Consider the following 115343-nt stretch of genomic DNA (forward strand, 5'->3'; position numbering starts at 1 on the left):
GCCCGAAATATCAGCCGAGCCATTGCCCGAGATGTTGGTCGAACCCGTGTCGATGACGCCCGTGCCGTTGGTCGTGTTGCCGCTGACATTGATCGTGCCGTTATCCGTCACGTTCACATCGCCATTGATCACCGCGCCATTGCCGTTCTTCGAGTCCCCCGAAATGTTGGCCGAGCCGTCGCCGGAAATGTTGATTGCACCGTTATCGATCACGCCGCTGCCGTTGCCAGCCGCATTACCGGAAACGTTGAGCGTGCCGTTATCCGTCACGTTCACGTCGCCGTTGATCACCGCGCCATTGCCGTTCTTCGAATCGCCGGAAATGTTGGCCGAGCCATTGCCCGAGATGTTGGTCGAACCGTTGTCGATCACACCCGTGCCGTTGGTCGTGTTGCCGCTGACGTTCAGCGCGCCGTTGCCACTCACATTCACGTCGCCGTCGATAGCCGTGCCGTCGCCATTCTTCGAGCCGCCCGAGAAGTTCGCCGTGCCGTTGCCCGAGATGTCGATGGTGCCGCCGTCGATGACGCCCGTGCCGTTCGTCGAGTTGCCGCTGAAGTTGGCCGTGCCGTAGTCGGTCACATTCACGGCGCCGTCGATCACCGCGCCATTGCCGTTGGTCGAGTCGCCCGAGACGTTCGCTGCGCCGTTGCCGGAAATGTCGATCGTGCCCGTATCGCCTTCGGTGAAGCCCGTGCCGTTGGTCGAATTGCCGCTGATGTCGGCCGTGCCGTTGTCGGTGACGTTCACACCGCCGTCGATGACCGTGCCGTTGCCGTTCTTCGAACCGCCCGAGATATTGGCTGCGCCGTTGCCGGAAATGTCGATGGAGCCGTTCTGGCCTTCGATCACGCCGGTGCCGTTGCCAGCTGCGTTGCCGGAGACGTTGAGCGTGCCGTTGTCCATCACGTTGACGCTGCCGTCCATTGCGACACCGTTGCCGTCGGTCGAGTTACCGGCGATGCTCGAGGCGCCGTTGCCGGACACGTTGATCGAGCCGTTCTGCACCACGCCCGCGCCATTAGCCGACGTCCCGGAAATGTCAGTGGTGCTGTTGCCAGAGATATTGATGGTGCCGTTGTTGCCTTCCACGACGCCCGAGCCATTTGCGGACTGCCCGGAAATGTTGACAGTAGCGTTGTCCGTCGCATTGAGGCTGCCGTTGGCGACAACACCCGTGCCATTGGTCGAGTTACCCACGATATTCAGCGCGCCGTTTCCGGCCACGCTCATGTTGTCGCCGGCATAGAGATTGACCGCCACGCCGTCCGATGAAGAGCCGTTCAGGTTGACCGTACCATTGCCGGTAACATTGGCGCCACCGGTGGGAGAACCGTAGATGCCCATGCCGGTTGCGGAGCCACCATTTACGTTCAGTGTTCCGTTGTCCGTCACGGTATTCATGTAGCGGAGGCCGACGCCCGCAGCCGTGTTCGACCACCCGTTGATGTCGACAGTGCCGTTGCCTGAGACATTGAGGCCGCCCGGTCCGGTCACTTGATCCCAGACACCCCAACTGGTATTTGAACTGCCGTTGATGACCAGCCTGGCGTCGTCAGTCACATTAGCAGAGGCGGCTTCAAACCAGGTGCCCATGCTGGACCGACTGGTGCCGTCGTAGGAAACACTGGCGTTGCCGCTCTCCGATAGGCTGCCACGAGCGCGTGTCCCGACGCCAGTCTGCGACGTACCTGCTACTTTGAGGGATGTGTCGTCCGACAGACTGAGGTTCCCGTCAATATACGCACCCGTGCCGTTCGTGCTATTGCCCTCAACGCTCAACGCGCTGTTACCTGACACATTGCCCGTCACCGACAGCGACGCACCCGTGCCGTTCGTGCTATTGCCCTCAACGCTCAACGCGCTATTGCCCGACACATTGCCCGTCAACGACAGCGACGCACCCGTGCCGTTGGTGCTATTGCCCTCAACGCTCAACGCGCTGTTATCCGACACATTGCCCGTCAACGACAGCGACGCACCCGTGCCGTTCGTGCTATTGCCGCTCACAGTGAGCGAACTGTTGCCCGAGATGTCGCCGTTCACCGCTACCGAACTCCCGACGCCATTCGTGCTCGAGCCAGTGATGTTAATGGCCGCATTTCCGGCCATATTGAAATAGACGGGACTGTTCCATGAATAAAACGCAACACCAGCCGCATTCGAGCTGGTCCCGTTAACATTGAATTGGCCGTCGTCCCAAACATTCACATGGGTCGCATACCCAAGAACGCCGTAGCTCTCAGAACTGGTACCTACAACATTGATATGCGCGGTGTTAGAGATGTTGAAAGTCGTTTGCGAAATGGAATATGCAGCAGCACCTAGCGAAACGCCCGCGCCCGCGGAACTCGAACCGGACAGGTTCAATGTAGCGTTATTGAGTACGTCCACAGTGGCGTTGCCGGAATACCCGGCCTCTCCGAATTGAATCCCGATGCCCGTATTCGATGTGCCAACGGCATTGACCGCGCCGCCTGTTTCGGCGAAGTGAGAATCGTGAGCGAAATGAACCCCGACACCTGTATTCGACGACCCATGGATGGCTAGCGCACCGCTACCGACCTTGGTGACGTTGCCTGCAACAACAACGCCGTCGCCTGCGTTGGCAAAACCAGTAATCGAGCCGCCGCCAATATTCGTCTGATTGCCATTGAGATAGACGGCAGCCGCGCCTGCAAGGCCATTGCCATTCACCGTGTTACCCGAGATCGTCAGCGTGCCGCCGCCCAGATCCGTATTGGCGCCTTGCACGGTCACCGAACCATTGTGATTGCCGCTCATGTCGGCAGTCAGATTCAGGTTGAGCTTGTTGCTGGTCGTCGTGATATTGCCGTTCAGCTGGATGCTGCCGTTGGCAAGCATCGTCAGGTTCGCGTTACCACCCGCCGTCTTGACAATATCCGCGCCCGCCTGCTGCACGATATTACCCGTCGCCGTGCCCGAGCTCGCCGTCGTAATCGTGACATCAGTTCCCGCGTTCAGCGCGTTGCTGATGGTCGTGTTCTTGACCGTGGCCGTGGTGTTCGTGCCACCGCTGAACGTGCCGCCGGACACATTGCCGCTATACCCGGCATCCGTTCCCGTGCTAATTGTCACATCCGTCGGGTCGATCAGCCACTGACCCGCCTGGCCCTCAGGCGCCGCAGCGCTCACCTGACCTTGCACGTCGAGGCTATGACCCGACGTTTCGACAAAGCCGCCGTTCCCGTGCGTGGAACCTGCCTTGATCGTTGCGGGCGCATCGACCTGCGTGTAGTTCGCGAACTGCACGCCGTTCTGCAGCATGCTCGCGGCTTGCGTGCCGTCCAGCTTGTGCAGACTGTCGCCGCCGATAATCACCTTGCCGCCCTGCCTCGCGCCGCTTGCATCGATGGATGCATTGCCGAACACACCCACGCGGTCGCCCGACAGCACCACCGTGCCGCCCGCGTCCGTCGCGCTCGACGCATCGATCCTGCCCGTAACCGCGACATCGCCCGTGTTGCCCGCATCAGCCACCACCGTGCCCGCGCGCACCACGCCCGAGAGGTTCACCACCGTGTTCAGCAGCGTGTTGCTGCCGCGCGCGGTCAGCAGGACCGTGCCGTTTTCGGCCTGGATGTTGCCGCTGTTTTCCACCAGCGCATTCGCCGACGCGTTCGTCAGCGTCAACTGGATGCCCTGGCCGTTCGGCAGCGCGACCATCGCGCTGTCGCCCGCGGCGAGCGCCACCTGGCCGCCTTGCGCGGTCGTGATCGTGCCGCTGTTGCGCACCTGGTCGCCCATCAGGACGACGTAGCCTTGCGCGTTGATCGCGCCGTCGTTGACCACGCTTGCGTTCGTGCCCGTCGAGCTCAGCGCGAGCGGGTTGCCCGCCATGAACGCGTTGGAATCGATCGACTTGGTGGTCGCCAGCAGCGAGCCGACGTTCACCACCGCGCCCTTGCTGAACAGCACGCCGTTCGCGTTCTGGATCAGCACCTGGCCGTTCGCCAGCAAGGAGCCCTGAATGTTCGATGCACCGGCGCCCGTCACGCGGTTCAGCGCCTGCGCCTGCGCATTGGGCTGATTGAACTGGACCGTGTTGCCCTGACCGACGTTGAACGAGTTCCAGTCGATCACGGTACGCTGCGTACCTTGATTGATGGTCATCGTGTTGGTGTTCTGCGAGATGCTGGCCTGACCTGCGACCACCTGGCCGTTGGTCGGCAGCGACTGCGCGCGACTGAGCGACGGATGAAACGCAATCAGCGCGAGCGCCGTGGCAGTCATCGTCGAGATGACGCCGATCTCGCGGCCCGAGGCGCTGACGCCGGAACTTTCGCCTGCCGTTTTGCCTTGGCTCGTCACATTTTCTGCAACCGCGACGAGCATGCCGAGACGTTTGCTAAATACTCGGCGAAATCTATTCTTGTTCATGAAGACTCACAAATTTGTAGGGAACGCGACCGCCGCACACTGCGGCTCGACATTGCGCGAAGCGGGGCGACGGGCCGTCGTACTGCGCCAATGTTCGCCTTCGAGAATATGAGTCGCGCTATACAGACTGAATCAGACAAGGACTAAAAGCGGCTCGGATCAAGCGAAGCCTGTGCAGACAAATGCGGAAACCAGGACCGCGCGTTGAGCGCATTGAGAAGGGCTTGAGAGAGCGCCGCCACGCGGCTGAAGACGAGAAATGTCGTGACGCGCCAGCGCGAAAAGCGCGGGCGGCAAAGAAAAGACGAGGAGGAATTGCGAAACGTCGGCAACGAGCGCAGCACCGCGCCCGACAAACGCAGCGAAGATTCCGCGCGACGTTTCGGAAAAGTCTTAGACGCGACCGCGAAACCGTGGCCGCCGCAAAGAAAACTGCTTAGAAAGGCTTAATAACGACCAACGCCACCGCCGCCAGCATGCCCAGCACGGGCAGTTCGTTGAACATGCGATACCACTTGTGCGAGCGACGGTTCTCGCCACGCTCAAAAGTCCGCAGCAGCACGCCGCAGTATGCGTGATAGACGATAAGCAGCACGACCACGCCGACCTTCGCGTGAATCCAACCCTGACCCTGGCCGATTCCGGCGACGAGCCAAAGCCACAGTCCGCAAGCAAGCGCCGGCACCGCGATAAACGACATGAAACGGAACAGCTTGCGCGACATGATCAGGAGACGCTTGACCGCGGCGGGTTCGGTTTCCATCGCCAGATTGACGAAAATGCGCGGCAAATAGAACAGGCCGGCAAACCAGGAAGCGATCAGAACGATGTGGAACGTCTTGATCCAGAGCATCGGGTGTCCTTGGGTGATGGGTGAGTTGTTCAAGAGAGCGCCGGCGATGTTGCCGGCCCGGCATCGCGGCGTGAAGTGACGCGGCGTCGCGGTCGGAAAAAGATGTAAAGCGCGGCCGCGTTGCACGGCCACGCGTTGAATCGGCAGGCGCTTACTGGCGCCCTTCGCCATGCCCGAGCACGACATACTTGAGCGACGTCAAGCCCTCCAGGCCGACTGGACCGCGCGCGTGAAGCTTGTCGTTGGAGATGCCGATTTCCGCGCCGAGGCCGAACTCGAAGCCATCCGCGAAACGGGTCGAGGCGTTCACCATCACGCTTGCCGAATCCACTTCGCGCAGGAAGCGCATGGCGCGGTCGTGGTCTTCCGTCACGATCGCGTCGGTATGTTGCGAGCTGTAGGTGTTGATGTGCTCGATAGCCGCGTCCAGATCGTCCACCACCTTGATCGCGAGCACGGGCGCGAGGTATTCGGTGCGCCAGTCTTCTTCGGTGGCGTCGACGAGCGGGCCCACGCCTGCGTCCGTCAGCACTGCGCGCGCCGTCGCGTCCACGCGCAGCTCCACATTCTTCTCGCGGTACAGCTTGCCGAGCGGCGGCAACACAGCAGCCGCCATGCCGCGCGCGACCAGCAGCGTTTCCATCGTGTTGCAGGTGCCGTAACGGTGCGTTTTGGCGTTGTCGCAAACGGTCAGCGCCTTCGCGAGATCCGCGCGGTCGTCCACGTACACGTGGCAGATGCCGTCGAGATGCTTGATCATCGGCACGCGCGCTTCGTTCATGAGCCGCTCGATCAGGCTCTTGCCGCCGCGCGGCACGATCACGTCGACATATTCGGTCATCGTGATGAGCTTGCCGACCGCGGCGCGGTCCGACGTGGTGACCACCTGCACCGCGTCCTGCGGCAACCCGGCTGCCTGCAGTCCCTCGCCGATCAGTCTCGCGAGCGCCGTGTTGCATTCGAGCGCTTCCGAACCGCCGCGCAAAATGGTCGCGTTGCCTGATTTGAGGCACAGCGCAGCGGCGTCGATCGTCACATTAGGACGCGATTCGTAGATGATGCCGATCACGCCGAGCGGCACGCGCATCTGGCCGACCTGGATGCCACTGGGCCGGAACTTCAGATTGCTGATTTCGCCGATCGGATCAGCGAGCGCCGCGACCTGGCGCAAGCCTTCGACCATCGTGTTGAGCGCCTTGTCCGACAAGGTCAGGCGGTCGATAAAAGCCGCGTCGTGGCCCTTTTCGCGCGCCCGCGCGACGTCGCGCGCGTTGGCTTCCTTGAGCAGCGCGGCGTCGCGCTCGATGCCCGCTGCGACCGCCGCCAGCGCGGCGTTTTTGGCAGCCGTCGACGCCCGCGCCATCGCACGCGATGCCTGGCGGGCGCGGCGGCCGAGGTCGGTCATGTACTGGTCGATATCCATGGTGATTCTCGTCATGCCGCATCCGCGGACGGGCGGCGAACAGGCTGATTAACTGATTAGCAAAAGATGCAACGATTGTAAGTCGGGCCCGGGCGCTTCGCTGGCGTGGGCGTGGGCGTCTTGCTGCGTGGTTCGTGCTGCGTGCTTCACGTTCGCGCGCTGCTTGTTATAGCCGGATGCTGTGGCGCTTCGTGGCCGCGCTGCGCGGGCTGGCGGTTTTGTGCCGCAGCTTCGCTCGACTTCCTGCCGTGCGGCCTCGCCGCCTCAAAACTCGCCGACGCCGGGCGCAGCCCTGAACCTCACGCCGGCCTACGCGCCGCCGCAGCCGTCCCGCTGCGAGGTCGCGCCGGCGGCACAGCAGACGTCTTCGGCGACGCCACCGCCATTGCGAGCTCGAAGAGCCCATCCCACGGATCAGGCGGCGGATCGTTGCGATGATTGCCCGGCGTGCCGCCCGACAATCCCTTCACCTGCCGATCCAGCCGCGCCGCCAGCGCCAGCGCCTTTTCCAGCGCCGCTTCGGTGACACGCGACAAAGCCGGCCCGATCAGCCGCTCGCGCGGACCCCACACGCGGTTTTCGCGCACCAGCATGGCAAGCGGCTTGCCGGCCGCCACACCACGCTTGATGCGCAACAGCGTGCGTAATTCCTCGACGACGGCCCACAGCACCAGCACCGCCGCTTCGCCTTCGCCCTTCAGACCGTCGATCATGCGCGACAGGCGGCCGACGTCGCCCGCCAGCATCGCTTCATTGAGCTTGAACACGTCGTAACGCGCGACGTTCAGCACGGCGTCGTGAATCTGTTCGAAGCTCAACGCGCCGGCCGGATACAGCAGCCCGAGCTTCTGAATTTCCTGATGCGCGGCGAGCAGATTGCCCTCCACACGCTCCGCGACGAACGCGAGCGCGCGCCGCCCTTCCTCGCCCGCGGCCACGCGCTGGCCTTGCGCCGCGAGCCGCTGGCCGACCCAGTTCGGCAGCTGCGCGCGCTCGACCGGATCGATTTTCAACGCGACGCCCGCGTCGGCGAGCGCCGTGAACCACGCCGATTTCTGCGTGGCCGCGTCGAGGCGCGGCAGCGTGATCATGGTGACCACGTCGTCGTTGACGGAGCCCGCGAGCGTCTTGAGCGCGTCCGCGCCTTCCTTGCCGGGCTTGCCCGACGGAATGCGCAATTCGACGAGTTGCCGGTCGCCGAAGAGCGACATCGACTGACTCGCGCCCAGAAGCGAACTCCAGTCGAAACTGCGCTCCACGGTGAATACCGAGCGGTCGGTAAAGCCCGCCGCGCGCGCCGCCGCGCGAATGCGGTCGCACGCTTCCTGCGCGAGCAGGTGCTCGTCGCCGTACACGACGTACAGTCCGGCGAGTCCCTTGGCGAGATGCGCTTCGAGCGCGTCAAGTCGCAGTTGCATGGCTACGTGTATCTCTGATCTGATCGGCGCGCGACGCTCACAGCGGCGGCGGCGGCAACGGCGCGCGCGGCGCGACGCCCGGCACCTGCTCGCCCGGCGCCGGATGCAGCGAACGCACGCTCGACAGACGCCGCGTGAGCTGGTCGATGGCGTCGTTTTCCATGTCGGCGAAGAGAATGTCCGACTCCGCCGTTTTCGCCTGCGAGTACCGGTCGCTGTAGGTCATCGCCCGATTCAGCGCGATCACGCTCGGCGGGATCAGCACCGTGCCGTCCTTGCCGACGAGCGTGTAATTCATGTTCAGATTCAATTGATATTCGGCGACGACGCCCAGCGAATTCAGCGTGAGCGTGCTCGTGCCGCGCGCTTCGGTGATCTGCAAGGTCGCGTCCGCGTTCGCCACCGACGTCACCACCACCGTGTCGCTGCCGCCTTGCACGATGCGCGCGAGCCGCGCGCTCGCCGCCGGCGAGCCGCCCGCGATGAAGAGGCGCTTGAAGGCATAGTCCTGCTGGCCGCGCAGCTGGAAGCCGCACGCGGACAACATCAGTACGCTGCAAGCCAGCGTTACAAAAAGCGATCTGCGAGTCACATTGGCTCCTGGTTCGCAGTGAATTCCCGGCGCGCGGCATGCGCCGCCGCGCGGGGCGGCGCGATGCCTGCCGGCAGGTATGGCCATGCGGTCAAACGACCACGTTCACGAGACGGCCCGGCACCACGATAATCTTCTTCGGCGCCTTGCCTTCGCTGAACTTCGCGACCATTTCGTGCGCGGCCGCAAGCTGTTCGATCGATTCGCGCGACGCGTCTTTCGCCACCGTCAGCGCGCCGCGCACCTTGCCGTTCACCTGCAGCACGAGTTCGATTTCGGACTGCTCGAGCGCTTTTTCATCGACCTTGGGCCACGGCGCGTCGAGCAGCGAGCCGAATTCGTCGGCGTAACCGAGTTCCTGCCACAACTGGAACGTAAGGTGCGGCACGACCGGATACAGCACGCGCAACATCACGCCGTAGGTTTCGCGCAGCACGGCCGGCAGCGCGCCCTTCGCGCCGTCGAGCGCGTTGAGCATCTTCATGGCCGCCGACACGACCGTGTTGTACTGCAGACGCTGATAGTCGAAGTCTGCCTGCTTCAGCACGCTATAGATTTCGCGACGCAGCAGCTTGTCGGCGTCGCCGAGTTGCGCGGCGTCGAACTGCCCGCCTGCGCGCAGCGCGGCTTCGTTCGCGTGAGCGAAACTCCAGACGCGGCGCAGGAAGCGGCTCGCGCCTTCCACGCCCGAGCCCGACCATTCGAGCTGCTGCTCGGGCGGCGCGGCGAACATGACGAACAGACGCGCGGTGTCCGCGCCGTGCTGGTCGATCAACGATTGCGGGTCGACACCGTTGTTCTTCGACTTCGACATCTTTTCGACGCCGCCGAGCACGACCGGCTGGCCGTCCGCGTTGAGCACGGCGCCGACCGGGCGGCCCTTGTCGTCGAACGAAACCGTGACGTCCGCCGGGTTGTACCAGGTCTTCTTGCCCGCCGCGTCTTCGCGGTAATACGTTTCGTTGAGCACCATGCCCTGCGTGAGCAGGTTCTTGGCCGGCTCGCCGAACTTGACGAGACCCAGGTCGCGCATCACCTTCGCCCAGAAGCGCGAGTACAACAGGTGCAGAATGGCGTGCTCGATACCGCCGATGTACTGGTCCATCGGCGCCCAGTAGTCGGTGCGCTCGTCGACCATGGTCTTGGCGTCCGGCGACGCATAGCGGTAGAAGTACCACGACGAATCGACGAACGTGTCCATCGTGTCGGTTTCGCGTTTGGCCGCGCCGCCGCAGGTCGGGCAGTTGCAGTTCAGGAACGCTTCCGACTTTGCGAGCGGGTTGCCCGTGCCGTCCGGCACGAGGTCTTCAGGCAGCACGACCGGCAGGTCTTTTTCCGGCACCGGCACGTCGCCGCACTTCGGGCAGTGGATGATCGGAATCGGCGTGCCCCAGTAGCGCTGGCGCGACACGCCCCAGTCGCGCAGACGCCACGTGATCTGCTTGTCGCCGAGACCGAGCGCCTTCAGGTCGGCGGCAATGGCGTCCACGGCCTGTTCGTAGTTGAGGCCGTCGTATTTGCCGCTGTTGACGAGCGTGCCCGTCTTCTCGCCGTACCATTCCTGCCAGGCGTCGGTCGAAAACGCCTTGCCTTCCACTGCGACCACCTGCCTGATCGGCAGACCGTATTTCTTCACGAAGGCGAAGTCACGCTCGTCGTGCGCCGGCACGCCCATCACCGCGCCTTCGCCGTAGCTCATCAGCACGTAGTTGCCGATCCACACCTCGACCTGTTCCTGCGTGAGCGGATGCGTGACGTAGAAGCCCGTCGCCATGCCCTTCTTTTCCATGGTCGCGACGTCGGCTTCGGCCACGCCGCCGCGCTTGCATTCGTCGATGAAAGCCTGCAGCTCCGGCTTGTCTTTCGCGAGGCGCGTGGCGAGCGGGTGCTCGGCGGCAATCGCGCAGAAAGTCACGCCCATGATCGTGTCGGCGCGCGTGGTGAACACGCGCAACAGCTTCTGCTCGCCGTCGATCTCATACGGGAAACCGAAATTCACGCCGAAGCTCTTGCCGATCCAGTTCTGCTGCATGATCTTGACGCGCTCGGGCCAGCCGAGGCCTTCCAGATCGTTCAGCAGCTCGTCCGCGTACTGCGTGATGCGCATGTAGTACATCGGGATTTCGCGCTTTTCGACAAGCGCGCCCGACCGCCAGCCGCGGCCTTCGATCACCTGCTCGTTCGCGAGCACGGTCTGGTCGACCGGGTCCCAGTTGACGGTGCCGGTTTTCTTGTACGCGATGCCTTTTTCCAGCATCTTCAGGAACAGCCACTGGTTCCACTTGTAGTAGTCCGGGCTGCAGGTGGCGACTTCGCGCGACCAGTCGATGGCGAGGCCCATGGACTGCATCTGCTTCTTCATGTAAGCGATGTTGTCGTACGTCCATTTGGCCGGCGGCACGTTGTTCGCCATCGCCGCGTTTTCCGCGGGCATGCCGAACGCGTCCCAACCCATCGGCATCAGCACGTTGTAGCCGTTCATCCGCAGATAGCGGTACATCACGTCGTTGATCGTGTAATTGCGCACGTGCCCCATGTGCAGCTTGCCCGACGGGTACGGCAGCATCGAGACGCAATAGAACTTGGGCTTGTCGGTGGTTTCCGACGTCTTGTACGCGTCGACGGCGCGCCATTGCCCTTGCGCGGCGGATTCGACGTCGGAGGGAACGTATTTTTCGTGCATGGTGTGATGGGATCGCTGGGTTCGGTGCTTCCGCACCGGCCGCTATGCTGCTTTGGTGCTTTTGCTGGATGAAATGGCGTCGTTTCCCCTTCTGCGGGGGAAAGGGCTGATTATACCGTTCGCAGACCGCGGCGCCGCGCTCCGAACGCCGCTGCCTACTGCTTCGGGGCCGGCGGCGGGTCGGTCACGAAGCCGATGCGCTCGAGACCGGCCTGCTGCGCGGCGCCCATGACCTGCGCGATCACCTCGTAGCGGGTATTGCGCTCGGCGTGCAGGTGGATTTCGGGCTGCGCGGTGGTGGTTTCGTCGGTCGCTGTGGATGCCGTGCTGGCTGTGCCGGCCTGGGCGGCTTGCGCGAAGCGCGCGCGCATCTGCTCGAGCGTGATCGGCGCGCCGTTCCAGTAGAGCTTGCCCGCGGCGTCGATGGAAAGCGAAATGGTTTGCGGCGTCTCACGCGCGGGCGCGGCCGCGACTTTCGGCAGATCGAGACGGATGGCGTGCGTGAACAACGGCGCGGTAATGATGAAAATGACCAGCAGCACCAGCATGACGTCGATCAACGGCGTCATGTTGATCTCCGCCATGGGCGCGGCCGTCTGCTTTTTCTCGAGTCCGCCGAATGCCATGTCGATCTCCTTCGTCGCGTGCCCGGTTGGCCTGTTGCGTTATCGCGTTAGCGTGCCGGATGGAACGGTTGGGCTGTCGAATTCATCGGCCCGTGCTTCATTGCTCAGCGCAGCATACAGCGGCTCAGCGACCCTGTTGAGCCGCGGCCGGCTGGCCGCGCGGCGCCGCCTGCGGTTGCCCGGCGGGCGCACAGACATAGGCGTGCAGGTCGTGCGCGAAGCCGTCGAGCTCTTCCGATAACTGCCGCACGAGACGCCCCAGCACGTTGTACGCGAGCACGGCAGGAATCGCGACGACGAGGCCGAAGGCGGTCATGATGAGCGCCTCGCCGACGGGTCCGGCGACGTTTTCGATCTGCGCCTGACCGCTTGCCGCGATGCTGCCGAGCGCGTGGTAAATGCCCCAAACGGTGCCGAGCAGCCCGACGAAAGGCGCCGTGCTGCCGACTGAAGCGAGCAGCACCTGACCGAATTCCAGCCGTCGTTGCGACGCATTGAGCGCCTGGCGCAGCGCTCTGAGCACGCGCTCGCCGCGCTCCACGCGTGCGAGCAATGCGCCGGGAATGTCCACCTCGGACGCATGGAGCGCCGCTTCGGCGAGCGGCGCGAAGACGCGCTCGCGGTCGGCGCGCTTCAACGCGGCGACGCCTTCCGCAAGCGTCGGCGCCTGCCAGAAGCGTGCGACCGCGCGTGCGCCCTGGCGCTTCGCGCGCAGCAGCACCCAGCTCTTGACGATCAGAAAGCACCAGCTCGCAATGGACATCGCCAGCAGCACATAAGCGACGCCATGCGTGATTGCGTCGCTCGTTTGCAGGTAATGGATGATGCCGCTGCCGCCTGCCATCTGACCTCGCCTGAAGAAAATTCGCCTTGGCCTGCTTTATTTAGCGCAGACCCAGCACGTCCTGCATGTCGAAGAAACCGGTTTCGTGGCCTTCGAGGAAACGCACCGCACGAAGCGCGCCCTGCGCGTACGACAGACGGCTCGCCGATTTGTGCGTGATTTCGATGCGCTCGCCGATGCCCGCGAACAGCACCGTATGGTCGCCGACGATATCGCCGCCGCGAATCGCCGAAAAGCCGATGGTGGACGGATCCCGTTCGCCCGTCACGCCTTCGCGGCTGTAGACCGCGCAGTCGTCGAGATTGCGGCCGAGCGCGTTGGCGATGACCTCGCCCATGGTGAGCGCCGTGCCCGACGGCGCGTCGACCTTGTGACGGTGATGCGCCTCGATAATCTCAATGTCGTAGCCGGTCGCGAAATGCTTTGCCGCGAATTCCAGCAGCTTCAGCGTGACGTTGACGCCCACGCTCATATTCGACGCGAACATGATCGCGATCTTGTCCGCCGCGGCCCGCAATTGCGCTTTCTGCGCGTTGTCGAAGCCAGTCGTGCCGATCACCATTTTGACGTTGTGGCGCTGCGCCGCTTCGAGGTGCATCAGCGTGCCTTCGGGGCGCGTGAAGTCGATCAGGTAGTCGGACTCGGCGAACACCCGTTCGATGTCGTCCGTCAGCACGACGCCCGTCTGTTTGCCGAGAAAAGCGCCGGCGTCCTGGCCCAGCTGCGGGGAGCCCGCGCGGTCGAGCGCGCCGGACAGCGTGGCGTCGGAATCGTTGAGAACGGTTTCGATGAGCATGCGGCCCATACGGCCCGATGCGCCAGCAATCGCAATTTTCATGGCTACGAGGGTTCGGAAGAACAGCCCGGCAAGGGCGGGCAAAAGCGGCGGCGGGCAGCACGCCCTCGCGCCGCGCATGACTGGAACAGCAGAGAACCGGACGGCGCCGCGCAACCCAGGCGCTGCATCACAGCGGTGGATTGCACAGCGACCGTCTTAAAACAAGGACAGCGAGATTACTGGCTCGTTCCCGACGTGGACGGCGCGGTGAGCGGCGCGTTGTACGTCGGGCCGTTGCCGCCTTGCGACGAACCCGTGGGCCCAACCGGATTGTCTTGCGCCGACGGCGACGGCGGCGGCGGCGGACGGTGGAACTGGAACTGCGGCTGCCCCGCGGACGTCGGGCCTTGCGACGGCACGCCGCCGGCATTGGCCGTGGGCGCCGTGGAGCGCACCGACGAAGGCGTGTTGCGCGAAGGCGCCTGCACTGCATTCGTCGCACGATTGGCGGCCTGCGCGGCTTCCGCGTTCGGGTCGGTGGACGGCGCGGCGACGGCGGCCGCACCCTCGACGGACGGCGAACGCGTGGTGTCCACGGTGACCGGCGCCGCCGCGGCCGGCGCGCTCGTAGCTGCGGCGCTAGCGGCGCTCGCCGCAACCGGCGCCGCGGCCTTCTTGCCGCGCTTGTCGCCGTCGATCTCGGCCAGCAGTTCGAGGTTGGACGGCAGATCTTCCCCGCCGCTCCAGCTCGCGACACGGTCGCCCGCGAACATCACGACGAAATCGCGCTGCTGCACGACGTTGGTCGAGCCGCGCTTGAAATAGAACACATAATCCCAGCGGTCCGCGTGGAACATGTCGGTGAGAAGCGGCGTGCCGAGCAACTGACGCACCTGGGCGCGCGACATACCCACCTGCATTTGCGCAGCGGCTTCTTTCGAAACGAAATTGCCTTGCACAACGGTAATCCGGTACGGCGTGATGCTTTGAGCAATCCGCTGCGTAACGCTGTCGTACGTGGAACATCCTGCAAGAATCGCGACAGCCGCAACAGCGATCAAGGTACCCCGCATGCGGCTCCCCCGGTAGATCAGTTGAGATTTTGAAATCATTTCACTCACCGTGCGGGCCCGCTGACGAGCCGCGCGAGTTTCATTCCATCGAAGATGACCAGAACGGCAAAAACACATTACTATGAGAGCCCAGCATTGTACTCTAGGGATCCCTTGTCATGACCAATCCAACCGATCTCAAGAATATCGGGCTCAAGGCGACCCTTCCGCGCCTCAAAATCCTTGAGATTTTCCAGCACAGCCCGGTCCGTCACCTGACGGCCGAAGACGTGTACCGCAACCTCCTGCATGAGGAGCTCGATATCGGTCTCGCCACCGTTTATCGCGTGCTCACGCAGTTCGAGCAGGCCGGCCTGCTGTCGCGCAGCAACTTCGAATCGGGCAAGGCGGTGTTCGAACTGAACGAAGGGTCGCATCACGACCATCTGGTGTGCCTCGACTGCGGGCTCGTCGAGGAATTTTTCGACTCCGAAATCGAGAACCGCCAGCAGTCCATTGCGAAGGAACGCGGCTTCAAGCTGCAGGAGCACGCGTTGGCGCTGTACGGCGTCTGCACGAAGGAAAATTGCCCGCATCGCAAGCATTGACGCGGCGGCGGCCGTGTCGGGGGGCGCGGTCGCAAGGTGAGCAATGAGCAGAAAATGGCCCGGCCGGGTGAAATCGGCCGGGCCATTTTTTTGTTGGGCAGCGCGTGTTGGGCAGCTTCTGGTTCAACAACAGCGGCACCGCAGCGAAGCTTGCCGGAGCGCCACTTCCCCTGCGCTTTATCCCGCTTCTTTGCGCTTGGTTCGGCTCGCCTGCTGCCGCGCTTACGCCACGATCTCCGTGCTTCCCACGCGCTCCGGAAACGTCTCCGGCAGCGCGAGCCGCAACCGCTGCGGCAAGTCCTGTTCGTCGCAGTTGCGCTGTTCTCCGCCGCGGTCCACGACCAGAAAATCGCTCACGCGATCGAGCGCAAGGAGCGGATGATGCCAGACGCCCTTCGCGTAATTGACGCCCTGCCAGGCGTCGGTCCAGAAGCCGCGCAACTGCGTGGCGTCCAGCTCGCCAGCGGGCGCCACGACGATCAGATACCGGCACGGCATCAAGGGAATGAAAGCCTGACTGCCGAGCGGGTGCCGCTCCATCATCGCGATGTCGACCGGAAGCGCGTGCGGCTGCGCGCGGAACAGGTTGATGAGCGGCCGGCCGCCGTCGTCCGTCACGTCGACGCGCGCGAGGTCGTGATAGCGCTCGGTCGTGCCGCCGTTGATCGGGAAATGACGCGCGCCGTCGAGCTCGATCACGTCCCCGAACGGAGCGAACGCCTCGCGCGTGAGACGCTGCAGCGGCAATGTGCCCGGCCATGTCGCTTCTGATGTCTTCATGCGACGCTCCGTTAGGCGAGCTCGCCCCACAGGCGCAGCCGCGACACGCCGCCATCGGGGAAGATATTGAAACGCACGTGCGTGACGGCGCCGAGCGACGCGAGCGCGTCCGCGAACGTGTGGACGTGGTCCATCTGCAGCTTCTGCTCGTCGAGCAGCACGGGCCAGAACATGGCCTGCGTGACGAGCGAGTCGTCCGTGCCGCCGGTGACGCGCGCCGCCTGCAGCGAGCAGCGATCCGGGAAATTGCCCTTGAAATGGGCCGTATCCACTTCGATCTTGCGGATCACGCCTGGCCGTGCGAGCGCGACGATCGCCCAGTCGTTGCCCGGCTCGCGGCGGCGCCGCGTTTCCCAGCCGTCGCCCATGTTGACGCCGCGGCCGGGCATCAGCATCTGCGAAGCGGGGCCGAAATGCTGGTTGTTGGTGGCGACCAGATAGGCGCCGTTTTCAATCGCCGCGAGGTCGAGCAGCGTGCCGCGCTCGACGCGCTCCCAGTCGCGCTTCGGCTGTCCATACACACGCAGACGCGCGAGGCCGCCGTCCGGATACAGATTCACGCGCAGGTGCGTGAAGGCGCGCGCGTCGTTCACCTCGACGTAATGGTGCTGGTTGCCCTGCAGCGTCGTCGCCGGGACGAGCGTTTGCCAGTCGGCGTCAGCGGGCGGCACGTCGCCCTCCACGTGACAGGCGTCGATCGACGCGGCCGGCGGGAAGTTGCCGGTGAAGTGGCTCGTGTCGAGATCGACGCCATGCACCACGCCCGGCCGCGCGAGGCGGATCACGCAGTGATCGTGGCCGCTCGTGCGCTTGCGGCGGGTTTCCCAGCCGTCCATCCATTTGCCGTGGTCGTCGTATTTGCCGGCGATGAACACCGCCGGCTGCGGATCGAGCATGCGCTCTTTCGGCGCGAAGAATTCGTCGCTCGCAAAGAGCGCCTTTGCGCCGAGCCGCGGATCGGCGAGATTCATGTAGCGACGGGTGAAAGCGGGAGCGTTCGGGTCGAGGATCGGATTGGCCATGGTTTGGAGTCGAGCGACGAAAGGGTTGGAGATGCGTCGGGGCGGGTCGCGTCAGCCGTGCGGGGCGGGGATCGCATGGGCCGCGCCCGGCGCGGGAAACGTGCGAGGCGGACGCGTCAGGCGGACGCGCGTTCAAACACCCGCCCACTCACGCCGTCCTTAGACGGCCGGTGCGCCGTTGCCGGTGACCGGTTCGATAGCCGGCTCCATAGCCGGTTCGGCGCCGGTCGCGACGTAGCGAAAATCGGCGTCGCCGTTCAGCACGCGGTGCGCGCGCGCCCGGTCGATGTCCTTCTCCCACACGGCGACGACGACCGTCGCCACGCAGTTGCCGATCAGGTTGGTCAGCGCGCGAGCAATGCCGACAAACCAGTCGACGGGAAGAATCAGCACGAGGCCGAGCACGGGAATCGCCGGAATCGCGGACAGCGTCGCGGCCAGAATGACGATGGCCGAGCCGGGAATGCCGTGCGCGCCCTTCGACGTGACGAGCGACACCAGCACGACCACGATCAGGTCATGCGTGGAAAGCGGCGTGTTGGTCGCCTGCGCGATGAACAGCACCGCGAGCGTCAGATAAATGGAGAAGCCGTCAAGATTGAACGAATAGCCGGTCGGAATCACGAGACCGACTGTGGAATCCTTCACGCCCATCCATTCGAGCTTGCGCATGACTTGCGGCAGCACGGCATCCGACGAAGCGGTGCCGAGCACGATCGACAGTTCTTCGCGCAGATAGCGCATCAGCTTGAAGATGCTGAAGCCCGCGAGCCGCATGACGGCGCCGAGCACGACCAAGACGAACACGACGCAGCTCGCGTAAAACACGAGCACGAGCATGCCGAGCTGCTTCAGCGATTCGACGCCGTACTTGCCGGTCGTGAACGCGATCGCACCGAGCACGCCGAGCGGCGCGAGCTTGATGATGAAGCCCATCACGCGGAAGAACACCTGCGCGAGATCGTCGATCATGCCGCTCACGCGCTGCCCCTTGCTGCCGAGCAACGAAAGCGCCGAGCCGAACAGCACAGAAAACACCAGAATCTGCAGAATGTCGCCGGTGGCGAACGCGTTGAATGCCGTGTCGGGAATGATCTTCAGCAGAAAGCCGGCGGTGTCCTTCAGACTTTTCGCGTGCTCGGTGTAGGTGGAGAGCGAGGCCGGATCGAGCGAATGCACGTCGATGTTCATGCCGACGCCGGGCCGCGTCGCGTAGGCGAGCACCGCGCCGATCACGAGCGCGATCGTCGTCATCGCTTCGAAGTAGATCACCGCCTTCAGGCCGACGCGGCCGACCTTGCGCAGATCGCCCGCGTGAGCCATGCCGCTCACAACCACGCAAAACACGATCGGACCGATCACCATCTTGATCAGCTTCAGGAAGCCGTCGCCGAGCGGACGCAGCGATTGGGCGAACTGCGGATAAAGCGCGCCGATCGCGACGCCGATCACCAGCGCAATCACGACCCGGCCAAACAGCGAGTTAAGAAACTTCAACACGGCTTCCTCCTGGGGTGGATGTCCATCTGTTCAGACTGGTCCGACCAGCACTGTTATGGTGGATAGTAGGAAGCCGATATACTGGCGTCAAGAAATCATAAAACGGTGTTTACCCGCATTTGTCGGGCGGTCCAACGCCTTTTTCTGGGGGTGAGCCGGGGCCTCAAACGCACTGCCGTGAAGCCCGTACTACAATGCCGGTCAGACCGCGCTTTCTAGTGAGTTCCGATGAAAAATGTCCCGCACACCGTCACCGATGCCGCCATCGCGACCATCCGCGAACGGATTGAAGCGGGTGTTTATCCGGTGGGCAGCCGGCTGCCGGCACAACGCCAGCTTTCGGAGGAACTCGCGATCAGCCGCGCGTCGCTGCGCGAGGCGCTGTCCACGCTAGAGGCGCTCGGTCTGCTCGTCATCCGGCCCGGCAAGGGTGTCTACGTGGAACAGGCGCAGGCCGCGGCGGCGCAGTCCTGGCGCTTTGCCGCGCAGTCGTCGCTGCCCGACACCTATCAGATGCGCTACGCGCTCGAGGGCTTTATCGCGCGCATGGCGGCGCTCGCCGTCAGCGACTCCGACCTCGCGTGGTTCGAAGAAAACATCGCGGCCATGCAAACCGCGCTCGCGTGCGACGAGCTCGACGAAGCCGCGCGCCTCGACTACGACTTCCACATGCGGATCGTGAGCATTGCGGGCAATGCCGCCATCGAGTCGATCCTCAGCAGCAGCGCGGACATCATGAAGGAAAGCCAGCGCATGCCGTTTTACCGGCGCGAACTCGTGCTTTCCACCTACACCGAACATCGCGCCATTCTGGACGCGCTCAGGGCACGCGATTCGGCTGCAGCGGGCAAAGCCATCGAGACACATATTTCGAACGCCGCGCAGCGCGCCGGCGTGTACTTCCCCACTCCGCAGGCGTAAAAAAGCCGCTCCGAAGAGCGGCTTCTGTGTGCCGAAGGAACCGCCGACTATTGCAACGCGGCGGCCCGAAACACCTGGCAAAGCGTGAGTTTCAGCTCACGCCGGCAGCTTACTTCGCGTTCGCGAGCGCCACAGCCGTGTCGAGCATGCGGTTCGAGAAGCCCCACTCGTTGTCGTACCAGCTCGACACCTTCACAAGACGGCCCGAGACCTTGGTGAGCGTCGCGTCGAACGTCGACGAAGCCGGGTTGTGGTTGAAGTCGACCGACACCAGCGGCGCGTCGTTATAGCCGAGAATGCCCTTCAGCGCGCCTTGCGACGCTTCCTTCATGATCGCGTTGACTTCTTCGACCGTCGTGTCGCGTGCGGCGATGAACGACAGATCCACCACCGACACGTTGATGGTCGGAACCCGAATTGCGTAGCCGTCCAGCTTGCCGTTCAGTTCCGGCAGCACGAGGCCGACAGCGGAAGCCGCGCCGGTCTTGGTCGGGATCTGGCTGTGCGTGGCCGAGCGCGCGCGGCGCAGGTCTTCGTGATACACGTCCGTCAGCACCTGGTCGTTCGTGTACGCGTGGATGGTGGTCATCAGGCCGTTCACGAGGCCGATCTTGTCGTTCAGCGGCTTGACGAGCGGCGCGAGGCAGTTCGTCGTGCACGATGCGTTCGAGATGACCGTGTCCGATGCCTTCAGCACGTTGTGGTTCACGCCGTAGACGATGGTCGCGTCGACGTCCTTGCCGCCCGGCGCCGAGATGATGACCTTCTTCGCGCCGCCCTTGATGTGCGCGCTCGCCTTTTCCTTGGTCGTGAAAAAGCCCGTGCATTCCATCACGACGTCGACGTTCAACTCGCCCCACGGCAGTTCGGCCGGGTTGCGGTTGGCCAGCACGCGGATCTTGTCGCCGTTCACAACCAGGTAGTCGCCGTCCACCGACACGTCGCCCGGGAACTTGCCGTGCGCGGTGTCATATTGCGTGAGGTGGGCGTTCGTTTTTGCATCGCCCAGATCGTTGATGGCGACGATTTCGATATCGTGCTTCTTGCCGTTTTCATAGAAGGCGCGCAGCGTGTTGCGGCCGATCCGGCCGTAGCCGTTGATTGCGACGCGAATCGTCATGGTCTATCTCCTGATGGCTGAAAAAATACGTCGATGTTTCGTCTGACCGGCCGCGCTGCCGCGCGTTCAGCGCCTTCCTGCCGGCGCTGTCACCCATGCGGCAACGCTGTGCGCGGGATCAGCCGAGTGCGGCTTTAGCCGTCTCCACCACATGCTCGACGGTGAAGCCGAAATGCTTGAACAGCACGCCAGCCGGGGCCGATTCGCCGAACGTGTCGATGCCCACCACGCCGCCTTCCAGACCCACGTACTTGCGCCAGAAATCCGTCACGCCCGCTTCGATCGCGACGCGCCGCACGCCTTGCGGCAGCACGCGCTCGCGGTACTCGGCGTCCTGCTTGTCGAACACCGTGGTGGCCGGCATGGAGACGACGCGTGCCGCGATGCCCTCGCGCGCCAGCGGCTCGACCGCCTTCAGCGCGAGTTCGACTTCGGAACCCGTGGCGATCAGGATGATCTTGCGCGCGACGATTTCGTCGTTCCAGTCGCGCAGCACATAACCGCCCTTCTCGATATTGGCGATCTGCGCGTCGGTGCGTTCGGAGAACGGCAGGTTTTGACGGCTGAAGATCAGGCACGACGGGCCGTGATGTTCCACTGCCTGAGTCCACGCCACCGCCGTTTCGACGGTGTCCGACGGACGCCACACGTGCAGATGCGGAATCAGGCGCAGGCTCGCCACATGTTCGATGGACTGGTGCGTGGGGCCGTCTTCGCCGAGACCGATCGAGTCGTGCGTGAACACGAAAATGGACGGCGCCTTCATCAGCGCGGCGACGCGCAGCGCGTTGCGGCTGTAGTCGGAGAACGTGAGGAAGGTGCCGCCGAACGCCTTGAAGCCGCCGTGCAGCGCGATACCGTTGATGGCCGCGCTCATGCCGAATTCGCGCACGCCGTAGTTGACGTAGTTGCCCGCCGCCCGGCCTTCGGCGTTCACGCGCACCGGCTTTGCGGCCTTCCAGTTGGTCAGGTTGGAGCCGGTCAGGTCCGCCGAACCGCCGAGCAGTTCCGGCAGCACAGCCGACAAACCTTCAATGGCCTGCTGCGACGCCTTACGGGTCGCGACCGTTTCCGCGCGCTCGTTCGCGCCGGCGATGATCGCCTTCGCCTTTTCCTTCCAGTCGGCAGGCAATTGCTTCGCGCTACGGCGCTTGAATTCGGCTGCTTCTTGCGGATATTTCGCCGCGTAGGCGGCGAAAGCCTTGTCCCAGTCAGATTCGAAGCGCGCGCCGGCTTCCTTCGCGTCCCACGCCGCATAAACTTCCTGCGGAATCACAAATGGCTCCCACTTCCAGCCGATCGCCTCGCGCGTGGCCGCGATTTCCTTGTCGCCGAGCGGCGCGCCGTGCGAATCGTGGCTGCCGGCCTTGGTCGGCGCACCTTCGCCGATCACCGTCTTGCAGCAGATCAGCGTCGGCTTGTCCGACTGCTTGGCCTGTTTGATGGCGGCGTCCACCGCGTCGACGTCGTGACCGTTCACGCCCGGAATCACGTTCCAGCCGTAGGCTTCAAAGCGCTTCGGCGTGTCGTCGTGGAACCAGTGCACCACCTCGCCGTCGATGGAGATGCCGTTGTCGTCGTAGAACGCGATCAGCTTGTTCAGCTTCAGCACGCCGGCGAGCGAGCAGGCTTCGTGCGAGATGCCTTCCATCAGGCAGCCGTCGCCGACGAACACATACGTGTGGTGATCGACGATCTTCGCGTCAGGCTTGTTGAATTCCGTGGCGAGCAGCGACTCCGCGAGCGCCATGCCGACCGCGTTCGCCAGTCCCTGGCCGAGCGGGCCCGTGGTCGTTTCGACGCCCGGCGTGATGCCGTATTCGGGGTGACCCGGCGTCTTCGAATGCATCTGGCGGAAATTCTTCAGCTCGCCGATCGGCAGGTCGTAGCCGGTGAGGTGCAGCAGCGAATACAGCAGCATGGAGCCATGGCCGTTCGACAGCACGAAACGGTCGCGGTCCGCCCATTGCGGGTTCTTCGGATTGTGGCGCAGATGGCGCGACCACAGGGCCACGCCGATTTCGGCCATGCCCATCGGCATGCCGGGATGGCCCGAGTTCGCTTGTTGAACGGCGTCCATGGACAGCGCGCGGATCGCGTTGGCCATCAAGGAAGTGGGTGCGGGAGACGGGGTCGTCATGTCGAGTCCGGAGACAGAGTCAGAAGGCGGTGCGCGCTTGAGGTCCGGGAGCTCGGCGGCCAGTCCGCTTCGGCGCACGGTGCGGCGCCGGGAGACGCGAAACGGGCAGAGCAAACGGACAAGGCTGAAAGCGTGACATTCTAACAGAACGCGGCACGGCCCCCTGTGCGCCAAGCCGCATGGCGGCGCGGCCCTCGGCAGGCCAACCCGTCCCGATCCGGACGATGCCGCGGACCGCCAGGGCCGTCGGCCTTTACAATCGAGCCACCCGATTCAACGTGTTTTCGTGCAGGCAGGCCCCTTGAGCGCTCCGTTGCTGTTTCACCCTTGTGCAGACGCCGTCTACGGATTTCCGCAGGCCTCGCTGATTGCGCGCGTCGACTCGGCGTTTCAGCGCATCGAGGTGTGGGAGACGCCCCAGCTCGGCCGCCTTTTCACGCTTGACGGCCGCCCCATGACCTCCACCGGCGACGAATTCATCTATCACGAGTGCATGGTGCATCCGGCGGCGCTGGCGCATCCCGCGCCGAAGGCGGCGCTGGTACTGGGCGGCGGCGACGGCGGCGCCGCGCGGCAACTGCTCGCGCATCCGGGCATCGAAAGCATTGTCGTTGCGGAGCTCGACGAGCAGGTGGTTCGGCTGACGCGCGAACATCTGCCCGAGGTGCACGGCGGAGCGTTCGACGACCCGCGCGTCGAACTTGCGATCGGCGACGCCGCGCATTACGTGGCCGCTGCCGCCGACGCCCACTCCGCGCCATTCGATCTGATCGTCTTCGACCTGACGCCGCCCGACTCGCCGGCCGCGGGCTTGTACACGACGGACTTCTACCGCCAGCTCAAACGCGTGATGAGCCCGGAGGCCGCGCTGTCCGTCCACCTCGGCTCGCCGTATTTCCACGCCGCGCGCATTGCCGGGCTGCTCGACGACCTGCGCCGCGCGTTTACCGTGGTCCGCACGATGAACACCTTTATCCCGCTGTACGGCTCGTTATGGATGATGGCTACAGCCAGCGACACGCTCGACCCGGCCGCGCTGAGCGGCCAGCTCGTGGCCGAACGGCTCGCCGCGCGTCGAATCGACGCACTGAAGCACTACGGCGCCGCCACGCACGCCGGACTCTTTTCAGTGTCGCCGTCAGTGCGCGATAAACTAAGTCAATTCTTAAAGCCGACAAGCTGACGCGCGGGCAAAATGCACGACCTGGCCCGTGCGCGCTATCCGATAGCCGATACGGACTCGCTGCCCGCCTTACAGCATGCGTCCAACAATCCTATAGATCCGGAGAACTCCATGACCGCCTCCCGCCCAGCCGGTGTGCCTTGGTTGACCCCCTATCTGACGGTGCGCGACGCACGCGCCGCGACCGCCTTTTACACGGCCGCGTTCGGCTTCGACTTGCGGGACAGCGTGCAGGACGACGGCGTCGTCATGCATGTCGAGATGACCTACCAGGGCCAGTTGATCGTGATGTTCGCGCCGGAAGGCGCGTTCGGCTCGACCGCCAAAACGCCGCGAAGCGCGGGTGCCATTGCCCCGCAATCGTTTTATGTCTACGTCGACGATGTCGACGCGGTTTACGCCCGCGCGCTGGCCGCCGGCGCCAAATCGTTGAGCGAGCCGCAGGACCAGTTCTGGGGCGACCGCTTCGCCCAGGTCGAGGATCTGGACGGCTACCGTTGGGCGCTCGCTCGCCACCTTCCGTGAACTAATGAGTATTTTTCTGATGCCTCGCTTCTTCGTCGGTACGCCCCTTTCGCCCGACGACATCGTGCAACTTCCCGATGACGTCGTCCGGCACGTTCTCGTACTGCGTTTGCAGACGGGCGACTCTATTGTGCTTTTCAACGGAGAAGGCGGCGAATACAGCGCTGAACTCGTCGCGATCGAGCGGCGCGCGGTCACGGTCAAGATCCGCGAGTTTCGCGATATCGAAGTCGAGCCGCCGTACCGGCTCACGCTCGCGCAGGGCATTGCGAGCGGCGACAAGATGGACTGGCTGATCGAGAAAGCGGTGGAACTGGGGGCGTCGAGCTTCGTGCCGCTCACGACCACGCGCAGCGTCGTGCGGCTGTCCGGCGAGCGCGCGCTGCGGCGGCACGCGCATTGGGAAGGGATCGTGCGGGCGTCGTGTGAGCAATGCGGGCGCAACCGTCTGCCGGAGGTCATGCCGGTGCGCGAAATCGCCACCTGGCTCGGCGCGATGCCCCGCGTGCCCGCCGGCGACGAATTGCGCATTCTGCTGTCGCCGCGCGCCAGCATCCATTTTTCCGCATTGCCGGCGAGCCCGCCGAAGGGGCCCGTCACCGTGCTGGTCGGCCCGGAAGGCGGATTTTCCGCCGCCGAGGAAGCCGCCGCGATGGATCACGGCTTTCAGGCCGTGGGCCTCGGGCCGCGCGTGCTGCGCACGGAAACCGCGGGCATCGCAGTGCTGTCGGCGCTGGCCGCTACGTGGGGCGGGTGGTAGGCGGCTGAACGGGCTTTCGTTGCGCGGGAGACCGCGCGTCGGTCACGGGCTAAGGCTAAGGCTGCGGCAAAAGCGGTGCAAAGCGGGGTCCAAAAGCGCGGTTCGGCAAGCGCGGCCCGAAAGCGCGGTTCCAGAAGCGGTCCCGCAAGCGCGATCCGAAAGCGCAGTTCCAGAAGCTCGGACCCAAAGCCCGGGCCAAAAGCGGTCAAAAATCAGTCAAAAGCGGTCAAAAAGCCGTCCTGGCCACGCGCCATGGCTTGCCGTCCGTCGCTCTGAACCGCCAAAAACAAAGGCCCGCCAAATCGGCGGGCCCTTCACATTCTGTCAACACTCCCGGCGGCGCTCGAGTCAAGAGCCCGGAGCCGCCGTTCAGCGCATTCAGGCGAACGAATAAAAAACGCGGAACGCAACCTTGCGCTCGGCCCAGAATTCAGCCGCCTCCCGGAATACGTCCAGCAGGGTTTCGCGCCCTTCCTTGTCGAACTTCTGCGCGACAGGCAACTGCTCGAGCACGATCACAAAGCCCGGCTGCGCGCCCGCCTTGTGGACCAGGTCGGTGAGGCAATCGTACAGCGCGTCATAATTCTTGCCGAAATGTTTCGGAAACAGGAACGACGTGGCAATGGTCTCCAGCACTTCCTGCTTGGACTGTGCGTTCGCGCAGTACGCATAGAGAAAATGCTGTCCGAGTTGATTCGCCTCGTCCGCGAGGTCCTGAACGCGGAAGGCGCGGATCGACTGTACGATGTTCGGTCGTACGGTCCTGAAAAGACTCATGGGCTCCTCGTTCGATGAAACCACACTGTCAGGCTCGCTCCGGTTCTCACGGCCCTGGTCGCCGGCGCGCATTTGCATGACGCGCTGGAACAGGTTGCCCTCGCCGGCCGCGAAAAGATCCGTCGCGACTCCGGTGTCGTGCGCGTAGACGTTGTCGCTCATGCCGTTCATCCCGATGTCATTCAACAATACGATTAAAACTGGTGTAGTGGTCGTCCGAGTAATAACAATTGTCGGTTCGCTTCAGCGGACCTCCGCAGACGATGCGACGCGCCCCGCGATTACGTGAGCGAGGCGTGGGAACGGTGTATTCGTGGTAGTAGCCGCGCCGGTTGGGCGGCAGCAACCGTTCGCGGTTGCCGAACACGACGCCGTCCTTTTCATACGGGTAAGGCCCGCCCGCGGCAATCAAGTTCAATGTATTGACGGCCTCGCGGGGCAGTTGCGCCACCGTGACGGTGCCCTCTGCCTGTGCCTGCGTGCCGGCGGGTGCGTTGTAGTTGCGCGCGAACGCTTGAGGCAGGGGGCCGCACCAAGCGCACAGCGCAACAGCACCGATCAGCACGCCCTTGATGCGCTGCCACCTGCGTGCCATTTACAGGATTCCCGGCTGTTAGATCACGAAATTGACGACCATGAAAGTCGTAAGGGTATCGCTAATGGTCCCCGGAATCAACGTTCGGCAGGCCGGTAAAATCGCCCGATTTCGCGCGAAAGCCCCGCCGGTCGCGATTTGACGACTTTTGACAGAAAATTTAGCTGGAGCGGGCTAAGATGAGCCCAACGAAGTAAATGCAGCACCCGACGGGCGTTTGCCGAGCTTGCAGAAAGCAAAGCCTGGCGCCGCACTTTTTGCGACGAAGTCTGTTGTTTCCCGGTCTGTTGTTTCCCGGTCTGTTGTTTGCCGTTTTGGGGCGGCTATCCCCTGTTCGCCCTAAGGCGTGCCCATTGCGGGCACGCCTTCTTTTTCTCCGGGCAAAGCCGGCCGCCGCGCGAGCCGGCCGTTTTCAGCGCGATCAGCGCGCGGCGATCACATCCGCCACCAGCAGCGCCGTCATGTTGACGATGCGCCGAACCGTCGCCGAGGCCGTCAACACGTGCACCGGCTTGTCGGCGCCCAGCAGCATCGGGCCAATAGCGATGTTGTTGCCGGCCGCCGTCTTCAGCAGGTTGTACGAGATGTTGGCCGCGTCGATGTTCGGCAGCACCAGCAGGTTCGCGTCGCCTTCGAGCGTCGAGTCCGGCAGGATTTCGCGGCGCAGGTTCGCGTCGAGCGCGACGTCGCCGTGCATTTCGCCGTCCACCTGCAGCTCGGGCGCGCGTTCACGCAGGATCGCGAGCGTATCGCGCATTTTCTGCGCGGTCGGCGCGTGGCTGGAGCCGAAGTTCGAATGCGAAACCAGCGCGACCTTCGGCTCGATACCGAAACGGCGCACTTCCTCGGCGGCCATGATCGTGATTTCGGCCAGCTGTTCCGGCGTCGGATCGACGTTTACGTGCGTATCCACGAGGAAAATCTGTCGGCCCGGCAGCACCAGCGCGTTCATCGCGGCGTAGACCGCGCAGCCTTCGCGCTTGCCGATCACCTGGTCTATGAAGTGCAGATGGCGATGCGTCGTGCTGACCATGCCGCAGATCATGCCGTCCGCTTCACCCTTTTTCACCAGCATCGCGCCGATCAGCGTGGTGCGGCGGCGCATTTCGAGCTTCGCCATTTGCTGCGTGATGCCCTTGCGCGACATCATCTTGTAGTATTCCTGCCAGAAATCGCGGTAACGCTCGTCATGATCCGTGTTGACGACCGTGTAGTCCTGACCCGCGATGAGCCGCAGCCCGTAGCGCGCAATGCGCTGCTCGATCACCGCCGGGCGGCCGATCAGGATCGGCTTGGCCAGCTTTTCGTCGACGATGATCTGCATCGCGCGCAGCACGCGCTCCTCTTCGCCTTCGGCGAACACGATGCGCTTCTTCTCCGGCTCCACGCCTCGCGCGAGCTGGAAAATCGGCTTCATTGTCGTGCCGCTGTGATACACGAACTGCTGCAGGTGCTGCTCGTACGCTTCCATGTCCTCGATCGGACGGGTCGCGACGCCGGAATCCATCGCGGCCTTCGCCACGGCCGGCGCGACCTTGACGATGAGGCGCGGGTCGAACGGTTTCGGAATCAGATAGGCCGGCCCGAACGACAGGTCCTGAATGCCATACGCCGTCGCGACGATATCGCTCTGCTCCTGGCGCGCCAGTTCCGCGATTGCATTGACCGCCGCGATCTCCATTTCCCGCGTGACCGTGGTCGCGCCGGCGTCGAGCGCGCCGCGGAACAGGAACGGGAACACCAGCACGTTGTTCACCTGGTTCGGATAGTCGGTGCGGCCCGTGCACAGCACGGCGTCCGGACGCACTTCCAGCGCCAGTTCCGGCAGGATTTCCGGCGTCGGGTTGGCGAGCGCGAGGATCAGCGGCTTGTCGGCCATCTGCTTGACCATGTCCTGCTTGAGCACGCCGCCCGCCGACAGGCCGAGGAACACGTCCGCGCCGCCGATCGCCTCGGCGAGCGTGCGGGCGTCGGTTTCGCGCGCAAAGCGCTCCTTGTCCGGGTCCATCAGCTCGACGCGGCCCTTGTACACCACGCCCGCGAGGTCGGTGACGAGAATATTTTCGAGCGGCAGGCCGATGTCCACCAGCAGGTCCAGACACGCCAGCGCCGCCGCGCCCGCCCCGGAGGCGACCAGCTTGACTTCCCTGATGTCCTTGCCGACCACCTTCAGACCATTGGTGATCGCCGCCGCGACGACGATTGCCGTGCCGTGCTGGTCGTCGTGGAAGACCGGAATTTTCATGCGCTTGCGGCACTCGCGCTCGACGATAAAGCAGTCCGGCGCCTTGATGTCCTCGAGATTGATGCCGCCGAAGGTCGGCTCCAGCGCCGCGATCACGTCGACGAGCTTGTGCGGGTCGGACTCGTTCAGCTCGATGTCGAACACGTCGATGCCGGCGAACTTCTTGAACAGCACGGCCTTGCCTTCCATGACCGGCTTGGAGGCGAGCGGCCCGATATTGCCGAGCCCGAGCACCGCGGTACCGTTCGTGACGACGCCGACCAGGTTGCTGCGCGCCGTGAAGCGCGCGGCATTCATCGGGTTTTCGACGATTTCCTCGCATGCGAATGCGACGCCCGGCGAGTAGGCCAGCGCGAGGTCGCGCTGATTGATCATCTGCTTGGTCGGGGTGATCGCCAGTTTCCCGGGGGTGGGAAACTCGTGGTAATCGAGGGCGGCTTCGCGGAGTTTGCTATTGACGGGAGTCGACATAAGGCGGGCTTCGAAGTGCGGATTAGAATAGATGTTCGACGGCATTGTAGCCCCAATTGCCGGCCCAATCCCTTCAATACGGGTACAACTGCCAAGACTGAAACGTAGCAAAAGGCCGTTGCCCCCGCACTTTTCCTCACAATGCTCTCAGAGTTTTCGCTGATCGAACGCTTCTTTGCCCGCCGCGCGGCGGGTCAGCCGTCGCCTGCCGCGAACGGCTCGCTCGGCATCGGCGACGACTGCGCGCTCATCGCGCCGCGTGCGGGCCAGATGCTGGCGATATCGACGGACATGCTGGTGGAAGGCCGCCATTTCTTCCCCGATGTCGATCCCGAGGCGCTCGGCCACAAGGCCCTCGCCGTCAATCTGTCGGACCTCGCGGCGATGGGCGCACAGCCGCAGGCCTTCACGCTCGCGTTCGCGCTGCCGAAAGCCAACGAAGCCTGGCTCGCCGCCTTCAGCGAGGGCCTCTTTGCGCTGGCCGAACGGCACGGTTGCGCGCTGATCGGCGGAGATACGACCGGCGGGCCGCTGAATCTGTGCATCACCGTGTTCGGCAGCGTGCCGCCGCACATGGCGCTGCGCCGCGACGCCGCCCAACCCGGCGACGACATCTGGGTGTCCGGCACGCTCGGCGACGCGCGCGCCGGCCTCGGCATCCAGCGCGGCGAATGGAGCGCCGATTCCGCCGACGCCGCCTTCTTTCGCCGCGCGCTCGAACGCCCCGAGCCGCGCATTGCGCTCGGTCTCGCGCTGCGCGGCGTTGCACACGCGGCATTGGACGTGTCGGACGGGCTCGCGGGCGACCTCAAGCACATCCTCGACCGCTCGAATGTATGCGCCACCGTCGACGCCGACGCCGTGCCGCGCTCCGCCACCCTGCGCCGGCTGCCGCTCGACACGCAGCGGCGCTGCACACTCGCCGGCGGCGACGACTACGAACTGTGCTTCACCGCCCCGCCCGCGGCGCGCGGCGCGGTGGACAATGCCGGCCGCACGGCGGGCGTGCCGGTCACCCGCATCGGTACAATAAGCGCTCTTCAAACGGCGGCCGACCGCCCGGCGATCGACTGGCGCGACGCCGCCGGCGCGCCGCTCACCCTGACGTTGCAAGGCTTCGACCACTTTCATGCAGACTGATCCTCCGCTCAGGCCCGCCGACGAGCTCGTCGGCGGCCCGCCTCCCAAGCCGCAACGCCCGCAGCCGCGCCGCGCAAGCGCGCGCTTCATGCTGTCGCATCCGCTGCATATTCTGTCGCTCGGTTTCGGCAGCGGCCTGTCGCCGTTTGCGCCGGGCACGATCGGCACGCTGTTCGCGTGGGCGTCGTTCGCCGTGTTCAGCCGCTATCTGACCGTGATCGAATGGGGCGTGCTGATCGGCGCCGGTTTTGTCGGCGGTATTGCGATTTGCGGCTTCACCGCGAAAAAGCTCGGTATCGACGACCCGTCGCCCGTCGTGTGGGACGAAATCGTCGCGTTCTGGCTCGTGTTGCTGATGGTCACGCCGGTCACGCTGACCGGCCAGTTGTGGGCGTTCATCCTGTTCCGCTTCTTCGACATGGTGAAACCGCCGCCCATCGGCTATTTCGATCGCCGGCTGAAAGGTGGATTTGGCATCATGTTCGACGATCTTGTCGCCGCCTTCTTCACCTTGCTCGTCATTGCGCTCTGGCGCATGTCCGTTTAACCGCCGCGCCCCGTTCCGGATTGACGTCATGCCTACCGATTCTGTCGTTCACCAGCTCGCGATCCGCGTGAGCAACCGTCTGCGCGACGAGCGCCTGATGCTCGTCACGGCCGAGTCGTGCACGGGCGGCATGGTCGCGACCGCGATTACCGACATCTCCGGCAGCAGCGGCTGGTTCGAGCGCGGCTTCGTCACCTATTCGAATCAGGCGAAGAGCGAAATGATCGGCGTGCCGGCGGACATGATCGAAAAATTCGGCGCGGTCAGCGAGCAGGTGGCGCGCGCCATGGCCGAAGGCGCGCTGCGCAACAGCCGCGCGCAGGTCTCGCTGTCGATCACGGGCGTCGCGGGTCCGGGCGGCGGCACTGAGACGAAGCCGGTCGGCATGGTGTCGTTTGGCTGGAGCAACCGGCTGCACACATCCGTCGAAACGAAGATTTTCAAGGGCGACCGCGAGCAGATTCGCGTGCAGGCCGCGGCGCACGCGCTGCGCGGCGTGCTTGCGCTGCTCGACGAGCGCGAACATTGACCGTTGGGTCGGCAAGAGGGAAAAACGCATGCCGGATTCCCGTGCAGCGAAAGACGAGTTGATTCGCCGCTTCGATCTGAAGCCGCATCCGGAAGGCGGATATTTCAGCGAGACGTATCGGTCCGCGGAGCGCGTGAGCCGCGCGCATGGCGAGGTGCCGTCGCGCTCGGCCTCCACCGCGATCTACTACCTGCTGTGCGACGGCGCGCATTCGGCCTGGCATCGGATCAAATCCGACGAGGTCTGGCATTTCTATGCGGGCGCGCCGCTCAACGTGCACGTGCTCGACGGCGCCGGCAAGCTGGTCACGCATAAGCTCGGCAACGCGCTGATTCATCGCGACGCGGTGTTCCAGGCTGTGGTGCGCGCCGGTTTGTGGTTCGCGGCGGAATGCGCCGACCCGGCGAGCTTCGCGCTCGTGGGCTGCACAGTCGCGCCGGGTTTCGAGTTCAGCGAGTTCGAAATCGCCGATGTGCAAACGCTCCAGGCGGACTACCCTGAGCATGCCGGGTTAATCGGGCGGTTAGGACCGGCCGCGGTTTGAGGCGGCTTCGGCTCTGACTTCAGACTGCGGCGGGCGAATTGCATCTGCCGTCACGCGGCTCAGTTCGCGGCCTCAGTTCGCCACCTCACTTCGCCGCCCGACAGCGCGATCAGCGAAACGCGTTGATCCTGTCGCGCGTCTCCATCGCGGCCTTCGCCGCCGCTTGAGCAAAATCCTCGCCCTTGCCCGCATAGATAATTGCGCGCGACGAGTTGATCAGCATGCCCGTGCCGTTCGCGGTGCGGCCGGCGCTGACGGTCGCCTGCACGTCGCCGCCCTGCGCGCCGATGCCCGGAATGAGCAGCGGCATATCGCCGACGATGCCGCGCACCACCTCAATCTCTTTCGGAAAAGTCGCACCGACGACGAGACCCAGCTGGCCGCTCGCGTTCCACTTGTCTGCGGCGAGTTGCGCGACCACCTGGTAAAGCGGCCGGCCGCCCGTCTCCAGGAATTGCAGGTCGGAACCGCCCGCGTTCGACGTGCGGCACAACACGATCACCCCTTTGCCCGGGTGCTGCAAATACGGCTCGATGGAATCGAAACCCATGTACGGATTGACGGTCACCGCGTCCGCCCGGTAGCGCTCGAACGCCTCGCGCGCGTATTGCTCGGCGGTGCTGCCGATGTCGCCGCGCTTTGCGTCCAGAATCACCGGCAAGCCGGGATGACGCGCATGGATATGCGCGACCAGTTGCTCGAGCTGATCTTCCGCGCGATGGGCGGCGAAGTAGGCGATCTGCGGTTTGAACGAGGAGGCGTAAGGCGCGGTCGCGTCGACGATCTCGCGGCAGAAGTCGAAGATCGCGTCGGGCCGGCCCGCGAGCGCGCCGGGAAACTTGCTGGGCTCGGGATCGAGGCCGACGCACAACAGCGAGTTCGTGCGCTGCCAGGCGTCGTTGAGTGTCTGGATGAAATTGGACATGGTGGGTCTCGCGGCGAGCCGGTAATCGGGTGAGGCGCGTATTTTACCTGCCCGGCGCGACGGCCCGCCGCGGGAGCGCCCACTTCCTACTGCCGGCGCCGCGTTCCGCGCGCGCCGGGCATCGACCGCAAACCGGTGCGCTCGACCGTAAAGCGGAATGTGCGCGTCAGCCGCTCGCCCCGCCCGAGCTGCGTCATTCCGTTTTCGCACGCGCCGCCCGCCAGATTCATCGCGTTGATCGGATGATCCACGGGCTCGAAGCAGAAAAAGTCCTGCCCCGGCGGCGTGTACAGCACGTAGTAGTCGGTGTCGGCGGCAATGTTCAACGACAGCCGGCGCTTCGGCCACACCACGGCTGCCTGCCCGCTCCAGCCGGTGAACGCATGATTGACGATGGTCTCCGGCAATGGATACGCCACGCCGAACTGCCACGCGGGCGGCGCCTGCACGTGACGGACCGGCAGCCAGTCGTCGCCGGTGAGCCACAAGCCGCCGGCCGCCGCCGACAGTTCAGTGTCCGCGTCGCGCACGAAAAACGGATGCACGCCGAGTCCGAAAGGCAAAGCATCGCGGCCCGTGTTCTCGATTTCGAGCGTAATGACGAGCGACGGCCCGTCGAGCTTGTAGGTTTGCGCCGCGCGAAACGAGTACGGCTTGCCGTCGCGCCGATCGAGCGTCAGGCGCACATACTCGCGGTCCGAGTCGGCGACCTGCCAGGCGGACTGCCAGCCGTCGCCGTGAATGGGCAAGGGCTCGTCCGGGCGATTGCGCGCCACGTCGACGCGTCGCCCGGCAAAATTGAAGTGGCCGCCGCCAATCCGGTTCGAATACGGCAGCAGCGGATAACAGGCGAGTTCGTTCGGATGCGTGTCGGCCGTGACATGGCGGCAGCGCCGGAAAATCGGCGTGAGCGCGCCGTCGTCGCGCCAGTCGAAGCGCGTGATACCGCCGCCGAGCGTCGGCGCGACGTCGAGCCGCAACTGCGCATTGGCCAGCGTGACGCACGCGACGTCGCCGGCCGGGCTGTCACCCACGGCGACCGCCGAGGTGCTTGGCCCCGGCATCACCGGATTGGCGGCCGCCGCGAGTCGGGCGCGCCGGCTTTGGGCGCCCGGTGGGGTCTGTGCACTCTGAGGAAAGGCGGAAACAGGATTCGCAACACTCATATCTGGCTCCTTCGAGAGGCTTGGCACATTGCCGTCATGGATGGCGGATACTTGTCGGGCGATTGTCCTGAACCGGTCGCCTCTGGTCCGAACTCGGGTTGCTGCGCCGGCTGATGGCCGCCGCTACCGACACCTTTGTCGTCAACGGCATGGCCAACTGAATTGCATCTTCATTGCCGGCTTCGCTGCCAACTTGTCGCCGGCTTGACTGCCGGTCTTGCTGCTCGATATGGCAAACCTCGACGCTTCACCGGACTCGCCGCTGCGGCCCGGCTCCTTCACGCTGCCGTGGAAGCCACGCAGCGTTCATGCACCGCTCGCGCTACACCGGCGCGCCGAGAAAAACCGGCTCGGGCAAACCGCGCCGCGCCGGCGTCGCGATAAACACGCCGCCCGCCCGCGAATCCGCGGCAAGCGCGGCTGCGTCGAGACCGACACGCGCGCTCGTGATGTACAGCGTGCCCAACTGCGCGCCGCCCAGCGCGACGCAACTCGGCTGCACCGTCGGCACCTCCACGCGCTCGGTTTCGACGCCGCCCGCGCCATAACGCACGACGCGCGCACCGCCCCATTGCGCGTTCCACAGGCCGCCGTCGCGATCGACGGTCGAGCCGTCCGGCTCGCCGGTGGCATCGGCAAGGCGCGTGAAGAGGCGATCGTTGGCGACACTGCCGTCTGCGCCGTAGTCGCAGGCGCGGATTTCACGCGTCGGCGAATCGCAGTAATACATCGTCGCGCCGTCCGGGCTGAACGCGATGCTGTTCGAGATGGCGGGCGCGGGCAGCGGCAAACGCTCGAGCGTGAGGTCCCGATTGAGCCGGTAAAACCCGCCGATGGCCTGCAACGGCGAGCCTTCGTCTTTGGTGCCGAACACGAAACGCCCTTGCCGGTCGCAGCGACCGTCGTTCACGCGCGTGTTCAGACCTGGCTCGACGTCGACGATATGACGCGTTTCGCCCGTCGCCAGATCGAAAAACGCGAGCCGCGACGCGAGGCCGAGCAACAGGTAATGCGGATCCGCGCACAGTGCGAAGGTGGCGAGGCGCTCGGGCATCGCCCATGAGGTGCTGCGGCCGTCCGCGGGATCGTAGCGCCACAAACGCGCGCCTTCGATATCCGTCCAGTAGAAGCGGCCGGTCTGCGCGCACCATGTCGCGCCTTCGCCCAACGTGCACTTGCTGTCGACGACGAGCGCGGCGCGCGACGTGCGCGTGGCGGCGCCCGCAGCGACGGCGGCCGTCACGCCCAGCCTCCGTCCACGACGATATCCTGCGCGGTGATCATGCGGCTGTCGTCGGCGGCGAGGAACAGCGCCATGCGCGCGAGGTCGGCGGGCTGCAGTTCCGCGTCGATGCACTGGCCTTCCTTGATCGCGCGGCGGCCTGCGTCGTCGAGCCACAGGCGCTTCTGCTTCTCCGTCATCACCCAGCCCGGCACGAGCGTGTTCACACGAATGTCGAAGTGGCCGAGGTCGCGTGCGAGACCGCGCGTCAAACCTTGCACCGCGGACTTCGACATCACGTAGACGGGATAGCCGCCGTTCTTCAGCATCCAGCTGATCGAGCCGAGGTTGATGATCGAGCCGCTTTTCGCCGCCTTCATGTCCTCCATGACCGCCTGCGCCGCGAAGAACTGATGACGGATGTTCACCGCGATGCCGGCGTCGAAAGATTCGCGCGTGACTTCGCCGATGCTGTGACGCTTATCGTTCGCGGCATTGTTCACGAGCACCTGGATCGGGCCGATCACCGCTTTCACGTCGGCAATCGCTTTTTGCAGCGCGTCGACGTCCGTCAGATCGCACGGCAGGAAAAGCGGCTTGTGTTTCGAGTCGCCGAGTTCGTCGGCGAGCGCTTCGCCCGCCGTCGCGTCGATATCGAAGAACGCAACGCGTGCCCCTTGCGCCGCGAAATGCTCGACGAACGATGCGCCGATGCCGGTCGCACCTCCCGTGACCAGCACGGTGCGGTCGACAAGACTCGGGTAGCGCGCGAAGGCGTTGTTCGCGAGGCGCTCGTTTGCATTGGCCGGAGACGACATCGTTCGATTCCTTTATTAAAGCGGGATGAAGGGTTGAGTCACGAAATCAGTCGCGCGACCCGCGGTTTTTCAGCTGGTCGAGCAGCACGGCGGCGAGCAGGATGGCACCGCGCACGAGGTACTGATAGAACGCGTCGATGTTCATCAGATTCATCACGTTCTCGACGGTACCCATGATCAGCACGCCGATCACCACGCCCGAAATCGTCGCGCGGCCGCCGAGCAGCGACACGCCGCCCAGCACGCACGCGGAGATCACGTTCAGCTCGAAGCCTTGCGCGGCATTCGGCTGACCCGACGTAATGCGCGAGGCCAGAATCACACCGGCGAGCGCGGTCACCGCGCCCTGGATCAGGAAGATGTAGACGCGCGTGCGCTCCACGTTGATACCGGCGAGGCGCGAGGCTTCCGGATTGCCGCCGATGGCAAGCGTGTTGCGGCCATACACAGTCTGATTGAGCATCACGCCGAACACGATAAAGCACAGCAGCGTGACCCAGATCGGCAGCGAGACGCCGAAGAAGCTGAGGCCGCCCAACGCAATGAAGGTATCCGACGACACGCCCACAGCCTGGCCGTGCGACACGATAAAGCCAAGGCCGCGCACGATTTCCATGGTCGCGAGCGTGGTGATCAGCGCGTTGATGCGCAGATAGGCGATCACGGCGCCGTTGACGAAGCCGATCACCGCGCCGGCCGCCACTGCCGCAACGATCGCGATGAAGGTGTTGTCGGTCGCGTTGAGCACCATCGCGCACAGCACGCCGGCAAATGCGACGGTGGAACCGATGGAAAGATCGAAGTCGCGCGACGCGAGGCAGAACATCATCGTGCACGCGACCATGCCGATCTGCGAAATGGACAGCGCGAGGCCGAGCATGTTCTCGATCGAGAAAAAGTGGTCGACGGTCAGCGACATCGTCACGAACATCACGAGGAAGATGAGGATCAGGCTGTACTCGGTGATCTGCTGCCACCACTTCGCCTTGTCGCTCGTCTGCGGAATCAGCGCGTCGGCGGCGCTCTTGGCGGCCTGTTGCGCGAGGTTTTCTCTAGCTTGCATTTGAAGACTCCTCCCGTTCCCCACGGGTTGCCGGACTTTCGTCCAATAATGTTCAGGCCGCCTGTTGAGCGGCAGTTCCTGGCAGTGCGGTCGAGCTTTGCGGCAACGCGAGGCTCAACACCGCTTGTTCCGTCGCATCCTTGCGGGCGAGCTCGCCGGAAATCCGGCCCTGGCGCATCACGACAATGCGGTCGGACACGCCCAGCACTTCCGGCAGTTCCGACGAAATCATCACGATCGCGCAGCCGCGTTCGGCGAGCTGATAAATCACGTTATAGATTTCATGCTTCGCGCCGACGTCGATGCCGCGCGTCGGCTCGTCGAGAATCACCACTTTCAGATCCGGTTCGGCGAGCCAGCGCGACAAAATCGCTTTCTGCTGGTTGCCGCCCGACAGAAAGCGGATTTTCTGGCGGCGGCTCGGCGTCTTGATCTTCAGCAGCTTGATGAAACGGTCCGCGGTTTCCGCTTCTTTCTTGCGGTCGAGGAACACGCCCGCGCGCAGATAGTGGCGCCGGCAACTGATGTTGATGTTCTCCGACACGGTCGCCATGGCGACAATGCCTTCTTCCTTGCGGTCTTCCGGACACAGCACGATGCCGTGGCGAATCGCTTCGCCCGCACTCTTCACGCGAATCGGCTTGCCGTCGAGCAGCAGTTCGCCGCCCTTCTTGTGCTCGGTGCCGTACACGAGATGCATCAGTTCGCTGCGGCCCGCGCCCACGAGTCCGAAAAAGCCAACGATCTCGCCGCGCCGCACTTCGAAGCTGGCCGGCTGGGACAGCGCGTGACCTTCGATCGCCTTCGCCGCAAAGCGCACTTCACCGAGCGGCCGCGGCGAATAATTGTAGATGTCCGAAATTTCCCGCCCCACCATTTCGCTGACGATGGTGTCGCGCGAGACGCCTTCGAGCGTCGCGTGCGAGGCGACCTTGCGTCCGTCGCGGAAAATCGTGCAGGCGTCGCATAGCTCGTAGATCTCATCCATGCGATGCGAGATGTAGATCATCGCGCGGTTGTCGGCACGCAGATCGCGCACCAGCTTGAACAGCACCTCCGTCTCGCGATGCGACAGCGAGCTCGTCGGTTCGTCGAGCGCAATCACGCGCGCATTGCGCAAAAGCGCCTTGCAGATTTCCACCATCTGCCGCTGCGCGATGGACAGCTTGCGCAACTTCGCGTCGGGATCGAGCGCGACGCCCATTGCTTCCAGACGCTCACGCACGAAGCGCTTGGCGTCGCGCTTGTTGACCCAGCCGAACGAATTCGGCAACTGGCCGAGCAGCAGATTTTCCGCGACCGTGAGATCGGGCACGTATTGCAGTTCCTGGTGAATGACCGCGATCCCGGCCGCAATCGACGAAGCGGCGCTCGTAAAGCGCACTTCTTTTCCGTCGATCATCACGCGGCCCGAGTCGGGCTGATATTCACCGCCGAGAATTTTCAGCAGGGTCGACTTCCCTGCGCCGTTTTCGCCCATCAGGCCGTGCACCTGGCCGACGTTGACGTCGAAAGACACACCGTCGAGCGCACGCACGCCTGGAAAGACTTTGCCGATATTGTCAAAACGTAGCGTCGCTGACACTTCGCCTCCTCTGTCGATCTTCGCTGTTGCCGGCGCAGCCGCGCGAAAAAAGCGGCGCGCCGGCAGTTCACTTCGTCGCGTTGCGCTTATTTCGAAGCCAGACCCATCTTCTCGCGCACTTCGCCGACGTTCTCACGCGTGGCCAGCATGCCGGTCGTCAGCGTAAGCGGGGGCGGTGCCTTGCCTTGCGTGATCCAGTCGTACATCAGCGTGGAGGTTTCCTCGCCGTGACGCTTCGGGCTGATGATGACCGTGCCGAAGAAGCCCGTCGGGTTCGGCTTCTTGAACTCGTTCAGCGCCGAATCCGAACCGCCGATGCCGATGCCGATCATGTTGTCGGCCTTGAAGCCGCGGCCTTCCGCTGCGCGCACCGCGCCGAGCACGGCTTCGTCGTTCAGGCCGTACGCCACCCAGTGCTTGAACTGCGGGTTCTTCGTGAGCGCGATGTTGGCGGCGTTGAACGCGTTTTCCGTGTCGGTCTTCGCTTGCGGCGCGGCGATCACGTTGGCCTTCGGGAAGCCGGCGGCGAGCAGTGCGTCGGTGGCGCCGCTCGTACGGTCATGCGCGGTCGGCAGCTGTTCGTACGTCACGTCGATCGCGCCGACGTCCTTCATGTCCCAGCCGCGCTTCTTGATTTCGGCGGCGAGGCCGTCGCCGACCTGCTTGCCGATGTTGTACGCGGAGATGCCCATATGCGGCACCGACGCGATCGGCTTGCCCGCGCCGTCCACGAGACGGTCGTCGACGGTCATCATCTTCAGGCCGTCGGCCTTCGCCTTGGCGACGATGCCCGGTCCGAGCTTCACGTCAGGCGTGCAGATCACGAAGCCCTGCGCCTTTTGCGCCGACAGGTTGTCGATAGCGCTCATCACTTTTTCGCCCGACGGCGCGCCGATCTTCACGAGCGTGAAGCCCTTTTCCTTGGCGGCGATTTCGGCGAACTTCCATTCGTCCTGGAACCACGGTTCTTCCGGCTGCTTCACGAGGAAACCGATCTTGACCGGGTCGGCGGCTTGCGCGACCGGTGCGTTGAAAAGCACACCCGCCGCCGCTGCTGCCAGCGTGAGGAAAATTCTGCGTTTCATGTTGTGTGTCTCCTGACTAATTGATAACGAGAAGGTATCGGCCGCGTCTTCTTGTACCGGTTGTGACACACGCGGCCAGCGCGTCGTCCGGTGAAACGGTGCTGCGTTGTCTTCTTCAGTCGTGGTACAGAACCGAGCGTCCGCCGTCCACGGTGATGCAGGTCGCGTTGATGAAGGGCGCCTCGTCCGATGCGAGGAACACCGCTGTCATCGCCACTTCTTCCGGGCGGCCAATGCGCTTCATCGGCTGCAAATCGATCGTGGCCTGTCTTGCCGCAGCCGGATCGGGCTGCTCGTTCCACCAGTCGTGCGTCAATTGCGTCTCGATATAGCCAGGCGCAATGGCATTCACGCGGACGTTGCGCGGCGCGTATTCAATGCCGAGCGCGCGCGTGAGGCCGATCACGCCGTGCTTCGCGACCGGATACGGAAAGCAGCCCGGAATGATCTTGAACGCATGCGTCGACGCGATATTCACAATGCTGCCCGCGCCGCGCTCGACCATGCCCGGCAGCACCGCGCGGCAACCGTTCCAGACGCCGTCGAGATCGACCGCGAAGCAGCGGCGCCAGTCGTCGTCGGTCATCGTGAGCGGGTCGCAAAAGACGTTGATGCCCGCGTTGTTCACCAGCACGTCGACGGGGCCGAGCGCGCTCTCCGCTTCGCTCACGGCGTGCTGAACCGACGCCGATTGCGTCACGTCGGTCTGCACGGCGAGCACGCGTGCACCGGTTTCCGAGCGGATCTGCTCGGCCGTCTGCCGCGCGGTGTCGAAGTCGAGTTCGGCAAGCGCCACCGCCGCGCCTTCGCGAGCAAACGCAAGCGCGATCGCCGCGCCGATGCCGCGGCCGGCGCCGGTGACCAAGGCGACTTTGCCGGCAAGCCGTGTCATTTCTTTGCACCCGCGCGGGCAACGCGCAATCCGTTGATGAACGCCTTCGCGTGCGAGGCCGTCACGGCCGCGCTCTGGCCGGGCTTGTACAGCGCCGAACCGAGCCCGAAGCCGTTGGCGCCCGCGCTCAGAAACGGCCCCATGTTGTCCGGCGTGATGCCGCCGACCGGCACGAGCGGCACCTGCGCCGCGATCACCGCGCGCCACGCCTTCAGGACCTGGCAGCCGAGCTGCTCGGCGGGGAACATCTTCAGCACGTCGGCGCCGTTCTTCAGCGCGATGAACGCCTCGGTCGGCGTCGCCACGCCCGGCGCGCACGCCATGCCTTGCGCTTTGGCCGCGCCGACCACTTCCGGGTCGCTATGCGGCATGACGATCAGTTCGCCGCCCGCGGACTTCACGTCCTTGACGAAACTCGGATGCAGCACCGTCCCGGCACCGACGATCGCATCGGCGGGCAGCGCCTTGCGGATCGCGGCGATGCTGTCGAACGGCTGCGGCGAATTCAACGGCACCTCGACGATGCGAAAGCCGGCCTCGTACAGCGCCTGACCGTGCTCGGCCGCATCGGCGGGCGTCACGCCTCGCATGATCGCGATCAGCGGACATGCCTCGAACGCCGCGATCAAACCCGCATGCGGCATGTACGGAGCGGGCAGATTGATGTGAGGTTGCATGTCGGTTCCCTATTTCGTGGATGACGGCGCGGCAGCCTCGCCGGCGCGCGCCGCGTGGGCGACCGGCTCGACGAGCCCCGCCTCTGAGGCGACGCGCCACAAGCCGCGCTCGGTCGCATGTCTGACGAGCTCGGCCTGGGTGCAGCCGAACTGTGCGAGCGCGACGCGATAGCGCTCGCACAGCGCCTCGTTGCCGATGAGGCGCAGGCTCTGGCCCGCGAGCGAACTGTGCTGCTGCGCCAGCACGGCCTCGAGACCGGCCAGCTCGTGCCCGATCAGCAGGCCGGACAGATAATCGGGCTGCTGCTCGCGCGAAAGCTGCCCCGTCAGACCGAGCGTGCGCGAACTGAAGACCGTGGCGAGCACGCCCGCCTGTCCCTTTTCACGAGCGATGGCGACGCCGCGCAAAAACGCTTCGGAGTCCGGACGATCCGGCGTGACCATCGTGCGTCCGAGAATCGTGTGTTCGCGCAGTGCGCCGAACACTTCGCCGGTCATGAAAGTATGAAAACGTTCGATGCGGCCGCCCTGCACCACGGCCCATTTGGCGTGCGTGCCGGGCAAGCCGATCAGTGCGCGTTTGCCGTCGTCCGTGCGGTCGAGGTCCTGACCCAATGCGCCGAAGATTTGCGTTTCTTCGCCGCGCATCACGTTGGGCAATTCGCTGCGTTGCAGTACGCCGGGCACGATGTGCAGCGTCGCGCCGCACGCCGCCTGCACACGCACGATGCCGGCCGCGAGCGCGTCGGCGCTCGCGGGTGTTTCCACATAGGGCGCTTCGAGCCAGCCTTGCGCGCTGCCGACCATGCCGGCCGCAATCACCGGGGTGCCGGGCGCGGCGTCGAGCCAGGCGCCGCAGGCGTCCTGGAAAGCCGCGTCGAAACCGCCCTGTTCGGCGCTGCGCGGCAGATTCATGATGCCGGCCGTCGATGCGCGCGTCGCCAGCACGTTGCCGGACGCGTCGTAGAGATACGCGCGCAGCGACGTCGTGCCCCAGTCGAGCCCAATCAGGGCCGCCTGACCGCTGCGTTCTGCGTCGGCGCCCGGTTTTGCGTTGACTCCGGCGGCGCCGGCTGCGACCTCTGCGTTCGACGGAGTGGGAGAACCCGCCTGTTTCATCGCTTGATCCTGCGGGTTGTGGGTTGCGGGGCGCGCCAGCCGAGTTCTTCGGAGATCGCGCGCGCTTCGCGCTGCACCACCGGAATGAGCTCGTCCATGCGTTCCAGCGACATGTAGGGAATCGTGCTCGCCACTGACAGCGCCGCGACGATCGCGCCCGACGCATCGCGCACCGGAGCCGCGACGCAGCGGATCGACGCTTCGTTCTCCTCCAGGTCGAACGTGTAGCCGCCGGCAGCGTAATTCGTCATGCGCTGCATGAAGGTCTGTGCGTCCGGGCGGTTGTCGGGTTTGAACGTGACGCTCGCGAGCGCGCGGCGCGAGGCGTCGAAAAGCGACTGCCACAGCTCGGGCTTGAGGTCGAGCATCATGGCCTTGCCGATGCCGGTCGACGCGAGCGGCATGCGGTGACCGACGCGCGAGCGCATTTCGAGGCCGCGCGTGCCGGGAATCTTGTCGATATAGAGCACGTCGTCGCCGTCGCGCACGCCGAGGTGAATGGTGTCGAGCGTCTGTTCAGCGAGCGATTCGAGATGCGGACGCGCGACCGCGGTCAGCGGCATCTGCTCGAGCGCGATCGTGCCGAGTTCGATCAGCTTGGGACCCAGCAGATAGCCGCCTTGCACCTGGCGCAGGTAGCGCGCCTGCACGAGGCTGCTCACCAGCCGATGCGTCGTGCTGCGCGTCGTGCCGAGCGCTGCGCCGAAGGTGCGCAGATCGCGCACGCCGGCAGCGGCCGCCTCCAGAATCGCGAGACCGCGCAGGAGCGTCTGGGTGCCGGCCTGTTGCGGCGTGATGTCGAGCAACGTGCTCGGCAGCGCGATTTCGTTGACGACGGCGGGCTGCGCCGCGGCGCGGGGCGCTCTCGCGCTCGCTGCGGCCGTGGTACGCGGCGCGGCGCTCGACGCATGATCGGCACGCGGCGCCAGATCGGCTTGCGCCGGGCTTTCGGCGTGATGGGGCATCGCTTTGTTCATGGCGATTCGCTTTTCGGTGGTTTCTGCGCTTACAGCGCGGGGCCGGAGAGCGGGCCTTGGGTGCGCGCGACGGTGCGGGCGCGGACGTGCTGCCTGGCGGTTCGGGTCGGCATTTGGCTTTGTCTCCGTGTTGTTTTTTGCTCTTGCAGAGCGGTGTCTGCTTGTTGCAGTGGATTGTAGGGCGGTTTTTGAGAAAGCTCCAATATGTGATGGGTGTGGTCAGATAATGGGATTTTTTTGCTGCCGTGGGGTTCTTTGGACTCCCTTGGCCTTTCCTTGAGTTCACGGTGGTCTATTAGCGTTGCCCCTGTGCGGGGCGGCACCTACTTTCTTTGCATGCCGCAAAGAAAGTAGGCAAAGAAAGCGGCTTTACACCGCCAGCTTATAAGTGGGGCCCCTCGCTTGGAGGGGGCAGTGGTGCATCTGGAATCGGTGCCCTCGCACATTCGGACTCAGTGACAAGGCAGTCATGCTTCCCGCCTCGCACTGCGTGCTCGCCGGAAGGGTCGGGCCCGACCCAGTCGCTCGCGATTACACGCGGTGGGGCCGTCGGCTGCGCCTCGGCGAGGTGCTGATGGGTCTTAGGGAGGGCAGCGCCGGGTTTTGTGGAAGCGCAATCGGCGCGCGTCCTGGCTAGGGACCGGCGCAACTGACATACAAAATGATCAGGAAACCAAACAGAACGGGGAGCCGTTCAACGGAGGGTGGTGTTGAGAACGACCGCTGCGGCGCGCGCAGCGTCGCCGGAAGAATGACGGCCTTGTCACTAAGTCCGGATGTGCGAGGGCACGGATTCCAGATGCACCACTGCCCCCTCCGAGCCAGGGGCCCCACTTATGAGCTGGCGGTTTGAGCCCGCTTTCTTTGCCTACTTTCTTTGCGGCGGCAAAGAAAGTAGGTGCCGCCCCGCACAGGGGCAACACCGATAGACCACCGTGAATTCAAGGAAAGGCCAAGGCTTTTAAAACAAGAAAAAACCAAAAGCGCGCCGCAGGCTCACTCGGGCAATTCCGCCGCCCCCATCCTCCCGGCAATTACCCGCGACCTCGCCGCCAGATACCTCGACCCGCGATGCTCATCGAAATACCTCGGCTGCGGCAGCATCACCGCGAGCCGCGCCGACTGCGCCGCCGTCAGCGCGCTCGCCGACGTCCTGTAGTAATACCGCGCCGCCGCCTCGGCGCCATACACGCCATTGCCCCACTCGACGGAATTCAGGTAGATCTCGAAGATGCGCTCCTTGTCCATCAAGGTCTCCAGCATCCACGTAATGATCAGCTCCTGCCCCTTGCGGATATAGCTTTTTTCGCGCGACAAAAAGAGGTTGCGCGCGAGTTGCTGCGTGATCGTCGAGCCGCCTCGCACAATCTTGCCCTTCGTCTTGTTGCGCTCCCACGCCTGCAGAATCGCGTCGGTTTCGTAGCCGTTGTTGTTGACAAAATTCGCGTCTTCCGAGGCAATGATCGCCCGCTTCAGATTGCGCGAGATCTGCTCATACGGCACCCACGTGCGCCGGATCGCGAGATCGGGCCGCTCGCGCGACAGGCGCCACGCGTCCGAGCGCATGTAAGCCGTCGAACGTGGATTCACGTAGTTCCACACCGCGATCTGCGCGAAGTAATACACCTGTGTCGCGAGCCACGCGAACACCAGCACGGCGACCCCATAACCGATCCATCGCGCCGGACCGGGCCGGCTCGCGCGCCGCGTTGCTGTCATCGTGGTCTCAGGCCTCGTGGGAATGCGGTGATGTCGCGAACTTCGCGCGTCAGGCGTGCGACGGCGCGCTCAACAGCGCGCGCAGTTCCGCGAGCACCGGCGCGCCGTCGGGCCGCACGCCGCGCCACACATAAAACGATTCGGCCGCCTGCTCGACGAGCATGCCGAGGCCGTCGGCGCCTCGCGCGCCGAGCTTCTGCGCGTGCTCCATGAACACGGTCGGATGCGCGCCGTACATCATGTCGTACGCAAGCGTGCCGGTGCCGAACGCGCCGTCGTCGCATTCCGGCACCGACGCCTCCAGACTGCCCGCCGTTGCATTGACGATCACGCCGTACGCCCCCGGCTCGATTGCGCGTGCGTTGCCGCCGGTGAGGCGGCAGCCGGCGTCGCGCGCAGCCTGCGCGAACTGGTCGACCAGCGCTTCGGCCTTCGCGCCCGTGCGGTTGACGATGGTGAGCGAATGCGGCACGCGCTCGAGCATCGGCAGCACCACGCCGCGCGCCGCGCCGCCGGCACCGAGCAGCAGAATGCGCGCGCCCTTCAGCGGCACGCCGAGATTGACCTCGATGTCGCGCACGAGCCCGAAGCCGTCCGTGTTGTCGCCGTAGACGCCGTTCGAATCGACGCGCAGCGTATTGACGGCGCCGGCCGCGGCCGCGCGCGGCGACAGCGTATCGGCGAAAGCGTGCGCGTCGAGCTTGAACGGCACCGTCACGTTCAGGCCGCGGCCACCCGCTTCGATGAACGCGCGCACGTGCGGCACGAACGCGTCCACCGGCGCGAGCAACGCGCCGTACTCGACCGGCTCGCCCGTCTGCGCGGCAAAGCGGCTGTGAATGAACGGCGATTTGCTATGGCCGACCGGATTGCCGATCACCGCATAACGGTCTTTCGTCTTAGTACCGCTCATCGCCCCGGTTCCGTGATGTGTTGCCCAGCGGCGGCATTCGTGCCCTCGCCGCCGGGCGCGCTGTCGGCGTCGCTGTCGTCTTTCGCTTCGCCATTCTCGTCGCTGTCGGACTCGACAGCGGCTTCGGCCTGTGCCTCAGCTTCGCTCTCGGCACTTTCGTCCGATGCGTCGACGATCTCGTCCTCTTCACCTTCGTCGGCCTCGTCCGCTTCGCTGCCGCTCGTGACAGTCGGCGCATCCAGCACATGCAGAAGACGCACGGATGCCTCGACCGTCAACTCGTCAATCGACATCACTTCCATTTGCAGGCGCGTGCCGCGCGCATGCACGCCGAGGCCCGGCACATGCAGCAGCAGCGGAATCTCTTCGAGCCGCACGAGATCGCCCTTCACGACCGACGCCACCACCTGCTTCCTGTTCTCCTGCTTGAGCCAGCGCAGGCACCAGAAATATTCCATGCGGCGCTGGTGATCGGCGTAGGCACTGTAGGTATCGTCGAAACCTTGCACGACGGCGAACAGGTCGGCGTCTTTCGGCTTGAACGGCGCGGCCAGCTTCGCGGTCACGCCGTGCTGCACGCACGCGAGCAGCTGCCACTGATTCACCAGATCGACATAACGGCGCAGCGGCGACGTGCTCCACGCGTATTGCGTGACGCCGAGCCCTTCGTGCGGCGCGGCATTGGTCTGCATGCGCGTGCGCTTGGGGCCGGTCGGCGCGCCGAACGCCCGCTGCGTGCGATAAATGCCCGGCACGCCATGATCGTGCAGAAACGCGCCCCACGAGGAGTTCGCGAGAATCGCCAGTTCCGCGACGATCGTGTCGAGCGGCGACCCGCGCCGGCGCGGGGTGATCGTGATGTGCTCGCCGTCCACGTAGAAGTTGAAGTCGGTATTGCGCTGCACTTCGCGGCGCAGGCCGTAGCCCGCGCGCGCGGCCTGGCGCTTTTCGAACAGTGCCTGCGCGAACGGCCACAGCACGGCAATGTCGTCCTTGTGCGGATAGTCGCCCGTGCCGGCGGCGAGCGCTTCTTCGGTGACGAGTTCGTCGAGCGTGTTGTGCCGCAGATTGTTCTTCACGAACACGCGTTCGGCGCGTGTTTCGCTCGCAACGATTTCCTGCGTCTCGCGGTTGACGATCACATACAGCGACAGCGCGGGGCGCAAGCCGCCCTCCGCGAGCGTGAACGCGTCGACGACGCTGTCGGGCAGCATCGTGATCTTGTCGCCCGGCATGTAGACCGTCGACAGACGCGCGCGTGCGATCGCGTCGATCTCGTCGCCGCGCTGAATGCCGAGCGCCGGCGCGGCGATGTGCACGCCGATCCGCACGCGGCCGTCCGCGAGATGTTCGACGGAAAACGCGTCGTCGATTTCAGTGGTCGTAATGTCGTCGATCGAAAACGCCTGGACCTCCGCCTTCGGCAGATCGTCCGGCAAGCCGCCGAGCGTAACCGGCGGAAAGCCGGTGCCGTGCGGGAAAAACTCCGCGAGGAATTTCGCCTCGTGCAGCGCGCGCGCCGACGGAATCGCGCCGCATTCCAGCATCAGACGCGCCTGCGAAATGCCGCGCGCGGCCGCCGCGGCTTCCAGCGCCTTGTATTCGATGGTGTTCTTGTCGGGCTTCGTGAGCAAGGCGAGCGCCGTCTTGCCGCTGAAGGCCTCGGGCAGGCGGCCGGCCTTCAGCTCTTCCTCGTAGCCTTGCTGCACGAGCGCCTGTTGGCGCTTGCGCTCCAGACCGGCGAGCGCCATTTTCAGCTGCTCCTGCGGAGCGCGCTGATACATGCCGCGGCCCTTACGACGGAAATAGACCGGCGCGCCATGCATGCGCAGCACCAGCGCCGCGCGCTCGGTCGGGCCGAAGCGCTCGCCGAAATATTCCGCGCCCAGGGTGGCGAACGGAAACTCCTCGTCGGGCGCGCATTCCCACAGGAAGTCGAGATCGATGTCCTGCGCGACGGCGTCCGCCTCCTGCATCAGTTCGGCCGCGCCCGGTTTTTCGAACTCGATCAGCACGTCTTTCGCGCGCACCTTCGCGCGCCGGCCGCCCGGCAACTCGACCTGAAACGCATCGCCCTGGCGCGACAGCACGCTGCCGGCCTTGAAACTGCCCGATTCCTCGAAGAAAACGTTCACTCAATACTCTCGTCTGACTTGCATGCGCCGGCGCGGGCGGCACGGCAACGTGTTCGTGATGATGAATCCGCCGCGCGCCACGGCGCGCAGGCGGCATGAATTCTGATGACCGGCGGCGTTTCCGCTGTCGGACGGCCGGCTTTCAGCACCGCGCCGGTTAGGTGCGCTGCGGGTGCTTCCTTGTGTTCAGGCCGCTTCGCGCGGCGCCGGCGGCTCTTCGTGCCCGGCGTCGCAGAAGGCCAGCACGTCGTCGAGGTAGTCGGCGAATTCGCTGATCGCATGGTCGCTGCCTTCGATCAGCGTAGTCCGCGCGCCGGGATAGTGCGCGAGCATTTCGCGGTAGTCGAGCACTTCGTCGCCGGTTGCGGCCAGCAAATAATAACGTTCGGGACGCGTGATCGCTGTCACACTGAGCGCCCGCAATTCGTCAAGATGATGCGGCTCGACGACGATGCTGCCGCCGCCATGCCACAGCGGCTGCTCACCGAGATAGGCGCTCAGGTCGCGCTGCGGCACCACGGCTGGGTTCAGCAGCACCGCCGGCCAGCCGTGCTTTTCCGCCAGATAAGTGGCGAAGTAGCCGCCAAGCGAACTGCCTATCACCGTCACGCCGCTGGGGTCGTGCTTTGTGTCGCGCGTTGTGTCGTGCCCGGCCCCGGCGGCGGCCACCAGCGACTCCACAAGCGCAACCGTCTCGAACGGCGAAACCGGCAGCATTGGGCAGCACCATTCGTCGGCGCGGCCCAGCTCGGCGAGCCGCGCCGCCAGGAGGCGCGCCTTGAACGAATTGGGCGAAGACCGAAAACCGTGCAAATAGAGAATCACGTGGCGCCTCGCGCGGAGAGGGCGTCGAGCAGCTTCTGATGCACGCCGCCAAAGCCGCCGTTGCTCATCACGAGAATCTGGTCGCCGGGGCGCGCGGCGTGAACCACGGCCTTGACGAGCGCGTCCAGATTGTCGAAGGCTTGCGCCTTGGCGCCCAAGGGCGCGAGCGCTTCGCCCAGGTTCCAGCCGAGCGCGTCGCGGCCGCTCGGCGCGCCGTAGCCGAACACGAGGTCGGCGTCGGCGAGACTGCCCGGCAATTGCGCCTTCATGACGCCGAGCTTCATGGTGTTCGAGCGCGGCTCCAGCACGGCGAGAATGCGCGTGTTGTCGCGGCCCACGCGCGCGCGCAGACCGGCCACGGTGGTGTCGATCGCAGTCGGATGATGGGCGAAGTCGTCGTATACAGTCACGCCGTCCACGCTGCCGCGCACTTCCATGCGCCGCTTCACGTTGCGAAAGCTCGCCAGCGACCGGGCCGCCTGCGCCGGCGGCACGCCCACATGGCGCGCGGCGGCAATGGCGGCGAGCGCGTTCATGCGGTTATGTTCGCCCTGCACTTGCCACTCCACCACGCCCACGCGCTCGGCGTTGTGGTACACGGCAAAGCGTTCGTCGACGGGCACACCGTCTTCCGCAGGTTGGGTTTCCCAGCCGCCCTGCACGCCGAAGCGTTCCACTTCGCTCCAGCAACCGCGCGTCAGCACGCGCTCGAGCGCATCTTCGCGGCCATTGGTCACCACCCGGCCAATCCGCGGCACAGTGCGAATCAGATGATGAAACTGCGTCTCGATCGCGGCGAGATCCGGGAAGATATCGGCGTGATCGAACTCCAGGTTGTTCAGGACGGCGGTTTTCGGCCGGTAGTGGACGAACTTCGAGCGCTTGTCGAAGAAGGCGGTGTCGTACTCGTCCGCCTCGATCACGAAGAAGCTCGAATCCGTGAGCCGCGCCGACACGCCGAAGTTCAGCGGCACACCGCCAATCAGGAAGCCTGGGTTCAGACCGGCGTCTTCCAGCAGCCACGTCAGCATGGAGCTCGTGGTCGTCTTGCCGTGCGTGCCGGCCACCGCCAGCACCCATTTGCCGTTTAGCACGTGTTCCCCGAGCCATTGCGGACCGGACACGTACGGCAGGCCGCGGTCGAGAATCGCTTCCATGAGCGGATTGCCGCGCGACACCACGTTGCCGACCACGAACAGGTCGGCGTTCAGACCGTTCAGCTGTTGCGCGTCGTAGCCCTCGATGAGCCGGATGCCTTGCGCCTCGAGCTGCGTGCTCATGGGCGGATAGACGCCGGCGTCGCAGCCCGTCACCGTGTGGCCCGCGCCGCGCGCGAGGACCGCGAGACCGCCCATGAACGTGCCGCAGATACCGAGGATGTGGATGTGCATAAGCCTGTCGTGCCGCGCGGGCGTTATTCCTGGAAGAGCCCCTTCTCCGGCGTTTCGCCAGACCCGGGAGGGCCAGAAAAACCCGGCTGGCCGGCGCTTTCCTGTGAGGGATGTGAGATGAGCGGGCAGCCGGAACGGCTTCCCGCAAAGCACGCTATTGTAACCGACGCCTCCCGAACGCCTAAGCGCTCTCGGCCGCCGGGAGCGCCGCGGGCAGCCGCTCCGAGCCGCCAGAAAGGGCTGTCATCAATCTCTAGTATGATGGACGGATGGTTCGCAAATCACATTTTGATCCGCAGCGCGTGCGTGAAGAAATCGCCATCGCGGCTGCGCGGCTCATCGCGGAAGACGGTCTCGACTATGCCACGGCCAAGCGCAAGGCGGCCAGGCAGGTCGTGGGGGAAAGCCGCGTCGCGGGGGAATGGCTGCCCGATAACGACCAGATCGAGGAAGAAATCCGCGAATATCAGTCGATCTTTCAAGGCGACAGTCAACCGGCGTTGCTGCGGCGTCTGCGCCGTATCGCAGTGGAATGGATGGAGCGGCTCGCGCCGTTCAATCCCTATCTGACGGGCGCCGTGCTCGGCGGCACGGCAGGGGAACACTCCGACATTCACCTTCAGGTGTTCTGCGACAACCCGAAAGAAGTCGCCATCTACTTTCTGAACGCGAATATTCAGTACGACGTGTCGGAAACGCGCCATTTTGCTGGGCGCGGCTACGTCGAAACGCTCAGTTTCCTGTGGCGCCCGCCGAGCGAAGGGCGCGACTCAGAACCCGTCGGGGTGCACGTCGCGCTGTACGAATCGGACGACCTCCGCGGCGCGGTGAAGGCCGACGCGCGCGGACGCACGGCGCGGGCGAACCTGCAGGCGGTCCAGTCGCTTCTCGACAGCAGCGGCGTCGCTCCTTCCACTAATTAAATTCGCATCATGAACTTGAGACGGATTCTGTTCGGCGCGGTCGTCGCCGTGATTGCTGCCGCGAGTGGCATGCTGGCTTACCACTGGCTGAACGGCAATGCCCCCAGCCGGAGCGACAACGACGGCGTCAGCAAAGTCGCGCACGGCGGCCAGCCGGCCTACAGGGAAAGCGCCGTCGCGCAGCTCTGGGCGGCGCCCGTAACGACGGCCGGCGGCAAGCCCGAATCGCTGACTGTGTTCAAAGGACGCCCAATCGTCGTCAACTTCTGGGCCTCCTGGTGCGGCCCATGTGTCGAGGAAATGCCGGCGCTGTCGCAGCTTCAGCGCGACTATGCGAACAAAGGCATCCAGTTCGTTGGACTTGGCGTGGATTCGGAGAAAAACGTCCAGACTTTCCTGCAGAAGGTGAAAGTGGCCTATCCAGTGTACGTAACCGGTTTTGGCGGCGCCGATCTCGCGCGAGCCTTCGGCAACACGGCGGGCGGCCTGCCGTTCACCGTCGTGATCGACGCAAAGGGCGATATTCGTTCGACAAAATTGGGCCAGATCGATCCAAAAATACTGAAACAAACCCTCGACGCGCTCTAGATTTCACAATCTTTTCACGTTGGTTTGCTGCGGAAACGCGCAAAATTGAGCGCAAATCGCTGGCAATTCGTAGAAGTTGGACCGCCGCCAAGATGCCAAAAAACGGCTTGCGGTGCTTCGTCCGTGCATGAAACTAGACAAGTTTCTCTAATCAGCGCTAAAGTGCGCCCAATTCCACGGAAAAAGAAGCGACCATGACGCGACTGCTGGTACTCCACGGCCCCAACCTCAATCTTCTCGGCACCCGGGAACCCGAGGTCTACGGCCGCGTGACTCTGCCGCAGATCGATCAGGCGCTCGCCGACCGCGCGGCCGACGCCGGCGTCGAGCTCGCGTCGTTCCAGAGCAATCACGAAGGCGCACTCGTCGATCGCATTCAATCCGCGCGAACTGAAAAGACCGATTTCATTCTGATCAACCCGGCCGCGTACACGCACACGAGCGTGGCGATCCGGGACGCACTGGCGGGCGTCGGCATTCCGTTCGTGGAGATTCATCTGTCGAACGTGCATCGTCGCGAACCGTTCCGGCATCACTCGTATTTCTCCGACCAGGCGGAGGGCGTGATCTGCGGCCTCGGCTGGAAGGGCTATCTGTACGCACTGGAGTTCGCGCTCGACCGGCTCGCCGCCGGCTCGTCGCGGGCCTGAATCAACAACACGTCTAATTGCGCCGGCCGCACGCGCGCCGGCATCCACGCATTGAAAGGGGCTTCCTGATGGATCTACGTAAACTGAAAACTCTGATCGACCTCGTCTCGGAGTCGGGTATCTCCGAACTCGAAGTGACTGAGGGGGAAGGCAAGGTCCGCATCGTCAAGAATGCGCCGCCGGTTTACGTGCAACCGTCCGCCTCGTACGCGCCGCAGCAGTTCGCGCAAGCCGCGCCCGCCAACGGCGGCGAAGCACTGCCCGCAGCCGCCGCAGCAGGCGCACCCGCCACCCCGGCCGCCGCGGCTCCGCAAGGCCACGTGGTGACGTCGCCGATGGTCGGCACGTTCTACCGTGCGCCGTCGCCGGGTGCCGATCCGTTCGTGCAGGTCGGCGACACGGTCAAGGAAGGCCAGACGATCTGCATTATCGAAGCAATGAAACTGCTGAACGAAATCGAGTCGGACAAGTCCGGCGTCGTGAAGGAAATCCTCGTCGAAAACGGCCAGGCAGTGGAATACGGCCAGCCGCTGTTCGTGGTCGGTTAAACGCGGCGCGCATCGCCTTTCGCGCGCATGCCGCCCGCGCGCCCGTGCACGAGCCCTCTCTGTTGCACGGAGCGCGCGCCCGATCCTCTGAGGCAGCCGGTGTTGTGAACGACCCGGCGCCCACTGATGAGTCGAAAACCCGCTATGTTTGAAAAAATCCTTATTGCCAATCGTGGCGAGATCGCGCTTCGCATCCAGCGCGCCTGCCGCGAACTCGGCGTCAAGACGGTCGTCGTCTATTCGGAAGCCGACAAGGAAGCCAAGTACGTGAAGCTCGCCGACGAGGCGGTCTGCATCGGCCCGGCGCCCTCCAATCTGAGCTACCTGAACATGCCGGCGCTGATCAGCGCGGCGGAAGTCACGGACGCCGAAGCGATTCACCCCGGCTACGGCTTTCTGTCCGAAAACGCCGACTTTGCCGAGCGTGTCGAGCAGTCCGGCTTCACCTTCATCGGCCCGCGTCCGGAAACCATCCGCATGATGGGCGACAAGGTCACGGCGAAGCAGACCATGATCAAGACCGGCGTGCCCTGCGTGCCCGGTTCGGAAGGCGCATTGCCCGACGATCCGAAGGAAGTCGTGAAAATTGCCCGCCAGATCGGCTACCCGGTGATCATCAAGGCAGCGGGCGGCGGCGGCGGCCGCGGCATGCGCGTCGTCCACACGGAAGCGGCGCTCGTGAATGCGGTCAACATGACGCGCGAAGAAGCGGGCCGTGCATTCGGCAATCCGCAGGTTTACATGGAGAAATTCCTGGAGAACCCGCGGCACATCGAAATTCAGGTGTTGTCCGATTCGTTCAAGAACGCAATCTGGCTCGGCGAGCGCGACTGCTCGATGCAACGCCGTCATCAGAAGGTGATCGAAGAAGCGCCGGCGCCGGGTATCGCGCGCCGTCTGATCGACCGCATCGGCGATCGTTGCGCGGACGCCTGCAAGAAGATGGGCTATCTTGGCGCCGGTACGTTCGAGTTCCTGTACGAAAACGGCGAGTTTTACTTCATCGAGATGAACACGCGCGTGCAGGTCGAGCATCCGGTGACGGAACTCATCACGGGCGTCGACATCGTCCAGGAACAGATCCGCATCGCGGCCGGCGAAAAGCTCGCCTTCCGTCAGCGCGACATCGTGTTCAAGGGCCATGCCATCGAATGCCGGATCAACGCTGAAGATCCGTTCAAGTTCATTCCGTCGCCGGGACGTTTGACGTCGTGGCACATGCCGGGCGGCCCCGGCATTCGCGTCGATTCGCATGCCTACAATGGCTATTTCGTGCCGCCGAACTATGATTCGATGATCGGCAAGCTGATCGCTTACGGCGCGACGCGCGAGCAGGCGATCAAGCGGATGCGCATTGCGCTCTCCGAAATGGTTGTGGAAGGCATTCAGACGAACATCCCGCTGCATCGCGAATTGATGCTGGATGCGAAGTTCGTCGAAGGCGGCACGAGCATTCACTACCTCGAAAACCGGTTGGCCGCGAAGCAGCAGGCCGCGCCGGAAGAAGCGTAAGTCATGAGTTACCGGGAACTGGTCGCCGAACTGGCACGCGAGCACGCGGAGGAACTGTCCGACGCGCTGCTCGAGTTGGGCGCGCTGTCCGTGTCCGTCGAAGATGCGGACGCCGACACGCCCGACGAGCAACCGCTCTTCGGCGAGCCCGGTCTCACGCCCGAACGCACCGCGTGGCAGCGCTCGCGCGTGATCGCCTTGCTCGCGCCGGAGCACGAGCCGGCGGTGTTGCTTGCCGCCGCGTCGAACGAAATCGGCCTCGCCGAGGCGCCGCCCTTCAGCGTGCGCGAAGTCGAGGAACAGGACTGGGTGCGGCTCACGCAGTCGCAATTCGATCCGATTCCGATTGGCGAGCGCATCTGGGTGGTGCCGTCGTGGCATGACGCGCCGGACCCGAACGCGCTGGTGCTCGAACTCGATCCCGGCCTCGCCTTCGGCACGGGCAGCCATCCGACCACGCGTCTTTGCATGGAATGGCTGGAGCAAGCCGTGCAGCCGGGACAATCGGTGCTCGACTACGGCTGCGGCTCGGGCATCCTCGCGATTCTCGCGAAAAAATGCGGCGCCGATCCGGTGTTCGGCGTCGACATCGACCCGCAGGCTGTCGAGTCCGCGCGTCACAACAGCGAGCGCAACCGCGCGGAAGTCACCTATGGCTTGCCCGACGCGTGTCCGGCCGGCGAATTCGAGATCGTGGTCGCCAATATCCTGTCCAATCCGCTCAAGCTGATGGCCTCGATGCTGTCGTCGAAGGTCAAGCCGGGCGGTCGCATCGCACTGTCGGGCATCCTGGCGCGACAAGCCGACGAGGTCGCGCAGGTGTACGCGCGCTGGATCGACATCGGCGTATGGCGCGAACACGAAGGCTGGGTATGCTTAACGGGAACGCGCCGCGAAAGCCATTAGAATAAGGCGTATTGTCCAACCAACAGCCTCGCGGCTAACCGGCTCAATATGCTTCTGGCGACGCGCTGCCCCTTCTGCGAAACCGTTTTCCGCCTGCAACCCACGCAGCTCGCGCTGCGTCGCGGCCTCGTGCGTTGCGGGCAATGCCACGAAGTATTCGACGCATCCGGCAGCCTCTACGACATCAGCGAAGGCGGCGACTTTTCCACTGCCAGACACGTGTCCGCCGCGGCGGCCATGGAGGCGCTTTCCGGCACGCGGCCGAGCGGCGCCGACTTCAGCCCCGCCGCGTGGGATCCCTGGGCGCCCCGGCCCACGCCGCTTTTCGAGGAACGCTTCCGTCATAACGCGGAGAACGTTTCAGCCGGGCCGCGCTACACCGGCGCCCGCGCGGACGCCCCCACGCCCGCTGCGCCGGGCCGCGCGGCAGCCGGTCCGGAGTTGTCCGCCGGGGCGTCAGGTGCGTCAGGCGCTTCAGGTGCCGCAGCTCGGCCCGACCACGAGCCCGTGCTTGCGGACGCGCCGCTCGAACCCTTCGCGTACGAGGACGAGCCGGCGAATGAGCCAACAAGCGAACCAACCAGCAAGCCGTCCGCCGACGAAGCTCCGCGCGTCTGGCATAAAACGGAGCGCCTCGCTGGCTCTCCGGCCGACGAACCGGTGTTCAATGAACCGACGAGCTTCCACGGATTTCCCGACAACGAACCGCATTTCGGCACCACCGGCGTAGGTGCGGCCGGCCTCGGCACGACGCATCCGCATCCGCATCTGGACGATCCGGACCTGCGCGGGCCGGCACGTGCGGCTGCGACGCCGGGCGGCGAGCCGTTCTCGGTGAACCCCGTGAACGACGACGCCGATCCGTTTCCGGTGGTGCGCGAAACGCGTCCGGCCGAGCCGCAGCGTCTTGCGTGGATCATCGGCGGATCGGTGGCGGCGGGACTGCTCGTGATCGCCCTGCTTGCGCAGCTCGCGTGGTGGCAGCGCGAAACCGTGCTCGTCTATCTGCCGAGCACGCAGGCGTTGTACGCGAAGGCATGCGCGCAGCTCGGCTGCCAGATCACGGCGCCGCACGACATCGACGGTCTCCAGGTCGAGCCGTCCGATCTGCGCCAGGTCGACGGGCCGCACAAGCTCGAGTTGCGCATGCCGCTGCGCAACCGCTTCAACGTCGCGCTCGCCTATCCGGCAATCGAACTCACGCTGCTTGACGACCAGAACAACATTGCGCTGCGCCGCGTGCTCTTTCCGCAAGACTACGTGCCGCCTGGCACGCCGATCGCGGCCGGCCTGCCGCCGCACATGACGCAAACCATGATCGTGCGCCTCGACACCGGCAACGCGGTCGCCTCGAATTTCCGCGTACAGATTTTCTATCCGTAACGCATCCCCGCGTGCCCGGCTCGAACCGGGCGCGTTCACCGTCATCACTGACGAACTTTCGGAGCACAACAACATGAGTCAAGTCACGCTGGGTGGTAACCCGATCGAAGTAGCCGGCACGTTCCCGTCGGTCGGACAGACCGCTCCTGCTTTCTCGCTGGTCGGCAAGGACCTGAAGCCGCTGTCGCTCGCCGATTTCGCCGGCAAGCGCAAGGTGCTCAACATTGTCCCGAGCCTCGACACGCCGACCTGCGCGACCTCCACCCGCAAGTTCAACGAAGCTGCCGCGAAGCTCAGCAACACGGCCGTGATCGTCGTGTCGGGCGACCTGCCGTTCGCCGCCTCGCGCTTCTGCACGACCGAAGGCATTGAAAACGTCGTGACGGCCTCGACCTTCCGCGGCCACGAATTCGCCCAGGCGTACGGCGTCGACGTGACGAGCGGCCCGTTGACGGGTCTGACGGCGCGCGCCGTCGTCGTGATCGACGAAAACGACAAAGTCGTGCACGCGGAACTGGTCGGCGAAATCAAGAACGAACCGAACTACGACGCTGCACTTGCCGCGCTGAAGTAAAACTTCAGCGTAGGACGACCCGGCGCCGCGCTCAACGCGCGGCGCTGTCACATCGTCACTTCCATTTCTCCACAGTTTTTTACAGGAACGCTCGCCTTGGCTACGCTGATTTGCGGCTCGCTCGCCTACGACAACATCATGACCTTCGAAGGCCGGTTCCGGGAGCACATCCTGCCGGAGCAGGTTCACATCCTGAACGTGAGCTTTCTCGTGCCGACCATGCGCCGCGAGTTCGGCGGCTGCGCGGGCAACATCGCCTATTCGCTGAATCTGCTGGGCGGCGACGCGCGCATCATGGGCACGCTCGGCGAGGTGGACGCGCAGCTCTACATGGACCGCTTCACGCAGTTGGGGCTGTCCACGGAAAACGTGCTGGTCGTGCCGGGCACCTACTCCGCGCAGGCCATGATCACCACCGATCTGGAGAACAATCAGATCACCGCGTTCCATCCGGGCGCGATGATGCAGTCGCATCTGAACCGCGCTGACGAAGCGAAGGGCATCACGCTCGGCATCGTCGCGCCGGACGGCTACGACGGCATGGTCCAACATTCGGAACATCTGGCCGCCGCCGGCGTGCCGTTCATTTTCGATCCGGGCCAGGGCCTGCCGCTCTTCGACGGTGCTGCACTGCGGCGCATGATTGAACTTGCGACTTACGTAGCTGTCAACGATTACGAAGCCAAGCTCGTGAGCAACAAGACCGGTTGGTCGATCGAGGAGATCGCCGGCAAAGTGGAGGCGCTCATCGTCACGCTCGGCGAACACGGTGCGCAGATTCATCACGCGGGCGGCGTCGAGCAGATTCCGGCCGTCAAGGCGCAACAGGTGCTCGATCCGACCGGATGCGGCGACGCGTTCCGCGGCGGTTTGCTGTACGGCATCGAAAAGAAGCTCGGCTGGGCGACCACCGGCCGTCTCGGGAGCCTGATGGGCGCGCTGAAGATCGAACACCAGGGTCCGCAAAATTATGCGCCCACCCGGGCGCGGATCAACGAACGGTTCAAGCAGGCGTTCGGGTACGACCTGCCGTAATACCGCAAGCTATTGGAGTTAGGGAATGAGAACAACGAGTCGCCTGATAGTGGCCGCCTTGATTGCCGGTTCGCTGGCCATGTCGGGGTGTGCGTATAACAGCAGCTCTGCCGACGTCTACACGGCGTCGCAGGCGCAGCGCGAGGAAACGGTCCGCATGGGCACGGTCGACAGTGTGCGCGCAGTCAAGATCAGTTCGAACAACGGTCAGCCGAGCGGCCTCGGTGCGATCGGCGGCGGCGCCCTGGGCGCGGTGGCCGGCAGCGCGATCGGCGGCGGACGCGGCTCGATCGTGACCGGCATCATCGGCGGTCTGGCGGGCGCGGTGGCCGGCAATTCGGTCGAGAACAGCGTCGCCGTGCGCGACGGTCTGGAAATCACCGTGCGGCTCGACAACGGCGATATTCGCGCCATCACGCAAAGCGCCACGGGCGAAATTTTCCGCGCCGGCGACCGCGTCCGGCTGCTCTCCAGCGGCGGCGTCACGCGCGTGACGCACTAAGTTTTCCCCTCTCGAGCGGCCAGCCTGACGCGGCCGCATCGACCTCACACGCATGCCCTCCCCTGTGCATGCGTTTTTTTTCGCCGACGCTTTTCGCGTCACGCGGCGCTCCACGCTCGACGTGTTCGAGTGGCGAAAAAAAATCCCGCGGCCGGAAACCGGCAACGGGATTCTGACCGCGTGGCGCTCGCAAGACTGCATCAAGCGCCACTCGGTCATCCGGCACACCTAACGATGTGCCGAAGTGCTGCTACTGCCTGTCGTCCGATTACGGACGGCTGCCCGTCGGGAACGGCCATGCCGCTGCCGGGTTCAGCGCGGTCTTCACCGTCGCCGCCGGCGCGCTCGAAACAGAAGTCGCAGCGGGTGCAGGCGCTGCCTTCTTGGCGACAGCCTTCTTCGCAGGGGCAGCCTTCTTCGCAGGAGCGGCGGCCTTCTTCGCAGGAGCAGCCTTCTTGGCAGGCGCAGCTTTTTTAGCAGCAGCCTTTTTCGCAGGCGCGGCCTTCTTGGCAGCGGCCTTCTTCGCAGGCGCGGCTTTCTTCGCAGCAGCCTTCTTCGCGGGCGCGGCCTTCTTCGCAGCAGCCTTCTTCGCGGGCGCGGCCTTCTTCGCAGTCGCCTTCTTGGCCGGTGCTGCCTTCTTCGCTGCAGCCTTCTTGGCCGGTGCTGCCTTCTTCGCGGCTACCTTCTTGGCCGGTGCTGCCTTCTTCGCTGCGGCCTTCTTAGCCGGTGCAGCCTTCTTCGCTGCAACCTTCTTCGCCGGCGCTGCCTTCTTCGCTGCGACCTTCTTGGCCGGCGCTGCCTTCTTCGCTGCTACTTTCTTGGCCGGTGCGGCCTTCTTCGCCGGAGCTGCCTTCTTGGCTGCGACCTTCTTCGCTGCAGGCTTCTTAGCGGCGGCTTTCTTTGCAGTTGCCATCATTTTCTCCTTCAGGTTTTCAGATGAGAGTCAGTTCAAACTACACCCTTCGTCAAAACCCGCTTCCCGCGGACGCTTCTCAGGGCGCGCGCTACGAAGCGGGCTATTCATCGGCGTACGCAGGTGCTGCGCGCTTACGCTAATGAATGCGGTAAGGCGCGCCGTGCCCGAAGGCACCGCGCGCCAAATGTCATCGGCGTTGGGTTTCAACGCCGGCAATTGCTTGATCGAGCCGACGGCGATCACGCCGACGGCTTTTTCCGGGGGGAAGTTTGCCCATCCCACTGAAGGGTTCGCAAAGTGCCGGTCATGTTTGTGGGCCGCGAAGGCACGCGGCGCACGGGGCACGCTTTGCATCAGGCGGTTCAGCTCCTAAACATAATTGCCGCAGCCGGAGGCCGACGGCATCCCCATCGATGAATGCATCACAGCACGGACCCGGTTTACTCCCAGGTCAGCGCGCCGCCAGTCTGATATTCGATAACACGCGTCTCGAAGAAGTTGCGCTCCTTCTTCAGGTCGATCATCTCGCTCATCCACGGGAACGGGTTTTCCTCGTTCGGGTACAGCGGATCGAGACCGATCTGCTGGCAACGGCGGTTGCAGATGAAGCGCAGATAGCTCTTGAACATCGACGCATTGAGGCCGAGCACCCCGCGCGGCATCGTGTCTTCTGCGTAACGATATTCGAGTTCGACCGCCTGCTGGAAGATCTCGCGGATCTCCGCGCGGAATTCAGCCGTCCAGAGTTGCGGGTTTTCGAGCTTGATCTGGTTGATCAGGTCGATGCCGAAGTTGCAGTGCATCGACTCGTCGCGCAGGATGTACTGGTACTGCTCCGCCGCGCCGGTCATCTTGTTCTGGCGGCCCAGCGCCAGGATTTGCGTAAAGCCGACGTAGAAGAACAGGCCTTCCATCACACAGGCGAACACGATCAGCGAGCGCAGCAGCGTCTGGTCTGCTTCGAGCGTGCCGGTCTTGAAGGCCGGATCGGTCAGGACGTGGATGTACGGAATGAGGAATTCGTCTTTCGCGCGGATCGAGGGAACCTCGTGATACGCGTTGAAGATCTCGCCTTCGTCGAGACCGAGCGATTCGACGATGTACTGGTATGCGTGCGTGTGGATCGCCTCTTCGAACGCCTGGCGCAGCAGGAACTGGCGGCATTCGGGCGCCGTGATGTGGCGGTAGGTGCCCAGCACGATGTTGTTGGCGGCGAGGGAGTCGGCCGTCACGAAGAAGCCCAGGTTGCGCTTGACGATGCGGCGCTCGTCTTCGGTCAGACCGTTCGGGTCTTTCCAGAGGGCGATGTCGCGCGACATGTTCACTTCTTGCGGCATCCAGTGGTTGGCGCAACCAGCCAGATACTTTTCCCACGCCCACTTGTACTTGAACGGCACCAATTGATTGACGTCGGTCTGGCCGTTGATGATGCGCTTGTCGGCGACATTGACCCGCGCTTCGGAAACAGCAGCGGTTCCGGCAGCACGCGCCGCGGTGGCAACGGGAGCGACAGCGATGTCGTTCGCGAAGATGTCTTGAGCCGAGGGAGCATGAGGAGCGGAACGCGTTCCGACTTGCGAACCGACAGCCGGTCCCGCAGCGTTGCGCAACACGTTCTGTTGCGTAGCGCTCGAGGGAGTTACGGCAGTGATCTCGTCATCCCAGTTGAGCATAAATGTCACCATCAATTTAGAACGGTTTGTACCATCTTTTCACGAGCGATAAAAGAGTCCGCTTGCGAAAAATCCTGTTTTCGATTCGCGTTGCTACGTTCATACAACACTTTGTTCAACGTAGTGTGCGCATCACCTCATGTGAGGCGTGTTGAACGTGTGTCGTCGAGGTACTTCGCGAGCTCGGAGAGCAACGTGTTCAAGCGTCGTTTCGCTGCTCTATCTATCTGTATTGCGCGAGTGCTCTTGCCGCGTGTGCTGCACGTTGCCGGTTCGTCCGCGTGAGTGAGTTGAAGTTCAACGCAGCGTCGGGCGAGGCATGTGGCCGGCAAGCTTGCCTGCTCCGCTTGCTTGGCGGGCTTGCCCGGTTCCCTGCTCCGTTCACCGAAGCGTTGACGACGCGTTGCCGAAGCGCCGGGGTGTTGCAGTCTGCTGTCGGCTTGCGCGCTTCATCACACGCCGACTCGTTGCTTCGCTACTGCACTGTCCGACGATGAGCGGTGCGGCTTTCACTTCCTGCTGACTTCAGCATCGCGCTTGCCGCGCCGCTCGTCGAATGACTTCTGCGTCATCTCTGCGAGGTTCGTTGCTGCTGCATGCGGGTGATTACCTAGAACCCGTCAGCAAACAACGAACCTGCCTGCTGCTCGCCGCTTACTGGCAAGCCTCGCACTCGTCGAAGCCGGGGTCGCCCGGACGCATCATGCACACGGGACCGTCCGCTTCAGGCGCTGCTTCGACTGCAACAGCCGGCACTGCTGCCGCTGCTGCCTGCAGGCCGCCAGCACCACCGCTCACGCCGAAGCCACCTGCCGCGCCGCCGCTGATACCGCCGGCGCCACCGGCACCTTCGCCGCCGCCCGAGCTCACCGCGTTGAGCGCGCCGTGAGCCACCGTCGATTTCTCGACGTGCGTGGCCGCCATTGTGCGGAGGTAGTACGTGGTCTTCAGGCCGCGCACCCACGCAAGTTTGTAGATCTCGTCGAGCTTCTTACCCGATGCACCCGCCATGTAAATGTTCAGCGACTGCGCCTGGTCGATCCACTTCTGACGGCGCGAAGCCGCTTCGACGAGCCACTTCGGATCGACTTCGAACGCGGTCGCGTAGATCGCGCGGAGGTCGGCCGGAATGCGGTCGATGCGCGAGAGCGTGCCGTCGAAGTACTTCAGGTCGGCGACCATCACCTCGTCCCACAGGCCGCGTGCCTTCAGGTCGCGAACCAGGTAGTCGTTGACGACCGTGAATTCGCCCGACAGGTTCGACTTCACATACAGGTTCTGGAACGTCGGCTCGATGCAGGCCGACACGCCGATGATGTTCGAGATGGTCGCCGTCGGCGCGATCGCGATGCAGTTCGAGTTGCGCATGCCGTAGGTGGCGATGCGCGAACGCAGCTCCGTCCAGTCCATCGACTCGCTCGAATCCACTTCGACATAGCCGCCGCGCGCTTCGGCGAGCAGCTTGACCGAGTCTTGGGGGAGGATGCCGCGATCCCACAGCGAGCCGCGGTAGCTCGAGTAGCGGCCGCGCTCCTGCGCGAGTTCCGTCGACGCGTAGTACGCGTAGTAGCAGACCGCTTCCATGGACGTGTCCGCGAACTTGACCGCTTCTTCCGACGCGTACGGCGTGCGCAGCAGATGCAGGCAGTCCTGGAAGCCCATGATGCCCATGCCGACCGGACGGTGCTTCAGGTTCGAGTTACGCGCCTTCGCCACCGCGTAGTAGTTGATGTCGATCACGTTGTCGAGCATGCGCATCGCGACGCTGACCGTGCGCTTCAGCTTGTCGTGGTCGAGCGCGAGCGTGCCGTCGGCCTGTTCCTTCAGATGCGCGACGAGGTTCACCGAGCCCAGGTTGCAGACGGCGATTTCGGCGTCGCTCGTGTTCAGCGTGATTTCGGTGCACAGGTTCGACGAGTGCACGACGCCCACGTGCTGTTGCGGCGAGCGCACATTGCACGGATCCTTGAACGTGATCCACGGGTGGCCGGTTTCGAACAGCATGCCGAGCATCTTGCGCCACAGCTGGGCCGCCGGAATCTTCTTGAACAGCTTGATTTCGCCGCGCGCGACCTTGTCTTCGTAAGCCGTGTAAGCCGCTTCGAATTCGGCGCCGAACTTGTCGTGCAGATCCGGGCAGGTGGACGGCGAGAACAGCGTCCAGTCGCCGCCTTCCATCACGCGCTTCATGAACAGGTCGGGAATCCAGTTCGCCGTGTTCATGTCGTGCGTGCGGCGACGGTCGTCGCCCGTGTTCTTGCGCAGCTCGAGGAATTCTTCGATGTCGAGGTGCCACGTCTCCAGGTACGCGCACACCGCGCCCTTGCGCTTGCCGCCCTGGTTCACGGCCACGGCCGTGTCGTTGACGACCTTCAGGAACGGCACGACGCCTTGCGACTTGCCGTTGGTGCCCTTGATGTGCGAGCCGAGCGCGCGCACGCGCGTCCAGTCGTTGCCGAGGCCGCCGGCGAACTTCGAGAGCAGCGCGTTTTCCTTCAGTGCTTCGTAGATGCCGTCGAGGTCGTCGTCGACCGTCGTCAGATAGCACGACGACAGTTGCGAGCGGCGCGTGCCCGAGTTGAACAGCGTCGGCGTGGACGACATGAAGTCGAAGCTCGACAGCACGTTGTAAAACTCGATGGCGCGCGCTTCACGGTCGATCTCGTTCAGCGACAAACCCATCGCAACACGCATAAAGAATGCCTGAGGCATTTCGATACGCACGCCGTCGTGATGCAGGAAGTAACGGTCATACAGCGTTTGCAGACCGAGGTAGCCGAACTGCAGGTCGCGGTTCGCGTCGAGCGCGGCGCCGAGACGCTTCAGGTCGAACTGCAGGAGCTTGTCGTCGAGCAGTTCCGCTTGCACGCCGCGCTTGATGAACTGCGGGAAGTATTCGGCGTAACGCTCGCCCATTTCGGCTTGCGTCACTTCTTCTTCGAGAATCTCGCGGCGGATGGTGTGCAGCAGAATGCGCGCGGTGACCTGGCTGTAGGCCGGATCTTTTTCGATCATCGTGCGCGCGGCGAGAATGGCCGAGTCGTAGACCTGGCTCATCGGCACGCCGTCGTACAGGTTCTTCACCGTTTCGGCGACGATCGGCTCGGCGCTGACGGCGTCGCCCAGATTCGCGCAAGCCGACTCGATGATGCCACGCAGCGCCGCCATGTCGAGCGGACGCGTGACGCCGTTGTCGGTGACGCTCAGGCCCGGCGTGCTCGCCGCCGCCTGCTCGTCGTGACCGCGCGCCTGGGTGCGCTTCTCGCGATACAGCACGTAGGCACGCGCGACGTTGTGCTCGCCGCCGCGCATGAGCGCGAGTTCGACCTGATCCTGAATGTCTTCGATATGGAACGTGCCGCCGTTCGGACGGCTGCGCAACAGCGCGCGCACCACGTTCTGCGTGAGTTGCTCGACCAGTTCGCGCACGCGTGCCGACGCCGCGCCTTGACCACCGTTGACGGCGAGGAAGGCCTTCGTCACGGCGATGGCAATCTTCGACGGCTCGAACGACACGACGCTGCCATTACGGCGGATCACCTTGTAGTCGGCATAGGTCGCTTGCGGCGCGAGCGCCTGAGCGCCTTGTGCCTGGCCGAAAGCCTGGCCAGTCGGCGATCCCTCATACCGGGTCGTCACATTGTCGGTGGTTTGCATGTGCAAAGCTCCTGGTCCTGGAAATGTTGCGGCGAGTGCCGCGGATTAAAACGAACGCTGCGCCGCCGCGTGCGCAAGCGATGAGGTGCAGGAAAAAGACCGGCCTTGGCGGCTGGCGGGATGCGACTGCGATGAAGCCTGATTCGAATTCGTAACGGTCTTCTTCGTAGTGGTCGCGATCACTCTCAGCCCCTTTCCTGATGCATTCTGGTTGCCGCCGGTTGGTCTTGACCGGCGCGCCGCAGGAATTTTTTCGCTGCCTGGAATGCTTGCGGCGCCATGCTCCGGGAGCGGGGCGCCGCAGACTTGTGCACGCAGTTATGCACTCGGTTATTCACACAGTTATACACAGGACACACAATATCTAGTGCGTAACTGAATGTGTGGCACCAAGTATAGTGGACTTTCAAGACAGATCAAATCGTTTTATTTGCTTCCGACGTCTTGACTTTTGGCTCGCGCGACGCGAAGCCGCCTCCCCGGAGAACAAGGCTGCGCCTCGTTCTCCTCGCATCACGCAAGTTCGCGCGAAGGGGCTTTACGGCGTTTTAGAAAACTTGAGATAGGGGAAATACCGATCCGCGAGCGCGGTGTCGGATTGCAGGCGCGCCCACTCGAAGTGAGGTCCTGGATCGGTCTTGCGGCCGGGCGCAATATCGGCGTGCCCCGCGAGTGCCTCGATCGGATAGCGCGAGAGGAGCGCGGTGACGAGCGCGCTCAGCGTGTCGTATTGCGCCGCCTCGAACGCGGTCGTGTCGCTACCCTCAAGCTCGATGCCGATGGAGAAATCATTGCAGCGCTCGCGTCCGAAAAAATTGGACGGCCCGGCGTGCCACGCACGCTCGTTGCACGACACGAACTGTTCGAGCGCGCCGTTGCGGTGAATCACGAAATGCGCCGACACGCGCACGCCGCGCAGATGCGCGTCGTAGTACGGGTGAGCGTTGCAGTCGAGCGTATTGAGGAAGAGTTCGGCGATGGCCGTGCCGCCGAATTCGTCAGGCGGCAAGCTGATGTTGTGCACGACAATCAGCGTGGGCACCGCGCCTTGCGGCCGTGCCTCGACATTCGGCGAGGGCAGTTTGCGTGCTTGCGGGACCCAACCGTCTGCGTCGACGGTGAATGCGACGCTCATCGGGCCTCGCGGCCCGTGGGTCGTGCGCCGTGGCGCTGCGCATGCGCGGCGCTGCAGAACGCCTCTCCAGCGACGACGATGGAATCGCTCTTCGGCGCATGCACGCCGCACTCGACGCAGCGGATCATCGGCTCGGCGAGTTGCGGCGTGGCGGGACGTGCCGCGCCGTTGCCGCCGTTGCGGTAATCGGCCTTGTCGGCCGCCCCGCGTGCGCCATCCGCGCCGGTACGTTGCGCCGTGTGCGCGTCATGACGGCGCAGCGCCTTCACAAGCCATTGGCCGACGATGAACAGCAGGATCAGCAAAAAGATTTGTCGCATGGAACACGCTCACACTACGGCACGGTGCAGCAGCACCTCGAAAACAAAACGGCTGCCGACATAAGCCAGCAGCAGCGCGACGAACGACGCCAGCACCCAGCGCAATGCGGCACGGCCGCGCCAGCCTGAGATCTTGCGCGCGGTCAGCAGCGCGCCGAACATCACCCACGAAAGAATGGCGAACACGGTCTTGTGGTCGAGGCTAAGCGCCCGGTCGACCAGTTGCTCGCTGAACAGAATGCCCGACACGAGCGTGAGCGTAAGCAGCACGAAGCCCGCGCCGATCAGACGGAACAGCAGCTTCTCCAGCGTGAGCAGCGGCGGCAGCGTGTCGAGCCAACTGGAAAGCCAGCCATTGCCGGCTGCGGCGACGTGACGCTGTGCGAGGCCGCCGCGCATGGCATGCAGACGTCGCTCGACGAGCAGCATCAGGACGGCATGCAGCGCCGCGATAGCGAACAGTCCATAGGCAATGTTGGCGATCAGAAAGTGCAGCTTGAACAAGGGGGCGGCCGAATACGGCAGCACGCGCACGCCGTTGAACGCAAGCGGCAAAAGCGAGGCGACGCAGGCGAGCGGCAATACGAGTAGCCGCAGCCCGTCGAGCGGAAAGAAAAAGCTTTCTATCCAGTAGATGCCGGCGCCGAGCCAGAACATGGCCGAGAGCGCGAAGGCGAAACCGAACACCATCGCATTCTGCGGAAAGATCGTGGTGTGCAGCAGCACGCCGTGCGCGAGGAGCGCCACGAACAACAGCGCGCGGCCCGACGAGCCCATGCCGGAAGCCGCGGCGCCGGCCAGCCCCGGCTGCGCATGGCCGGCCGTCATGGCGGCGGCCGGCAGCGGCGGCATGCTCTCCAGCATGGGGCGCGATCCGGCGTGCCGGTGCGAGCGCCAGCCGGCCACGGCGAGTCCGCCATAGAGGAGCGCGGTGAGGGCATACAGTACAATATCCATATTCGAAGTTTACACTAGGCCCCTGCTCCGCGACGTCTTCCGCTTCGCGCCCGCCCGGGCCGCACTGTTCATCGCTCCCCATGCTCGACAATCTGACTCAACGGATGGCGCGCGTCGTCAAGACGCTGCGCGGCGAAGCCCGGCTCACTGAGGCGAACACCCAGGAAATGCTGCGCGAAGTGCGTCTCGCGCTGCTCGAAGCGGACGTGGCGTTGCCCGTCGTGCGCGAGTTCATCGCAAAGGTCAAGGAGAAGGCGCTCGGCGAGGAAGTCATCAGCAGCCTGTCGCCGGGCCAGGCGCTCGTCGGCGTCGTGCAGCGCGAGCTGACGGCGGTCATCGGCGGTGACTATGAGGGCAAGGCCTCGGAGCTGAATCTCGCCGTCACGCCGCCGGCCGTGATTCTGATGGCGGGTCTGCAAGGCGCGGGTAAAACGACCACGGTCGGCAAGCTCGCCAAGCTGCTGCGCGAGAAGTACAAGAAGAAGGTGCTGACCGTTTCGTGCGACGTCTACCGCCCCGCTGCTATCGCGCAGTTGAAGACGGTGACCGAGCAGGTCGGCGGGGACTTCTTCCCGTCTGAGCCGGATCAGAAACCCGTTGACATCGCGCGTGCCGCCGTGGATTGGGCGAAGCGCCATTATCACGACGTGCTGCTCGTCGACACGGCCGGCCGTCTCGGTATCGACGAGGCGATGATGCAGGAAATCGCCGCGCTGCACAGCACGCTGAAGCCGGCCGAAACGCTCTTTGTCGTGGACGCGATGCTCGGCCAGGACGCGGTCAACACGGCGAAGGCATTTAGCGACGCGCTGCCGCTCACCGGCGTCGTGCTCACCAAGCTCGACGGCGACTCGCGCGGCGGCGCCGCGCTTTCCGTGCGCCACGTGACGGGCAAGCCAATCAAGTTCGTCGGCGTCGCCGAAAAGCTGGACGGGCTGGAGGTTTTCTATCCGGACCGGATGGCCAACCGGATTCTGGGCATGGGCGACATTCTCGCCCTCGTCGAAGAAGCGCAACGCGGCGTGGACGTCCAGGCCGCGCAAAAACTCGCCGACAAGGTCAAGAAAGGCGGCGACTTCGACCTGAACGATTTCCGCGCGCAGCTCACGCAAATGAAGGGCATGGGCGGCCTGTCGTCGCTGATGGACAAGCTGCCCGCGCAGTTCCAGCAGGCGGCGGCCGGCGCCGACATGAGCCAGGCCGAAAAGCAGATGCGCCGCATGGAAGGCATCATCAACTCCATGACGCCGCTCGAGCGCGCCAAGCCGGATCTCATCAAGGCGACGCGCAAGCGCCGCATCGCCGCGGGCGCGGGCGTGCAGGTGCAGGAAGTCAACCGCATGCTCAACCAGTACGACCAGATGCGCACCATGATGAAAAAGCTGAAGGGCGGCAATCTGCAAAAGATGATGCGCGGCATGAAGGGCATGTTGCCCGGCATGCGCTAAGCTTTAGCAAGACGGCGGCGCGCAAGGTGTTTACGCAAACGCCAGCGGCCGTCTCGAAAGAAGAATGGGTTGTGAGCACTCCCGCTCACACTATGTATACAGTTACCGCCCGTCACATGTCATGAACCGCGAAGAAGCTCTCCATATTTTCAGCCACTCCGAAGAAATCGTTTCGGCCGACGAGGTGAACGCGTCGATCAGCGGCATGGCGGCCGCCATCCGTGCCGAAATGAGCGAGGACTTCCCGCTCGTGCTTTCGGTCATGGGCGGCGCGGCGGTGTTTACCGGCATGCTGCTGCCGCATCTCGACTTCCCGCTCGAGTTCGACTACATCCACCTGACCCGCTACCGCAACACCACCAAGGGCGGCAACGAGATGCAATGGCGCGTGGCGCCGGCGGAGTCGGTGAAGGATCGCGTGGTGCTCGTGCTCGACGACATTCTCGACGAAGGCGAGACGATGGCCGCGATCCGCGACCGCATTCTCGCAATGGGCGCCAAGCGCTTCCTGAGCGCTGTGCTGTGCGAGAAGATCATTCCGAAGGCGAAGCCGCTGCGCCCCGACTTCTGCGGCTTCGAAGTGCCGGACCGCTACGTGTTCGGCTGCGGTATGGACGCCAAGGGTTACTGGCGCAACCTGCCGACTATTCGGGCGCTGACTGAAGGCGCTTGATGAGTCCCGGCGTGGGCCGGTAGCCTGTAGCAAGCGAAGCAGAAAAAAAGCGGCCCGCCGGGCCGCTTTTTCATTTGCGCCGCGAATGGCGCGAAGCGGCGCCGAAGCAACAGCGTGCCCGCTTCACAGTTGATGCACGAACGCGCGAATACCGCCTAGCATCATCTCCACCGAAATCGCGACCAGCACGAGCCCCATCAGGCGCTCGAACGCCATCATGGTGCGCTCGCCAAGCCACGCCTGAATGCGCTCGGCCAGCATCAGGACCACGGCGCAGACGATCATCGTGACCGTCAGCGCGCCGATCCACTCGAACATCTTGCCGGGCGCCTGCGACGTCAGCAGCATCACCGTTGCGAGCGCCGACGGCCCGGCGAGCGCCGGAATGGCGAGCGGCACGATGAGCGGCTCGCCGCCGCGCGTGTCTCCGCCGAACGGGCCGTCGGGATGCGGAAACACCATACGCAACGCGATCAGAAACAGCACGATGCCGCCGCCGATGCGCAATGACTGGTCCGTGAGGCTCATCATGCGCAGAAAGCCGTCGCCGAGCACCATGAACAGCAGCAGGATCGCAAACGCGATCGCGACCTCGCGCAGAATCACGGCGGTGCGCCGCTTCGGCGACACACCGCGCAGACAGCTGATGAAGAGCGGAATGTTGCCGAGCGGGTCGGTGATCAGAATCAGCAGGACGGTCGCGGACAGGAAGGTGTACTCCACCGTCCGCTCCGCTTAGCGCGCGAGCGCCGCGCGAACCTTCGCGATGACCGCTTGCGCGGCTTCGTCGACCGGCAGCAGGGTGGCTTCGGCGTCGCGGCGGCCCTGATATTCGAGCTTGCCTTCCTTCAGGCCGCGGTCGCCGATCACGAGACGATGCGGCACGCCGATCAGTTCCCAGTCGGCGAACATGACGCCCGGGCGCTCGCCTCGATCGTCCAGAATCACGTCGATGCCCGCATCCACCAGTTCCGCGTACAGCTTGTCGGCCTGCTCGCGGACGGCTTCGCTGCGGTCGTAGCCCATCGGGCACAGCACGACTTCGAAAGGCGCAATCGATTCCGGCCAGATGATGCCCTTCTCGTCGAAATTCTGTTCGATCGCCGCGCCCAGAATGCGCGTGATGCCGACGCCGTAGCAGCCCATTTCCATAGGCTGCGGCTTGCCGTTTTCGTCGAGGCAGGTCGCGTTCATCGCTTCCGAATACTTGGTGCCGAGCTGGAACACGTGGCCCACTTCAATGCCCCGGCAGATGTCGAGCACGCCCTTGCCGTCCGGCGACGGATCGCCCTTCTTCACGTTGCGGATATCCGCCACGACCGGCTCCGGCAGATCGCGGCCCCAGTTGACGCCGGTGGTGTGATAATCCACTTCGTTCGAGCCCACCACGAAGTCGCTCATGTTCGCGACGGTGCGGTCCGCGACCACCTTGACCGGCTTCTTCGTGTTGAGCGGCCCGAGATAGCCCGGCGGCGTGCCGAAAGTTTCGATAATCTCGGCCTCGGTCGCCATGCGGAATTCGGCGAGGCCCGGCAGCTTGCTCGCCTTGATCTCGTTTAGATCGTGATCGCCGCGCAGCATCAGCAACCAGATGGTCGGTTCGGCGCCTTCGTTTTCGGTGGCGAGCACGATCGACTTGATGGTGCGCTCGAGCGGAATGTTCAGATATTCGGCGACGGCCTCGCACTTTGCCTTGCCCGGCGTGGGCGTCTTTTTCAGTTCCTCGGCCGGGGCCGCGCGCTCGGCGTAGAGCGGCAGCGCTTCGGCTGCTTCCACGTTTGCCGCGAAATCGGAGGTCGGGCAATAGGCGATGGCGTCCTCGCCCGTTTCGGCGATCACGTGGAACTCATGCGAGCCGCTGCCGCCGATCGAGCCGTTGTCCGCCGCCACCGCGCGAAAATCGAGACCGAGGCGGGTGAAAATGCGCACATACGCGTCGTACATCTTGCGATACGACTCGCGCAGGCCCGCCGCGTCCTTGTCGAACGAGTAGGCGTCTTTCATGATGAACTCGCGGCCGCGCATCACGCCGAAACGCGGGCGGATTTCGTCGCGGAACTTGGTCTGGATCTGATAGAAGTTGACCGGCAACTGACGGTAGCTCTTGATCTGACCGCGCGCGATGTCCGTCACCACTTCTTCGTGCGTGGGTCCGATCACGAAGTCGGATTGTTTGCGGTCCTTAAAGCGCAGCAATTCGGGGCCGTATTTCTCCCAACGGCCCGACTCCTGCCACAGCTCGGCCGGCTGCACGGCCGGCATCAGCAATTCGATCGCGCCTGCCCGGTTCATTTCCTCGCGCACGATGGCTTCCACCTTGCGGATAGAGCGCAGGCCGATCGGCAGATAGTTGTAGATGCCGCCGGCGACGCGGCGGATCATGCCGGCGCGCACCATCAGTTTATGGCTGACGATCTCGGCGTCCGCCGGAGCTTCTTTCAGGGTGCCGATAAAGAAACGGGAAGCTTTCATTCAGATTTTCCAAAAGCGGCGGCTCCGGAGGGACCGCCCGAAAGGGTGAAAACAGGAAATCGACACGGCTTGGGCGCCAAAGCCCTGCCCCGCGCCGCACTGCGCGGCGCCGCCATTACGGAGCCGTCGCCGCCGCGCAAGGCCTTGCACGCAAGGGATGACGCACGGGAAACTTGACAGGCTACCCCAAATGCAGGCCATTTGCGGCGAATCGTTCCATTCTGGTGCGAATCGGTGCGTGAGGGCCGTTATCTGTTTATAATCAAAGCAATTTTAAAGGATTCGAAGGTGGTTGTATGCTGGATCGTGAAGGCTTTCGCCCGAACGTCGGCATCATCCTCTTGAACGCGCACAACGAGGTGTTTTGGGGCAAACGGCTCCGTGAACATTCCTGGCAGTTTCCGCAAGGGGGCATCAAGTACGGTGAGACCCCCGTGCAAGCGATGTATCGGGAGTTACACGAAGAAACCGGTCTGCTTCCTGAGCACGTCAAGGTGATTGGTCGCACGCGCGACTGGTTGCGTTACGAGGTGCCTGACAAGTTCATCAAGCGCGAGGTACGCGGTCATTACCGCGGCCAGAAGCAAATCTGGTTTTTGCTCCGAATGGTGGGGCGCGATTGCGACATCTGCTTGCGCGCCACCGACCACCCGGAGTTCGATGCCTGGCGCTGGAACGAATATTGGGTGCCGCTCGACTGTGTGATCGAGTTCAAGCGGGATGTGTATCAGTTGGCGCTGACGGAGCTATCCCGTTTCATGCGCCGGACTGCGCCGCGTACGGAAAAAACGGGCGGTCACCATGGCCCGCGCTATCCGCGGATAGCGTCGTCAATGGAAAGTCCGCCGGATTCCACGGTGATGACGGTGACCTCGGTCACGTCGGTCACGTCGGTCAGACTCGAAACGTCGGTTCACACAACGGGCGCGGCCGACTGCGGCGAGCGTGTCGGTTCAGCGGATCAGACCGGCACCGCGTCCGAGCTCGAAAACGAATCGGCTCGCGAGGCTGGGGGCTCGCTCCTTCGCCACGGCGCGCGCAGTTGATTGTTCTGAGCGGCGTCTCGTGCCGTCCATGCGGGCGCGGCCCCCGGAATCCGGGAGCCGCGCCCGTTTTTTGAGGAAATCATATTGAAAGCACTTGCTCTCGTCGTGGCGTGCGTCGCCACCGGCGCCCTGCTGGCTGGCTGTTCGAGCGCCGGCAAACCCACCAACAAGGACGACAGCGCGTTCACCTACCTGCTCGACCGACCCACGAACTGGGTGGAAAACAAAGTCGACACGTTGCCGCCGTTGCCGCAGGAATCCAACCTGCTTCCGTTCGAGGTGTCGGGCAATACGCCGTTGCATTTCGCGATAGATCGCAACTCGTTGAGCGTGGGTTCCGACGGCGTGGTGCGCTACACCGTGGTGGTCACGAGTCCGAGCGGCGCGCGCAATGTGAACTATGAAGGCATTCGCTGCGACACCTACGAATGGCGCCTCTATGCCGGCCTGAATTCGGATCACGACGGGTGGGACAGAACGGTCGCCAACGACTTCACCCGCATTGAAAACGGCACGCTGAACGCTTATCACGCGGCGCTGTATCAGGATTACCTATGCGCCAACAAGCTCCCTACGGGCAGCGCGAAGTCGATTATCGAGAACATCCGCTATAAGCGCACGGCAACGTCTCTGGTTCATTGATCACATTGAACTGCTGACGGTTCTCCCAGCAAAAAGCCGTTCCGGTACCAACCGGAACGGCTTTTTTATGTGCATCTGGAGGCTCGGCTCGAGGCTCGGCTCAGCGTGCTAACCAGACGTGCCGACCGGAAACCGGTGAGCAGATCAAACCAGCACCAGATTGTCGCGATGAATCAGCTCGGGCTCCAGCATATAGCCGAGCACCGTTTCGATCTCGCCGCTCGGACGCCGCTGGATCAGCTTGGTTTCCGCACTACTGTAGTTGGTGAGGCCGCGCGCCACCTCGCGGCCGGTCGCGTCGAGGCAGGCAATGACCTCGCCGCGGGCAAACGCGCCCTGCACGCCCACAATGCCGATTGGCAGCAAACTCTTGCCGCCGGCGGTCAGTTTCTCGACGGCGCCGTCGTCGATTACCACGTGGCCGCGCACCTGCAGGTGATCGGCCATCCACTGCTTGCGCGCGGCCATGCGCGCGGTGCGTGCGATCAGCTGCGTGCCGATCGCCTCCCCGGACGCAAGGCGCGATAGCACGTCTGCTTCGCGGCCGCTCGCGATCACCGTATTAGCCCCGCTGTGCGCGGCGCGTTTGGCCGCCAGAATCTTCGTCAGCATGCCGCCGCGGCCCAGGCTGGAGCCCGCGCCGCCGGCCATGGCTTCGAGATCCGGCGCGCCGGCATCCGCCTGCTGGACCAGCGTTGCATTCGGATCTTTCCGCGGATCGGCGGTGAAAAGGCCTTGCTGATCGGTGAGGATGATGAGCGCGTCGCCCTCAATCAGGTTCGCCACCAGCGCGCCCAACGTGTCGTTGTCGCCGAACTTGATCTCGTCGGTCACGACGGTGTCGTTCTCATTGATGATGGGCACCACGCCGAGCCGCAGCAGCGTCAGCAACGTGGAGCGCGCATTCAGATAGCGCTCCCGGTCCGCGAGGTCGGCATGAGTCAGCAGGATTTGCGCGGTCTGAATGGAATGCTCGGCGAAGCGGCTCTCGTAGACCTGCGCGAGGCCCATTTGACCGACAGCCGCGGCGGCCTGCAATTCGTCGATCTCTCGCGGCCGCTTGGTCCAGCCGAGCCGCTGCATGCCTTCCGCGATGGCGCCCGAACTCACCAGCACCACTTCCTTGCCTTGCGCGCGCAAAGCGGCAATCTGCGCAGCCCAGCGACCAATGGCCGCATGATCGAGGCCGCGACCGTCGTTAGTGACGAGGCTCGAGCCGACTTTGACTACCAATCGCCGTGAATCTGCGATGACGGAACGCATTGTGCGCTGTCTCCCAAGATGACGCCTGACGCGCGCCGGCGCCGCTCGAGCGCCGACGCTCCGGTTGTTTAGTCCTGCGGATCGACGCTGGACTCGCCCGCGGCGGCCTTCGCATCGGGCTTGTCGCGAAAGCGCACGTCAGCGGCGAGATCTTCCGCCTCGGCTGCGCGCTGCGCGTCCGAATGCGCCGCGATGTGGTCATACACCGCATAGCAAAGGCTCTCGCAACCCTGACCGGTCAGCGCCGATATCTCGAAAACAGGACCGTCCCACCCGAAGCCTTCGAGAAAGGCCGAGACGCGCGCTTCGCGCTCGTCCTCAGGCACCATGTCCAGCTTGTTGAGCACGAGCCAGCGCGGCTTCTGATACAACTGCTCGTCGTACTTGCGCAGCTCGTTGACAATCGCCTTGGCCTCCGCGACCGGATCGACCGATTCGTCGAACGGGGCCAGGTCGACGATATGCAGCAGCAGCCCCGTGCGCTGCAGGTGGCGCAGGAACTGGTGACCGAGCCCCGCGCCTTCGGCTGCGCCTTCGATCAGGCCCGGAATGTCGGCGATCACGAAGCTGCGGCTCGGCCCCACGCGCACCACGCCGAGATTCGGCGCCAGCGTGGTAAACGGGTAGTCGGCGATTTTCGGCCTGGCATTCGATACCGACGAAATGAATGTCGATTTGCCCGCGTTCGGCATGCCGAGCAGGCCCACGTCAGCCAGCACCTTCAGCTCGAGGCGCACCATGCGGCGCTCCCCCGGCTTGCCGTCCGTCTTCTGGCGCGGCGCGCGGTTGGTGCTGGATTTGAAATGGAGGTTGCCGAGCCCCCCCGCGCCGCCCTGCGCGATCTGCACGCTCTGGTTGTGCTCGGTCAGATCGGCAATGAGCTCGCCGGTTTCCATGTCGGTGATCGTGGTGCCGACCGGCATGCGCAGCGTGATGTCGTCGCCGCCCTTGCCGTAGCAATCCGAGCCGCGGCCGTTCTCGCCGTTGCGCGCCTGATGCTTTTTCGCGTACCGGTAGTCGATCAGCGTGTTGATGTTGCGGTCTGCTACCGCGATCACGCTGCCGCCCCGCCCGCCGTCCCCGCCATCCGGCCCGCCGAACGGAACGAATTTCTCGCGGCGCATCGACGCGCTGCCATCCCCTCCGTCGCCGGCGATGACTTCAATCCTCGCTTCGTCAATGAACTTCATGCGTAACTCCGTCCCGTGGTGTACCGCCAGATGGTGCTGCCAGATCTGGTGTTGCTGGATCCTGCTTCAAACTGCTATTTTGCCGCGCCCGCCGCGCGATGATCAATCGACCGAACGGCATAGGACGATGTCCGAATGCGCGGCGCGACCGGCGCTTGCTGCAATAAAAAAAGCCCCGCTAACTTCGCGGGGCCTTTTCCGGTCCTGAAGCCCGTGCCTGATTAAACTCAGGCTGCTGCCGGGACAACGCTGACCGTGTGCTTCTTCGCGGCGCCTTTCGTCGAGAACTGGACGTGGCCGTCCGTCAGCGCGAACAGGGTGTGATCCTTGCCGATACCGACGTTTTCACCCGCGTGCATGCGCGTGCCACGTTGACGAACAATGATGCCGCCAGCGTTGATAGCCTGACCGCCGTACACTTTCACGCCAAGTCGCTTCGATTCGGAGTCGCGGCCGTTCCGGGACGATCCGCCTGCCTTTTTGTGTGCCATTTGATTTGCTCCTTAACCGGTGCGCTTACGCGTTGATCGCGTCGATGCGCAGTTCGGTATAGTTCTGGCGGTGGCCGCCATGCTTCTGGTAGTGCTTCCGGCGACGCATCTTGAAGATGGTCACTTTCGCGTGACGACCTTGCGACACGACGGTAGCCTTGACGGAAGCCCCACTGACCAGCGGCGTACCGAACTTAATCGATTCGCCTTCGCCCACTGCGAGAACCTGGTCGAGCGTGATTTCAGCGTCAATGTCTGCCGGTATCTGTTCTACTTTAAGTTTTTCGCCGACGGCAACTTTATACTGCTTGCCACCGGTTTTTATGACCGCGTACATTGAGAACCTCACTCTGTGTTCATTTTTCCCGCGCACCGCGCGCGGAAACCCGTGATTATACATAGAGTTAGCTGCTCGGTCAAAACTCATTGAGCGCCGCCTGACGGCGTCCCGCGTGCGCCGCGCGGCAGTCCGCGACCCGGAATCACCGCGATTCGCCTTATAATTCGCGGCACTACCCAATTCAGCCATCATGTCGTCGACTGCCACCCCCTCCTCCAACGCCGCCAGCCTGCTTGCTCCGATCGCCGAAGACATGCAGCAGGTGAATCGCGTCATCCGGCACCGTCTTGCGTCCGAGGTGATGCTGATCAATCAGATCTCCGAGTACATCATCAGTGCCGGCGGCAAGCGGCTGCGGCCCGCGCTGCTTCTGCTGGTGGCCGGCGCGCTCGGAGAAACCACGGGGCACCGGCACGAACTGGCGGCGGTCGTCGAATTCATCCACACCGCCACGCTGCTGCACGACGACGTGGTCGACGAATCCGACCTGCGGCGCGGCCGCCAGACGGCCAACGCGCTGTTCGGCAACGCGGCGAGCGTGCTCGTCGGCGACTTCCTCTATTCGCGCTCGTTCCAGATGATGGTGGGTGTCGGCAAGATGCGCGTGATGGAGATTCTGTCGGAAGCCACCAACATCATCTCCGAAGGCGAAGTCCTGCAGTTGCTGAACATGCACGACGCGGACGTGGACGAAGCGCGCTACATGCAGGTGATCCGCTACAAGACGGCCAAGCTGTTCGAGGCCGCCGCCCAGCTGGGTGCGGTGCTGGCCGGCGCAGACGCCCGCACCGAAGCGGCCGCCGCGGAGTTCGGGCGGCGCATCGGCACGGCCTTCCAGATCATGGACGACTGGCTCGACTACACGGGCACGGCAGAGTCCATGGGTAAAAATGCCGGCGACGACCTGCGCGAGGGCAAGCCCACGCTGCCGCTCATCTATCTGATCGAGCGCGGCACGCCCGAGCAGTCGGCACTCGCTCGCGAGGCTATCGAACAAGGCGGCACAGATCGTTTCGACACGATTTTCGAGGCCATCACGCGCTCGGGCGCGCTCGACCACACGCTCGAATGCGCGAAACAGGAGGCTCAGGCAGCGGCCGCAGCAATTTCTTCGTTTCCTGATTCCATTTACAAAGAAAGCCTGCTAGAATTATGTTCTTACTCGACGGCGAGACAGTCTTAGACGAGACGGAAGCGCCGGTTTAGTCTGAAACGGGTCCGCAGTACATTTCGGGGTGTAGCTTAGCCTGGTAGAGCGCTACGTTCGGGACGTAGAGGCCGGAGGTTCGAATCCTCTCACCCCGACCAGATTTGCCTTGTTAGCGCAAGGCTCGAAAAACCGCCCAGCTTGCTCGGCGGTTTTTTGTTTTTTGCGGCGCATTGTCGTCAGCGCGCCGAACGCGGTGCGCGTCAAGAGGGAAGCCGGGCGCGGCGCCGCTGGCGGCTTGCACTGCCCCCTCTGCTATATTCTCTCCATCCTTCCTCCCTCTATTCTTCACGACGCGTGGAACAACTTCCCTTATGGGCGCAGATTGGCGCCGTCTTCCTGCTGCTTGTCTGCTCGAGCTTCTTCTCGATTTCCGAAACGGCGATGATGGCGCTCAACCGCCATCGCCTGAAGCACCTTGCCAGCAAGAACGCGCTCGGCGCCAAGACCACGCAGGGCCTGCTCGCGCACACAGACCAGCTGCTGAGCGTCGTGCTGATCGGCAACAACCTGTTCAACACCATCATTCCGGTGCTGACCACGTCCATCGCGTTGCACACCTTTGGACGCAACAACGTGGTGCTGTCTATCGCGACGGGTATCGTCGCGTTCCTGATCATCGTGTTTGCCGAAATCACGCCGAAAATCGTGGGCGCCACCTTCCCCGAGAAGATCGCGCTGCCCGCGAGCCTGCTGATCGCGCCGATGATGCGCGCCGCCCGACCGCTCGTCTGGTTCGTCAATCTCTTTGCCACCGGCATCTTGCGCGTCCTGCACATCAACACCCAGGGCGCGCGCGACCAGCGCCTTTCCACCGAGGAGCTGCGCACCATCGTGCTCGAGTCCGGCAGCTTCATGCCGACCAAGCACCGCAGCATCCTGCTGAATCTGTTCGACCTGGAAAACATTTCCGTGGACGACGTGATGATCCCGCGCCGCCGTATCGAGGCGCTCGACTTCGACGCGCCGTTCGAACAGATCCTTCATCAGCTCGAAACCTGTTATCACAACAAGCTGATCGTCTACCAGGGCGACATCGACCGCGTGCTGGGCGTGCTCCACGTTCGTAAGACGCTGGCGGCGCTGCACAACCAGGAACTGGAGCGCGAGACGCTGCGCGAGCTGCTCACCGAGCCCTACTTCGTGCCGACCGGCACGCCGGTGTTCCAGCAACTGCAGTACTTCCAGGAAAGCCGCCATCGCATCGCGCTCGTCGTCAACGAATACGGCGAATTGCAGGGGCTCGTCACGCCGGAAGACATCATCGAGGAACTGATCGGCGAATTCACCACGTCCATTCCGCGCGGCGCCAGTTCGCGCGGCGGCTGGAACGAGCAGGGCGAATGCATCGTCGCGGGCAGCATGCCGCTGCGCGAATTGAACCGCTGGCTTCAGCTCACGCTCCCGACAGACGGGCCCAAAACACTCAACGGCCTAATCCTCGAAATTCTCGAAGACATTCCCGACGGCGACGTGTGCGTGCAGATCCGCGACGTCAAGATCGAGGTGATGCGCAGCGACGACCAGGCAATCCGCACGGTGAAGCTGTTCAGACCGCCGGCGCGTGCGAAGAGCGCCAAGGCGCTGCTCGGTTAGCGGGCTCGCGCGCTGTCGAGCCGCTACCCCTTCACGTCTCGTTCAGATCTTCGCCGCCATCCAACCCGGCGTGCCGTTCGCTTCCCCGACGGGCACGCCCAGCATCGCATAAGTCTGCGGCACGCGCCATTAGCCGAATGGCCGAATGTCATTCAGACGCGCCTTGGCGGAAACTGGAGCCGTCGTGTTCTACAGGCGGCGCATCGCCGGCTTTTCATGCAAGCTTCTTTTCAATCTGCGGCGCCGCTGCGGCCGCTCGCGGCCGACGGCGACAGCACCTCCCGCGGCAAGCCCAGCGCGTTCGCCGCCGATTCAGGCGCGGCCACACTCAACGATCCTGATAACGCCCCCGCCGTGCGTCTGCTGACCGACACGCTGCGTGAGGCGACTCGCCGCAGCGCGTCGGATCTTCACATCGAGCCGTCAGAAAACAGCTGGCGGGTGCGGCTGCGCATCGACGGCGTGTTGCACGAATTGGCGCCGCCGCCGGCTCACCTGCGGGACGCCTTCATCACCCGTGTAAAGGTGCTGGCGCGGATGGACATCGCGGAGCGCCGCATACCGCAAGACGGCCGGCTGCGGATCGCGACCTCGCCGGGACGGATCGAGGACTACCGCGTCAATTCCCTGCCCACGCTGTTCGGCGAAAAGCTGGTGCTGCGCCGGCTCGACGCTCTGCCAACCGACCTTTCGCTCGACTCGCTCGGCCTCGACGCCCGCCAACGGCAAACCGTCGATGCGGCCATCCGCGCGCCGCATGGCCTCGTGCTTGTCACAGGGCCGACTGGCAGCGGCAAGACTCTCTCACTGTACTGCTTTCTGAATCTGCTCAACAGCGAATCGCGCAATCTCTGTTCGGTGGAAGATCCGGCGGAAATCCAGCTGGCCGGCATCAATCAGGTCAGCGTGCGCGAGAAGGCCGGGCTGACCTTTGCGGTCGCGTTGCGCGCGTTCTTGCGCCAAGACCCGGATGTCGTCATGGTCGGCGAAATCCGCGACGACGAGACCGCCGACGTCGCCGTGAAAGCCGCGCAAACCGGCCACCTGGTTCTCTCGACTTTGCATACGAACGACGCCCCGGCCGCCGTCGCGCGTCTGATCGACATCGGCGTCGAACCGTACAACCTTGCTGCCGCGTTGCGCATGGTGACCGCGCAGCGGCTGGTGCGGCGGCTGTGCGAGGCGTGCCGGGCGCCCGCGCCGCATTCGGCGGCAGCGTTAGAAGCCGCGGGGTTCGCCGACCATCGGCTCGACGGCTGGCAGCCGTATGCGGCGAAGGGCTGCGCGGCATGCCACGGCATCGGTTATCGAGGCCGCGTCGGCATCCATCAGGTGATGCCGGTATCTGACGCCATGCGTGAGCTGATCGTCGCCCGCGCAAGCACGCATGAGCTCGCGCGACAGGCGCAGAGCGAAGGCGTCCGCACGCTGCGCGATGCCGCGTTGGCCCGCGTGCGCGACGGCACAACGAGTCTCGCCGAGGCACTCGCGGCGACGGAGGTCGCGTGAACACGCCGACCGCAAGCCCGCTAAGGCCTGCAGATATTCGCTTCCGATGGCGCGGTGTCGATGCGGACGGCGGCCGCAAAACCGGCGCACTCATTGCGCCGGATGCAGGCACGGCTCGGGCGCTCCTCCAGCGCGACAAGCTGTTCGTGGTCGATCTGAAGGCCGAAGGTCCCGCCCCGCGCCCAAGCGCCAATGCCGCCGAGGTCACGTTGTTCACACGCCAGCTCGCCAGTCTTCTGCGCGCCGGCTTGCCGCTCGCGCCCGCGCTCGATCTGCTGGCGCAGGCGCCAGGCTCGCGTCGCATGGGCATGCCGCGCATCGTCGGCACGCTGGCGCGCGACATCACGGCCGGCCTGCGGTTTTCGGCTGCGTTGCAGCGGCATCCGGCGCAGTTCAATGCGCTGTATTGCCAGCTCGTCGAGGTCGGCGAGGCGGCGGGCGCCCTCGCCGGAGTTCTCGCCCGAATCGCCGACGACCGCGAACGCGCCGCCGCCCAGCGTTCGAAAGTGCGCGCGGCGTTGACCTATCCGCTCGCGATTTTGCTGCTGGCTCTCGCGATTACCGCTGCGTTGCTGGTCTGGGTCGTACCGACTTTCAAACAGATCTTCGACGGCTTCGGCGCCCGCCTGCCCGCGCCCACGCAGTTCGTCCTCGCGCTGTCGTCCGGCGTGGCGCGATGGAGCGTTCCGGCCATTGCGGTCATCGTCGCGACGACCTCGATAGTGACGTTTCTCCTGCGGCGCTCCGAAGCGGCACGCATCCGCTTCGCCCGCCTATCGCTGAAAATACCCGTCGCCGGAACGCTGCTCGCCACGCTGTGCTCTGCGCGCTGGAGCCGCGCGCTCGGCACCTTGCTGTCGGCCGGCACGCCGCTCGCCGATGCCTTCGACTCGCTCACTCACGCCACCGGCAATGCGTTTTTCGACCATGCCACCGTCGACATCGCGGCCCGGCTGCGCCGCGGAGAACGGCTCGCTGCGGCTATGCGGGCGGCGCGCTGCTTTCCGCCCGAGGTGGTGCAGCCGATCGCGGTTGCCGAGGAGTCCGGAGCAATCGACTCGATGCTGCTCGACGTGGCCTCATTGGCCGATCGTCAGGTCGACGAAAAGATCGGCGCGCTGGCGAGCCTCGGTGAACCGCTCGTCATCATTGTGTTGGGAGCGCTCGTCGGCGGTCTCGTCGTCGCCATGTATCTTCCCATTATTCAACTCGGCAACGTGGTGTAGCATCGCAGCCGAACCCATCGTTTATCCATGCAGGCAGCTTATTCACTCGTGTCAGACACTTCATCCAGCCTGCTTTCGGGCGCATTTTCGAACCTGCTTCCGGCGCATTTCGCAGCCGTTCCCGGCGAGGCATTCGGCAGCCTGCCCGCCGGTTGGCAGTTCGCCTTTGCAATCGTGTTCGGGCTCGCAATCGGCAGCTTCCTGAACGTGGTCGTCCACAGGCTGCCGATCATGCTCGAACGCGCATGGCGTCTGGAAGTCAGCGAGGCGACCGACGAACCTTTCGAAGAAGACAGCCTGCCTACGCGCTACAACCTGTGGGTGCCGCGCAGCGCCTGTCCTCACTGCGGGCACGTGCTGCGCGCGTGGGAGAACGTGCCGGTGCTGAGCTACCTGCTGCTGCGCGGGCGCTGCTCCGAATGCAAGGCGCACGTGAGCCTGCGTTACCCGGTGGTCGAGGTCGCGAGTGCGGCACTCGCGGCGGCCGCGCTCGCGCTCTTTGGCCCGACACTCGCCGCGCTTGCCGCGTTCGGGCTGTGCGCGGCATTGTTGGCGATGAGCATCATCGACATGGACACGCATCTGCTTCCCGACTCCATGACGCTGCCGCTCTTGTGGGCCGGCATCGTCGTCAACTTCAACGGGGTCTTCGCGAGCCTGCACGACGCGGTGCTCGGCGCTATCTTCGGCTATCTGGTGCTATGGGCCGTGCATTGGCTGTTCCGGCTGGTACGAGGTATCGACGGAATGGGTTACGGCGACTTCAAGCTGCTGGCCGCGCTGGGCGCGTGGCTTGGCTGGGCGGCGCTGCCGCAGATCGTGCTGGTCGCCGCCGTGGCAGGCGCGGTCGTCGGGCTCGCAGCAACCTGGCGTGGCCGGATGCGCTTTGAAGAGCCGCTGCCCTTCGGGCCGTTTCTGGCAGCGGGCGGCGCCCTCACCCTGTTTCTCGGCACACCGCTCTACCTGGCTCTCGGAGGCTGAAGCATGTTCGTTGTGGGATTGACCGGCGGCATCGGCAGCGGCAAATCGACGGTGGCGGACCTGTTCGCGGCGCACGGCGTGCCGATCGTCGACACAGACCTGATCGCGCATCGCATCACGGCTCCGCAAGGAATGGCGATGCCGCAGATCGCCGCCGAATTCGGCCATGCTTTCGTCGCCGCCGACGGCTCGCTCGACCGCGCCCGCATGCGCGCCCTCGTCTTCAGCGACGACGCCGCGCGCAAGCGCCTCGAAAACATCACGCATCCGTTGATTCGCGTGGAAACCGAGCGCGAGCAGCGCGAGGCGGAGGGACCCTATGTGATCGTCGTGGTGCCGCTGCTCGTCGAGTCGGGCAGTTGGAAAAACAGGGTAAATCGCGTGCTTGCCGTGGATTGCAGTGTGGAAACGCAAATCTCCCGTGTAATGATCCGCAACGGTTTCAGCCGCGACCAGGTGCTTGCGATCATCGCGCGTCAGGCGACTCGCGAAGCGCGCCTTGCCGCCGCGGACGACGTTATCGTGAACGACGACGCGCCGCTTGCGGCGCTGACGGCGCAGGTCGACGCGCAGCATCGCACGTACCTGGCGCTGGCGGCGGCCTGATCGGCGGCATCGGAAACAGTCGGCCACACACTGCAAGCGCGCGGGGAACGCCGTGCGCAGGCCGTTAGACAAAAACAGCGCTTGCGGTGCGTCACCGGTTGGCGCGAATCGTTGAACTTCGGCACTTTCCGCATGCCGAACCGGCTGAAAACCGCCGAAAACACGCGAAAAACTTTGCCAAAGCACGCGCAAAACGCGCGCGATTGCTAGGGTAGTCCCACGGCATTAGAATGTCCTGCATTCCCGTCACCGACCACGCCCGAGGCGAGCCCGCTTGATCCTTTACGAGTACCCCTTCAACGAGCGAATCCGGACGCTATTGCGCCTCGAAGATCTGTTCGAGCGCTTCACGTTCTTCCTGACGCAGGAAGACGCCAGGGAACACCACGTCGCACTGACCACGCTGTTCGAGATTTCAGAGGTAGCGGGTCGCGCGGATCTCAAGTCGGATCTGATGAAGGAACTCGAGCGGCAGCGGCAAACGCTCGCGCCGTTTCGGGGCAATCCGGGCATCGAGCAGAACGCGCTCGAAGTCGTGCTCGGCGAAATCGAGCAGACCCTCGCGGGCCTCTCGCAAATGCAAGGCAAAACCGGCCAGCATCTCGCAGAAAACGAATGGCTTGCCAGCATCCGCAGCCGCGCCATCATTCCGGGCGGCACCTGCAAGTTCGACCTGCCGTCCTATTATGCGTGGCAGCAACTTCATCCCGACCAGCGCCGTCAGGACATCGCCAAATGGGTCACGCCGCTGCTTCCGCTGCGCGACGCCGCAACTATCGTACTGAGGCTCGCACGCGAGTCGGGTCAGGCGTCGAAAGTCATGGCCATGGCGGGCAGCTATCAGCAAATGCTGTCGGGCCGCTCCTATCAATTGATGCAGGTACGGGTCGCGCCCGAATTGCGCGTGATTCCCGAGGCCAGCGCCAACAAGTACATGCTGTGGGTGCGCTTCACGGTGCAGGACGGCGATCTGCGTCCGCGCGCGGTGGATGTCGACGTGCCCTTTCAGCTTACGCTCTGCAGCCTGTAGGCCAGGCCCGTCCCGACTGTCAGATAGATTCGAACAGATCCGGCGGCTTTACTCTGCCGCGCCTTTGAAGCGGCGAGAAATGGCCTTATATTCGTTACTTGTTCCATCTGCCATGTCTGCCTGACCGTATGCCAACCGTCGTCAAATGCCCCACTTGCGGAAAGGACGTCCGCTGGACACCTGAAAATCGATTCCGCCCGTTCTGCTCAGAACGCTGCAAACAGATCGATCTCGGCGCCTGGGCCGCCGAGAAGTACAAGATCGGCGGGACCGATCAGGACGCACCGTCGGACGAGACGCCTGGCGGGGATTACAACCCGCATTGATCGACGGCGCGCGCTGTTCCACCTGCGTCGAAGCGCCTCGGAATAACCGCGCGAAAAACGGCGTCGCGTGGTGACTCTCTCAGCGGGGGTCAATCGACCCTCCGACGTCCGTGCACTTTCCCTATGCAGCCTGTTCCGCCGCGAGCCATTCGAGCACGGGAATCGTGGCCGGCAGCAGCGGCGAAACGTCGGCGGGCAACGCCTGCCAGACAAACGCCTGGCCTTCGCGGCCGTGCGGCTTGCCGGTCCACTGCGTCACCTTGCAGAAATAAAGCCGCACATAAGCGTGCGGATAGTCGTGTTCGAGCGTGTGCCACAAGTGGCACGCTTTGACGTCGATACCGAGTTCCTCGTGCAACTCGCGCGCGAGCGCCGCCTCGACCGATTCGCCCGCTTCCAGCTTGCCGCCGGGAAACTCCCAGTAGCCCTCGTACGGCTTACCTGCGGGACGTTGCGCGAGCAGATAGCGGCCATCGGGCTGCACGAGCACGCCAACGGCAACCTCGGTGACGGGCCGGCCCGCCGCGTTCTTCTGAGCGTCGCTCATGCCTGTGATTTCCTGCCGGACCAATCGCGCGCGAACTGCCACGCGACACGTCCCGAACGCGACCCGCGCTCCAGCGCCCAGACGAGCGCCTCGCCGCGCGCCGCCTCGACTTCCGCGTCGGTGCAGCCGAAATGGCGCAACCAGTGCGCGATGATCGACAGGTAGTCGTCCTGCTTAAACGGATAAAAGCTGACCCACAGCCCGAAACGTTCTGACAGCGAGATCTTCTCTTCCACCAACTCACCGGGATGAATCTCACCGTCGGACGTGTGCTTGTACGTCTCGTTATCGCTCATATACTCAGGCAGCAGATGGCGCCGGTTGGAGGTCGCGTAAATGAGCACGTTGTCTGACTGCGCGGCGACCGAGCCGTCCAGCGCGACTTTCAGCGCCTTGTAGCCCGACTCGCCGTCTTCGAACGAGAGGTCGTCGCAGAACACCACGAAGCGCTCCGGACGCTGCGCGATCAGCTCGACGATGTCGCCGAGGTCGTGCAAATCGTCCTTGTCCACTTCGATGAGACGCAGCCCGTCTTTCGCGTAGGCGTTCAGGCAGGCCTTGATCAGCGACGACTTGCCGGTGCCGCGCGCGCCCGTCAGCAGCACATTGTTCGCCGGCAGCTTGTGGACGAATTGGCGCGTGTTCTGCTCGATCAGCGCTTTTTGGCGGTCGATGTTTTGCAGGTCGTCGAGCTTGATCTCAGAAATGGCCGGCACTGCCTGAAGGTAGCCGCGCCCCTGGCGCTTGCGCCAGCGGAATGCGACCGCCGCCGACCAGTCGATGTCAGGCGCGGCGGGCGGAAGCATCGCCTCCAGGCGGACGAGCACGGCTTCGGCTCGCGTCAGAAACTGTTCGAGTTTGTCCATGACCATGATGAGCGGCCGAAAGGCCGCGTGATGAACCGGGTTACGAGCGGTAGTCGGCGTTGATGCTCACGTAGTCGTGCGACAGGTCGCAAGTCCAGATCGTGGCTTGCGCATTGCCGCGACCGAGCACGACGCGAATGCCGATCTCGCTCTTCTTCATGACGCGCTGGCCGTCTTCTTCGCGGTACGCCGGGTTGCGGCCGCCGGCCGTCGCGACCAGCACGTCGTCCAGATACAGATCGATTTTGCCGACGTCGAGATCGTCGATGCCGGCATAGCCGATGGCCGCCAGAATGCGGCCGAGGTTCGGGTCCGATGCGTAGAAGGCCGTCTTCACGAGCGGAGAGTGGCCGATCGCATAGGCGATCTGGCGGCATTCGCCGACGCTCGAACCGCCTTCCACATGAACCGTCATGAATTTGGTCGCGCCTTCGCCGTCGCGCACGATCAGTTGCGCGAGCGTTTGCGCGACTTCAGTCACCGCATCGCGCAACGCGGCGTAGGCGGGCGAGTCGGTGGAGGTGATGGCCGGCAGGCTCGATTTGCCCGACGCGATCAGAATGAAGGAGTCGTTGGTCGACGTGTCGCCGTCGATCGTGATGCAGTTGAACGAGCGGTCTGCCACGTGTTTGACGAGCGCGTCGAGCACCGGCTGTGCGACGGCTGCGTCGAATGCAAGGAAGCCGAGCATGGTGGCCATGTTCGGCTTGATCATGCCGGCGCCCTTGCTGATGCCCGTGAGCGTAACCGTGTGCCCCTCGATCGTGACCTGACGCGAGGCCGCTTTCGGCAGCGTGTCGGTGGTCATGATCGCCTGCGCGGCGTCGTACCAGTTGGCTTCCTTGCGGTTCGCGAGCGCGGCCGGCAGGCCGGCTTTCAGGCGATCGACCGGCAGGGGCTCGAGAATCACGCCCGTCGAAAACGGCAGCACCTGCTCGGGCGCAATATCCGCCAGACGCGCGAGTTCAGCGCAGGTTTCCCGCGCATGCGCGAGGCCCGGGTCGCCGGTGCCCGCGTTTGCATTCCCGGTGTTGATCACCAGCGCGCGAATCGGCTTGCCGCCGCCGCGCACGCGCGCGAGATTCTCGCGGCAGACGGTGACGGGCGCCGCGCAGAACCGGTTCTGCGTGAAGACGCCGCCGACCGTCGCGCTTTCGTCGACGGAAATCACCAGCACGTCCTTGCGGTTCGGCTTGCGAATGTTCGCCTCCGCCCAGCCGAGCGTGACGCCGGCCACGGGATGCAGTTGAGCGGGATCGATCGAGGGGAAATTGACAGCCATGGTCGCGACCTGTCGAAGAAAATGCCGGCGGGCGCCGGCATAAAGGAAAACGGAACTGGTGGCTCGGGGAGGGTGCCGCACCACCGCGCAATCAACAACACCACACGGTGCAAAAGAGACGCTGTAAAGCGACGCGGCGCGCCTCAGAGCGCGCCGCCTTCGGCATTATGCGATCTTGCCGTGACACTGCTTGTACTTCTTGCCGCTGCCGCACGGGCATGGGTCGTTGCGGCCGACCTTCGGCACGCTGTCCGCACCGACAGGCGACGCGGTTTGCGCCGACGCCGCGTGGCTCATTGCGTCGCCGATCATGGCGGCGGTGGCGGCTTCCGCGGCGGCGGGCGCCGCAGCCGACGCTTCGGCAAACTCCGCGTGGCGGAACTCCACATTCTCGAGGTGGCCGCCCTGCTCTTCCATCTGCTCGGCGGCCTGCTCGAGCTGCTCGGGCGACTGGATCTGCACGTTCATCACGATACGGGTGACTTCGAGCTTGACCGCGTCGAGCATGGCGGCAAACAGTTCGAACGCCTCGCGCTTGTATTCCTGCTTCGGGTTCTTTTGCGCATAGCCGCGCAGATGGATACCCTGGCGCAGATGGTCCAGCGCCGCCAGATGCTCGCGCCAGCTCCGGTCGAGCGTTTGGAGCATGATCGAGCGTTCGAACGCGCTGAACGACTCCCGGCCGACCAGTTCGACCTTCGCCTCGTAGGCTTCGTCCGCGGCGGCCTGCACGGCCTCCAGAATCTCGTCCGACGTGATCGAGTTCGACTCGTTGATCATTTCCTGGATCGCGAGGTCGAGCTGCCATTCGTTGCGCAGCACTTCTTCGAGTTCCGGCACGTCCCACTGTTCTTCGATGCTGCCCGGCGGCACGAACTGGTGAACGATGTCCGCAATCACGCCATGACGCATTGCGCCGATGGTTTCGGTGATGTCGTTCGCCTCCAGCAGCTCATTGCGCTGCTGGTAGATCACCTTGCGCTGATCGTTGGAGACGTCGTCGTATTCGAGCAGTTGTTTACGAATATCGAAGTTGCGCGCCTCGACCTTGCGCTGCGCGGATTCGATGGAACGCGACACGATGCCCGCTTCGATCGCCTCGCCTTCCGGCATTTTCAGGCGGTCCATGATCGCGCGCACGCGGTCGCCCGCGAAAATGCGCAGCAGCGGATCTTCCAGCGACAGATAGAAGCGCGACGAACCCGGGTCGCCCTGACGGCCCGCGCGGCCGCGCAGCTGGTTGTCGATCCGGCGCGATTCGTGACGTTCGGTGCCGATAATGTGCAAACCGCCCGCCGCCTTCACCTGATCGTGCAGCGCCTGCCATTCGTCGTGCAGCTTCTGGATGCGGCGCTGCTTTTCGTCGTCGGGAATCGTCTCGTCCTGTTCGATGAACGACGCCTGCTTCTCGGCATTGCCGCCGAGCACGATGTCGGTACCGCGACCGGCCATGTTGGTGGCGATCGTGATGCGCTTCGGCCGGCCCGCTTCCGCGACGATCTCCGCTTCGCGCGCGTGCTGCTTGGCGTTGAGCACCTCGTGCGGCAAACCGGCCTGCTTCAGCAGATGCGACAGCAGCTCCGAGTTTTCGATCGACGTGGTGCCGACCAGCACCGGCTGCCCGCGCTCATAGCAATCGCGGATGTCGCGGATCACCGCGTCGTAGCGTTCCTTGGCCGTCTTGTAGATCTGATCCTGCTTGTCGATCCGCTTGGGCGGACGGTTGGTCGGGATCACGACCGTTTCGAGACCGTAGATCTCGTTGAATTCGTACGCTTCCGTGTCCGCCGTGCCGGTCATGCCGGCCAGCTTCGCGTACATGCGGAAGTAGTTCTGGAACGTGATGGAAGCGAGCGTCTGGTTCTCGCTCTGAATCTTCACGTGCTCCTTTGCCTCGACAGCCTGATGCAGCCCGTCGGACCAGCGGCGGCCCGCCATCAGACGGCCGGTGAATTCGTCGACGATGATCACTTCGCCGTTCTGCACCACATAGTGCTGGTCGCGGTGGAACAGCGTGTGGGCACGCAGCGCCGCGTACACGTGATGCATCAGCGTGATGTTCTGCGGCGCGTAGAGGCTCTCGCCCTCGCCAATCAGGCCCCATTCGGCGAGCAGGCGCTCGGCCTTTTCGTGGCCCGATTCCGTGAGGAACACCTGACGGCCCTTTTCGTCGAGCGTGTAGTCGCCCGGCTTTTCGACGCCCGTGCCGTCCGCCTTCTCTTCGCCGATCTGGCGCTCGAGCAGCGGCGGCAGCGCGTTCATGCGCACGTAGAGTTCGGTGTGGTCTTCGGCCTGGCCGGAGATGATGAGCGGCGTACGCGCTTCGTCGATCAGGATCGAGTCCACTTCGTCGACCACGGCGAAGTTGAGCCCGCGCTGCACGCGCGCTTCGGGCTCGTACACCATGTTGTCGCGCAGGTAGTCGAAGCCGAACTCGTTGTTCGTACCGTACGTGATGTCCGCGGCGTAGGCCTGCTGCTTGGCCGCGTGGTCCATTTGCGACAGATTGATGCCGACCGACAAGCCGAGGAAGTTGTAAAGACGCGCCATCCACTCGGCGTCGCGCTGGGCGAGGTAGTCGTTCACCGTCACGACGTGAACGCCGCGGCCCGACAGCGCGTTCAGATAGACCGGCAGCGTGGCGACGAGCGTTTTACCTTCGCCGGTGCGCATTTCGCCGATCTTGCCGTAGTGCAGGACCATCCCGCCGATCAGCTGCACGTCGAAGTGGCGCATTTTCAGCACCCGCTTGCTCGCCTCGCGGCAGACGGCAAACGCTTCCGGCAGGATCTTGTCGAGCGACTCGCCGCTCGCGACGCGCTGGCGGAATTCGTCCGTCTTCGCGCGCAGTTGCTCGTCCGTCAATTGCTCGATCTGCGGTTCGAGCGCATTGATCGCCGCGACGGTCTTTTGATATTGCTTGACTAGCCGCTGGTTACGGCTGCCAAAAATCTTCTGTAGAAAACCGGTGGTCATCGGATCGGTGTCTGCGTCGCGGCTTCGGCTGGTCGCGGCGTGCGGTTCATGCACGCGCGCTCCGGGGTCGGAATGGCCTCGGCGGCTTAGTCCAAGAGTGAATTCGAATCGGGCATTTTAGCACGCGCCCCCGCCCGCGCTGATGTCAGCGGCGCGAGGCCGGGAACGCAGCAAACCCCGCCCCGCCGCGCTTCGCGGCTGCCGATGCGGCCGGCCCGCGGTGCATGCTGCGCGGTACAATTGCGGCAGGTTCGCGCGTCGGGCGCGGACACGCCGTCACAGTCAAACATGAGCCGTTTTCCCTCGTTTTCAAGGCCGCCCAGGCAGTTCGAGGCGCGCCGCCCGCAGCCGGTCGCCGACGTGCTCAATCGCACGGACGCGTTCGCCGCGCTGCGCGCGGGCGTCGAGCAGATTGCGGCGCTGGAAAAGGACCTGCGCGACCTGCTGCCCGACTACCTGGCGACGAGCGTCGAACCCGGTTTTATCAAAGAAGGCGTGCTCTCGCTCTTTGCTGCGCACAACGCGCTCGCGGCGCGTCTGCGGCATCTGGAGCCGCGGCTCCTGGCGGATTTGCAGCAGCGCGGCTGGCCGGTCAATGCGCTGCGCATCCGCGTGCGGCCGCAGCCCGCCAAAGAGCCGCCGCCCGTCAAGCAGGCGCGCATGACGCCGGCCGGAGCCGACGCGCTGCACGCGCTCAGCGAATCGCTCGCGCCGTCGCCGCTGCGGGAGGCGCTGGCGAAAATGGCGGCGCGGCATCGGCGAAATCGCTGAACAAAAAAAAGCGGCTCGTCTGAGCCGCTTTCTTTTCGTCCACTCGCTTCGGAAATTTCACCGAAGACGCGATGCCGATTCTTTATGCAAAAGCCGTCTGCGTCTCATAAGCAAAGCCGCGCGGCGCCTTCTGTGTGTCGTCGAACGTGACGATTTCGTACGAATCTTCGTGCGCGAGCAACTCGCGCAGCAGCGCGTTGTTCAGGCCGTGACCCGACTTGTAGGCGTTGTACGAAGCCAGCAGCGGATGCCCGACCACATACAGGTCGCCGATTGCGTCGAGCATCTTGTGCTTCACGAACTCGTCGTCGTAACGCAGCCCGTCGTTGTTCAGAATGCGATATTCGTCGAGCACGATCGCGTTGTCCATGCTGCCGCCGCGCGCGAGGCCCAGTTCGCGCATCATTTCCACTTCGTGAGCGAAGCCGAACGTGCGGGCGCGTGCGATTTCGCGCACGTACGACGTGTTGGCGAAATCGACTTCCAGCGCCTGGCCGGTTTTATCGACAGCCGGGTGGCGGAAATCAATCGTGAATTTGAGCTTGAAACCGAAATACGGATCGAGGCGGGCGAATTTGTCGCCGTCGCGAATCTCGACGGGCTTCGTGACCTTGATGAACTTCTTCGCGGCGTTCTGCTCTTCGATTCCCGCCGATTGAATCAGAAACACGAACGAGCCGGCGCTGCCGTCCATGATCGGAATTTCTTCCGCGGTGACATCGACATACAGATTGTCGATGCCGAGACCGGCGCAGGCGGACATCAGATGCTCGATGGTCGAGACGCGCGCGCCGTCTTTCTGCAACACGGAAGCGAGGCGCGTGTCGCCAATCGCCATGGCCGACGCAGGAATGTCCACCGGCGTGGGCAAATCCACGCGCGAAAACACAATGCCCGTATCCGGCGCTGCGGGGCGGAGCGTCAGGTCAACCTTGCGGCCGGAATGCAAGCCGATGCCGACCGTCTTGACGATTGATTTGATGGTGCGCTGCTTCAACATGGTGATCTTTTGTTCGATTGAAAATCCCAATCGGGACTTTTTATTCCATAGCACGAATTATACTCCATAACCCTAAGAAGCGTCTTCGCGCGGAAAGTATCAATCTGTTTCGCTGCATTACCCGCATTTTCCAACGGGCACCCGTGAGGGAAAGCGTGACGGGCCGGCGTCCGGAACGGAGGCGTTTCCGGTCGTCGGCCCGCGTAACGGCCTGTCACAAAGCGTCATGCTCGCCGTTGCCATTGCGCCACGCGGCGGACCGCGTGTCGGGCGAAGGCGCCGACGCTTCCATAACTAGCTTAACGTGGCGAGGATACTCCCTGCATCGCTTACTTCGAATTTGCCGGCAGCCTCGACGTTCAACGTCTTGACCACGCCGTCGTCGACAACCATCGCGTAGCGCTGGGAACGAATCCCCATGCCGCGCGCCGACAAATCCTGCTCGAGACCGAGCGCTCGGGTGAAAGCCGCACTGCCGTCCGCCATCATGCGCACCTTGCCCGAGGCGTGCAGATCGCGTCCCCACGCGCCCATCACGAACGCGTCGTTCACGGACACACACCAGATTTCGTCGACGCCGGCCGCGCGCAACTGCGCGGCGTGCTCGACATAACCCGGTACATGTTTGGCCGAACAGGTCGGCGTGAAGGCGCCGGGCAATCCGAAGATCACCACGCGCTTACCCGCCGTCTGCTCGCGCACGTGGAAGCTGTTAGGCCCGATCGTGCAGCCCGCCCGCTCGTCTTCGACATATTCGAAGAGCGTTGCGTCGGGCAGCTTGTCACCAGCTTGAATCATGCTCAGTCCTTTGCATCGATGCGAAGCATCGTTCGCACGTCATCGTGTCGCAGTGAATCGGCGACAGTTGCCCGATCCGCTTCGCGATTGCGAAGAGGGCACTTGTCCTTGCCGCGAATCCGACGATACGCGGCTTGTCTGCCGTTCACCCGCCACGCTCGTGCATTCGTCCGCCAACGCCTGAAATCCGGAAAAAACCCGGCGGCGCGGCAGCGAAAGCCTGCCCCGTGCGCTCAGTCCGCCTGCTTGCGCAGGAAAGCCGGAATGTCGTACGTGTCGACGCCCTTTTCCTGCAGCGCCTGCACGTGCGAAGCCGCGGTGTCGCGCGACGTGCGCCACACAGCCGGCGTGTCGAGCGCGCCGTAGTCCGCGGTGCTCGCGTGCGACGGCGTGGCGTACGAAGCGTGCTGTGCGGCGATCGGCTGATTGTCGGTGCCGGTGCGCAGGAGCGTCATCGGTGCCGATTGCTGCTTCTTCGCCGCGCGGCCGAGACCCGTTGCCACGACCGTCACGCGCAGCGCGTCGCCCATTGCGTCGTCGTACACCGCGCCGAAGATCACCGTGGCGTCTTCCGCTGCGTAGCTCTTGATCGTGTTCATCACTTCGCGCGTTTCCGACAGACGCAGCGAACGGCTCGACGTGATGTTGACCAGCACGCCGCGCGCGCCCGACAGGTCCACGCCTTCCAACAGCGGGCTGGCAACAGCCTGCTCGGCCGCGAGACGCGCGCGATCGACGCCGGCCACCGTGGCCGTGCCCATCATGGCCTTGCCCTGCTCGCCCATCACCGTTTTCACGTCTTCGAAGTCGACGTTCACCAGACCGTCGACGTTGATGATTTCCGCGATGCCGGCCACTGCGTTGTTCAGAACGTCGTCAGCGCACTGGAAGCACTTGTCCATCTCGGCGTCGTCGCCCATCACCTCGAACAGCTTGTCGTTCAGAACGACGATCAGCGAGTCGACGTGATCCTCCAGTTGCTGCGAACCGGCTTCTGCCACACGCATGCGCTTGCCGCCTTCGAATTCGAACGGCTTGCTCACCACGCCAACAGTCAAGATACCCATTTCCTTGGCGATTTGCGCGACCACCGGCGCTGCGCCCGTGCCCGTGCCGCCGCCCATGCCGGCCGTGATGAAGACCATGTGCGCGCCGCGCAGTGCGTCGGCGATGCGCTCACGTGCTTCTTCCGCTGCGGCGCGGCCCATTTCCGGCTTGGCGCCGGCGCCCAAGCCCGTGTTGCCCAACTGGATCACCGCGGTGGCGCGCGAACGCGACAGAGCCTGCGCGTCCGTGTTCATCACGATGAAGTCGACGCCTTGCACGCCCTTGTTGATCATGTGCTGAACGGCATTGCCGCCAGCGCCACCTACTCCGACCACCTTGATGATGGTGCCGTTCGTTTCGGTTTCCAGCATCTGGAATTCCATGTTGCCTCCGTCAAGATAAAAAATTGCAGCCACTCGGCCGTTATTCGGCAGAAGATCGGGCAACCTTCTGTCGCGCGCCAGCCGCCGGCACCAGCGCGTATTTCTAAACCTGTTCGGTCACGCGAATTCGTTAGAAGTTGCCGAGGAACCAGTCCTTCATTCGCGTGAAGACTTGTCCCATCGACCCGGACTGCACCGCCACCTTGCGGCCGCGCATGCGTTGCGAGCGTCCTTCGACGAGCAGACCCATCGCCGTCGAATAGCGCGGGTTGCGCACCACGTCCGCGAGACCGCCCGCGTATTCGGGCACCCCGATCCGCACCGGCTTCAGGAAAATGTCCTCACCCAGCTCGACCATGCCGAGCATCATCGACGCGCCGCCCGTCAGCACGACGCCGGAGCTCAGCAGTTCTTCGTAACCCGACTCGCGCACCACCTGCTGCACGAGCGAAAACAGTTCTTCCACGCGCGGCTCGATCACCGCGGCGAGCGCCTGGCGCGACAGCGTGCGCGGACCGCGCTCGCCGAGCCCCGGCACTTCGATCATTTCGTCAGGATCGGCGAGCGCCTGCTTGGCGATGCCGTAATCCACCTTGATGTCTTCCGCGTCCGGCGTCGGCGTGCGCAGGGCCATGGCGATGTCGCTCGTGATCTGGTCGCCGGCAATCGGAATCACGGCCGTGTGGCGGATCGCGCCTTCGCTGAAAATCGCAATGTCCGTCGTGCCGCCGCCGATATCGACAAGCACCACGCCGAGCTCTTTTTCGTCTTCCGTCAGCACCGCGAGCGACGACGCAAGCGGCTGCAGAATCAGATCGTTCACTTCGAGCCCGCAGCGACGCACGCACTTCACGATGTTCTGCGCCGCGCTCACCGCGCCGGTGACGATATGCACCTTCACTTCGAGGCGGATGCCGCTCATGCCGATCGGCTCGCGCACATCCTCCTGACCGTCGATGATGAATTCCTGCGTGAGGATATGCAGCACCTGCTGGTCGGTCGGAATGTTGATCGCCTTCGCCGTTTCGATCACGCGCGCCACGTCGGCCTGCGTGACTTCCTTCTCCTTGATCGCCACCATGCCGCTCGAATTGAAGCTGCGAATGTGACTGCCGGCGATCCCGGTGAACACGTTCGTGATCTTGCAGTCGGCCATCAGCTCGGCTTCTTCGAGCGCGCGTTGAATGGACTGCACGGTGGCTTCGATGTTCACCACCACGCCTTTCTTGAGCCCCTTCGATTCGCTCTGGCCGAGGCCGATCACCTCGTAGTGACCTTCGCCCTTCAGCTCGGCGACGATGGCCACGACCTTCGACGTCCCGATGTCGAGGGCGACCAGCAAGTCTTTATAGTCTTTACTCATAGCGTGCTCATTGCGTGTGATGTCCCTTTACTTCTTGCCCTTGTCGGGTTCGCTGATAAAGCGCATGCCAGCGGCACGAATCGCGAAACCGTTCGGATAGCGCAAGTCCGCATACTCGATATCCTTTCCCCAACGTTGCGTCACCGCGCTCCAGGCCGCGGTCAGACGCTTGCTCCGATCGAGCAGCGTGTCCTGATTGCGTTCGCGCCCGAGTTCCACCTGCATGCCGTTCGACAGCTTCACCGTCCATGCGTAACGCGGCGACAGCGTCACTTCCTCCGGCGTGGCGTTCAGCGGTGCGAACCACTTCTGGAAGTCGTGATAGCGCGCGACCACTTCCTTCGCCGTGCCGTCCGGACCGTCGAACGCCGGCAAGTCTTCTTCGAGCTCGCCCTGATTCGCGGTGAAAAGCTCGCCGTCGACGCTCACCAGCTGGTCGCTGCCCCACGTGCCAAGCGGTTTGTACTCCTCCAGCGTGACAGCCAGCGCGTTCGGCCAGACCCGGCGCACGCTCGCGTGACGCACCCACGGCATCTGCTCGAACGCCTGGCGCGCGACGTCGAGATCCACCGTAAAAAAGTTGCCCTTCAGGCGACCCACCACGCCCGCGCGAACCGTCGGCGAATTGATGTGCTCGGTATCGCCGTCGATCTGTATCTCGCGCAGCGCGAAATTGGGGCGCTGGATCAGCCAGTAACCGCCCGCCGCCAGCAGCACGAGCACCAGCAACGCATGCAATGCGCTGGCGGCGAGATTGAGCTGGCGAACGTTATTCCACATAGTGTTGCTTTCGGGGTGCCCCGCTTATTGCTTCGAACAGGTGCTGCTGATTAATCCTTCAAAGTCAGCGCCAACACGCCGACCACCAGTTCCTGATAGCTGATGCCCACCGCGCGCGCCGCTTTCGGCGGCAGCGAATGGTCCGTCATGCCGGGCGCCGTATTCACTTCCAGGAAGTACGGATTGCCGTCGGCGTCGAGCATGAAATCCGCGCGGCCCCAGTCGGTGCAGCCGAGCACGTCGAACGCGCGGCGCGCCAGCCCTTTCATGCGCGTTTCTTCGGCTGGCGTCAGGCCGCAGGGAATCAGATACTGCGTGTCGTTCGCGATGTACTTCGCGTGATAGTCGTAGAACTCGCCGGCCGGCACGATGCGGATCACGGGCAAGTCGAGATCGCCCGCGATGCACGCGGTGTATTCGCCGCCGCCCTCTATGCTCTTCTCGACCACGACAATCCGGTCGTACTTCACCGCTTCGACGAGCGCCGCCGGCAACGCGTCCGCGCTCTTCACCTTGATCACCGCGACGCTCGAACCTTCGCTGGCCGGCTTCACGAAAAGCGGCAAACCGAGCTTCGCGACGATGTCTTTCGCGCGCGCTTCGTAGTCGTCGCCACGCATGATGGCTTCGAACGGCGGCGTCGGAATGCCGAGTTGCTGCCACACGAGTTTCGTGCGGAATTTGTCGAGTCCGAGCGCCGAGCCGAGCACGCCGCTGCCGGTGTATTTGATGCCGTAGAAATCCAGCGCGCCCTGAATCTGGCCGTTTTCGCCGTACCCGCCGTGCAGCGCATTGAACGCGCGCACGAAGCCTTCGTCCTTCAGCGCGGCTAGCGGACGCTCGGCCGGATCGAACGGATGCGCGTCGACGCCGGCGTCGCGCAAACCTTGCAGCACGAGGCGCCCGGAATTGAGCGACACCTCACGCTCGGCCGAATTGCCGCCGAGCAACACTGCCACCTTGCCGAATTTGTTAGGGTCGATACTGCTCATCTCACACCTTCGTTTCCTGAGCGAGACGACCCGGCACACCGCCGATCGAACCCGCGCCCATCGTGATCACCACATCGCCGTCGCGCACCACTGCTGCGAGCGCGCCCGGCACTTCGTCCACCGTATCGACAAACACCGGCTCGACCTTGCCCGCAACGCGCAATGCGCGCGCGAGCGCACGGCCGTCCGCCGCGACGATCGGCGCTTCCCCCGCCGAATACACTTCGGTCAGCACGAGCGCGTCCACCGTCGAGAGCACCTTCACGAAGTCTTCGAAACAATCTCGCGTGCGCGTGAAGCGGTGCGGCTGGAACGCAAGCACGAGGCGCCGCCCCGGAAACGCCCCGCGCGCCGCCGCGACCGTGGCCGCCATTTCCACCGGGTGATGACCGTAGTCGTCGACCAGCGTATAGGTGCCCGCCGCCTGGCCGTCGGCGATCACGGACACTTCGCCGTAACGCTGAAAGCGCCGGCCGACGCCGTTGAAATCCGCCAGCGCTCGCTGGATATCGGCATCTTTCACTTCAAGTTCAGTCGCAATGGCGATCGCGGCCAGCGCGTTCTGCACGTTGTGCTCGCCCGGCAGGTTCAGCGTGATGTCGAGCGGCGCAGCATCTTCGCGCATCGCCGTGAAATGCATCTTGCCGTCGCGCGCTTGGACATTGACCGCGCGCACCTGCGCATCCGGCGCGAAGCCATAACGGATGATCGGCTTCGACACGAACGGCAGAATTTCCTTCACATTCGGATCGTCGACGCACAACACGGCGATACCGTAAAACGGCAGACGGTGCGTGAATTCGATGAACGCCTGCTTGAGCCGCGCGAAGTCGTGCCCATAGGTGTCCATATGATCGGCGTCGATGTTCGTGATGACCTCGATCACCGGGAACAGATTCAGGAACGATGCGTCGGACTCGTCCGCTTCCGCGACGATGAAGTCGCCCGTGCCGAGCCGCGCGTTCGCGCCGGCGCTGATGAGCCGTCCGCCGATCACGAAGGTCGGATCCAGGCCGCCCGCCGCCAGCACGCTCGCCACCAGCGAGGTCGTGGTGGTCTTGCCGTGCGTGCCGGCAATCGCAATGCCCTGCTTCAGGCGCATCAGTTCGGCGAGCATGACCGCGCGCGGCACGATCGGAATGCGGCGGTGACGCGCGGCCAGCACTTCCGGGTTGTCGCTGCGCACTGCCGTGGAAACGACCACCGCATTCGCGCCTTCGATATTTTCCGCCGCATGGCCGATCGCAATGCGCGCGCCGAGCGCGGCGAGGCGATCGGTGACGGCGTTGCTCGACAGATCCGAGCCGCTCACCTGATAGCCGAGATTGACCAGCACCTCCGCGATGCCGCTCATGCCGACACCGCCGATGCCGACAAAATGAATATGTTTGACGATGTGTTTCATTGCTTTCCTTCTGGGCTCGCGCCCGAAATCGAACCCGCCACGGTGGCGCAAATCTGCGCCACCTGTTCCGTGGCGTCGGGTTTCGCGAGCGAGCGCGAACGCTCTGCCATCTGCGCGAGACTTTCGCGCGTCAGGCTGCGCAACCAGTCGGCGAGTTTTTCCGCCGACAGATCGCGTTGCTGCACGACCAGCGCCGCGCCGTTGTCGGCGAGAAACGCTGCATTAGTGGTTTGATGATCGTCCACCGCATAGGGGAACGGCACGAACAACGCGGCCACACCGACCGCTGAAATCTCCGACACCGTCATTGCGCCCGAGCGGCAGATCACGAGATCCGCGCGCGCGTAGGCGCTCGTCATGTCGTCGATGAACGGCACGAGCTGCACGTCCGCGCCCGCCTGCAGTCCCGCTGCCGCGTAGTTCTCGCGCAGCGCGTCGATATGCTTCGCGCCCGCCTGATGCACGATGCGCGGCCGTTCCTGCGGAGCGAGCAGCGCAACGGCGCGCGGCACGACTTCATTGAGGGCTGCCGCACCCAGACTGCCGCCGACCACCAGCACATTCAGCGGACCGTTGCGTTCTGCATAGCGTGCTTTGGGCGCAATCGCGCGCGCAAGTTCCGCACGAATCGGATTGCCGGTCCATTCGCCGTGCGGCAGCGCGTTCGGAAACGCGACGAGCACGCGTTTGGCGAGCTTCGCGAGCACCTTGTTCGCGAGCCCCGCAATCGAATTCTGTTCGTGCAGGACGAGCGGACGTCCGCTCAATGCCGTCATGAGGCCGGCCGGAAATGTGATGTAGCCGCCCATGCCGAGCACCACGTCAGGCTTCACGCGACGCAGCACATTGAGGCTCTGCGTGCAGGCACGCAGCAGGTTCAGCGGCAGCATCAGCTTGGTCTTCAGGCCTTTGCCGCGGAGTCCGCCAAAGCGCACGTACTCCATCGGAATGCCGTGCTTCGGCACGAGCGTGGCTTCCATGCCCGCCGGGTTGCCGAGCCAGATGACTTTCCAGCCCCACGCCTGCATCAGATGCGCGACCGCGAGCCCGGGGAACACGTGTCCCCCGGTGCCGCCGGCCATCACCATCAGCGTGCGTTGCTGGATGGAGGTCATACTTTTCCTCCGCGCATGAGCACCCGGTTTTCGTAATCGACGCGCATCAGCACCGCCACCGCCACGCAGTTGAGCAGAATGCCCGAGCCGCCGTAACTGACGAGCGGCAACGTCAAACCTTTAGTGGGCAGCAAGCCGAGATTCACGCCCATATTGATAAACGTCTGCGCGCCGAACCAGATGCCGATGCCTTTCGCGACCAGACCCGCGAACGTGCGGTCGAGCGCGAGCGCCTGACGGCCGATCTCGAAGGAGCGGCGCACGATCCAGTAGAACATCAGGATCACGACGAGCACGCCGACAAAGCCGAGCTCCTCGCCGATCACCGCCAGGATGAAGTCGGTGTGCGCTTCGGGCAGATAGTTGAGCTTCTCGACGCTGCCGCCGAGCCCCACGCCGAACCATTCGCCGCGGCCAAAGGCGATCAGCGAGTGCGTCAATTGATACGCCTTGCCCTGCGCGTAGCGGTCGTCCCACGGATCGAGGTACGCGAAGATCCGCTCGCGCCGCCACGGCGACGCCCACACGAGCAGGGTGAACGTGCCGACCGCGGTGGCGACGAGGCCGCCAAACAGCTTGCCGTTCACGCCGCCGAGAAAGAGCAGCCCCATCGCGATCGCGGCGATCACCATGAAAGCGCCCATGTCCGGCTCGAGCAGCAGCAATGCGCCGACGAAGCCAACCGCCATCGCCATCGGCAGAAAGCCTTTGGCGAAGCTGTGCATGTATTCCTGCTTGCGCACGGTGTAGTTCGCCGCATAGATCGTCACCGCGAGCTTCATGATTTCCGACGGCTGCATGTTCGTGATGCCGAGCGGAATCCAGCGGCGCGCGCCGTTCACGCCCTTGCCGACGTGCGGAATCAGCACGATCACGAGCGCCGCGAGCGCGATCAGGAAGAGCTTCGGCGCGTATTTGTCCCACGTCGAAATGGGAATACGGAACGACACCACGCCGACCACCGCGCCCATGATCACGAAAATGATCTGACGCACGAGGAACGCGTAGTCGCGATACGACGCGTACTTCGGCGAATCGGGCATCGCAATGGACGCCGAGTACACCATCACGACGCCGAGCCCGAGCAGCGCGACGACAACCCACAGCAGCGAGTGGTCGTAGTCGAGCATGCGCGAGCGCAGCGGCCGCACACCGTTGACAGCGCTCGCGAGACCGCTGGCGCCCGTGCGGCCGCCGGCGCGTGCGGCGCCCGCCGTCTCGCCCGAGCCGCCCGCGCGTGAACCGAAGCGTTCCGACCAGCTCATATCATCGTCCCCCGTTCGGCGGCGATTTCTTCCACCGTGCTGCGGAACACCGCTGCGCGGTGCGCGTAACCCTTGAACATGTCGAAGCTCGCGCAAGCCGGCGACAGCAGCACGGCGTCGCCCGGTTGCGCGAGTGCGGCGGCGGCACGCGTCGCTTCTTCAAGCGTCGTGTGATCTGTCATGGCGATGCCGGTGTCTTTGAGCGCCGCGCGAATCTGCGGGGCGTCGCGGCCGATCAGCATCACGGCGCGGCACCAGCGCATGACGGGCGCGGCCAGCGGCTCGAAATCCTGGCCTTTGCCGTCGCCGCCGGCGATCAGCACGACGCGCTGTGCGAGGCCGTCGAGCGCGGCGACCGTCGCGCCGACGTTCGTGCCCTTGCTGTCGTCGACATAATCGATGCCGTCGATCGACGCGATCAATTCCACCCGATGCGGCTCGCCGCGATATTCGCGCAATCCATGCAGCAGACGCGCGCCGGGCAGGCCGATCGCGCGCGCGAGCGCGTAGGCGGCGAGCGCGTTGGCGGCGTTGTGCAGGCCACGAATGCGCAGCGCGTCCGCCGGCATCAAACGCTTGAGCGCGATGTTCGGCGGCGTGACGGCTTCGTTCTTGCGGCGGCGTTTCGGCGTGGGTTCGTCGCTCGCGTCGAGATCGTGCGCTTCCACGAGCCACACCATGCCGTTCTCGCGCTGCAGGCCGTAGTCACCGTCGTTCTTCGGCTCGGTTACGCCGAACGTGACCATGTCCGCGTCGCTCGACTCGGAAGGCGCGAGCGCCATGACGCGCGCGTCGTCGCGATTCAACACGCGCACGGTTTGTGTACCGAAGATGCGGCCCTTGGCGGCGGCGTAGGCATCCAGCCCGCCGTGCCAGTCGAGATGATCCTGCGTGATGTTGAGAATCGCGGCCGCGTCCGGTTCGAAGGTATGCGAGGTTTCGAGCTGGAAGCTCGACAGTTCGAGCACCCACACGTCGGGCAGCGCGGTGTTGTCGATGGCTTCGCTCAGCTTGTCGAGCAGCGACGGGCTAATGTTGCCCGCCACCGCCACCTTCTTGCCCGCGCGCTCGCACAGCAGACCCGTGAGGCTCGTCGTGGTGGTCTTGCCGTTGGTGCCGGTGATCGCAAGCACCTTCGGCGCGTAGCCGCTTTCGCCGAGCGTCCTCAGCGCTTGCGAGAACAGTTCGAGTTCGCCCCACACGGGAATGCCCTGCTCACGCGCCGCGGTGATCAGCGGCAAAAGGTCGGCGGCGAGCGGCGACAAGCCCGGGCTGATCGCGACGAGCTCCACGCCTTCGAGCAGCACCGGCGAAAACGGGCCGCCGACAAACGCAGCGTCGACGCCGTGCGCTTCCAGCGCGGACAGGTTCGGCGGCACCTCGCGCGTGTCGGCCACTCGCAGCCGACAGCCGTGCCGCGCGCACCAGCGCGCCATGGCGAGACCGGATTCACCCAGTCCCAGCACGAGCACCATCGGCTTTTGCCGATCCCGAAACTTCTCGCCGAACATCGTCTGCTTCCTTTAATGCCTTCTTAACGCAGTTTGAGCGTGGACAACCCGAACAGACACAACATCAACGTGATGATCCAGAAGCGCACGACCACCTGCGTTTCCTTCCAACCCGACAATTCAAAATGGTGATGCAGCGGCGCCATCTTGAAGAGACGCCGTCCTTCGCCGAACCGGCGCTTGGTGAACTTGAACCACGCAACCTGCAACATCACCGAAAGTGTTTCGGCGACGAAAATGCCGCCCATGATGAACAGCACGATTTCCTGCCGGACGATGACCGCGACCGTGCCGAGCGCGCCGCCGAGCGCCAATGCGCCGACGTCGCCCATGAACATCTGCGCCGGGTGCGTGTTGAACCAGAGGAACGCGAGCCCCGCGCCGCCCATTGCCGAACAGAAGATCAGCAGCTCCCCCGCGCCGGGGATATGCGGAAACAGCAGATATTTCGAGTAGACGGAGCTGCCCATCACATAAGCGAACACGCCGAGCGATGCGCCCACCAGCACGACGGGCATGATGACGAGGCCGTCGAGACCATCGGTCAGATTCACGGCGTTGCTCGCGCCCACAATCACCAGATACGTCAGCACGATGAAGCCCCACACGCCGAGCGGATAGCTGATCGACTTGACGAACGGCAGCATCAGGTCGGCGCGCGCGGGCAAGCCCATCGACAAACCGCTGCGCACCCATGCCATGAAGAGGTCGAACACGCGCACATTGCTTGCTTCCGACACGCTGAACGCGAGGTACACCGCCGCGAACAGGCCGATCACCGACTGCCAGAAATACTTTTCGCGCGACGACATGCCGCGCGGGTCCTTGTAGACCACCTTGCGATAGTCGTCGACCCAGCCGATCACGCCATAGCCGAAAGTGACGAGAATCACGATCCAGATGAAGCGATTGGTCAGATCGGCCCACAGCAGCGTGGCCACGGCGATGCCGAGCAGAATCAGCACCCCGCCCATGGTCGGCGTGCCGGATTTCACGAGGTGCGTTTGCGGACCGTCTTTACGGACGGCCTGACCGACCTTCATCGCGGTCAGTTTGCGAATCACGGCCGGGCCGCAGACGAGCCCGATCAGCAACGCGGTAATGGTGGCCATCACCGCGCGGAAAGTCAGATAACTGAACACGCGCAAGAAGCTTGCGTCATTCTGCAGCCATTGCGCCAGCGCCAGTAGCATGCTTCGGTCCTTCTATTTCAGTGTGCGGCGGGCGCGCTGCCCGCTGCGTTGGGTTGTGGACTCGTAACGGCGTCCACCACGCGCTCCATTTGCATGAAGCGCGAGCCTTTCACGAGAAGCGTTGCAGCCGCGCCGAAACCGGCCTGCTGCAATTGCGCGACCAGCGTGCCGACGTCGGCGACGTGATGCGCGCTTGCGCCATACGCGATGCAGGCGTCGCGCGAGGCGTCGCCCATTGCGTACAGTGCGTCGACACCGCGTTCTTTGGCATAAGCGCCGATTTCGCGGTGAAATTCGGGACCGTTGTCGCCGACTTCGCCCATATCGCCCATGACCAGCACGCGCGGCGAAGCGTGCGACGCGAGCACGTCGATCGCGGCGCGCATCGAATCCGGATTCGCGTTGTAGGTGTCGTCGATCACTTTCGCGCCCGCGAGCGTGCCGAGCGCGGCGCGCTTGACCTGCAAGCGGCCTTTCACCGCGCCAAACGATTCGAGGCCGCGCTTGATCGCGTCGAGCGAAACGCCTGCGGCAAGCGCCGCCGACGTCGCGGCGAGCGCGTTGTGCGCGTTGTGGTCGCCGAGCACCTGCAGCGAGACCTGCAAAGCGCCTTGGGGCGTTTCGATGCTGAGCAGCCCGCTGTCGAACGTGCCGGTGACAGCCGCTTCGGTCGCGCGTTCCGCCGTGTTGAGCGCGAAGTCGATGATGCGGTTTCCCGTGGCCGCCACGCGCCAGATGCTCGCGTAAGCGTCGTTCGCCGGGAAGACCGCGACGCCTTCGGGCTTGAGCGCATGAATCACGCTCGCGTGTTCGAGCGCGACGGCTTCGACCGTCGCCATGAATTCCTGGTGTTCGCGCTGCGCGTTGTTGACCACCGCGACCGTCGGCTCGGCGATCTTCGCGAGCAGCGACGTTTCGCCCGGGTGGTTCATGCCGAGTTCGACGACAGCGAGCCGATGCGCGGCATTCAGACGAAACAGCGTGAGCGGCAAGCCAATGTCGTTATTGAAGTTGCCTGCGGTGGCGAGACGCTCGGCCGCGCCGACGGCCGCGGCGAAGATCGACGCGATCATTTCCTTGACCGTCGTCTTGCCGTTGCTGCCCGTCACGGCGACGAGCGGCATGCCGAACTTGCGGCGCCAGCCGCGAGCCAGCGCGCCGAGCCCCGCGCGCGTGTCGGCGACCCGCACGGCGGGCACCGTCCAGCCGTCCGGCACGCGTGCGACGAGCACAGCGCTCACGTTGCGCGCGGCGACATCGGCGAGGAAGTCGTGTGCGTCGAAACGGTCGCCTTTGAGCGCGACGAACAGATCGCCGGGACCGGCGCTGCGGCTGTCGGTCGACACGCGTTCGAACGCGGCGCTCTCGTCGCCGACTAGGGTGGCGCCCGGAATCAGCGCGGCTGCTTCACGCAGCGTGAACATGACGTTGGCTGGATGGCTCATTCACCGCCTCCGCGTGCCTGCGTCGCCCGCGCGGCGAGCGCGAGCCGGGCGTGGTCCTGGTCGGAGAAAGCGCGCTTCTTGCCCATGATTTCCTGTGTTGCTTCGTGCCCCTTGCCGGCCAGCACAATGACGTCTTCGCGCGCGGCGCCGCGGATCGCCTGGAGGATCGCGCTCGCGCGATCTTCGATGCGGCGCGCCTTCGACGCGTCCTTCATGCCGGCGGCGATCTGTTCGATGATCGATTGCGGGTCTTCGCTGCGCGGGTTGTCGCTTGTGACGACGACGCCGTCCGCCAGCTTCTCGGCAATCGCACCCATCAGCGGGCGCTTGGTCGCGTCGCGATCGCCGCCGCAGCCGAACATGCAGACGAGTTCGCCGCCGCGCGCGGCCGCCATCGGCCGCAATGCTTCGAGGGTTTTTTCGAGCGCGTCCGGCGTGTGTGCGTAGTCGATCACGACGAGCGGCTCGTCGTTCTGCAAGCGACCGCCGAGACGCTGCATGCGGCCGTTCACCGACTCGAGCCTGGCCAGCTCGGCGAGCGCGGCGTCGAACGGGACGTCGGCGGCAAGCAGCGCGCCGAGTACGCCGAGCAGATTGCTCACGTTGAACGCACCGAGGGTTTGCACTTCGACATCCGCGTCGCCCCAATCGGACGTGCTCAGGTGGAACGCGGTGCCCGTGGCAGTCGCGCGCACGTTCGACGCGAGCAGCAACGCGTCGGCCTGCGGCGTGCTGTCCGGCGTGCCTTTCGACGCCGAATCAAGGCCGTATGCGATGGTGCGTGCGTGGCCGCGCGTGCTCGCGAGCAAACGGCGGCCCGCCGCGTCGTCGCGGTTAATCACGGCCACGCGCAGTTCGGGCCACGCGAAAAGGCGCGCCTTCGCGGCCTCGTAGGCCTCGAACGTGTGGTGGTAGTCCAGATGGTCTTGCGTGAGATTCGTGAACACGGCAATGTCGAACGCCGTGCCGTTCACGCGGCCCTGATGCAGCGCGTGCGACGACACTTCCATCGCCACCGCCTTGGCGCCGGCGTCGCGCAACTGCGCAAGACTGCGCTGCAATTGCGGCGCGTCGGGCGTCGTGAAGCCGGTGTGCACGAGTTGCCCCGGCAAACCCGTGCCGAGCGTGCCGATGATCGCGCAGCGCGTGCCGAGCGCAGTCAGCGCCGCCGAAATCCACTGGCTGCACGAGGTCTTGCCGTTCGTGCCGGTGACGCCGACCGCGAGCATGCTGTCGCTCGGATCGCCGTACCACGCGCTCGCGATCGAACCGGCGAGCTCGTTCAACGCCGGCACCGCGAGCATCGTGGATGCGTCGATCGCGCCGCCGAAACCTTCCGGCTGGACGAGCACCGCGGCAGCGCCGCGTTCTAGCGCGCCGTCGATGAACGGGCGGTTGTCCGCGCCCTCCACCGCGTAGGCGAAAAACGCGTCGCCGGCTGCGAGCGAACGCGTGTCGGCATGCAGATGCGCGCCCGGCTGCACGCGTGCGCGCAGCCACTGCAACGCGTCGGCAATCTGCTGATGCGCGGGATGGTGCTGGCGGAGCGCGCTCATCGAACGACTCCCGGGTGGCTCTTCGCGTTCGCGGAAATCGTCATCTTCTTCGCGCTCGCGCTGGTCGAAATTTTCTTCGCCGCGGACGGCGCCGGCGTGGCCGACGGCGCAGCGGACGCGGAATCGTCCGACACGACCATCTGCTTGACCGGCATTTGCGGCGGTACGTTCAGCGAGCGCAGCGTGTCGCCGACAATGCCCGAGAACACCGGCCCGGACACCTGACCGCCGAAGTGACTGCCCGCCGTCGGTTCATCAACGGACACCGCGACCACGATGCGCGGATTGGGCATAGGTGCCATGCCGACGAACGACGCGCGGTACTTCGAGTGGTCGTAGCCGTGCGGCCCGTGCTTGTATGCGGTACCGCTCTTGCCGCCGACGCGATAACCCGGCACTGCCGCATCCGGCGACGTGCCGCCCGGCGAGACGACGGTTTCGAGCATCGCGCGCACTTCGCGGGCGGTGCTCGGCGAAAAGATTTGCGGGCCGGTTGCCGGCTGGTCCCCCGGCGTGCGGAAAATCGACACCGGCATGATCTGGCCGTCGTGCGCAATGGCGGTATAGGCGCGGCCCAACTGGAACAGCGACACGGAAAGGCCGTAGCCGTACGACATGGTCGCCTGCTCGATGCGGCGCCAGCTCTTCCACGGCCGCAGCCGCCCCGCCGCCGCGCCCGGGAACCCGACCTTCGGCGCCTGGCCGAGACCGATGCTCGTGTACATGTTCCACATCTCTTCGGGCTTGAGCTGCATGGCGATCTTCGTCGCGCCGATGTTGCTCGACTTCTGGATCACGCCGCCGACGGTCAGCACGCCGAACGCGCTATCGTCGGTGATCGGCGCACCGTCAAGCACGAAGCGGCCGCCGCCGGTATCAACCAGTGTAGTCGGCGTGACGCGGTGCAGATCGAGCGCGAGCGACACGGTGAACGGCTTCATGATCGAGCCGGGTTCGAACGTGTCGGTCAGGATACGGTTGCGCAGCTGGTCCCCCGTCAGGTGAGAACGGTCGTTCGGGTTGTACGTCGGGTAATTGACGAGCGCGAGCACTTCGCCCGTGCGCACGTCGATCACCATCGCCGCGCCGGCCTTCGCCTTGAATTTCTCGACGGCTGCCTTCAGGTTCGCGTAGGCGATGTACTGGATCTTGCTGTCGATCGAGAGGTCGACGTCCTGACCGTTGTGCGGCACGACCTGCTCGTCCACGTCCTCGATGATGTGGCCCATGCGGTCCTTGATCACGCGACGGCTGCCCGACACGCCCGCGAGCAGCTTCTGATCGCCGAGCTCGACGCCTTCCTGGCCCTCGTCCTCGACGTTGGTGAAGCCGATCAGGTGGGCGGTGATTTCGCCTTCCGGATAGAAGCGCTTGTATTCGTCGCGCGCGTAAATGCCGGGGATGTCGAGCGCCTTCACCTTGTCGGCAATATCCACCGGCACCTGGCGCTTCACGTAGACGAAGGTCTTGTCTTCCGAGAGCTTGGCGCGCAGTTCCTTGTTGGTCATGCCGAGCAGCTTGCCGAGCGCGTCCAGCTTGTCGGCGCCCAGGTCGTCGGGCACGGACTCGGGAATGGCCCAGATGGCGCGCACGGGCAGACTCGTGGCCAGCACGAGACCGTTGCGATCGAGAATCTTGCCGCGCGTGGCCGGCAGTTCGAGGCGCCGCTGATAGCGGATTTCGCCCTGCTTCTGATAGAACGCGTTGCCCGGGCCCTGAATCCAGAACGCGCGCGCGGTCAGCGCGACGAACGCCATGAAGAGCAGGAACACGACGAGCTTCGAGCGCCACATGGGCAGGCGCACGGACAGGATCGGGTTGGCGGAAAACGCGACGCTCTTGTGAGCCGACGATTTTTTCATCGCACGCCTCCGCTGCGTTTCGCTGCGCCAACCGGCGCCGAGGCCGGCGCGGAAGTCGGGATCGGCGCGTCTTCGGCCTTCGCGGCACCGGGGTCGAGCGTCAGGTACTGGGTGCGCCCGGTGCTGACCGCCTGCATTTTGAGCGACGCGGTCGCGATCTGCTCGATGCGCGACGTTTTCGACAGCGCGCTCTGCTGATATTGAAGCTGCGAATAGTCCTGCTGCAGCTGGCGCTCCTGCGACTGCGCGCGCTGCAACTGGATGAAGATCTGCCGCTGCTGATTGGTGGCGTTGACAACAGACAAGGCACAGCCCATCACGATCATCAGCAGGAAAATATTGAGGCGATTCATGGTGCAATCCGCTCCGCCACGCGCATCACGGCAGAACGGGCGCGCGGGTTCGCGGCGACTTCAGCGTCGCTCGCAAATACGCGGCCGATGATTTTGAGCGGGGGGCTCGGCAGGTCGACGGCGCGAATCGGCAGGCGACGATCGACCGCGGGCGCACTGGCGTGCGCCTGCATGAATCGCTTGACGATCCGGTCCTCGAGCGAATGAAAGCTGATGACCACCAGCCGCCCCCCTTGCTCCAGCAGCGCTAACGCTGCTTCTAAAACGACTTGCAGCTCCGCAAGCTCTTGATTGATGTGAATCCGTATAGCCTGAAAGGTGCGGGTTGCCGGATCCTTGCCCTTCTCACGGGTTTTGACGACGTTAGCCACGATTTGGGCAAGCTCGCCCGTGTTGACGAGAGGCCCAAGACGGTCGGACTCTGCCCGGCGAGCAACAAGCGCCTTTGCAATCTGAAAAGCAAACCGTTCTTCCCCATAATCTCGTATCACCTCCGTCAGTTCCTGCACCGTGGCCCGCGCCAGCCAGTCGGCGGCAGACTCGCCGCGCGTCGGGTCCATCCGCATGTCGAGCGGGCCGTCGGCGCGGAAACTGAAACCCCGCTCCGGATCGTCGACTTGCGGCGACGACACGCCCAGATCCAGCAAAACGCCCGACACCCGTTCAATGCCGCGCGCCGCAATCGCGGTGCGCAGCGAAGCAAAACTCTCGTGCACGATGCCAAAGCGCGGATCCGCGATCTGCTGCGCCGTGGCGATGGCGAGCGGGTCCTTGTCGAAAGCGATCAGACGCCCCGCTTCACTCAGCTTCTCCAACACCAGACGGCTGTGACCGCCGCGCCCGAATGTGCCGTCCACATACACGCCGTCCGCGCGCGTGACGAGCGCCTCTACCGCTTCTTCCAGCAGCACCGTGCGATGCTGCAATTCGTTTCTCATCGCCGATGCCATATATATAAGCCGCGATCAGAACGTGAAGTTCTTCAACGCCTCGGGCATGCCCTCGGCGATCGCCGCCTGTTCCTTCGCAGCGTAAATCTGTGCGTCCCAAATTTCGAAGTGGCGCCCCATGCCGAGCAAGGTCACTTCTTTTTCCAGCGAGCCGGCCGCGCGCAATTCGGGCGACACGAGCACGCGGCCCGCGCCGTCCATATCGACGTCCATTGCATTGCCGAGAAAGATGCGCTTCCACCACGCCGCATTCATGGGGAGCTTGTCGACTTTGTCGCGGAAGATTTCCCATTCGGGGCGCGGAAAGAGCAACAGGCAGCCGTCCGGGTGCTTGGTGATCGTCACCCGGCCCTCTGCCTGTGTTTGCAGCGCATCCCGATAGCGCGAGGGAATAGACATCCGCCCTTTCGCATCGAGCGTCAGCGCCGACGCCCCTTGGAACACTTCGCTCTCCCTCTTGACCAGCGCCTGTGCGCCGGCTGCCCGATTCGTAAAAATCTACCCGAAACCGCCCGTGAGATCACACAAAAATACACTTTCTCACACTGTCTCCCACTTTAGAGGAACGCTAAACACGGGTCAAGGGAGAGAGCCGCTTTTTGAGCGAATTTTGTTTGTTAGAACAAGGACTTAGCGCGACTCCTTCATGTCAGACGTAAAACGGAAAACCGTTACAAATGAAGGAACTACTGAAGCTTGTGAAGGTGATACGTGAAAAGTGCGGGCGAAGGGCGCGGATCCTAAGCGATCGCGAAGGGCATCAGGAAGGTGTTCGGCGGGGTTTCAGCAGTGACGTGCGGACGACGCGAGCGGCGTCGTCCCACTTGGCGCGATATGACGGAAAGCTGGCGGTTCTCAGAGGTAGTACGCGGTGCGCGTCATGACTTTCGACATCGCGCGCATCAAGGCGCGCGCCGGGAACGGCAACTCGATACCGCCCGCGTCCATGGCCGCTTTTCCGTGCTCGGCCTCGTCGACGCGCATTTGTTCGACAATGGCGCGCGACTCGCGATCGGCGGCGGGCAGGCGGTCCATATGACTATCCAGATGCTGTTCGACCTGCCGCTCCGTTTCAGCCATGAAGCCGAGGCTCACGCGATCGCCGAGGCGTCCCGCCGCGAGCCCAATGGCAAGCGCGCCGGTGTACCAAAGCGGATTGAGCAGACTCGGGCGCGAATCCAGCGCCTCGAGGCGCTTGGACGTCCAGGCGAGGTGATCTTCTTCCTCGATTGCGGCACGATTGAACACGCTGCGCAGCGACGGCGACTTCGTCGCCAGTTTCTGCGCCTGATAGAGCGCCTGCGCGCACACTTCCCCGACGTGATTCACGCGCATGAGACCCGCGGAATGCGCGCGCTCGGCCGGGGACAGTTCCGGCACTTCCGCAGAGGCCGCCGATTCTTGCGGAACCGGCAAAGGACGGCTCATTCGCGAAACGCCGGTCATTGAGCGTAAACCCCGATCAAACTCAGTAATCAACTCGTCCAGAAACATTGGGCACTCCCTGATTCAACAACCGGCTTCCCGCGCTTCGTTGTCCGTGCGGCAAGGCTTTGCGGGGAAAAAAGCGGCCTGCGAGCGGCTCTGATCCAGCCGCCTAAGGCATCAGGATTTCGATTTTAGATCATGTTGCGTAAACGAAACAGGAGCGTTCCCGGCGACCTCCTTTTTCTTTGTGCCATGTAGCCCTTTTGTTACATTACGTGCAACTTCTCGCGAAGTTGGACAAGCAAGGCCTCAACGCTACATAAATATTTCGCCTTGTAGAAAAGATTCGTAATCCTTGGAGATCATTCGATGAAAAAGTCGCTTCTCGCTCTCGCAGCACTGGGCGCATTCGCAGGCGTCGCACATGCGCAGAGCAGCGTGACCCTGTACGGTATCATTGACGAAGGCTTCAACATCAACACCAACTCGGGCGGCAAGCACCTGTACAACCTGTCCAGCGGCGTTATGCAAGGCTCGCGTTTCGGCCTGCGTGGCACGGAAGATCTGGGCGGCGGTCTGAAGGCGCTGTTCGTGTTGGAAAACGGCTTTGACGTGAACAACGGCAAGCTGGGTCAAGGCGGCCTGATGTTCGGTCGTCAAGCTTATGTCGGTCTGTCGAGCCAGTTCGGCACGGTCACGCTGGGTCGTCAGTACGACTCCGTCGTCGACTACGTCGGTCCGCTGGAAGCGGGCGACCAGTGGGGCGGCTACATCGCTGCTCACCCGGGCGACATCGACAACTTCAACAACGCATACCGTACGAACAACACGGTTAAGTACACCAGCGCGGATTACGGCGGCCTGAAGTTCGGCGGCACGTACAGCTTCGGCGGTGTTGCAGGCAACTTCTCGTCGAACCAGATCTGGTCGTTGGGCGCTGGCTACAACAACGGTCCGCTGGTCTTGGGCGTCGGTTACCTGAATGCACGTACGCCCGCAGCTCAAGGTGGCCTGTTCAACAACGGCGGTCAGTCGCCGCTGCCGGCTGCGAACGCAGCAGTGAGCTCGCCGGTCTACGCTGGTTTCGCATCGGCTAACACGTACCAGGTTATCGGTGCAGGCGGTGCTTACACGTTCGGCGCAGCAACCGTCGGTCTGACGTACTCGAACATCCGCTTTGCAAACCTGGGCGCTTCGTACGCATCGCCGTTCAAGGGCCAAACGGCTACGTTCAACAACGCAGAAGTCAACTTCAAGTACCAGTTGACCCCGGCATTGCTGGTCGGCGCAGCGTATGACTACACGCGCGGCACGGAAATCAACGGCAACTCGCGCGCTCAGTACCACCAAGGCGCAGTTGGCGTGGACTACTTCCTGTCCAAGCGTACCGACGTCTACGTGATCGGCGTGTATCAGCACGCTACCGGCGAAACGGTCAACGCAGCAGGCGCCGTGGTTGCAGCAACGGCTGGCATCAACGGCCTGTCGGGCTCGTCGAACCAGAACCAGCTGGCAGCTCGTGTCGGTATCCGCCACAAGTTCTAATAAGTCGTAAAAACGCAGTTTGCCTCAAAGGCGCCTTCGGGCGCCTTTTTTTACGTCCGTGGAGGGACTGCGCAAATAAAAAGGCCCGGCTGACTTGGCGTCTGCCGGGCCCTTCCGTTCTGCTTATATCGACGGGTTACGGTATGTCACCTGTTGACGAATTCAACGCGACAAGCTCAACGCGACAAGCGCTCATGCACGACCATCGCGCAGCTCGCGGCGCAAGATCTTGCCGACATTGCTCTTCGGCAGCTCGGTGCGGAATTCGACGATTTTCGGCCGTTTGTAACCGGTAAGCTGCTGTTTGCAATAAGCCAGAATGTCGGCGTCGGTAAGCGCCTCGTCCTTTTTCACGACAAACAGCTTCACCGCTTCGCCGGAATGCTGGTCGGGCACCCCAACCGCGGCGACCTCGAACACGCCGGGGAGCTTCGCGACCACGTCCTCGATCTCGTTCGGATACACGTTGAAGCCGGAGACCAGAATCATGTCCTTCTTGCGGTCGACGATCTTCACAAAACCATGCTCGTTCATGAAGCCGACGTCGCCTGACTTGAAGAAGCCGTCCGGCGTCATGACTTTCGCCGTTTCTTCCGGCCGATTCCAATAGCCGGCCATGACCTGCGGGCCGCGAATGCAGATCTCGCCCGCCTGACCGAGCGGCATTTCGTTGCCCTCGTCGTCGCGGATGGAGACTTCGGTGGACGGCAGCGGCAAGCCAATCGTCCCGCTATATTCCGTCACCGTGACGGGATTGCAGGTCACGCACGGCGAGGTCTCGGACAAGCCGTAGCCCTCGATGATCGGCGTCTCCGTGTGCTCGAACCAGCGCTTCGCGACCGCTTCCTGCACGGCCATGCCGCCGCCGTTGGCCGCAATCAGTTTCGAAAAATCGAGCTTGTGAAAGTCGGGGCTGTTCAGGAGCGCGTTGTACAGCGTGTTGACCGCCGGGATCGTCGTAATGGCGTAGCCTTGCAGCGCTTTGACCATACCGGG

Annotated in this window: 105 protein-coding genes and 1 tRNA gene (1 of these 106 running past the window's edge); 36 read left to right on the top strand and 70 right to left on the bottom strand. The window is 64.2% G+C overall.

Annotation, left to right across the window (positions count from 1 at the left end; all coding sequences use genetic code 11):
* Positions 1–4401, bottom strand: a 4401-nt coding sequence (locus tag HV711_RS18320; RefSeq protein WP_175145186.1) for a beta strand repeat-containing protein, incomplete at its 3' end; no start/stop codon positions are given.
* A 264-nt stretch (positions 4402–4665) separates the two neighbouring features.
* Between HV711_RS18320 and HV711_RS18325 the strand changes: the two genes are divergently transcribed.
* On the top strand, positions 4666–4851 hold the full coding sequence (locus HV711_RS18325) for a hypothetical protein (protein WP_175145188.1): 186 nt from the start codon (positions 4666–4668) through the stop codon (positions 4849–4851).
* On the opposite strand, the gene HV711_RS18330 is transcribed toward HV711_RS18325, so the two are convergent.
* The 9 genes from HV711_RS18330 to HV711_RS18370 form a co-directional block, all read right to left on the bottom strand.
* A complete protein-coding gene (locus HV711_RS18330; RefSeq protein WP_013589605.1) occupies positions 4838–5254 on the bottom strand; it encodes a CopD family protein in 417 nt (138 codons plus the stop codon). The genes HV711_RS18325 and HV711_RS18330 overlap by 14 nt on opposite strands.
* A 151-nt stretch (positions 5255–5405) precedes the next feature.
* Entirely contained in the window at positions 5406–6677 is a 1272-nt protein-coding gene (locus HV711_RS18335; protein ID WP_035484253.1) for a glutamate-5-semialdehyde dehydrogenase, read from the bottom strand.
* A gap of 299 nt (positions 6678–6976) precedes the next feature.
* Complete coding sequence (gene holA / locus HV711_RS18340; RefSeq protein WP_035484255.1) at positions 6977–8095, bottom strand: DNA polymerase III subunit delta; 1119 nt, start codon at positions 8093–8095, stop codon at positions 6977–6979.
* A 37-nt stretch (positions 8096–8132) separates the two neighbouring features.
* Complete coding sequence (locus HV711_RS18345) at positions 8133–8687, bottom strand: LPS-assembly lipoprotein LptE (RefSeq protein WP_013589608.1); 555 nt, start codon at positions 8685–8687, stop codon at positions 8133–8135.
* A 91-nt stretch (positions 8688–8778) separates the two neighbouring features.
* Complete coding sequence (gene leuS / locus HV711_RS18350; RefSeq protein ID WP_035484257.1) at positions 8779–11370, bottom strand: leucine--tRNA ligase; 2592 nt, start codon at positions 11368–11370, stop codon at positions 8779–8781.
* A 155-nt stretch (positions 11371–11525) separates the two neighbouring features.
* Complete coding sequence (locus tag HV711_RS18355; protein ID WP_028362808.1) at positions 11526–11996, bottom strand: ExbD/TolR family protein; 471 nt, start codon at positions 11994–11996, stop codon at positions 11526–11528.
* Positions 11997–12120: 124 nt separating this feature from the next.
* Entirely contained in the window at positions 12121–12840 is a 720-nt protein-coding gene (locus tag HV711_RS18360; RefSeq protein ID WP_028362807.1) for a MotA/TolQ/ExbB proton channel family protein, read from the bottom strand.
* A gap of 40 nt (positions 12841–12880) precedes the next feature.
* Positions 12881–13678, bottom strand: a complete 798-nt coding sequence (gene dapB / locus HV711_RS18365; RefSeq protein ID WP_035484258.1) for a 4-hydroxy-tetrahydrodipicolinate reductase — start codon at positions 13676–13678, stop codon at positions 12881–12883.
* 176 nt (positions 13679–13854) lie between these two features.
* The gene (locus HV711_RS18370; protein WP_013589613.1) at positions 13855–14691 is read right to left on the bottom strand and encodes an outer membrane protein assembly factor BamE; all 837 of its coding nucleotides are present in this window, start codon (positions 14689–14691) and stop codon (positions 13855–13857) included.
* A gap of 158 nt (positions 14692–14849) precedes the next feature.
* Here HV711_RS18370 and fur point away from each other — a divergent pair, with 158 nt between their 5' ends.
* Complete coding sequence (gene fur / locus HV711_RS18375) at positions 14850–15278, top strand: ferric iron uptake transcriptional regulator (protein ID WP_013589614.1); 429 nt, start codon at positions 14850–14852, stop codon at positions 15276–15278.
* 222 nt (positions 15279–15500) lie between these two features.
* On the opposite strand, the gene HV711_RS18380 is transcribed toward fur, so the two are convergent.
* From HV711_RS18380 to HV711_RS18390, 3 genes are all read right to left on the bottom strand, one after another.
* The gene (locus HV711_RS18380; RefSeq protein ID WP_013589615.1) at positions 15501–16058 is read right to left on the bottom strand and encodes an ureidoglycolate lyase; all 558 of its coding nucleotides are present in this window, start codon (positions 16056–16058) and stop codon (positions 15501–15503) included.
* 11 nt (positions 16059–16069) lie between these two features.
* Entirely contained in the window at positions 16070–17080 is a 1011-nt protein-coding gene (gene alc / locus HV711_RS18385; protein WP_035484259.1) for an allantoicase, read from the bottom strand.
* A 159-nt stretch (positions 17081–17239) separates the two neighbouring features.
* Positions 17240–18580: a C4-dicarboxylate transporter DctA gene (locus HV711_RS18390; protein WP_035484261.1), complete on the bottom strand. Its 1341-nt coding sequence runs from the start codon at positions 18578–18580 to the stop codon at positions 17240–17242.
* 228 nt (positions 18581–18808) lie between these two features.
* Here HV711_RS18390 and HV711_RS18395 point away from each other — a divergent pair, with 228 nt between their 5' ends.
* On the top strand, positions 18809–19501 hold the full coding sequence (locus tag HV711_RS18395; RefSeq protein WP_035484263.1) for a FadR/GntR family transcriptional regulator: 693 nt from the start codon (positions 18809–18811) through the stop codon (positions 19499–19501).
* 109 nt (positions 19502–19610) lie between these two features.
* Here the strand turns inward: HV711_RS18395 and gap are convergent, their stop codons facing one another.
* Together gap and tkt are read right to left on the bottom strand one after the other, a co-directional pair.
* The gene (gene gap / locus HV711_RS18400; protein ID WP_013340495.1) at positions 19611–20621 is read right to left on the bottom strand and encodes a type I glyceraldehyde-3-phosphate dehydrogenase; all 1011 of its coding nucleotides are present in this window, start codon (positions 20619–20621) and stop codon (positions 19611–19613) included.
* Between the two features lie 118 nt (positions 20622–20739).
* Complete coding sequence (tkt, locus tag HV711_RS18405; RefSeq protein ID WP_013589620.1) at positions 20740–22761, bottom strand: transketolase; 2022 nt, start codon at positions 22759–22761, stop codon at positions 20740–20742.
* Between the two features lie 301 nt (positions 22762–23062).
* On the opposite strand from tkt, the gene speE reads away from it, so the two are divergent.
* The 3 genes from speE (at position 23063) to HV711_RS18420 (ending at position 25229) form a co-directional block, all read left to right on the top strand.
* Positions 23063–23944, top strand: a complete 882-nt coding sequence (gene speE / locus HV711_RS18410; protein WP_035484264.1) for a polyamine aminopropyltransferase — start codon at positions 23063–23065, stop codon at positions 23942–23944.
* A 111-nt stretch (positions 23945–24055) separates the two neighbouring features.
* Positions 24056–24469: a VOC family protein gene (locus HV711_RS18415; RefSeq protein ID WP_035484266.1), complete on the top strand. Its 414-nt coding sequence runs from the start codon at positions 24056–24058 to the stop codon at positions 24467–24469.
* Positions 24470–24488: 19 nt separating this feature from the next.
* Complete coding sequence (locus HV711_RS18420) at positions 24489–25229, top strand: 16S rRNA (uracil(1498)-N(3))-methyltransferase (RefSeq protein WP_013589623.1); 741 nt, start codon at positions 24489–24491, stop codon at positions 25227–25229.
* Between the two features lie 378 nt (positions 25230–25607).
* Here the strand turns inward: HV711_RS18420 and HV711_RS18425 are convergent, their stop codons facing one another.
* The 3 genes from HV711_RS18425 to HV711_RS18435 all read right to left on the bottom strand — a co-directional run bounded on the left by HV711_RS18425 (position 25608) and on the right by HV711_RS18435 (position 29362).
* On the bottom strand, positions 25608–26177 hold the full coding sequence (locus tag HV711_RS18425) for a barstar family protein (protein ID WP_015003757.1): 570 nt from the start codon (positions 26175–26177) through the stop codon (positions 25608–25610).
* Between the two features lie 7 nt (positions 26178–26184).
* Positions 26185–26601, bottom strand: coding sequence for a ribonuclease (locus HV711_RS18430; RefSeq protein WP_035484268.1), 417 nt, complete (start codon positions 26599–26601; stop codon positions 26185–26187).
* Positions 26602–27022: 421 nt separating this feature from the next.
* A complete protein-coding gene (locus HV711_RS18435) occupies positions 27023–29362 on the bottom strand; it encodes an NADP-dependent malic enzyme (protein ID WP_013589626.1) in 2340 nt (779 codons plus the stop codon).
* A gap of 96 nt (positions 29363–29458) precedes the next feature.
* Between HV711_RS18435 and thiL the strand changes: the two genes are divergently transcribed.
* Genes thiL through HV711_RS18455 form a run of 4 tightly spaced genes read left to right on the top strand, consistent with a single transcriptional unit; the run spans position 29459 to position 32077 of the window.
* Positions 29459–30457, top strand: coding sequence for a thiamine-phosphate kinase (gene thiL / locus HV711_RS18440; protein ID WP_035484269.1), 999 nt, complete (start codon positions 29459–29461; stop codon positions 30455–30457).
* Positions 30447–31004 (top strand): phosphatidylglycerophosphatase A family protein, encoded by a 558-nt coding sequence (locus HV711_RS18445; protein WP_013589628.1) that lies wholly within the window; start codon positions 30447–30449, stop codon positions 31002–31004. Before thiL ends, HV711_RS18445 begins: the two co-directional genes overlap by 11 nt.
* A 28-nt stretch (positions 31005–31032) precedes the next feature.
* Entirely contained in the window at positions 31033–31533 is a 501-nt protein-coding gene (locus HV711_RS18450) for a CinA family protein (RefSeq protein ID WP_013589629.1), read from the top strand.
* Positions 31534–31561: 28 nt separating this feature from the next.
* Positions 31562–32077 carry a cupin domain-containing protein gene (locus tag HV711_RS18455; RefSeq protein ID WP_028362798.1) on the top strand — a complete coding sequence of 172 codons (516 nt, stop codon included), beginning with the start codon at positions 31562–31564 and terminating at the stop codon, positions 32075–32077.
* Between the two features lie 109 nt (positions 32078–32186).
* Here the strand turns inward: HV711_RS18455 and pyrF are convergent, their stop codons facing one another.
* The 16 genes from pyrF to mpl form a co-directional block, all read right to left on the bottom strand.
* On the bottom strand, positions 32187–33002 hold the full coding sequence (pyrF, locus tag HV711_RS18460; RefSeq protein ID WP_035484271.1) for an orotidine-5'-phosphate decarboxylase: 816 nt from the start codon (positions 33000–33002) through the stop codon (positions 32187–32189).
* 86 nt (positions 33003–33088) lie between these two features.
* A complete protein-coding gene (locus HV711_RS18465; RefSeq protein WP_035484272.1) occupies positions 33089–34168 on the bottom strand; it encodes an aldose 1-epimerase in 1080 nt (359 codons plus the stop codon).
* A gap of 322 nt (positions 34169–34490) precedes the next feature.
* Positions 34491–35411, bottom strand: a complete 921-nt coding sequence (locus HV711_RS18470; protein WP_035484273.1) for an SMP-30/gluconolactonase/LRE family protein — start codon at positions 35409–35411, stop codon at positions 34491–34493.
* Positions 35408–36208, bottom strand: coding sequence for an SDR family NAD(P)-dependent oxidoreductase (locus HV711_RS18475; protein WP_028362794.1), 801 nt, complete (start codon positions 36206–36208; stop codon positions 35408–35410). Before HV711_RS18475 ends, HV711_RS18470 begins: the two co-directional genes overlap by 4 nt.
* Before the next feature lie 46 nt (positions 36209–36254).
* Positions 36255–37271, bottom strand: a complete 1017-nt coding sequence (gene araH, locus HV711_RS18480) for an L-arabinose ABC transporter permease AraH (RefSeq protein ID WP_013589635.1) — start codon at positions 37269–37271, stop codon at positions 36255–36257.
* Positions 37272–37323: 52 nt separating this feature from the next.
* Positions 37324–38856 (bottom strand): L-arabinose ABC transporter ATP-binding protein AraG, encoded by a 1533-nt coding sequence (gene araG / locus HV711_RS18485; protein ID WP_013589636.1) that lies wholly within the window; start codon positions 38854–38856, stop codon positions 37324–37326.
* Positions 38857–38942: 86 nt separating this feature from the next.
* Complete coding sequence (locus HV711_RS18490) at positions 38943–39941, bottom strand: arabinose ABC transporter substrate-binding protein (RefSeq protein WP_013589637.1); 999 nt, start codon at positions 39939–39941, stop codon at positions 38943–38945.
* Positions 39942–40056: 115 nt separating this feature from the next.
* The gene (locus HV711_RS18495; protein WP_035484275.1) at positions 40057–40833 is read right to left on the bottom strand and encodes an SDR family oxidoreductase; all 777 of its coding nucleotides are present in this window, start codon (positions 40831–40833) and stop codon (positions 40057–40059) included.
* Positions 40830–41510, bottom strand: a complete 681-nt coding sequence (locus tag HV711_RS18500; protein WP_035484277.1) for a 2-dehydro-3-deoxy-6-phosphogalactonate aldolase — start codon at positions 41508–41510, stop codon at positions 40830–40832. The genes HV711_RS18495 and HV711_RS18500 overlap by 4 nt, the downstream gene beginning before the upstream one ends.
* A 9-nt stretch (positions 41511–41519) precedes the next feature.
* Complete coding sequence (locus tag HV711_RS18505) at positions 41520–42629, bottom strand: 2-dehydro-3-deoxygalactonokinase (RefSeq protein ID WP_035484279.1); 1110 nt, start codon at positions 42627–42629, stop codon at positions 41520–41522.
* The gene (locus tag HV711_RS18510) at positions 42626–43606 is read right to left on the bottom strand and encodes an IclR family transcriptional regulator (RefSeq protein ID WP_028362788.1); all 981 of its coding nucleotides are present in this window, start codon (positions 43604–43606) and stop codon (positions 42626–42628) included. The genes HV711_RS18505 and HV711_RS18510 overlap by 4 nt, the downstream gene beginning before the upstream one ends.
* Before the next feature lie 996 nt (positions 43607–44602).
* Positions 44603–45325 (bottom strand): monofunctional biosynthetic peptidoglycan transglycosylase, encoded by a 723-nt coding sequence (gene mtgA / locus HV711_RS18515; RefSeq protein ID WP_013589643.1) that lies wholly within the window; start codon positions 45323–45325, stop codon positions 44603–44605.
* A 49-nt stretch (positions 45326–45374) separates the two neighbouring features.
* The gene (gene aroE / locus HV711_RS18520) at positions 45375–46238 is read right to left on the bottom strand and encodes a shikimate dehydrogenase (RefSeq protein ID WP_035484281.1); all 864 of its coding nucleotides are present in this window, start codon (positions 46236–46238) and stop codon (positions 45375–45377) included.
* Positions 46235–48373 carry a ribonuclease catalytic domain-containing protein gene (locus HV711_RS18525; RefSeq protein WP_035484282.1) on the bottom strand — a complete coding sequence of 713 codons (2139 nt, stop codon included), beginning with the start codon at positions 48371–48373 and terminating at the stop codon, positions 46235–46237. Before HV711_RS18525 ends, aroE begins: the two co-directional genes overlap by 4 nt.
* 186 nt (positions 48374–48559) lie before the next feature.
* On the bottom strand, positions 48560–49198 hold the full coding sequence (locus tag HV711_RS18530; protein ID WP_013589646.1) for a YqiA/YcfP family alpha/beta fold hydrolase: 639 nt from the start codon (positions 49196–49198) through the stop codon (positions 48560–48562).
* A complete protein-coding gene (mpl, locus tag HV711_RS18535) occupies positions 49195–50589 on the bottom strand; it encodes a UDP-N-acetylmuramate:L-alanyl-gamma-D-glutamyl-meso-diaminopimelate ligase (RefSeq protein WP_013589647.1) in 1395 nt (464 codons plus the stop codon). The genes HV711_RS18530 and mpl overlap by 4 nt, the downstream gene beginning before the upstream one ends.
* A 269-nt stretch (positions 50590–50858) precedes the next feature.
* On the opposite strand from mpl, the gene HV711_RS18540 reads away from it, so the two are divergent.
* The 11 genes from HV711_RS18540 to HV711_RS18590 all read left to right on the top strand — a co-directional run bounded on the left by HV711_RS18540 (position 50859) and on the right by HV711_RS18590 (position 59442).
* Complete coding sequence (locus HV711_RS18540; RefSeq protein ID WP_013589648.1) at positions 50859–51512, top strand: hypothetical protein; 654 nt, start codon at positions 50859–50861, stop codon at positions 51510–51512.
* A 9-nt stretch (positions 51513–51521) separates the two neighbouring features.
* Positions 51522–52100 (top strand): TlpA family protein disulfide reductase, encoded by a 579-nt coding sequence (locus HV711_RS18545; protein WP_028362451.1) that lies wholly within the window; start codon positions 51522–51524, stop codon positions 52098–52100.
* Between the two features lie 194 nt (positions 52101–52294).
* On the top strand, positions 52295–52750 hold the full coding sequence (gene aroQ, locus HV711_RS18550) for a type II 3-dehydroquinate dehydratase (protein WP_013589650.1): 456 nt from the start codon (positions 52295–52297) through the stop codon (positions 52748–52750).
* A gap of 68 nt (positions 52751–52818) precedes the next feature.
* Positions 52819–53298 (top strand): acetyl-CoA carboxylase biotin carboxyl carrier protein, encoded by a 480-nt coding sequence (gene accB, locus HV711_RS18555; RefSeq protein WP_013589651.1) that lies wholly within the window; start codon positions 52819–52821, stop codon positions 53296–53298.
* A gap of 144 nt (positions 53299–53442) precedes the next feature.
* Entirely contained in the window at positions 53443–54810 is a 1368-nt protein-coding gene (gene accC / locus HV711_RS18560) for an acetyl-CoA carboxylase biotin carboxylase subunit (protein ID WP_013589652.1), read from the top strand.
* Positions 54811–54813: 3 nt separating this feature from the next.
* The gene (gene prmA, locus HV711_RS18565; protein ID WP_013589653.1) at positions 54814–55716 is read left to right on the top strand and encodes a 50S ribosomal protein L11 methyltransferase; all 903 of its coding nucleotides are present in this window, start codon (positions 54814–54816) and stop codon (positions 55714–55716) included.
* 48 nt (positions 55717–55764) lie between these two features.
* Positions 55765–57099: a zinc-ribbon and DUF3426 domain-containing protein gene (locus HV711_RS18570; protein ID WP_035484284.1), complete on the top strand. Its 1335-nt coding sequence runs from the start codon at positions 55765–55767 to the stop codon at positions 57097–57099.
* A 73-nt stretch (positions 57100–57172) separates the two neighbouring features.
* Positions 57173–57673 (top strand): thiol peroxidase, encoded by a 501-nt coding sequence (gene tpx / locus HV711_RS18575; RefSeq protein WP_013589655.1) that lies wholly within the window; start codon positions 57173–57175, stop codon positions 57671–57673.
* A gap of 96 nt (positions 57674–57769) precedes the next feature.
* Entirely contained in the window at positions 57770–58708 is a 939-nt protein-coding gene (locus HV711_RS18580) for a carbohydrate kinase family protein (protein WP_035484286.1), read from the top strand.
* Between the two features lie 25 nt (positions 58709–58733).
* Positions 58734–59210 (top strand): outer membrane lipoprotein, encoded by a 477-nt coding sequence (locus tag HV711_RS18585; protein WP_013589657.1) that lies wholly within the window; start codon positions 58734–58736, stop codon positions 59208–59210.
* Positions 59211–59262: 52 nt separating this feature from the next.
* Entirely contained in the window at positions 59263–59442 is a 180-nt protein-coding gene (locus HV711_RS18590; RefSeq protein ID WP_175145191.1) for a hypothetical protein, read from the top strand.
* Between the two features lie 36 nt (positions 59443–59478).
* Here HV711_RS18590 and HV711_RS18595 read toward each other — a convergent pair whose 3' ends face one another.
* The 7 genes from HV711_RS18595 to HV711_RS18625 form a co-directional block, all read right to left on the bottom strand.
* Positions 59479–60123, bottom strand: a complete 645-nt coding sequence (locus tag HV711_RS18595) for a histone H1-like DNA-binding protein (protein ID WP_013589658.1) — start codon at positions 60121–60123, stop codon at positions 59479–59481.
* Positions 60124–60153: 30 nt separating this feature from the next.
* Complete coding sequence (locus tag HV711_RS18600; protein WP_013589659.1) at positions 60154–60480, bottom strand: hypothetical protein; 327 nt, start codon at positions 60478–60480, stop codon at positions 60154–60156.
* Positions 60481–60566: 86 nt separating this feature from the next.
* Positions 60567–61799 carry a ribonucleotide-diphosphate reductase subunit beta gene (locus tag HV711_RS18605; protein WP_028362445.1) on the bottom strand — a complete coding sequence of 411 codons (1233 nt, stop codon included), beginning with the start codon at positions 61797–61799 and terminating at the stop codon, positions 60567–60569.
* 654 nt (positions 61800–62453) lie between these two features.
* Entirely contained in the window at positions 62454–65456 is a 3003-nt protein-coding gene (locus HV711_RS18610) for a ribonucleoside-diphosphate reductase subunit alpha (RefSeq protein WP_035484288.1), read from the bottom strand.
* A 538-nt stretch (positions 65457–65994) separates the two neighbouring features.
* Positions 65995–66591: a 1,6-anhydro-N-acetylmuramyl-L-alanine amidase AmpD gene (ampD, locus tag HV711_RS18615; RefSeq protein ID WP_013589662.1), complete on the bottom strand. Its 597-nt coding sequence runs from the start codon at positions 66589–66591 to the stop codon at positions 65995–65997.
* A complete protein-coding gene (locus tag HV711_RS18620; RefSeq protein ID WP_028362443.1) occupies positions 66588–66911 on the bottom strand; it encodes a PP0621 family protein in 324 nt (107 codons plus the stop codon). Before HV711_RS18620 ends, ampD begins: the two co-directional genes overlap by 4 nt.
* A 9-nt stretch (positions 66912–66920) precedes the next feature.
* A complete protein-coding gene (locus HV711_RS18625; RefSeq protein ID WP_028362442.1) occupies positions 66921–67868 on the bottom strand; it encodes a cytochrome C assembly family protein in 948 nt (315 codons plus the stop codon).
* 80 nt (positions 67869–67948) lie between these two features.
* Here HV711_RS18625 and ffh point away from each other — a divergent pair, with 80 nt between their 5' ends.
* Complete coding sequence (ffh, locus tag HV711_RS18630; RefSeq protein WP_035484291.1) at positions 67949–69316, top strand: signal recognition particle protein; 1368 nt, start codon at positions 67949–67951, stop codon at positions 69314–69316.
* A 121-nt stretch (positions 69317–69437) separates the two neighbouring features.
* Positions 69438–69989 (top strand): hypoxanthine-guanine phosphoribosyltransferase, encoded by a 552-nt coding sequence (locus HV711_RS18635; RefSeq protein WP_013589666.1) that lies wholly within the window; start codon positions 69438–69440, stop codon positions 69987–69989.
* Between the two features lie 123 nt (positions 69990–70112).
* On the opposite strand, the gene HV711_RS18640 is transcribed toward HV711_RS18635, so the two are convergent.
* Positions 70113–70712 (bottom strand): MarC family protein, encoded by a 600-nt coding sequence (locus HV711_RS18640; protein ID WP_015003791.1) that lies wholly within the window; start codon positions 70710–70712, stop codon positions 70113–70115.
* Positions 70713–70724: 12 nt separating this feature from the next.
* Positions 70725–72461 carry a proline--tRNA ligase gene (locus HV711_RS18645; RefSeq protein ID WP_035484293.1) on the bottom strand — a complete coding sequence of 579 codons (1737 nt, stop codon included), beginning with the start codon at positions 72459–72461 and terminating at the stop codon, positions 70725–70727.
* A 296-nt stretch (positions 72462–72757) separates the two neighbouring features.
* On the opposite strand from HV711_RS18645, the gene HV711_RS18650 reads away from it, so the two are divergent.
* Together HV711_RS18650 and HV711_RS18655 are read left to right on the top strand one after the other, a co-directional pair.
* Positions 72758–73507 (top strand): RNA pyrophosphohydrolase, encoded by a 750-nt coding sequence (locus HV711_RS18650; protein ID WP_013589669.1) that lies wholly within the window; start codon positions 72758–72760, stop codon positions 73505–73507.
* Positions 73508–73591: 84 nt separating this feature from the next.
* A complete protein-coding gene (locus HV711_RS18655; protein WP_013589670.1) occupies positions 73592–74149 on the top strand; it encodes a CNP1-like family protein in 558 nt (185 codons plus the stop codon).
* Positions 74150–74293: 144 nt separating this feature from the next.
* On the opposite strand, the gene proB is transcribed toward HV711_RS18655, so the two are convergent.
* The 4 genes from proB to rplU all read right to left on the bottom strand — a co-directional run bounded on the left by proB (position 74294) and on the right by rplU (position 77430).
* Complete coding sequence (gene proB / locus HV711_RS18660) at positions 74294–75412, bottom strand: glutamate 5-kinase (protein WP_013589671.1); 1119 nt, start codon at positions 75410–75412, stop codon at positions 74294–74296.
* A 68-nt stretch (positions 75413–75480) separates the two neighbouring features.
* Positions 75481–76602, bottom strand: a complete 1122-nt coding sequence (gene cgtA / locus HV711_RS18665) for an Obg family GTPase CgtA (protein ID WP_013589672.1) — start codon at positions 76600–76602, stop codon at positions 75481–75483.
* 227 nt (positions 76603–76829) lie between these two features.
* Positions 76830–77093 (bottom strand): 50S ribosomal protein L27, encoded by a 264-nt coding sequence (rpmA, locus tag HV711_RS18670; RefSeq protein WP_013589673.1) that lies wholly within the window; start codon positions 77091–77093, stop codon positions 76830–76832.
* A gap of 25 nt (positions 77094–77118) precedes the next feature.
* Positions 77119–77430 (bottom strand): 50S ribosomal protein L21, encoded by a 312-nt coding sequence (gene rplU / locus HV711_RS18675; protein ID WP_007180329.1) that lies wholly within the window; start codon positions 77428–77430, stop codon positions 77119–77121.
* Positions 77431–77623: 193 nt separating this feature from the next.
* Between rplU and HV711_RS18680 the strand changes: the two genes are divergently transcribed.
* The 9 genes from HV711_RS18680 to yacG all read left to right on the top strand — a co-directional run bounded on the left by HV711_RS18680 (position 77624) and on the right by yacG (position 85914).
* Positions 77624–78616, top strand: a complete 993-nt coding sequence (locus tag HV711_RS18680; RefSeq protein ID WP_013340559.1) for a polyprenyl synthetase family protein — start codon at positions 77624–77626, stop codon at positions 78614–78616.
* 48 nt (positions 78617–78664) lie between these two features.
* Positions 78665–78741: transfer RNA gene (locus tag HV711_RS18685), tRNA-Pro, on the top strand.
* 196 nt (positions 78742–78937) lie between these two features.
* The gene (locus HV711_RS18690) at positions 78938–80236 is read left to right on the top strand and encodes an HlyC/CorC family transporter (RefSeq protein WP_013589674.1); all 1299 of its coding nucleotides are present in this window, start codon (positions 78938–78940) and stop codon (positions 80234–80236) included.
* 216 nt (positions 80237–80452) lie between these two features.
* Entirely contained in the window at positions 80453–81745 is a 1293-nt protein-coding gene (locus tag HV711_RS18695; RefSeq protein ID WP_035484296.1) for a GspE/PulE family protein, read from the top strand.
* Complete coding sequence (locus HV711_RS18700) at positions 81742–82971, top strand: type II secretion system F family protein (RefSeq protein ID WP_035484297.1); 1230 nt, start codon at positions 81742–81744, stop codon at positions 82969–82971. Before HV711_RS18695 ends, HV711_RS18700 begins: the two co-directional genes overlap by 4 nt.
* Before the next feature lie 27 nt (positions 82972–82998).
* The gene (locus HV711_RS18705; RefSeq protein ID WP_035484300.1) at positions 82999–83952 is read left to right on the top strand and encodes a prepilin peptidase; all 954 of its coding nucleotides are present in this window, start codon (positions 82999–83001) and stop codon (positions 83950–83952) included.
* A gap of 3 nt (positions 83953–83955) precedes the next feature.
* Positions 83956–84558, top strand: a complete 603-nt coding sequence (coaE, locus tag HV711_RS18710; RefSeq protein ID WP_035484302.1) for a dephospho-CoA kinase — start codon at positions 83956–83958, stop codon at positions 84556–84558.
* 274 nt (positions 84559–84832) lie between these two features.
* Positions 84833–85588 carry a cell division protein ZapD gene (gene zapD / locus HV711_RS18715; protein WP_013589679.1) on the top strand — a complete coding sequence of 252 codons (756 nt, stop codon included), beginning with the start codon at positions 84833–84835 and terminating at the stop codon, positions 85586–85588.
* Positions 85589–85716: 128 nt separating this feature from the next.
* Positions 85717–85914 carry a DNA gyrase inhibitor YacG gene (yacG, locus tag HV711_RS18720; RefSeq protein ID WP_082201575.1) on the top strand — a complete coding sequence of 66 codons (198 nt, stop codon included), beginning with the start codon at positions 85717–85719 and terminating at the stop codon, positions 85912–85914.
* A gap of 121 nt (positions 85915–86035) precedes the next feature.
* Here yacG and HV711_RS18725 read toward each other — a convergent pair whose 3' ends face one another.
* The 4 genes from HV711_RS18725 to secA form a co-directional block, all read right to left on the bottom strand.
* Positions 86036–86461, bottom strand: a complete 426-nt coding sequence (locus tag HV711_RS18725; protein ID WP_035484304.1) for an NUDIX domain-containing protein — start codon at positions 86459–86461, stop codon at positions 86036–86038.
* Positions 86458–87327, bottom strand: coding sequence for an ATP-binding protein (locus HV711_RS18730; protein WP_035484326.1), 870 nt, complete (start codon positions 87325–87327; stop codon positions 86458–86460). The genes HV711_RS18725 and HV711_RS18730 overlap by 4 nt, the downstream gene beginning before the upstream one ends.
* Before the next feature lie 40 nt (positions 87328–87367).
* Positions 87368–88609 carry a bifunctional glutamate N-acetyltransferase/amino-acid acetyltransferase ArgJ gene (argJ, locus tag HV711_RS18735; RefSeq protein WP_028362429.1) on the bottom strand — a complete coding sequence of 414 codons (1242 nt, stop codon included), beginning with the start codon at positions 88607–88609 and terminating at the stop codon, positions 87368–87370.
* A gap of 165 nt (positions 88610–88774) precedes the next feature.
* Entirely contained in the window at positions 88775–91585 is a 2811-nt protein-coding gene (gene secA, locus HV711_RS18740) for a preprotein translocase subunit SecA (RefSeq protein WP_013589684.1), read from the bottom strand.
* 288 nt (positions 91586–91873) lie between these two features.
* Here secA and HV711_RS18745 point away from each other — a divergent pair, with 288 nt between their 5' ends.
* Positions 91874–92356, top strand: a complete 483-nt coding sequence (locus HV711_RS18745) for a DciA family protein (RefSeq protein ID WP_028362427.1) — start codon at positions 91874–91876, stop codon at positions 92354–92356.
* An 82-nt stretch (positions 92357–92438) separates the two neighbouring features.
* On the opposite strand, the gene lpxC is transcribed toward HV711_RS18745, so the two are convergent.
* The 18 genes from lpxC to coq7 form a co-directional block, all read right to left on the bottom strand.
* On the bottom strand, positions 92439–93356 hold the full coding sequence (gene lpxC, locus HV711_RS18750) for a UDP-3-O-acyl-N-acetylglucosamine deacetylase (protein WP_027802319.1): 918 nt from the start codon (positions 93354–93356) through the stop codon (positions 92439–92441).
* Between the two features lie 294 nt (positions 93357–93650).
* Positions 93651–94154, bottom strand: coding sequence for a peroxiredoxin (locus HV711_RS18755; RefSeq protein WP_035484306.1), 504 nt, complete (start codon positions 94152–94154; stop codon positions 93651–93653).
* Between the two features lie 233 nt (positions 94155–94387).
* Positions 94388–95584 carry a cell division protein FtsZ gene (gene ftsZ, locus HV711_RS18760; protein ID WP_013589688.1) on the bottom strand — a complete coding sequence of 399 codons (1197 nt, stop codon included), beginning with the start codon at positions 95582–95584 and terminating at the stop codon, positions 94388–94390.
* Between the two features lie 130 nt (positions 95585–95714).
* Complete coding sequence (ftsA, locus tag HV711_RS18765) at positions 95715–96947, bottom strand: cell division protein FtsA (RefSeq protein ID WP_013340575.1); 1233 nt, start codon at positions 96945–96947, stop codon at positions 95715–95717.
* 27 nt (positions 96948–96974) lie between these two features.
* Positions 96975–97727 (bottom strand): cell division protein FtsQ/DivIB, encoded by a 753-nt coding sequence (locus HV711_RS18770; RefSeq protein ID WP_013589689.1) that lies wholly within the window; start codon positions 97725–97727, stop codon positions 96975–96977.
* 50 nt (positions 97728–97777) lie between these two features.
* Entirely contained in the window at positions 97778–98719 is a 942-nt protein-coding gene (locus HV711_RS18775; protein ID WP_035484308.1) for a D-alanine--D-alanine ligase, read from the bottom strand.
* 1 nt (position 98720) lies between these two features.
* Positions 98721–100124 (bottom strand): UDP-N-acetylmuramate--L-alanine ligase, encoded by a 1404-nt coding sequence (gene murC, locus HV711_RS18780; protein WP_028362424.1) that lies wholly within the window; start codon positions 100122–100124, stop codon positions 98721–98723.
* On the bottom strand, positions 100121–101239 hold the full coding sequence (gene murG / locus HV711_RS18785; RefSeq protein ID WP_035484310.1) for an undecaprenyldiphospho-muramoylpentapeptide beta-N-acetylglucosaminyltransferase: 1119 nt from the start codon (positions 101237–101239) through the stop codon (positions 100121–100123). The genes murC and murG overlap by 4 nt, the downstream gene beginning before the upstream one ends.
* Positions 101236–102504: a putative lipid II flippase FtsW gene (ftsW, locus tag HV711_RS18790; protein ID WP_035484312.1), complete on the bottom strand. Its 1269-nt coding sequence runs from the start codon at positions 102502–102504 to the stop codon at positions 101236–101238. The genes murG and ftsW overlap by 4 nt, the downstream gene beginning before the upstream one ends.
* The gene (gene murD, locus HV711_RS18795) at positions 102501–104015 is read right to left on the bottom strand and encodes a UDP-N-acetylmuramoyl-L-alanine--D-glutamate ligase (RefSeq protein WP_028362423.1); all 1515 of its coding nucleotides are present in this window, start codon (positions 104013–104015) and stop codon (positions 102501–102503) included. Before murD ends, ftsW begins: the two co-directional genes overlap by 4 nt.
* 23 nt (positions 104016–104038) lie before the next feature.
* Positions 104039–105208, bottom strand: coding sequence for a phospho-N-acetylmuramoyl-pentapeptide-transferase (gene mraY / locus HV711_RS18800; protein ID WP_013340582.1), 1170 nt, complete (start codon positions 105206–105208; stop codon positions 104039–104041).
* A 17-nt stretch (positions 105209–105225) separates the two neighbouring features.
* Positions 105226–106653: a UDP-N-acetylmuramoyl-tripeptide--D-alanyl-D-alanine ligase gene (locus HV711_RS18805; RefSeq protein WP_035484314.1), complete on the bottom strand. Its 1428-nt coding sequence runs from the start codon at positions 106651–106653 to the stop codon at positions 105226–105228.
* Positions 106650–108209, bottom strand: coding sequence for a UDP-N-acetylmuramoyl-L-alanyl-D-glutamate--2,6-diaminopimelate ligase (locus HV711_RS18810; protein WP_028362421.1), 1560 nt, complete (start codon positions 108207–108209; stop codon positions 106650–106652). Before HV711_RS18810 ends, HV711_RS18805 begins: the two co-directional genes overlap by 4 nt.
* Entirely contained in the window at positions 108206–110071 is a 1866-nt protein-coding gene (locus HV711_RS18815) for a peptidoglycan D,D-transpeptidase FtsI family protein (protein ID WP_035484316.1), read from the bottom strand. Before HV711_RS18815 ends, HV711_RS18810 begins: the two co-directional genes overlap by 4 nt.
* Positions 110068–110424, bottom strand: coding sequence for a cell division protein FtsL (gene ftsL / locus HV711_RS18820; RefSeq protein ID WP_013589698.1), 357 nt, complete (start codon positions 110422–110424; stop codon positions 110068–110070). Before ftsL ends, HV711_RS18815 begins: the two co-directional genes overlap by 4 nt.
* A complete protein-coding gene (gene rsmH / locus HV711_RS18825) occupies positions 110421–111374 on the bottom strand; it encodes a 16S rRNA (cytosine(1402)-N(4))-methyltransferase RsmH (protein ID WP_035484318.1) in 954 nt (317 codons plus the stop codon). Before rsmH ends, ftsL begins: the two co-directional genes overlap by 4 nt.
* Positions 111375–111389: 15 nt before the next feature.
* Entirely contained in the window at positions 111390–111818 is a 429-nt protein-coding gene (gene mraZ, locus HV711_RS18830) for a division/cell wall cluster transcriptional repressor MraZ (RefSeq protein ID WP_013340588.1), read from the bottom strand.
* A gap of 411 nt (positions 111819–112229) precedes the next feature.
* Positions 112230–112868, bottom strand: a complete 639-nt coding sequence (gene coq7, locus HV711_RS18835) for a 2-polyprenyl-3-methyl-6-methoxy-1,4-benzoquinone monooxygenase (protein ID WP_013589700.1) — start codon at positions 112866–112868, stop codon at positions 112230–112232.
* Positions 112869–113171: 303 nt separating this feature from the next.
* Between coq7 and HV711_RS18840 the strand changes: the two genes are divergently transcribed.
* A complete protein-coding gene (locus HV711_RS18840; protein WP_013589701.1) occupies positions 113172–114347 on the top strand; it encodes a porin in 1176 nt (391 codons plus the stop codon).
* A gap of 192 nt (positions 114348–114539) precedes the next feature.
* Here HV711_RS18840 and HV711_RS18845 read toward each other — a convergent pair whose 3' ends face one another.
* Positions 114540–115343, bottom strand: partial view of a long-chain fatty acid--CoA ligase gene (locus HV711_RS18845; RefSeq protein WP_035484320.1) — the final stretch only. Its footprint extends 870 nt past the window's final position; only the last 804 of its 1674 coding nucleotides appear in the window; the start codon falls outside the window, past its right edge — the gene reads right to left on this strand; its stop codon occupies positions 114540–114542.

It is taken from the genome of Paraburkholderia phenoliruptrix (genome assembly GCF_902859825.1).
Classification (GTDB): Bacteria; Pseudomonadota; Gammaproteobacteria; order Burkholderiales; family Burkholderiaceae; genus Paraburkholderia; species Paraburkholderia phenoliruptrix.

Coding starts and splice junctions, on each gene's coding strand:
- aroQ (WP_013589650.1), top strand. CDS start 52,295: ATGACGCGACTGCTGGTACTCCACGGCCCCAACCTCAATCTTCTCGGC.
- HV711_RS18455 (WP_028362798.1), top strand. CDS start 31,562: ATGCCGGATTCCCGTGCAGCGAAAGACGAGTTGATTCGCCGCTTCGAT.
- HV711_RS18625 (WP_028362442.1), bottom strand. CDS start 67,868: ATGGATATTGTACTGTATGCCCTCACCGCGCTCCTCTATGGCGGACTC.
- HV711_RS18815 (WP_035484316.1), bottom strand. CDS start 110,071: ATGAAAAAATCGTCGGCTCACAAGAGCGTCGCGTTTTCCGCCAACCCG.
- tpx (WP_013589655.1), top strand. CDS start 57,173: ATGAGTCAAGTCACGCTGGGTGGTAACCCGATCGAAGTAGCCGGCACG.
- HV711_RS18420 (WP_013589623.1), top strand. CDS start 24,489: ATGCCTCGCTTCTTCGTCGGTACGCCCCTTTCGCCCGACGACATCGTG.
- HV711_RS18590 (WP_175145191.1), top strand. CDS start 59,263: ATGCCCTCCCCTGTGCATGCGTTTTTTTTCGCCGACGCTTTTCGCGTC.
- holA (WP_035484255.1), bottom strand. CDS start 8,095: ATGCAACTGCGACTTGACGCGCTCGAAGCGCATCTCGCCAAGGGACTC.
- mraY (WP_013340582.1), bottom strand. CDS start 105,208: ATGCTACTGGCGCTGGCGCAATGGCTGCAGAATGACGCAAGCTTCTTG.
- secA (WP_013589684.1), bottom strand. CDS start 91,585: ATGACCACCGGTTTTCTACAGAAGATTTTTGGCAGCCGTAACCAGCGG.
- prmA (WP_013589653.1), top strand. CDS start 54,814: ATGAGTTACCGGGAACTGGTCGCCGAACTGGCACGCGAGCACGCGGAG.
- HV711_RS18450 (WP_013589629.1), top strand. CDS start 31,033: ATGCCTACCGATTCTGTCGTTCACCAGCTCGCGATCCGCGTGAGCAAC.
- HV711_RS18495 (WP_035484275.1), bottom strand. CDS start 40,833: ATGACACGGCTTGCCGGCAAAGTCGCCTTGGTCACCGGCGCCGGCCGC.
- HV711_RS18395 (WP_035484263.1), top strand. CDS start 18,809: ATGAAAAATGTCCCGCACACCGTCACCGATGCCGCCATCGCGACCATC.
- proB (WP_013589671.1), bottom strand. CDS start 75,412: ATGCGTTCCGTCATCGCAGATTCACGGCGATTGGTAGTCAAAGTCGGC.
- HV711_RS18500 (WP_035484277.1), bottom strand. CDS start 41,510: ATGCAACCTCACATCAATCTGCCCGCTCCGTACATGCCGCATGCGGGT.
- HV711_RS18585 (WP_013589657.1), top strand. CDS start 58,734: ATGAGAACAACGAGTCGCCTGATAGTGGCCGCCTTGATTGCCGGTTCG.
- tkt (WP_013589620.1), bottom strand. CDS start 22,761: ATGACGACCCCGTCTCCCGCACCCACTTCCTTGATGGCCAACGCGATC.
- HV711_RS18770 (WP_013589689.1), bottom strand. CDS start 97,727: ATGTGGAATAACGTTCGCCAGCTCAATCTCGCCGCCAGCGCATTGCAT.
- yacG (WP_082201575.1), top strand. CDS start 85,717: ATGCCAACCGTCGTCAAATGCCCCACTTGCGGAAAGGACGTCCGCTGG.
- thiL (WP_035484269.1), top strand. CDS start 29,459: ATGCTCTCAGAGTTTTCGCTGATCGAACGCTTCTTTGCCCGCCGCGCG.
- ffh (WP_035484291.1), top strand. CDS start 67,949: ATGCTCGACAATCTGACTCAACGGATGGCGCGCGTCGTCAAGACGCTG.
- HV711_RS18475 (WP_028362794.1), bottom strand. CDS start 36,208: ATGTCGTCTCCGGCCAATGCAAACGAGCGCCTCGCGAACAACGCCTTC.
- leuS (WP_035484257.1), bottom strand. CDS start 11,370: ATGCACGAAAAATACGTTCCCTCCGACGTCGAATCCGCCGCGCAAGGG.
- HV711_RS18355 (WP_028362808.1), bottom strand. CDS start 11,996: ATGGCATTCGGCGGACTCGAGAAAAAGCAGACGGCCGCGCCCATGGCG.
- HV711_RS18755 (WP_035484306.1), bottom strand. CDS start 94,154: ATGATTCAAGCTGGTGACAAGCTGCCCGACGCAACGCTCTTCGAATAT.
- rplU (WP_007180329.1), bottom strand. CDS start 77,430: ATGTACGCGGTCATAAAAACCGGTGGCAAGCAGTATAAAGTTGCCGTC.
- HV711_RS18600 (WP_013589659.1), bottom strand. CDS start 60,480: ATGCAAAGCGTGCCCCGTGCGCCGCGTGCCTTCGCGGCCCACAAACAT.
- HV711_RS18545 (WP_028362451.1), top strand. CDS start 51,522: ATGAACTTGAGACGGATTCTGTTCGGCGCGGTCGTCGCCGTGATTGCT.
- araH (WP_013589635.1), bottom strand. CDS start 37,271: ATGCAAGCTAGAGAAAACCTCGCGCAACAGGCCGCCAAGAGCGCCGCC.
- ftsA (WP_013340575.1), bottom strand. CDS start 96,947: ATGAGTAAAGACTATAAAGACTTGCTGGTCGCCCTCGACATCGGGACG.
- gap (WP_013340495.1), bottom strand. CDS start 20,621: ATGACGATTCGCGTCGCAATCAACGGCTACGGCCGGATCGGCCGCAAC.
- accB (WP_013589651.1), top strand. CDS start 52,819: ATGGATCTACGTAAACTGAAAACTCTGATCGACCTCGTCTCGGAGTCG.
- mpl (WP_013589647.1), bottom strand. CDS start 50,589: ATGCACATCCACATCCTCGGTATCTGCGGCACGTTCATGGGCGGTCTC.
- HV711_RS18620 (WP_028362443.1), bottom strand. CDS start 66,911: ATGCGACAAATCTTTTTGCTGATCCTGCTGTTCATCGTCGGCCAATGG.
- mtgA (WP_013589643.1), bottom strand. CDS start 45,325: ATGACAGCAACGCGGCGCGCGAGCCGGCCCGGTCCGGCGCGATGGATC.
- rpmA (WP_013589673.1), bottom strand. CDS start 77,093: ATGGCACACAAAAAGGCAGGCGGATCGTCCCGGAACGGCCGCGACTCC.
- HV711_RS18490 (WP_013589637.1), bottom strand. CDS start 39,941: ATGAAACGCAGAATTTTCCTCACGCTGGCAGCAGCGGCGGCGGGTGTG.
- HV711_RS18380 (WP_013589615.1), bottom strand. CDS start 16,058: ATGAAGACATCAGAAGCGACATGGCCGGGCACATTGCCGCTGCAGCGT.
- ftsZ (WP_013589688.1), bottom strand. CDS start 95,584: ATGGAATTCCAGATGCTGGAAACCGAAACGAACGGCACCATCATCAAG.
- murC (WP_028362424.1), bottom strand. CDS start 100,124: ATGAAACACATCGTCAAACATATTCATTTTGTCGGCATCGGCGGTGTC.
- HV711_RS18605 (WP_028362445.1), bottom strand. CDS start 61,799: ATGCTCAACTGGGATGACGAGATCACTGCCGTAACTCCCTCGAGCGCT.
- dapB (WP_035484258.1), bottom strand. CDS start 13,678: ATGAAAATTGCGATTGCTGGCGCATCGGGCCGTATGGGCCGCATGCTC.
- HV711_RS18805 (WP_035484314.1), bottom strand. CDS start 106,653: ATGAGCCATCCAGCCAACGTCATGTTCACGCTGCGTGAAGCAGCCGCG.
- HV711_RS18745 (WP_028362427.1), top strand. CDS start 91,874: ATGAGCCGTTTTCCCTCGTTTTCAAGGCCGCCCAGGCAGTTCGAGGCG.
- murG (WP_035484310.1), bottom strand. CDS start 101,239: ATGACCTCCATCCAGCAACGCACGCTGATGGTGATGGCCGGCGGCACC.
- HV711_RS18650 (WP_013589669.1), top strand. CDS start 72,758: ATGCTGGATCGTGAAGGCTTTCGCCCGAACGTCGGCATCATCCTCTTG.
- HV711_RS18645 (WP_035484293.1), bottom strand. CDS start 72,461: ATGAAAGCTTCCCGTTTCTTTATCGGCACCCTGAAAGAAGCTCCGGCG.
- HV711_RS18505 (WP_035484279.1), bottom strand. CDS start 42,629: ATGAAACAGGCGGGTTCTCCCACTCCGTCGAACGCAGAGGTCGCAGCC.
- HV711_RS18695 (WP_035484296.1), top strand. CDS start 80,453: ATGCAAGCTTCTTTTCAATCTGCGGCGCCGCTGCGGCCGCTCGCGGCC.
- HV711_RS18415 (WP_035484266.1), top strand. CDS start 24,056: ATGACCGCCTCCCGCCCAGCCGGTGTGCCTTGGTTGACCCCCTATCTG.
- ftsL (WP_013589698.1), bottom strand. CDS start 110,424: ATGAATCGCCTCAATATTTTCCTGCTGATGATCGTGATGGGCTGTGCC.
- argJ (WP_028362429.1), bottom strand. CDS start 88,609: ATGGCTGTCAATTTCCCCTCGATCGATCCCGCTCAACTGCATCCCGTG.
- HV711_RS18570 (WP_035484284.1), top strand. CDS start 55,765: ATGCTTCTGGCGACGCGCTGCCCCTTCTGCGAAACCGTTTTCCGCCTG.
- HV711_RS18810 (WP_028362421.1), bottom strand. CDS start 108,209: ATGAGCGCGCTCCGCCAGCACCATCCCGCGCATCAGCAGATTGCCGAC.
- HV711_RS18540 (WP_013589648.1), top strand. CDS start 50,859: ATGGTTCGCAAATCACATTTTGATCCGCAGCGCGTGCGTGAAGAAATC.
- ftsW (WP_035484312.1), bottom strand. CDS start 102,504: ATGAGCTGGTCGGAACGCTTCGGTTCACGCGCGGGCGGCTCGGGCGAG.
- HV711_RS18465 (WP_035484272.1), bottom strand. CDS start 34,168: ATGAGTGTTGCGAATCCTGTTTCCGCCTTTCCTCAGAGTGCACAGACC.
- HV711_RS18435 (WP_013589626.1), bottom strand. CDS start 29,362: ATGCCGTCGAACATCTATTCTAATCCGCACTTCGAAGCCCGCCTTATG.
- HV711_RS18840 (WP_013589701.1), top strand. CDS start 113,172: ATGAAAAAGTCGCTTCTCGCTCTCGCAGCACTGGGCGCATTCGCAGGC.
- HV711_RS18370 (WP_013589613.1), bottom strand. CDS start 14,691: ATGCGGGGTACCTTGATCGCTGTTGCGGCTGTCGCGATTCTTGCAGGA.
- rsmH (WP_035484318.1), bottom strand. CDS start 111,374: ATGGCATCGGCGATGAGAAACGAATTGCAGCATCGCACGGTGCTGCTG.
- HV711_RS18445 (WP_013589628.1), top strand. CDS start 30,447: ATGCAGACTGATCCTCCGCTCAGGCCCGCCGACGAGCTCGTCGGCGGC.
- HV711_RS18680 (WP_013340559.1), top strand. CDS start 77,624: ATGTCGTCGACTGCCACCCCCTCCTCCAACGCCGCCAGCCTGCTTGCT.
- lpxC (WP_027802319.1), bottom strand. CDS start 93,356: ATGTTGAAGCAGCGCACCATCAAATCAATCGTCAAGACGGTCGGCATC.
- ampD (WP_013589662.1), bottom strand. CDS start 66,591: ATGAGCGTCGCATTCACCGTCGACGCAGACGGTTGGGTCCCGCAAGCA.
- HV711_RS18595 (WP_013589658.1), bottom strand. CDS start 60,123: ATGGCAACTGCAAAGAAAGCCGCCGCTAAGAAGCCTGCAGCGAAGAAG.
- fur (WP_013589614.1), top strand. CDS start 14,850: ATGACCAATCCAACCGATCTCAAGAATATCGGGCTCAAGGCGACCCTT.
- murD (WP_028362423.1), bottom strand. CDS start 104,015: ATGTTCGGCGAGAAGTTTCGGGATCGGCAAAAGCCGATGGTGCTCGTG.
- HV711_RS18430 (WP_035484268.1), bottom strand. CDS start 26,601: ATGGCACGCAGGTGGCAGCGCATCAAGGGCGTGCTGATCGGTGCTGTT.
- cgtA (WP_013589672.1), bottom strand. CDS start 76,602: ATGAAGTTCATTGACGAAGCGAGGATTGAAGTCATCGCCGGCGACGGA.
- HV711_RS18510 (WP_028362788.1), bottom strand. CDS start 43,606: ATGAACAAAGCGATGCCCCATCACGCCGAAAGCCCGGCGCAAGCCGAT.
- HV711_RS18610 (WP_035484288.1), bottom strand. CDS start 65,456: ATGCAAACCACCGACAATGTGACGACCCGGTATGAGGGATCGCCGACT.
- HV711_RS18705 (WP_035484300.1), top strand. CDS start 82,999: ATGCAGGCAGCTTATTCACTCGTGTCAGACACTTCATCCAGCCTGCTT.
- HV711_RS18775 (WP_035484308.1), bottom strand. CDS start 98,719: ATGAGCAGTATCGACCCTAACAAATTCGGCAAGGTGGCAGTGTTGCTC.
- alc (WP_035484259.1), bottom strand. CDS start 17,080: ATGGCCAATCCGATCCTCGACCCGAACGCTCCCGCTTTCACCCGTCGC.
- aroE (WP_035484281.1), bottom strand. CDS start 46,238: ATGAGCGGTACTAAGACGAAAGACCGTTATGCGGTGATCGGCAATCCG.
- pyrF (WP_035484271.1), bottom strand. CDS start 33,002: ATGTCCAATTTCATCCAGACACTCAACGACGCCTGGCAGCGCACGAAC.
- HV711_RS18425 (WP_015003757.1), bottom strand. CDS start 26,177: ATGAACGGCATGAGCGACAACGTCTACGCGCACGACACCGGAGTCGCG.
- HV711_RS18730 (WP_035484326.1), bottom strand. CDS start 87,327: ATGGACAAACTCGAACAGTTTCTGACGCGAGCCGAAGCCGTGCTCGTC.
- HV711_RS18635 (WP_013589666.1), top strand. CDS start 69,438: ATGAACCGCGAAGAAGCTCTCCATATTTTCAGCCACTCCGAAGAAATC.
- HV711_RS18360 (WP_028362807.1), bottom strand. CDS start 12,840: ATGGCAGGCGGCAGCGGCATCATCCATTACCTGCAAACGAGCGACGCA.
- coq7 (WP_013589700.1), bottom strand. CDS start 112,868: ATGTTTCTGGACGAGTTGATTACTGAGTTTGATCGGGGTTTACGCTCA.
- HV711_RS18335 (WP_035484253.1), bottom strand. CDS start 6,677: ATGGATATCGACCAGTACATGACCGACCTCGGCCGCCGCGCCCGCCAG.
- HV711_RS18330 (WP_013589605.1), bottom strand. CDS start 5,254: ATGCTCTGGATCAAGACGTTCCACATCGTTCTGATCGCTTCCTGGTTT.
- HV711_RS18725 (WP_035484304.1), bottom strand. CDS start 86,461: ATGAGCGACGCTCAGAAGAACGCGGCGGGCCGGCCCGTCACCGAGGTT.
- accC (WP_013589652.1), top strand. CDS start 53,443: ATGTTTGAAAAAATCCTTATTGCCAATCGTGGCGAGATCGCGCTTCGC.
- coaE (WP_035484302.1), top strand. CDS start 83,956: ATGTTCGTTGTGGGATTGACCGGCGGCATCGGCAGCGGCAAATCGACG.